Genomic DNA, 110974 nt, shown 5'->3' with positions numbered 1-110974 from the left:
CGGTGATGGTGCGGATGCGTGCGATCAGGTCCTGCGCCATCGCCGGCGTGGCCGTGGTGTCGACGATCAGCACGCCGTCATCGCCGATCACCACGCCGGAGTTGGGATCGCCCTCCGCCGTATAGGCCCATGCGTTCTCGGACAGCTGGGTGAAGGTGATCTGCTTGGCTTCCAGGTCAGCCTGCGATGCAAATGCCTTGGACATGGCGTCTTTTCCTTTTGTGGGCAGGGCGGGACGGCACGGGAATGGCCGCAAGGGCATGCGGCGTGGCACTGGCTGTCTCGCCCCCGTTCGTATGGATTTCCGGATGTCGCACGGCTGTGCCGTGTCGCGACGGGGTAATGCCATCTTAGGAAAGGTAAGAAAATTAATCAATAGCTAATTGATTAGCCTATAACAAATAATCGAAGGGAAGAACTTCGGCCGGATCGATGGCGGGGTAAACCCGTATGAAGCAGGTCCGGGGAGGCGTTGGATTAATATCCGGGTTTTCCGATCACACAGGACGCTGATGGCCAGACCCAGGGCGGGGACAGCGGTAACGCCGGCGGGCGCACCGGTGGCGCGTGCCGACAAGGCGCAGCGCGGCATCCAGAGCGTGGAGGTGGGCGCGCGCCTGCTCGCGGCGCTGGCCGCGGCGCGCGTGCCGATGCCGCTGGCGGCGCTGGCCGACGCCGCGCAGCTGGCGCCGGCCCAGGCGCATGCCTATCTGGTCAGCCTTGCGCAGCTGGGCCTGATCAAGCGCGACCACCTGTCGGGCCGCTACGAGCCCGGACCGCTGTCGCTGCGCCTGGGCCTGCTGCACCTGGAGCAGGACGCCGCCTGGCGCGCCGCGCTGCCGCGTGCGGACGCGCTGGCGCAGGCGCTGGGCTGCAGCGTGGCGATCAGCCTGGCCGGGCCACAAGGGCCGACCATCGTGCGCTATGTGCCGGCCAGCGCGCCGCTGCACGTAAACCTGCATGTCGGCACGGTGATGGCGCTGGCCGCCACTGCCACCGGCCGCGTGTTCTGCGCCTTCCAGCCGCCGGCGCAGTGGCAGCCGTTGTGGCAGGCGCAGCAACCGGATGCCACCGAGGCGGACCTGGCCGCGTTCAGTGCCAGGCTGGCGGAAATCCGTGAGCGCGGCATCGAGCGCAGCATCGATGCCCCCAGCCCGGCGGTCAGCAGCCTGAGCGTGCCGGTGCTCGACGGCGCCGGCATGCTGCGGCTGGTGCTGACGCTGGTGGGATCGACCGGTGCCATCGACGTCGACTGGCACGGCGCGGCAGCGCGGGCCTTGCTCGCCGCGGGCGCGGAGATCGGCGCGGCGCTGCGCGAACCGGATGGTGAACAGGCATGAGCGGCATGAGCGACGTGAGCGAAACCCCGCAGGACCCCGACGGCGGCAAGCCGCAGCGCGGCATCCAGTCGCTCGACAGCACCGGCCAATTGCTGTCTGCGCTGGTGGCCGCGGGCCGGCCGCTGCCGCTGCGCGACCTGGCGCTGGCTGCGGGCATGCCGGCGGCCAAGGCGTTTCCGCACCTGGTCAGCCTGCAGAAGACCGGACTGCTGGCGCGCGATGCCGCCGGCAACTACCTGTGCGGACCGCTGGCGCTGGAGCTGGGGCTGATCGCGCTGCAGCGGCTGTCGCCGACGCGCGAGGCCGAACCGGAGGTGATCGAGCTGGCCGGGACCACGGGCCTGAGCGTGGCCATGGCGGTACTGGGGCCGCTGGGGCCCACCGTGGTGCGGCTGGAAGAATCCGCGCGGCCGCAGCATGTCAGCCTGCGCGTGGGCACGGTGCTGTCGCTGGTCCATACCGCCATCGGCCGCACCGTGGCGGCGCACCTGCCGGACAACGTGCTGGCGGGCCTGCTGCGGAACGATGCGCTGCGCATGGCAGGCGCGGCCGCCGGGCAGGTGCTTGGGCCCGGCGGCAAGCTGGCGCCGGCCTATGCCGGGCGGCTGGCGCAGGTGCGCGCGGCGCGCATCGACAATGCGCTGAGCCATCCGGTGCCGGGCATCGACACGCTGGCGGCGCCGGTGTTCGACCACACCGGCAGCCTGGCGCTGGTGATCGCGGTGATGGGTTCCAGCGGCAGCTTCGACAGCAGCACCGAAGGCGCTACCGCCGCGCTGGTGCGGCAGGCGGCGGCGCGGCTGTCGTGGCGCTTCGGCGCGCCGGAGGCCGCCTGAGGCCTGGCGGTCAGTTGTCGAGCTTGATGTTCGCGGACTTGATCAGATCGTCCCACTTCTCGTATTGCGCGCGGATATAGCTGCCGAACTGCGCCGGCGTCGCGGGGAAGGGCACCGTGCCCTGGCTGGCCAGCCTGGCCGCCAGGTCCGGCTGCTTGAGCGCGGCCACAATCTCGCCGTTGAGGCGGTCGATCACGGCCTTGGGCGTGCCCGCCGGGGCCGCCACGCCGAACCATGCGGTCAGCTCGTAGCCGGGCACGCCGGCGGCGGCCAGCGTCGGCACGCCGGGCAGCTGCTCGGACGGCTTCTGCGTGGTCACCGCCAGCGCGCGCACGCGCTTGTCGCGGATATACGGCAGCGCCGTGGAGACGCTGTCGAACATCATGGTGATGCGCCCGCCGATCAGGTCGGTCATCGACGCGGCGCTGCCCTTGTACGGAATATGCGTGATATCGACACCCGCCAGGTGCGTGAACAGCTCGCCCGCGAGGTGCGACGACGAGCCGTTGCCAAACGAGCCGTAGGTCAGCTTGCCCGGCTCCTTGCGCGCCAGCGCCAGCAGTTCCGGCACGGTGCGCGCGGGTACGCTGGGATGCACCACCAGCACGTTGGGCAGGTAGGCCACCGACGCCACCGGCGCGAAGTCCCTGAGCGGATCGTAGCCGGGCTTGTCGTAGAGGCTCTTGTTCACCGCCAGCGAGCCGAAGGTGCCGAACAGCAGCGTGTAGCCGTCGGCGGGGGCCCGCGCCACGGCGATCGCCGCCAGGTTGCCGCCGGCACCGGGGCGGTTGTCGATCACCACCGGCTGCTGCAGCCGCGCCGACAGCGCGTTGCCGATCTCGCGCGCCAGCAGGTCGGTGGCGCCCCCTGGCGGGAACGGCACCACCAGCCGCACCGGCTTGTCGGGGTAGTCCGCCAGTGCGGTGCCGGCGGCCGTGGCCGCGCATGCAAACAGCAGCCCCATGGCCGCACGCCTGATCCAACCCTGCATCGCTGTCTCCTTTCCTTGATCTGTTGCGATGGAACGGGCGTCAGTGTGTCGCAGCCGCGGCGCGCGCGGGTTCGGGATTGGCGAAGGTCGGGTTCGGCCCGATGCCGTGTCGCTCAGTCAGGATGGCGCAGCCGCGCGATGGTGCCGAACAGGGTTTCCAGCTCCACCGGCTTGACCAGGTGCGCATCGAAGCCGGCGGCCTCGGTATGCTGCCGGTCCGTCGGCTGGCCGAAGCCGGTCAGCGCGACGTAACGGGTGGATTCGGTGCCCGCCACGCCGCGCATGGCGCGCACCACCTCGAAGCCGTCCATGCCGGGCATGGCCAGGTCGATCAGCGCGATATGCGGGCGGCAGCGCGGCGCCACGTGCAGGGCTTCGGAGCCGTCGTAGGCGATGGTCACTTCGTGGCCGCACATTTCGAGCAGCATCGCCAGGCTGTCGGCGGCGTCGCGGTTGTCGTCGACCAGCAGGATGCGCTGCACCTGCAGCTCAGGCTTGTCATGGCCGGTGGCTGGCAGGGCAGCGCCCGGGGATGCGTCGGATTGGCGCGCGGCCGGCAGCGGCAGGCGCACCGTGAAGGTGCTGCCCAGCCCCGGCCCGGCGCTGGAGGCCGCGATGGTACCGCCGTGCAGCTCCACCAGCGAGCGGCACAGCGACAGGCCGATGCCCAGCCCGCCCTGCACATCGGTGCCCGGCCGGCTTTCCTGCACGAACAGCTGGAAGATGTCCTCGAGCGCATGCGGCGAGATGCCGCGGCCCTGGTCGGTCACGCGCAGTTCCAGGGTACGGTTCTGCACCGCCGTGGCAATCGTCACCACCGTGCCGGGCGGTGAAAACTTCGACGCATTGAGCACCAGGTTCTGCAGCACCTGCACCAGCCGGGTCTTGTCGGCATCCATGCGGATCGCCCCGGGCGCGCCCTGCACATCGACGCGCTGCGACTTGGCATCGAGCGCCGGGCGCGCGCCCTCGATCGCCAGCCCAATGATCTCGTCGAGTTCCACCGGTCCGGTGCGCAGCTCGATCCGGCCGGAGGTGATGCGCCCGATATCGAGCAGGTCGTCGACCAGCCGGCTCAGGTGCGTCACCTGGCGCTCGATCAGTGCCAGGCTCTGGTTGGCGAGCGCGCCGTCCTCCGGCGCGAGCCGCATCGCGGTCAGCGCGCTGCGCACCGGCGCCAGCGGATTGCGCAGTTCATGCGAAAGCGTAGCCAGGAACTCGTTCAGGCGCTGGCTGGAGCGTTCCAGCTCCTCGCGGCGGCGGCGTTCGCTCATGTCGCGCGTCACCTTGGCAAAGCCGCGCAGCGCGCGCGAATCGTCGTAGACGGCGGTCAGCGTGACATTGGCCCAGAACAGCGAGCCGTCCTTGCGCACGCGCCAGCCCTCGTCCTCGATGCGCCCGGCGCGCCGGGCCAGGTCCAGGTGCCGCGCGGGCTTGCCGACGGCGACGTCCTCCTGCGGATAGAACAGCGAGAAATGGCGGCCGATGATTTCGTCGCGGCGGTAGCCCTTGATATAGGACGCGCCCGAATTCCAGCTGACGATATGGCCGCCGGGATCGAGCATGAAGATCGCGTAATCCTTGACGCCTTCCACCAGCAGGCGCAGCGATTCCTCGCTCTGGCGTAGCGCCTCGGCGGCGCGGCGCTGCTCGGTCAGGTCGCGCGTGACCTTGCCGAAGCCGATCAGCCGGCCGTCGGGGTCGCGCAGGGCGGTGATGACGACATTGGCCCAGAAGCGGCTGCCGTCCTTGCGCACGCGCCAGCCCTCGTCCTCGAAGCGGCCCAGTTCGGCGGCCGCCTTCAGCTCGGCGTCGGGCCAGCGCCGGGCCACCGCGTCGGGCGTATAGAACTGCGAGAAATGCTTGCCCAGGATCTCCTCGCGCCGGTACCCCTTGATGCGCGCCGCGCCCTTGTTCCAGCTGGAGACATGGCCACCGACGTCGAGCGTGAAGATGGCGTAGTCCTGTACGGCTTCCACCAGCGTCCGGTAGGGGGTATCCGCGGCGTTCGGATGGTCGGGGCCGCTGGCCTCGGGGCTGCTGGCGTTGCCGGCAAGGGGTTGTGGATCGTCGGGGCGTCTTGTCATGGATGGGTTTGGGCGACGTGCCGGCGTTGCCGGCGCATCCGATCCTGATGGTGCGGTAAGGATACGCCTGCTTGCGCTTCGCTGGCACCCGCCGCACGGCCAAGTGCAGCACGGACGTCCCGCGGGCCGGCGCACGGCAACCTCGGACGCTTCCGTGCCGGGAATCGGAATGTACGGATTGTCTGGCCGGGGCGGCTCCATAGAATGGACGCACGAGGTTCTCCAGGTCTTCCAGCCCACCGCGCCGATGACACAGTCCGACGATCGCCAGCCGCAGCGCGAAGCCATGCCGTGCAGCACGTGTTGCCCGATGGCCGGCGCCTGGCCCGAGTGCGCACCGGCCGGCCAGGCACGCGGCACGCGAGGCCTCGAGACGGCGCCACGCATGGTGCGCCTGCGCAAGGGCGAATTCCTGTACCTGATGGGAGATCCGGTGACATCGGTCTATGCCATTCGCGTCGGCACCATCAAGACCCATGTCACCACCGAAGACGGGCGCACGCAGGTGGTCGCCTTCCACTTCCCCGGCGACACGGTCGGATTGGACAGCCTGGTGCGCCCGCATTATGCGTCGTACGCTACCGCGCTCGAAGACACCAAGCTGTGCCTGTTCACGGTGGACGCGCTGCGCCTGGCCGCGGCCACGCTGGCGCCGCTCGGCGGGCAACTGCTGCTGGCGCTGGATGGCCAGCTGCAGCGCGCGCGGGCGGTGCAGACCATGCTGGCGCTGATGACCGCCGAAGAGCGGCTGGTGACGTTCCTGCTGTGGCTGGCGGACGGCTTCGCGCTGCGCGGCTTTTCCTCGTCGGCCTTCGTGTTGCGCATGAGCCGCGAGGAAATCGGCAGCTATATCGGCCTGACGCTGGAAACGGTCAGCCGGCAGTTCTCGCGCCTGGCCGAAGGCGGATTGATCACGGTACGGCACCGCACCATCACGCTGCTCGACAAGCCTGCGCTGCGGGCCATTGCCGCGCGGCCGATGATCCTTGCCCACGCACCCGCGCCGCGCTTGCGGATGGCGGGCGGCGCGTCCACACCGGTGAAAGGCTGAGATGGAACAGGACAAGCCCTGTTGCGCAAGCTTGCCGGACAAGCACCAGGAAGCGGACACCGACAGCCTGCAGCAGATCGAGGCGCTGAACCTGTCCTACCTGCTGCTGGCCCAGCGGCTGATGCGCGAGAACGAGGCCGAGGCGCTGTTCCGGCTCGGCCTGGGGCGCGAGATGGGCCGCGTGCTGGCCGCGCTGAAGCCGATGCAGATCATCGCGCTGGCGCGGTCCAGCGTGATGCTGTACCGCTTCCGGCTGGATGACAGCCTGCTGGTGGCCGCGCTGACCGGGGCCGAGCCGCCGCACGCCTTGCACGGCATGCATGCCGCGATCGTGATGGCATCGCGGCGGGATTGAGACACGACTTCTGGAATCGGAGGGTATATGACGCGCAATGCGATCACGCATGTCGATCTGAAGCGGATGACCATGGCCGCCGACCGCCGCGGCGGCTGGCCAGCCGCGGTCGACCGCACCGAAATTGCCGGCACGTTGCAGATGCAGGACATCGTCCAGGCCCTTGGCGCCGAGGCCGCCGAGCAGCGCTGTATCGAAGCCGGCCTGGAAACGCTGGCCATGGCCGGACATCCGCCGGTACGGGCGGTGGTCTCGGTGGGCCAAGGCCGGCAGCCGGCACTGGACTTCTATGTCGATGCGGACATCAAGACGTGCTGCGCGCTCGACCGCGCCCTGCAGCAGACCATCGCCAGCCGCTTCACCAGCGTGCTGCCGCCGGGGCTGGCGGTGTCGGTGCTGCCGCTGGACGTCTATGTGCGCGAATGCGGCGGACAAGACCGCGGGCCCGAGGCGCAGGCTTGGGGCGCATGCGCGCGCGAGCTGCTGTCCGGCAGCGACATGCAGCAGCGGCTGGCGGTGGTATGCGCCTATCTGTCGGTGTTGCAGGACGCGCAAGGCCTTGCCGAGCGGCTCGGCTTCCTGCAGCAGAACCTGCTTGGCCAGGGCCAGGAGGCGTTGTCGTGGCGTTTGCGGCGGCACCGCAGCGTGGAGGGACGCACGCTGGCGCAGGCGCTGGAAGGCCTGGCCCGCGCCGCGGACGGGGCGCTGTACGAGTTCGGCACCCGCTACAGCCGCGAGCGGGCCAGCTACCAGATCGAACAGATGCAGCAGGTGCACGCCCAGATCGCGCACTTTCGGGACAGCTGCCGGATGGCGCCGCCGCAGCCCGGTCCCCGGCATGCCGCGGGCACGGCGGGCTGAGGGCGCGTCGGCTCAGATGCCGGCCATGCAGGTGTACTTGATCACCAGGTAGTCGTCGATGCCGTAATGCGAGCCCTCGCGGCCCACGCCCGATTGCTTGACGCCGCCGAACGGCGCCACCTCGTTCGAGATCAGGCCCGTGTTGACACCGACCATGCCGTATTCAAGCCGTTCCGAGACGCGCCAGACCCGGCCCAGGTCGCGCGCATAGAAGTAGCTGGCCAGGCCGAACTCGGTGTCGTTAGCCATCGCGACCACGTCGTCCTCGGTGTCGAAGCGAAACAGCGGCGCGAGCGGACCGAAGGTTTCCTCGCGCGCCACCAGCATGCCGGGCGCGACGTCGGCCAGCACCGTCGGCTGGAAGAACGAGTGCCCGAGCGCATGGCGCTGGCCGCCCTGCAAGAGGCGCGCGCCCTTGCCCAGCGCGTCGGCGATATGCTCCTCGACCTTGGCCACGGCCTTGTCGTCGATCAGCGGGCCGATGCGCACGCCGTCGTCCATGCCGTTGCCCACCTTCAGCGCCGCCACCGCGGCCACCAGCTTCTGCGCAAACGCCTCGTACACGCCGGACTGCACGTAGATGCGGTTGGCGCAGACGCAGGTCTGCCCGGCATTGCGGTACTTGGAAACGATCGCGCCTTCGACGGCGGCGTCCAGGTCGGCATCGTCGAACACGATAAAGGGCGCGTTGCCGCCCAGTTCCATCGACACCTTCTTGATGGTGGCGGCGGTCTGCGCCATCAGCACGCGGCCGACTTCGGTCGAGCCGGTGAAGGTCAGCTTGCGCACCAGTGCATTGCTGCTCATCTCGCCGCCGATCGCGCTGGCCGAGCCGGTCACCACCGACAGCACGCCGGCGGGGATGCCGGCACGCTCGGCCAGGGCCACCAGCGCCAGCGCCGTCAGCGGCGTCTGCGAGGCGGGTTTGACCACCATGGTGCAGCCTACTGCCAGCGCCGGGCCGGCCTTGCGGGTGATCATGGCGGCGGGGAAGTTCCACGGCGTGATCGCGGCGCAGACGCCGACCGGTTCCTTGGTCACGACGATGCGCTGGTTGCTGACCGGGGCGGGAATGGTATCGCCATAGACCCGCTTGCCCTCCTCGGCAAACCATTCGATAAACGAGGCCGCGTAGGCGATCTCGCCGCGCGCCTCGGCGATCGGCTTGCCTTGCTCGGCGGTCATGATGCGGGCCAGGTCTTCCTGGTTGGCCATGATCAGCTCGAACCATTTGCGCAGCAGCGCCGAGCGTTCCTTGGCGGTGCGCGCGCGCCACGCCGGCAGTGCGCGGTTGGCGGCCTCGATGGCCTGGCGGGTCTCTTCGGCGCCCAGCTGCGGCACCTGGCCGACGCGCTCGCCGGTGGCGGGGTTGGTCACGTCGATGCGGCGCTCGCCATCGATCCAGCGGCCGTCGATCAAGCACTGCTGCCGCAGCAGCGAGGAATCCTGGAGGTTCAGCATGGTTGTCTCGGTGTATGCCGGCAGTGGCGCCGGGTCTTTGTCGTTGGGCCGGAGACAACGATTGTAATCCCGCTACCCGGAGGTGGTCCCGGACGGTGCCCTGGCGGACGGCGCCTCGATGCCCCAGTCGCCGTATTCGAGCCAGTCGTCGCCAAGCAGTTCGACCGGATGCTGGGTCCGGCTGGAGCCGTTGCCGCAGCGCATCGAGTCGACCGGGCAGTATTGGTCGCAGCCCCAGCAGATGCGCTCGGGATGGCTGGGATGGATGGGAAATTTCTTGGCCATGATGGCCCATTATGTCGGCGCTTCTGGTCACTGGTCTTGTGCGCAATCAAGGCGGCGCCAACTGTGCTGTGGCGAGGGGTCAGCGCCAGCCATCGGCGTCCAGGCGCGTCCAGCGGTCGGGAGCGTCCCCGTCATGGGAGGCAAGCAGCAGGGTTTCGCCGCAGTGAGCGCAGCGGTACACGAACGCGTTCTGGCCGCTCGCCATGCGCAGCGTTGCCGATATCGCCAGCCGCGGATGAGGCGGCACATGGCCGGGGCGGTCCAACTGCGACTCGCACAGGTCGCATCGAGACATGGTTGTTTTTCCTCCGCGCGAAGCGCTGGCCACAAAAATGCTGTGGTGCAGCATCCGCTGTTCCAGTATAGCGATGCAGGGCTAATGCGACAGGTCGAAACGGAGGTTATTCGCCAAGGAACTCGGCCACCACTTCCATGCCTTCGATGTGATCCGCTACCACCTTGGCGATGGTGATCAGCGGGATCGCGAGCAGCATCCCCCACACGCCCCACAGCCAGGTGAACAGCAGCAGCGCCACGAACACCGCCACGGCGTTCATCCGCGCCATGCGGCCGGTCATCCACGTAGTGATGACGGAACCGATCAGCGTGGCGATCAGCAGCGAACCGCCGGCCGCGGCGGCAGCCATGCCCAGCGTGCCGAACTGCATGAACGTCACCATGCCCAGGCACACGGCGATGGCCAGCGCGCCGAAGTAGGGCACCAGGTGCAGCGCCGCCGCCGCGATCGACCAGCTCCCGGCATTGTCGACGCCAAGCCATTTCAGCAGCAGCCAGGTGCACACGCCCAGGCCGGCGTTGGTGACGAGCAGCATCCCCATGTAGCGGCGGATGGAGCGGTTGACCTCGTCCAGCATGTGCACGCTGATCTTCTTCTCCGAGATGGTGGTGCCCACCATCTTGATGAACTTGCGCTTGAAGGTATCGCCGGCAAGCATCAGGAAATACAGCAGGAACACCACCACCACTGCCTGCGCCGCCATGGTGAAGACGCTGACGGAGCCGGCCAGCAGCATGTTGTTGATCTGGCCCGGCGACTGGTCGACCACCACGTGGGCGCCGCGTGCCGGCGGCGGCTGGCCGGTGCTGCTGAGCACGGTGGCGGCGCGGCGTATCTTCTGCCACATGGAGTCATCGCCGCTGAGCAGCGCACCGACGGAACGCGACAGCTTGCTGGCCATCTCCGGCAGGCTGTTGACCATCGACTCGACCTGGCCCTGGAGCAGGTAGGCGCCGCTGAGCAGGGCCGCGAGCAGCGCCAGCAGCACGATGGTGCTGGCCAGCGAGCGTGCCAGCCCCAGCCGCTGCAGCGCGCACACCAGCGGGTCGAGCAGGTAGGCCATCACCACCGCGATCACCACCGGCACCAGGAAGTCGCGCGCCACGTGCACCGCGTACAGCGAGAACAGCACCGCCAGCACCATCAGCGCGGTGCTGGCGCGATGCAGCGCGCCGGCGACGGCGGCATCGGTCAGCAGCGCGGGCGCCGGCGTGGACAGGTCGGCGGCGGCGCCAGCGGGGCGGCCATCGTCGGTCAGTTGCGGGACGGGCTGCGCTGGCGGCAGCCCCGGGGCGGTGGGATCGGGAACGGTCGACATAGCCGGGCGCTTCGGCAAAAGGCCTGGCGCTACCCTCGAAGATAGCTTGCTGGCAGGCGATGGCTGTCGGACGCCGCCGCCTGCCGGTGTCAGACAAGCGCGGCAGCGCGCATGCATGCGCCGCGCAAACGACACCGCCCGGCGGCCAGCATGGCGCTGGCCGCCGGGCGGCGCGTCGCGGACCGGGCGACTTCAGCCCGTCACGGTCTTGGTCTCGAGGAACTCGGCGATGCCCTCGGGGCCGTATTCGCGGCCGTTGCCGGAAGTCTTGTAGCCGCCGAAGGGCGCGGTGATATCCATCATCGCGCCGTTGATGCGCACGTTGCCGGCGCGCAGCCGCGCCGCCAGCCTGCGCGCCCGCGCCGGATCGGACGAGGCGATATACGCTGCCAGGCCGAAGTCCGTGTCGTTGGCGATGGCCACGGCTTCCTCTTCGCTGTCGTACGGCAACAGGCACAGCACCGGCCCGAAGATTTCCTCGCGGGCAATGGTCATGTCGTTGTGAACGTCGGCAAAGATGGTCGGGCGGGCATAGAAACCGCGCGCCAGGCCGTCGGGGCGGCCTGGGCCGCCAGCGGCCAGCCGCGCGCCTTCCTCGATGCCGACACCGATCAGGCGCTGCACCTTGTCGTACTGGCCGCGGTTGGAGATCGGGCCCATCCTGGTGTCGGGATCGGACGGATCGCCGACCTTGACCGCATTGGCCACCGCCACCGCGATCTGCACCGCTTCCTCGTAGCTTGCGTGCGGCACCAGCACGCGCGTGGGCGCCACGCAGGTCTGGCCGGAATTGACCATGCACTGGGCCACGCCGCTGGTCACCGCGGCCTGCAGGTCGGCGTCGTCCAGCACGATCAGCGGCGACTTGCCGCCCAGCTCCTGTGCCACGCGCTTGACCGTGGGCGCGGCGCTGATGGCCACTTCGACGCCGGCGCGGGTCGAGCCGGTGATCGACACCATGTCGACCTCGGGATGCGACGACAGGGCGGCGCCGACCACGCGGCCTTCGCCATAGAGCATGTTGAACACGCCCGGCGGCGTGCCGGCAGCGTCCATGATCTCGGCGAAGATCTGCGCGTCCAGCGGCGCGATCTCCGATGGCTTGAGCACCACGGTGCAGCCGGCCGCCAGCGCCGGCGCCACCTTGGCCGCGATCTGGTTAAGCGGCCAGTTCCACGGCGTGATCAGCGCCGCCACGCCGATGGCCTCGCGCAGCACGAGGCTCTTGCCGCGCGGGCTTTCGAAGGCAAAGTCGCGCAGCGCCTGCAGCGTCGCCTGCAATTGCCCCAGCCCGATTGCCGCCTGCAGGTTGGTGGCCAGCGTGATCGGCGCGCCGATCTCCTGGCGCACCGCCTGCGCCAGGTCGGCCATGCGCGCCTGGTAGGCGGCGATGATGCGCTCGAGCAGCGCGATCCGGGTTTCGCGGGTGGATACCGACCACGCCGGGAAGGCCGCGCGCGCCGCGGCGACGGCGCGGTCCACGTCCGCGGCGGTGCCCATGGCGAGCCTGCCCGCCACCGCTTCGGTGGCCGGGTCGATGATGTCGGCGTGGGTGGCGCCCTCGGCAGGCTGCACCCATTGGCCCTGAATATAAAACTTGTCGACGCTATGCATGTCCGGTTGCCTCGCTGAGTTGGCGTTCGGTCAGACCGGACGGTCGCCGATGATGGTGGCGCGGTTCATGTGGCGCACCGCGGGGAAGTAGTCCTGCACGGCGTAGTGCTGGGTGGAGCGGTTGTCCCACAGCGCGATCGTGTCCGGTTGCCAGCGCAGCCGCGCCTGGTATTCGGGCGCGGCGGCCTGGCGGTACAGGTACTGCATCAGGTCCAGCTCCGCCGGCCGGAAATCGGAACCGAAGCGGTACGGCTGTTCCTTGGCGAAGTTGGCGAAATGCGTGGTGAAGGCCTCGTTGACGAACAGGATCTTCTCGCCGGTTTCCGGATGGGTGCGTACCACCGGGTGCACCATGGGCGGATACTTGGCGCGCATCTCGGCGTATTTTTCCTCGCTCAGTGCGGTGCCGAATGCCGGCATGGCATCGTGCACGGCCTTCAGGTTGGCGATGCGGTCCTTCATCTCCTGCGGCAGGTTGTCGTAGGCCGCGGCCATGTTGATCCAGATGGTGTCGCCGCCGACCTCGGGGCACTCCAGGCAGCGCAGCATCGAGCCCATCGACGGGATCTCGCGCCACGACACGTCGGAGTGGTACAGGTTCTCGCGGCCGCGGGTCTTGTCGTTGCGGCCGAACACCACCAGTTCAGGATGCTCCGGATGGTTGGTGAACATCGGGTGGACTTCGAGTTCGCCGAAGCGCCGTGCCACCGCAACGTGCTGGGCCGGCGTGATGGCCTGCTTGCGGAAAAACAGCACCTTGTACTTCAGCAGCGCGCGGCGCAGCGAGAGATAGGTGTCGTGGTCCAGGGTCTCGCGGAAATCGATGCCCTCGACCTCGGCGCCGATGGTCGGCGTGCAGCGGCGAACGGTGAAGGGAAACGGCTCCTGCTCGAGCGCCCGGTAATCTTGCGGGCTGATGGTGGCGGGTGCGGTGGCTTGCATGGTGGTCTCCTTGGTAGTGTTGTGCCAATGCAGGTGGGGCTCAGCGATGCACGGCCCTGATCAGGTCCGCGGCCAGGCCGCGACGCTGGTGACGATGAATACTGCCATTACCTGTTATAACAGGTCAATGGGTTATGACGAGACCTGTCATGATAGGTATAATCCGCCTCATTGATCCCTCATGGATCCGCATCACTCAGTTCGGAGCCGCCCGCCGGGCGGGACAGACGTGGCACTGCCCAGGTTCAAAGAGATCGAAAGCGAGATTCGCCAGCGAATCGCCAGCAACACCTTCGGCCCCGGGGCGAAGCTGCCGTCCGAGGCCGAACTAATGGCCGAGTTCGGCGTCAGCCGCATCACCGTGCGGCAGGCCTTGTCCGGCTTGCACAACGCCGGCCTGATCGAGAAAGTGAATGGCAAGGGCAGTTTCGTGACGCGCCCGGCCGATACCCCCAGCCTGGGCGCGCTCACCGGCTTCTATGAGACCGGGCGGGCGCGGGGCCAGCTGGCCTACGGCAAGCTGGCATCGGTGCGGCTGTTGCGGGCGCCGCCCCATGTGGCGGCGGCGCTGAGCCTGCAGCCGGGCGAGAAGGTGCTGAGCGTGGCCACGGTGCGTTACTGGGACGACGTGGCGGTCGCGTATTTCAACCTGATGGGGCCCGAACCGCTGATGCGCCGCCTGGTGCAGGAGGATGTCGAGACCAACGACGCCATGGCGCTGTTCGAAAGCCGGCTGGGGTATCGCTTTCGCGACGTGGCGATGGAAGCCAGCGCGATTCCGGCGCCGGCCGACGTGGCCCGCAAGCTCGACGTCGCCGAAGGGCTGCCGCTGTTGCGCCTGCGCTGCACGCCCTACGACATCGAAGGCATGCCGCTGTTCTGCGCCGACCTGCTGTTCCGGCCGGACCGCTATGCCTACAAGTGGACGCTGACGCGCTAAAGTGCCGAGTCGACCGCCGGCCGTTGCAGCAAGCGCCGTAACGGCGCGCCAATCCCGCCATCAGGTACCCGCACGGTAACTTTTACCGGCCGCACGTACTTCTTACTGCGGCGAAGGCACGGTCCGCTGCCGTGACCGCTTAGCCGCAGCGCTGCCTCCGTCTATCCCAAACTGGTACGTCAGTTGCGTCTTCTCCAGCGCAGCGGCGCCGTCGGCGCCCCGCCGGCAGGCTGCGCCATGCAGCAAGGCTTGCCGCCAACCTGCCTGATGGAGGACAACATGAAAACACCCTTGCGCATCGGCACAGCCTTGCTCGCACTTGGCATCCTGGCGGGTTGCACCGCCACCGGCAGCACCAGCGGCTCCGGCTCGCTGTCCGGATCGGGTTCGGTGACGGAACAGAACCGCAGCCGCACCACGCCTGGCACCGGCACGTCGACCGGCACCTCCGGTGCGACCAGCACCACCAGCCCGAGCGGTACCTCGAGCGGCAGCAGTGGCGCCGCAAGCGGTTCCGGTACCGCCCGCTAACGGCGGCGCAGCCGCCCGCGCCAGCACGGGCGGCTGCGTTGTCTTGCCTTCCCGCTAACGCTCGCGGCCGGTATTGACGCGTTCGTCGCGTCGCGCCGGAACGATGCCTTCATCGGCCAGCCGCTGCTGCAGGTCGTTGTTGGCCACGTACTTGAAGTCCTTGTCGATTTCCCGGGTGATCACATCGGTGACGCCCGGCGGCAGGGTCTTGCGCAACAGGCCCAGGAAGCGCGGCGCGGCGATCAGCGCCAGTTCGTCGAAGCGCTGCTTGTTGCGCGCATCGTCGAGGTAATCGGCCACGCGCCGGGCAAACAGCTGCGCTTCCTGGTGCAGCTCGTCCTCGCCTGCCGAAGACGTGACCGTGGACGGTCCCACCTGGTGGGCGCCGGGGTGTCCCGCGTCGCCCTGGGAGGCGGCCTGGCCCCGGCGGCCATAGGCGTCGCGGCGCAGGTCGGCGCGGTCGGCATGCGCGGCCGCGTCGGTGATTTCCTCGACGACTTCCAGCGGGGCGCTGTCGCCGTGCGAGGCGAAGATGCGGGCGACGGATTCGTCCGCCACCATGATCCAGATGTTCTTCATGATCGCTCCGGTTGCCGGCCCAGAACAAAGGGCCCTCCGGCACCTGTTGCAAGGGATACGCCATCCGCACCGCCACCGGCTCCTGGCCGCAAGCGGCGCCAGGCGCGGCCCGAGATGCCGGCCGCGGCACACGGTTGCAGTATCGACAGGCAAACCGTGCAACTTTTTCAGGCGGCCGGCGCTGGCCACCCGGGGCCAGGGGCGACGGCGATCCGGCTACCAGACGCCGAAGAACACGCCGGCCTGCTTGTACACATTGGTCTTCGCTGCGACCTCTTCGTTGGTCACCGTCACGCGCGGCTTGAGCGTGCAGAACCAGTCCAGCAGGCGCAGCCGCATGGCATTGCGCACGGCTTCGTGCCCGGGGTCGGCGCCCAGGTCGAAGTACTCCTGCGGATCGTTGTGCAGGTCGAACAGCTGCGGCCGGAAGCCCTGCCAGTGCACGTATTTCCAGCGCGCGTCGCGCACCATCCAGGCGCGGCATTCGCCGGGATGGCGACCCAGCACGACGCGCGCGCCGCGGTAGGCATAGTCCAGCTCGGAGACCACGGCATCGCGCCAGGCACCCGCACCGTCGCGCGCGGCGGCGCGTGTCAGGTCAAGCAGCGAGCGGCCTTCGACGCGGTGGTCGGCAGGCGGCAGCCCCAGCGCATCCAGCACCGTCGGCACCACGTCGACCGCGCTGACCAGGCTGTCCTGCGCCGTGCCGCGGGTGGCATCGGCCTGCGGCGAGGGGTCGTAGACGATCAGCGGGATGTTCTGCACGGTGTCGTAGAACTGCTCCTTCTCGCCCAGCCAGTGATCGCCGAGGAAGTCGCCATGGTCGGCGGTGAAGACGATCAGCGTGTCGTCCCAGCGGCCCAGCCGTTCCAGCTGTTCCCACAGCAGGCCGAGCCGGTCGTCGATCTGCTGGATCAGGCCCTGGTAGGCGGGGCGCACCGTGTCCGAGACCTCGGCGCGCATGAAGTTGGCGCATTCCTCCTGCGTGCGATACGCCGACAGCACCGGATGCGGGTCTTCCAGTTCGGCGTCGTGGCGCTGCAGCGGCAGGCAGTCGTCAAGCGAATAGGCGGCGTGGTACGGCGCGGGCGCAAGGTAGGGCCAGTGCGGCTTGACCAGCGACAGGTGCAGCACCCACGGATCGTCGCCGCGCGCCGCGATGTACTGCATGGCCTGGCCGACGGTGTAGGCGGTCTCGGAATGCGGCTCGGCCACACGCGCCGGCAGCCCGGCATTGCGCATGTGCCAGCCCGAGACGATCTCGCCGCGCGCGTTCTCGGCGCTGATCACGTAGTCGGTCCACGGGTCGGCGCTGTCGTAGCCGTGCCGGCGCAGCCAGTCGGCATAGGCGCTGCGCGGTTCGGCGTGATGGCCGTCGTGGCGGTCGACTTCGGTGAAGTGGCCGCTGCGCAGCAGCGTCTCCAGCTCGGTGCCGCCGTCCAGGTGCAGCCGCTTCAGGTTGGCGTGGTCGGGCATCACATGGGTCTTGCCCGCCAGCGCCAGCGCGCGGCCGCTGTCCTTCAGGTATTCGCCCAGCGTGACTTCGCCGACCGACAGCGGCACGCGGTTCCAGGTGGCGCCGTGGCTGCTGACGTAGCGTCCGGTGTAGAAGCTCATGCGGCTCGGGCCGCAGACGCCGGAGGTGACATAGGCGCGGTCGAAGCGCACGCCACGCGCGGCCAGGGCATCGATATTGCGCGTGCGCAGCGTCGGGTGCCCGTAGCAACCGAGATGGTCGCGCCGCAGCTGGTCGCACATGATGAAAAGGGTGTTGCGGATCGTCATGGTCGGTAAGGTTGCGGGAAGCCGGCTGGCGCCGTCAGTCGCCGGTATAGCCCGATGCCTTGACCACCGGCGCCCATTTGGCGGCGTCGGCCTTCAGCACCCCGGCGAAGGCCTCGGCGGGTCCGGTGGCGGGTTCGAGCCCCAGCTTCAGGAATCGGTCGCGTACGTCGGGCGACTGCACTGCCTTGACGATGGCGGCGTTGAGCCGCTCCAGCGCCGCGCGCGGTGTGCCGGCAGGCGCCAGCACGCCATAGCGGCCTTCGCCTTCGATGCCCTGGTAGCCGAGTTCCGTAAAGGTGGGCACATCCGGCAGTGCCACCGAGCGATGCTTGCCCGAGGTCGCCAGCACGCGGATCTTGCCGGCGCGGTGCATCTCGGTCAGGTCGGCCAGCGTGTCGACCGAGGCCGGCACCTGCCCGCCGACCAGTGCGCTCATCAGCGGCGCCGAGCCGTTGAACGGCACGTGCAGCATGTCGACGCCCACCTGCTTGCCGATCATCAGCCCGAAGAAATGCGGAATGCTGCCGAGCGCGGGCGAGGCGTAGGAGTTGTTCTGCGCACCGGCCCTGAGCCAGGTCACGTAATCCTTCAGCGTGCGCGCCGGGCTGCCAGGACCGGTGGCCAGCGCCAGCTGGAAATTGGCGGCCTGCGCCACCGGCGTGAAATCGCGCTGGATATCGTAGTTGAGCTTGCGGTAGACCAGCGGCGCAATGGTCATCACCGCCGAGTTGGCGACCACCAGCGTATTGCCATCGGCCGGCTGCGTGCGCGCGTAGTCCATCACCAGCCGCCCGCCGGCGCCGGGCTTGTTCTCGATCACCACGGTCTGGTTCAGGGTCTCGCGCAGCTTGTCGCCGACCAGGCGCGCGGCCAGGTCGGCGGTGCCGCCGGCCGGGTAGCCCACCAGGATGCGCAGCGGCCGGTCCGACTGCGCGCTGACCGGCGCGGACCAGGCCGCGGCGACGGCCAGCAGGCATGCGGCAAGGCGGGGAACGAAGTTGCTGGGGCTCACGGTGTCTCCTGTCTGTTATGCGCCGGCGGCCGGCTTGGAGAGGAAGCTAACACCCGTCGATATAATTGACAAAGTCAACTAAATCGGGGATGTGGCATGGCGCGCGAGAACAGCGGGAGCGACAGCAACCGCCTGCAGCGGCCGCGGCGGCTGGCCGATTTCATCAACTACCGGGTCTATCACCTGAACCGGGTCGCGCTGGGCGCTGCCGCGCTGCACCTGCGCGCGCGGGCGGGCGTGACGCGGCGCGAATGGCGCATGATTTCCTTCCTCGGCGAGCAGCCCGGCACGCGGCTGACCGAACTGGCGGAGAGCGCCGGCCTCGACAAGGTGCTGGCCAGCCGCGCCGTGCACGCGCTGGTGGAACGCGGGCTGGTGCGCCGGGAAACGCGCACGCAGGATCGGCGCGCGGCCGCTTTCACGCTGACGGAGGAGGGCGAGGCGGTCTACCGCACCGCCTTTGCGCAGGCGCGTGACTTCAATACGCAGCTGGCCGCCTGCCTGACGGCCGAGGAGGCGCGGGTGCTGTCGCGCTGCCTCGACAAGCTGCAGGCGCAGGCCGGCGCTATGCTGGCCGAGGCCCAGGCCTTGCCGCAGCCGGCGGGCGAGGCGCCGGCGTGGGAGCTGCAGCGGGTGTGGCGCGCAGAGAATGGGTAGGCCGCGCACGCCTGCGGCTTTCAATCCCGCGCGGCCGACTTCGGTCCCACAGATCCCGTGCCCTGGCCCTCGGCAAATGCCGAGGCCGCCTCCAGCAGCCAGGTACGCAAATGCTGCATGGCATGGCTCATCGGGCGTGTATCGGGCAGCACCAGGTAATACGCACTGGTCGAGCGCAGCGAGCGGGCCACCGGGCTTACCAGCAGCCCGCTCGCCAGGTACTCTTCCACCAAAAAACGCGGCACCAGGCCGATGCCCAGGCCGGCCCGCGCCGCGGCGATCACCATGCTGTGGTGGTCGAAGCGGGCGCCGCGCATGGCGTTGACGTTGTCGATGCCGGCCGCCTCCATCCATTGCTTCCAGCCGAAACTGCGCGTGGCCAGGTGCAGCAGCGGCGCATGCGCGATGTCATGCGCGTCGAGGCGCTTCTTGCGGCCGAACAGCTGCGGGTGGCACACCGCCACGGATTCCTCGCCGAACAACAAGTCGGCCCGCGCGCCGGGATAGACCGCTTCGCCGAAGTGGATCGCCGCGTCGTAGGGCGTGCCGTCGAACAGGAACACGTCGGACTGGGCGCTGATATTGACCACCACGCGGGGATGCCGCGCGTAGAAGTCGGGCAGCCGCGGGATCAGCCATTCGACCGCCAGGGTCGGCACGCACGCCAGCTCGACGGTGCCGCCCGCGCCTTCATGCGCCATCACCTCCAGCGTGTCGCGCTGCAGCTTGCGCAGCATCTCACGCACCTGGACGCTGTAGAGCGCACCGGCCGCAGTCAGCGTGATGCGCTGGTTGGCGCGGTGAAAGAGTTGCACGCCGAGCAGGCTTTCCAGCGCGGCAATCTGGCGCGATACCGCGCTTTCCGTGATGAACAGGTCGGCCGCCGCGCGGCGCAGGTTCAGGTGCAGTGCGGCCGCTTCGAAGGCGCGCAGGCTGGAAAGGCTGGGAAGGCGTTGCCGCATCGCGGTGAGGGAAGGGTAGTTGATGACATAAAGTCATCATCCTATACCGAAATCTCGCTTGAACCGGCGGACTTGATGAGAAATGATTCAGCCCTGGTCCCGCGGCCCCCACCATCGCGGCACCCACCATAACGACAACCATCAGGTAGACAGGAAAACAACAATGAAACGCTTGTTCAGCGCGCTGGCCGCCGGCACTTTTGCCTTTGGCATGACCCTATCCGGCATCGTCGCCGCCGAGGATTTCCCCGCCAAGCCCGTCCGCATCATCGTGCCGTATCCGCCGGGCGGCACCACCGACATGGTGGCGCGGCTGGTCGGCGAGCGGCTCGCGCTGCAATGGAAGCAACCGGTGCTGGTGGAGAACCGCCCCGGCGCGGGCGGCATCGTGGGCACCGGCGTCGCCGCCAAGTCCACCGCCGACGGCTATACGCTGCTGATGGGCTCGGTGGGCGAGTTCGGCATCAATCCCACCCTGTACAAGAAGCTGCCCTATGACGCCGCGGCCGATTTCGCGCCGGTAACGATGGTGGCGCGCGTGCCCAACGTGGTGGTGCTGTCGCCGGCGTTTGCCGAGCGCGCCCAGGTGCAGACGCTGGCGGAATTCATTACCTACCTGAAGGCCAACCCGAAGCGCGTCAACATGGCATCGGCCGGCAATGGCACCTCGACGCACCTGGCCGGCGAGCTGTTCCAGCGCATGACCGGCACCGAGATGAGCCACGTCGCCTACAAGGGCAGCAGCCCGGCGATTGCCGACCTGATGGGCGGCAGCGTCGACGTGATGTTCGACAACCTGCCGGCGTCGCTGCCGTTCGTGCGCTCCGGCAAGCTCAAGGCGCTGGCGGTGACCACGCCGGCGCGCTCGTCGGCGCTGCCCAATGTGCCGACCGTGGCCGCCGCCGGCCCGGTGCCGGGCTTCGACGCCAGCCCGTGGTTCGGCCTGCTGGCGCCGCGCGGCGTATCCGGCGCGGTGGCGCAGAAGATCAGCCAGGACCTGGCGCGCGCGCTCGGCGATCCCGCCGTGCAGGCGCGCATGCGCGACCTCGGCGCGGAGCCGGCGCCGAGCACTCCGGAAGCCTTCGCCGAGGTGCTGAAGAAAGACCGCCAGAAGTGGGGCGAGATCGTGCGCCTGTCCGGCGCTTCGGTGGACTGAAAGCCGTCATTGATTCCATCTCGTTATCAGGCCGATGGGCCCTCCCTGCATCATGAGCAATAACATTAACCAACTCGTTTCCCTGCACCTTGGCGCCACTGGCGCCGACCGCCTGTCCGCGCTGGTGAGCGCACCCGCGCAACTACCGGCCGGAGAAGCGGGTCGCCCGTCCCGCGCCGAGATTGCCCACGCGCTGAACCTGGTGCTGTTCGCCGGCATCCTCGAGCGCGTGCCGACCGGCAAGGCCTACACCGAAGACGTGGCCGCAGCCGGCGGCAAGGTCCACTTCGACCATGGCGCGCTGCGCACCGTGCGCTGGTCCGACCACGGCGCGCTGCCCGCCGGCGAGGCCGCCTTCACGCGCATCCTGCGCCCGCTGGGCTACCGCCTCAACGGCACCTATCCGCTCGACCGCATCGGCATGACCGGGCGCTCGTACGCGCATGAAGACGCGCCGGAAGAGATCGCGCAATTCTTTGTCAGCGAGCTGCATCCCGAGCGCTTCAGCGCGGGCTTCCAGCAGGCGGTCAGCCGCGTGCTCGAAACTTCGGTCGATCCGCTGACGCCGCGCGCGCAGTCGCTGCTGTGGGAACTCGAGCGCGAAGGGTCGTTGCCGCTGGCGGATGCCGGCGAGCTGATCGGTGCGCTGGCGCGCTGCTTCGAGCGCCATCACGCCGCGCCGCGGCTGGCCGACTACGAGGCCCTGCTGGCCGAATCGGCCGAGATGGCGTGGATCGCCACCGAGGGCAATGCCTTCAACCATGCCACCGACCGCGTCGAAGACGTGTTCGCGCTGGCCGAGGCGCAGAAGCGCCTGGGCCGGCCGATCAAGGACAAGGTGGAAGTGTCGCGCAGCGGCCGCGTGCGCCAGACCGCGTTCCGCGCCGATCCGGTGCGCCGCGCCTTTATCGGCGCGGACGGCGCCGAGGTGATGCGCGAGGTGCCCGGCTCGTTCTATGAGTTCATCACCCGCGACCGCTACGTCGATGACGCGCAGGCGGTCACGCGCACCGACCTGGGCTTCGACGCGGGCAATGCGCAGGGCATCTTCAAGATGACTGCCGCGGCATGCTGAGGCCAGCCTGACCATGAGCGCCGCCTACCCGTTCGTTCCCGCGCTGCGCGAGCCGGAAGGCTCGCCGATCCGCGAGCTGTTCAAGTACCTGTCGGACCCGGAGATGATCTCGTTCGCGGGCGGCTACCCGTCGGCCGCGCTGTTCGATGCCGACGGCATCGGCGCGGCGTCCGCGCAGGTGCTGCGCGAGCGGCCCGCCGAATGCCTGCAGTACGGCGCAACCGAAGGCGCGCCCGTGCTGCGCGACGCCCTGGTGGCGCTGATGGCGGGGCGCGGTGCCGCCGTGACGCGGGAGCAACTGCTGGTCACCAGCGGCTCGCAGCAGGGCTTCGATTTCCTGGTGCGCGCGCTGGTCGAGCCGGGCAGCGTGGTGCTGGTCGAGGAGCCGACCTATTCGGCGACGCTGCAGGCGCTGCGTCTGGCGGGCGCCGACGTGCGCGGCGTGCCGTCCGACCAGCACGGCATGGACGTCGACGCGCTCGCGGCCATGCTGGCAGACGGCGCGGTGCGCCCGCGGCTGATCTACACCGTGCCGACCTTCGCCAACCCGACCGGCGCCACGCTGTCGCCGGAGCGCCGGCTGCGGCTGCTGGAGCTGGCGGCGCGGCACCAGGTGGTGCTGGTCGAAGACGATCCCTATGGCGCGCTGAGCTTCGACGGCGCCGCGCCGCCGTCGCTGCTGGCGCTGAGCGACCAGGTGCCCGATGCCCCTCCATGGCTGGTGCACCTCGCCAGCCTGTCGAAGACGCTGGCGCCCGGCCTGCGCATCGGCTGGATGGTGGCCGCGCCGGAAATCATCCGCCGCGCGGTGATTGCCAAGCAGGTGTCGGATCTGTGCACGCCGCCGTGGATTCAGCTGGCGGTCGCGCAATACCTGGCGGATGGGCGGCTGCCCGCGCAGGTGGAGCGCGAGATCGCGTTCTACCGCGACAAGCGCGACCGGCTGGCCCAGGCGCTGGGGCAGGCGTTCGGCGAGCGCATCCGTTTTGCCTTGCCCGCCGGCGGCATGTTCCTGTGGGCAGCGCTGGAAGGCGTCGACGATGCCGCCGCGCTGTTGCCGCATGCGATCGGGGAAAAGGTGTTGTTCGTCCCCGGCGCCGGCTTCTACGCGCAGCGCCGCGCACGGCCCGCGTTCCGGCTCTCGTTCGCGGGCGCGGCGCCGGAGCAGATCGCCGAAGGCGTGACGCGGATGAAGCGGGCGGCGGCGCGTCTCGACGCGGCCGGCTGACGCGATAGCGGGTGCGCCGGCCCGAGGTTCAGTCGTCGTCCGCTGGCAGCATCCGGCCGCGCCGCGGCATTTCCGAGTCGAGCACCAGGCGGCCATGGACCCGCCCGTTCATGCGCGTGACGTAATGCGTGCACTCTTCCATATGCGCCGACATCAGCGCGCGTACCGTCTCGGCGTCGCGCTGGCGTGCCGCCTCGACGATGCGCTTGTGGAACTTGACGTTGGCCGCGCCGAATTTCTCGTGCTCGCAGGCCGGGGTGTCGTTGCCGAACACCACCAGCTGGCGAATCATCTCGTTGATCAGCTCGCATGAGAACCGCAGCATCGGGTTGGGATTCGCCGCGGCCAGGATGTCGTGGAAGGTCAGGTCTTCCTGGCGCTGGTCCAGCAGCGGCGTCGCGGCCGCGGCCGAGGCCGGGTCGCACAGGTCGATGGTGCGTTCCAGTGCCTTGAAATCGTCGTCGGTCAGATGCGGCACCGCGCCGGCGGCCAGTTCCGGCTCCAGCAGCCGGCGCACGGTGTAGATGTCGGCAATGCCCACGTCCTTGAAGAACAGGTAGTTCTGCATCAGCTGGAAGGTGCGGTCCAGCGGCACTTCCACGATCGTGCCGCCGCCCGCCGGGCCGGTGCTGACCCGGATCAGGCCTTGGACCTCCAGCGACTTCAGTGCCTCGCGGATGGTGCTCTTGCTGACCGAGAACATCTGCTGCAGCTTGACCTCGTGCGGCAGCTTGTCGCCCGGGCGCAGGTTGCGCTGGGTAATCAGCCGCTTGAGCTCTTCCGCCACCAGGTCCGCGCGCTTCTGCTTGCGGATCTCGATGGCCCCGGTCTTGCCCTCCCGAAACATCGCCATTGCTCATTCCTTGTCATGCGCCGCAAGCCATGGAAGCTCGGGCGCTTGCATTCTAGCCAAGCGCACCAAGCAGGGCCGCGGCTTTGCCCCGGTGGCGTGCATGCTGCCCGATTGGCTGGCATGGCCAGAGCTCTGCTCGCACATTTCTGTCACGTCGTCGCCTCATGCGCCGACCACTGAGTGCCACGCGCCGAGGGTGCGTAAACCCTGACCTTTCCTTTGTTGACAACGATTCCGGCCGACTCCTAAGATGATTCTATTCTATTTATACGTATAAATAGAATAAACAGGTTCGATTCTTGCTCGGGCAGTGTCGGCGCCGGGCGAAAGTCACCAGCATGTCGGGGAGACGGTGCAGCGCCAGGTCATGGCGTTGGCCGGACTTTCGCCCCGCGCAGCCCGATCCCCACATAACGAGGAGTGAGCCTTGAATCGTCGTGACCTGCTGAAACTGGCGGCGCTGTCCGCCGTCCCCACCTCTCTGATCCATGGCCGCAACGCCCTTGCCGCGGGGGAAGCGCTGGAATTTGGCTGCCCGGTGCCGATGTCGGGCGCCTTCGCCGCCAACGGGAAGTTCGCCGACCTGGGCATGCGGCTCGCCATCGACCAGTACGGACAGGTGCTGGGCCGGCCGCTGCGCTACAGCGTGCTCGACACCGAAGGCAAGCCCGCCACCGCGGTGCGCAAGGTGCAGGAACTGGCGCAGCAGAAGGCGGCGCGCTATTTCGCGGGCGGCATCCTGTCGTCCGAATCGCTGGCCATGGGCAAGGAAGCGGAAAAATTCGGCGGCGTGTTCGTGACCACCGCCGGGGCCGACGAGATCACCGGCAAGGACTGCAACCGCGCCACCTTCCGCTGGTCGGTGCCGACCTTCGGCGCGATCGAGCGCACCGTGCGGCCGCTGATCGAATCGATGCCGAAGGCCAAGCGCTGGTACACCATCACGCCGCAATACGTGTTCGGCGACGGGCTGCTGTCGGCCGCGAAGGCGATCTTCAAGGAGAAGGGCATCGAGCACGTCGGCAACAGCTACCACGCCCTGACCGAGAAGGAATTCAGCGGCTACCTGACCAATGCGCTGGCCGCCAAGCCCGACGTGCTGCTGATCCTGAACTTCGGCTCGCAATCCGCTGACACGCTGCGCCAGGCGGTAAGCTTCGGCATGAAGAAGAACACCACCCTCCTGCTGGCCTGGGCCTCGGGGCTGGAGCAGTTCGAGTCGCTCGGCGCCGACCTGTGCGAGGGCGTTTACTTCGGCGCCCAGTACTGGCATGGCGTCGATACGCCGCTGAACCGCGACCTGGTCAAGCGCACCCAGGCCAAGTTCAAGGCCAATCCCAACTACAGCCTGGCCGGCTCGTACATCTGCACCAAGATCATGGTGGACGGCATGATCAAGGCCGGCAGCGCCGATCCGAAGGCGGTGGTCGCAGCGCTCGAGGGCATGAAGTACGAGGGCCTGACCGGGCCGGAGGAAATCCGCGCCGCCGACCACCAGGTGCTGAAGAACTACTACCTGCTCAAGGGCAAGGCCAAGTCGCGCATGAAGGACAAGGACGACTACGCCGAGATCGTCAGCGTCGGCAAGGCCTTCCTGCCTGTCGAGCAGACCCAGTGCAAGATGGCCTGATGCCCTGACGCCGCGGGGCCCGCCGCCCCGGCGATTCACACACTGAAGCACACCGAAGCACCGTGCCGCGAGTCCCGCGTGGCACGGCGGCTTCCTACATCCGTACGACTCATGAACGTCTATCTGTTACAGGTGATCAACGGCGTCGGCATAGGCATGCTCTACTTCCTGCTGGCGGTAGGGCTGTCGATCGTGTTCGGCCTGTTGCGCTTCGTCAATTTCGCGCATGGCGCTTTCTACGCGCTGGGCGCCTACCTCTGCTTCCAGGCGCTGCAAATCGGCATGAATTTCTGGGTGGCGCTGGTATTCGCTCCGATCATCATCGGCGCGCTGGCGTGGCTGACCGAGAAGGTCATGCTGCGTCATGTCTATGCGCAGCCGCACGAGTTCCACATCCTGGTCACGGTGGGCCTCGCGCTGGCCATCCAGGAACTCATCATCGTCGGGTGGGGGCCGCTCGGCGTCGACGTGCCGCCGCCGGATGCGCTGCAGGGCGTGGTGATGTGGGGCGACTTCATCTATCCCAAGTACCGGCTGTTTGTGATCGGATTCACCGGCCTGCTGGCGATCGGGCTGTGGTGGCTGCTGGAAGGCACGCGCCTGGGTAGCGCGGTGCGCGCGGGCAGCGAATCCACCGAGATGGTGTCGCTGCTCGGCATCAATGTGTTCCGGCTGTTCAGCCTGATGTTTGCGCTGGGCGCCGCCACCGCGGCGATCGCCGGCGTGCTGGCCGCGCCGATTCGCGGCGCAGAGCCGTTCATGGGTGTCGAGGCGCTGGGCGTGGCCTTTATCGTGGTGGTGGTCGGCGGCATGGGCAGCTTCACGGGGGCGCTGGTGGGCGGCCTGCTGGTCGGCGTGGTGCAGAGCCTGATGAGCACGCTGTGGCCCGAAGGCGCGCGGCTGATGATCTATGTCGCCATGGCCGCGGTGCTGTTGCTGCGTCCGCATGGCTTGCTGGGGAGGGGATGATGGCTATGCAAAGACAATGGCTGTTGCGCTACCGCTTCTGGTGGCTGGCACTTGGCGTCACGCTGCTGCTGCCGCTGACGATGCGCTCCGGCACGCTGGCCACCGAAGTGCTGATCTACGCGATGGCCGCCATGGCGTGCAATCTGCTGCTCGGCTACACCGGCCTGCTGTCGTTCGGCCAGGGCATCTTCTTCGGACTTGGCAGCTATGCGGTGGGAGTGGCACTGACCCGCGCCAGCCTGCCGATGCCGCTGGCGCTGCTGCTGGCGATCGTGATCGGCGCGGCCGCGGCGGCGCTGGTGGGCTGGTTTGCGATCCGGCAGCGCGGCACCTACTTCGTGATGCTGACGCTGGCGTTCGCGCAGATGTTCTATTTCCTGGCCTATACCGCGCCCGGCATCACCGGCGGCGACAACGGCCTGCTGGATATCCCGCGTCCGCCGCTGTCGGTGGCCGGCCATGCGCTGGTGCCGCTGGCATCGCCGTGGCAGTTCTATGCCTTTGTCGCGGTGCTGTTTCTGGTGGTGTTCCTGGCGGTGCTGCGCGTGACCGAGTCGGTGCTGGGCCGCACGCTGCTGGCGATCCGCGACAACGAAGAGCGCGCGCTGGCGGTCGGCTACAACGTCAAGGCGTTCAAGCTGCTGGCGTTCATGGTCTCGGGCGCGGTCACCGGGCTGGCCGGCGCGCTGCACGCGATGCTGACCGGTATCGCGCCGCTGACCAATATCGACTACCACGCCAGCGAGATGATCCTGGTGATGACCGTGATCGGCGGCACCGGCAATATCTTCGCGTCGGTGCTGGGCGCGGCCTTCTATGTGCTGCTGGCGGACTGGCTGTCGACGCTGTGGCCGCGCTGGCTGATGCTGCTCGGCTTCCTGCTGATCGCGGTCAGCCTGTTCATGCAGCGCGGGCTATGGGGGCTGGGCGCCACGCTATGGGATCGCCTGCGCGGCGTGCGCCGCGCCCCCGTCACGCAGGAGGAGCGCGCATGAGTACCGCCACCACCCCCATCCTCGAAGCCACCGGCATCGTCAAGCAGTACGGCAAGTTCATGGCGCTGGGCGGGGTCGACCTGCGCGTGATGCCGGGCACGATCCATTCGGTGATCGGCCCCAATGGCGCCGGCAAGACCACGCTGTTCCACATGCTGACCGGAACCAAGGAAGTCAGCGCCGGCCGCATCGTCTTCGACGGCAAGGACGTCACGGCCGAAGCCGACTACCAGCGCGTGCAGCGCGGTATCGCGCGCTCGTTCCAGGTCACCAGCCTGTTCCCGAGCCTGCCGGTGCGCGAGAACCTGCGCCTCGCCGCGCTGGGCACGTCGCCGCGCAAGGCCATGAGCGGATGGCGCCTGCCTGTGGGCGAACTCGCCTGCGGCGAGGTGGTCGACCAGGTGCTGGAACGGCTGGAACTGACGCGCGTTGCCGACAGCGCGGCGGGCGCGCTGTCGCATGGCCAGCAGCGCCGGCTGGAGGTCGGCATGGCGCTGGCGGCGCGGCCGCGCGCGATCTTCCTGGACGAGCCGACTTCGGGCATGGGCGTCGACGACCTCGGCGCGATGAAGCGGCTGATCCGCGGGCTGGCGCAGGACCACACCGTGGTGCTGATCGAACACAACATGGACATCGTCATGGATATCTCGGACACCGTCACCGTGATGCAGCAAGGCAAGGTGCTGATGGAAGGACCGCCCGCGGCCGTGCGCGGCGACCCGCGCGTGCGCGCCGCGTATCTCGGCAACATGATCACCGGAGGCAAGGGATGATGCTCGACGTACAGGAGATCCATGGCTACTACGGCAAGAGCCATGTGCTGCAAGGCGTATCGCTGGCGGTCGGCGAAGGCGAACTGGTCACGCTGCTGGGGCGCAACGGCGCCGGCAAGTCGACCACGCTCAAGGCCATCGCCGGCGTGGTCCAGCCCAGGGGCGGGCGCGTGATCTTTCGCGGCAAGGAGGTTGCCGGCATGGCGCCGCACCGGATTGCCGCCGAGGGCCTGTGCCTGGTGCCCGAGCACCGCGGCATCTTCAAGCTGCTGACGGTGGAAGAGAACCTCAAGCTGGCCGCGCGCCGCGATTCGCCGTGGCAGCTGCAGGACATCTACCGCATCTTTCCGCGCCTGCGCGAGCGGCGCAGCAACGGCGGGGCGCAGCTGTCCGGCGGCGAGCAGCAGATGCTCGCGATCGGGCGCGCCATGATGAACCATCCGCGCCTGCTGATGCTCGACGAGCCGGTCGAAGGGCTCGCGCCGGTGATCGTGGAAGAGATCGTGGCGCAGCTCAAGGTCATCAAGGCCGCCGGCGTGCCGATCCTGCTGGTCGAGCAGAACCTGGAGGTCTGCACGCAGCTGGCCGACCGCCACGTGATCATCGAGCAGGGCAGGGTGGTCTACACCGGCAGCAACGATGCCTTCCGCGCCGACGAGGCGGTCAAGGACCGCTATCTCGGCGTCGGCCTGGCGGCCTGAACCTGGGGGAATGAGATGACGACATTGCAAGCTGCGCGTGCGGCAGCGGCGAGCGCCGGCGCGCGCGCCGACCTGCGCATCGATGGCCAGCGCCTGTGGGACACCCTGATGCGCCTCGCCGCCATCGGCGCCACGCCCAAGGGGGGCGTATGCCGGCTGGCGCTGACCGATCTGGACCGCCAGGGCCGCGACTTCTTCGTCGCCGAGGCCAAGGCCGCCGGATGCACGGTCCGCGTCGATGCCATCGGCAATATCTTTGCGCGACGCGCCGGGCGCGACGATGCCCTGCCGCCGGTGATGACCGGCAGCCATATCGATACCCAGCCCACCGGGGGCAAGTTCGACGGCAACTACGGCGTGTTCGCCGGCATCGAAGTGCTGCGCACGCTGGCCGACGCCGGCATCGTCACCGACGCCCCGCTCGAGGTCGCGGTGTGGACCAATGAGGAAGGCTCGCGCTTCGTGCCGGTGATGATGGGCTCGGGCGCGTTCATCGGCGAGTTCGCGCTGGCGGACATGCTGCGGCAGCGCGACCGTGACGGCATCAGCGTCGGGCAGGCGCTGCAGGCCATCGGCTATACCGGGCCGGAGCCGGTCGGTGCGCGCCCGGTCGGCGCCTATTTTGAAGCGCATATCGAGCAAGGGCCGGTGCTGGAGGCCAACGACACCACCATCGGCGTGGTCACCGGCGCGCTCGGCCAGCGCTGGTACGACGTGGTGCTGACCGGCATGGAAGCGCATGCGGGCCCCACGCCGATGGCGCTGCGCAAGGACGCGCTGCTGGCGGCGTCGGAGCTGGTCGGCATGGTCAATCGCATCGCGCTCGATCATCCGCCGCATGGCCGCGGCACGGTGGGTTGCCTGGGCGTGCATCCCGATTCGCGCAACGTCATCCCCGGCAGGGTGACGATGACGGTGGACCTGCGCGCCGGCGACGACACGGTGCTGTCGGCGATGGACGCGGCGCTGCGTACGCAGGTGGCCGCGCTGGCGGCGCGCAGCGGCATCGCCATCGATCTGCAGCAGGTGGTGTACTTCCCGCCGCAGCCGTTCGATGCGCGGCTGGTCGAGGCCGTGCGCGGCGGCGCGCAACGGCTCGGCCATTCCGCCATGGACGTGATCAGCGGCGCCGGTCATGACGCGGTCTACCTGGCCCGGGTCGCACCCGCGGCGATGATCTTCGTGCCGTGCAAGGACGGCATCAGCCACAACGAAATCGAAGACGCGCGGCCCGAGCACCTCGAGGCGGGCTGCAACGTGTTGTTGCACGCCATGCTCGATGCCGCCACGCGGCCATGACACCGGAACGGACTGCCCGATGAAGATCCTGATTGCCCGACTCAACCACGAGACCAACACCTTTTCACCGGTGCGGACGCCGCTGGCCGCATTCACCCCGGCCTATGGCGACGACGCCTATCGTGCCGCCAAAGGCACCCGCACCGCGGCCGCCGCCTTTATCGACCTGGCCGAAGCCGCCGGCGCCGCGATCGTGGTGCCGGTGATCGCCGGCGCCAACCCCAGCGGACGCGTCGCCGCCGAGGCCTATACGCACCTGTGCGACACCATCATCGCCGCGGCCCACGGTTGCGATGCGGTGATGCTCGACCTGCACGGCGCGATGGTGGCCGAGAACAGCGACGACGGCGAAGGCGACCTGCTGCGCCGCCTGCGCGCCGTGCTGCCGCACGCGCCGGTCGCGGTGGCCCTGGACCTGCACGGCAACATCACGCAGACGCTGGTCGACCATGCCGACATCGCGGTCAGCTTCAAGACCTACCCACACGTGGACATGTATGAAACCGGCGAGCACGCTGGCCGGCTGCTGCTCGAGATGGTCGCGGGACGCGTGCGCCCGGTGATGGCGTGGCGGCGCCCGCCGCTGATCACGCACACGCTGCGCAGCCGCACCGACGAAGGCGCCATGCAGCGTGCCGTCGCGCTGGCGCGCGAGGCCGAGCGCGACGGCATGCTGGCGGTGTCGGTGCTGGCGGGCTTCGGCCTGGCCGACATCGCCGCGCCCTGCCTGAGCGTGATCGTCGTCGGCGACGGTGACCCGGCCCGGGCTGACGAGGTCGCCAGCCGGATCGCGGCACAGGCGTGGGCCGAGCGCGATGCCTTCTCCTACCAGGCCGAGCCGCTCGCCAGCTCCATCGCGCGCGCCGCGCAGCTTGCCGACAGCCCCGACGGTGCGCATGAAGGGCCAGTGCTGCTGCTCGACCATGGCGACAACTGCATGTCGGGCGGCACCTGCGATAACATGGCGGTGCTGCACGAAGCGCTGGCGCAAGGCCTGACCGGCATCGCGGTCGGACCCGTATGCGACCCGGAGGCGGTGGCGGCGCTGGTCGACGCCGGCGTCGGCGCCGGCATCACGCTGCCGGTCGGCGACAAGGTGGCGTTGCCCCAGCTGGAGGTCTATCCCCACAGCCGGCCGCTGACCGGCACGGTCGCCGCGATCAGCGACGGCGAGTACACCATCACCGGGCCGACCTACACCGGGCAGCGCATCCGCATGGGACGCACCGCCTTGCTCGACATCGGCGCGGCGCAGGTGGTGGTCACCGAGACCCCGCAAGAGCATTGGGACCTGGGGATCTTCACCCATATCGGCATCGATCCGCATCGGGCCAGGTTCCTGCTGCTGAAGTCGCGCATGTACTGCAGGCCGGTGTTCGTGCCGATTGCGAAGGCGGTGGTGGAGTGCGACGGGGAGGGGGTTACCAGTTCGCGCTATGAGCGGTTTCCGTTCCGGCGGGTTGAGAGGCCGGTTTATCCGCTGGATGCTGCGGCTGACTGGGCGGGATAGTCTGCGAGGGCTGATGCGGTTGACTTCGTTGATGCGCCGGCCCTCTCCCCCGGCCCCTCTCCCGCAAGCGGGAGAGGGGAGAAAACAAGTGGGCTACGCCGGCGAAACAGCGGCGCCCGCCAAGCACGACATCCCGGCCGCAGTCCTCCCTCACCCCCGCACCGCCACCTCCCGCAACCAATCCGCAAAGCCCCGAATCAACCCCTGCTTCGGATTATCCCCACGCCAGACGATGTAGCAATTATGGCTGGCCGGAAAACTCGCAACCAGAGGCCGCACCAACCGCCCCGCGGCAATAGCCTCCCGTGCCAGCAAGGCGCGCGTAAGCGCCAGCCCCATCCCGCTGGCCGCAGCTTCGATCAGCAGCGCACGGCAGTCGAACACGATGCCGTCTTCGGGCTCTTCCAATATCACGCCCGCGGCGGCGCCCCACTGCGACCAGCGGAAGCGCGCGTGCCGCAGCCGCGGCAGGTGCGCGGCGTCGGCCGCGGTCATGCCGGCATGCCGCTGGGCGAAGCCGGGGCTGCAGACCACGATGATGTCGTCGTCCAGCAGCTTCAGGCACTGGTAGCCGGTGAAGGGCGCGGGGCCGTAGCGCAGGCTGACGTCCAGGTCGGAACGGGCAAAGTCGGGGTCCTCGTTGCTGGCGGCGATGGACAGGTCCAGGCCGGGCAGTGCCTCGCGCAGTTGCGGCAGCTTGGGCACCAGCCAGGCGCCGGCCAGTTCGGGGCTGACATTGACATGCAGCGACTGGCGTTCGCGCGCGCGCCGCTCGGCGGCGCCGGCCAGTGACAGCTCTACCGCGCGCAGGGCGCGATCGAGGTCGTCGGCGAGTTCACGGCCGGTTGCGGTCAGCTCCAGCTGCCGGCCGGCGCGCAGGAACAGGGTGCAGCCCAGCTGTGACTCCAGCGCACGGATATGCCGGCTGATGGCGCCATGCGTCACGCACAGCGCATCGGCGGCGCGCGTCATGCTGCCGGTGCGCGCGGTGGCGGCAAAGGCCTGGAGCACTTGCATCGAGGGGAGCCTGCGGATCATGGCTGTGATCTTGCCTCACAGGTGCTGGCAAAACAAGTCGATTGTCCTGCCATGCCGCCCGGCCGATACTGGCCCGCAGCCGAACCGGCCGCCCCGAAGCCGGTGCGCAACGAGGAGACCCCCATGAAACTGCAGTTGAAGATCAACGGCAAGCGCCACGCCGTCGAGGCCGAACGCGACATGCCCCTGTTGTGGGTGCTGCGCGATTACCTGGGCTATACCGGCACCAAGTTCGGCTGCGGTGCCGGCCTTTGCGGCGCTTGCACCGTGCATGTCGACGGCAAGGCGGTGCGCGCCTGCATTACGCCTGTCGGCAGCGTGGCGCGCGCCGACATCACTACCATCGAAGGATTGTCTGCCGACAATTCGCATCCGGTCCAGCGTGCCTGGATTGCCGAACAGGTGCCGCAGTGCGGCTATTGCCAGTCGGGCATGATCATGGCCGCCTGCGCCTGGCTGAAGGACAACCCGTCGCCGCGGCCGGAGGATATCCGCGCCGGCATCACCAACCTGTGCCGCTGCGGCACCTATCCGCGCATCGAACGCGCCATCCTCCGCGCCGCAACCGCGCAGAACGCGGGCGACCCGAAGGGGAGGGCGTCATCGTGAGGCATCCCAACACAAGCCGCCGCCGTTTCCTGCAAGCCGCCGGCGCCATGCCCGCGGCGCTGGTGCTGGGCTTCCACCTGCCGCTGGCGAAGGCCGCCGACGCCGGCGCGCCTGCGCGGGATCCGGACGACGTCAACGCCTGGCTGCGCATCGATGCCGACGGCAGCGTGACCATCATGGTGCCGTCGGCCGAGCTGGGGCAGGGCGTGATGACCTCCGCCCCCATGCTGATCGCCGAAGAGCTGGAGTGCGACTGGCGCCAGGTGCGCGCCGAGCTGGCACCGACCGACCCGGTCTACAACAACCGCATGTTCAAGGTGCAGGCGACCGCCAGCAGTACCTCGGCGCGCTGGTCGTTCGAACCGCTGCGCCGCATCGGCGCCACCGCGCGCGAGATGCTGCGCGAGGCCGCCGCGCAAAGCTGGAGCGTACCGGTGGCGCAGTGCCGTGCCGCGCAGGGCGTGGTGCGGCACGAGCCCAGCGGGCGCACGCTTGGCTACGGTGCGCTCGCCGCGCGCGCGGCCACGCTGCCGCGCCCGGCCAATGTGGCGCTGAAGGAGCCGCGCGACTGGAAGCTGCTGGGTCGCCCGACGGACCGGCTCGACATTCCGCTGAAAACACGCGGCGCCGCGGTGTTCGGCGTCGACGTCAAGGTGCCGCGCATGCTGGTCGGTTCGGTGATGGCGTGCCCGGCCTTCGGCGGCACGCTGCGACGGGTCGATGCCCGGCCTGCGCTGGCAGTGCGCGGCGTGCGGCGCGTGGTGCCGCTGGACGATGCCGTGGTGGTGCTGGCGGATAGCTACTGGACCGCACGCAAGGGCCTGGCCGCGCTGCAACCGGACTGGCAGCTGCCGCAAGGCAAGCCGGCCAGCGACGCGGCGCTGATGACAGGGTACCGCGATGCCGCGCGCAGCGCTTCGGCGATGGCGCTGCGCCAGGGCGATCCTGACACGCAGATGCAGGGCGCACAGGCCTACACCGCCGAATACGAAGTCCCGTATCTCGCCCATGCCACCATGGAGCCGATGAACGCCACCGCCGACGTGCGCGCCGACCGCGCCGAGATCTGGGGCCCGACCCAGGTCTGCGGCGAGATCGCGCAGCGGCTGTCGGGCGTGCTGGGGCTGCCCGCCGACCGTATCGCCGTGCACGGGACCTTCGTCGGCGGCGGCTTTGGCAGGCGCGAGGAGTTCGATGTCTTTGTCCAGGCCGCGCTGGCGTCGAAGGCGGCGGGGCAGGCGGTCAAGCTGATCTGGTCGCGCGAGGAAGACATCCAGCACGACTTCTACCGGCCCGCGGCGGCGGCGCGCTTCAGCGCGGTGCTGGCCCCGGACGCGGCCGGCATCCGCGCGCTGGATGCGCGCCTGGCGTGCTCGTCGATCTATGTCCGCAACTTCCCGGACCGGGTCAAGGGCGGGGTCGACCCCAAGTCGGTCGAAGGGGTGGTGGACCTGCCTTACGCGCTGCCCCACGTGGCGGTGCGCCATGCCATGGTCAATACCGCCGTGCCGGTGGGTTTCTGGCGCGGCGTGGGCTACACGCAGAACACCTTCTTCGCCGAAAGCTTCATCGACGAACTGGCCCATCACGCCAAAGCCGATCCGCTGCAGTTCCGGCTGAACCTGCTGGCCGACCGTCCGCGTCCGGCGCGCTTGCTGCAGCGCCTGGCGCAGCACGTCGGCTGGGGCAGCGCGCCGGCAGGGCGCTTCCACGGCGTGGCGCTGTCGCAGGCGTGGGGCTCGCTGTGCGCGACGGTGGTGGAGCTGTCGGTGCAGGGCCAGCGCATCACGCTGCACCGCGTCGTCAATGCCATCGACTGCGGCACGGTGATCAACCCCGCGACGGTCGAGCGCCAGCTGGAGGGCGCCAGCATCTGGGGCCTGAGCGCGGCCATGACTGGCGCCATCACCATTGCCGACGGGCGCGTGCAGCAAGCCAACTTCCACGACTATCCGCTGTTGCGGCTGGCGCAAACGCCGCGCTTCGAGGCGCTGCTGGCCTCCAGCGGCGAGCGCATCGGCGGCGTGGGCGAGTCGGCGGTGCCGACGCTGGCACCGGCGCTGGCCAATGCGCTGTTTGCCGCGACCGGCCAGCGCCTGCGCTCGCTGCCGCTGGCGCGGCACGGGTTCGAGCTGGCATAGCGGGGCGCGGGTATGTGCGCAAGTGATGCCGCTGCCACGATCGCGGGGACTATCATGACGTAGCGGCGCCGTGCTGTGTGTCATACCTCGCACGGCGCCCTACGCCCCGGGCGCGGTTCTTCCCTACACTGGAGCATGGCGCCTTGTCGCCGCCCAGGGGAACACGCCTATGCCGCCCGAGCCTGTCCAAGCCAAGCCCGTGGCGCTGGCCTTGCAAGGCGGCGGCATGCATGGCGCATTTACCTGGGGCGTGCTGGACCGCCTGCTGGAAGATGGCCGGCTGGTGATCGAGGGCGTCAGCGCCACCAGCGCCGGCGCGATGAACGGCACGGTGCTGGCCTATGGCCTGATGCAGGGCGGCAGCGACGGCGCGCGCCAGGCCCTGTACGACTTCTGGCAGGCCATCGCGCATTCGGCGCAGCGCTTCAATCCGTTGCGCTGGCTGCCGTGGTTCAAGGGCAGCCATACGCTGGGGCTGAACCATTCCCCGCTGTACGCCATGGCCGACATCACGCTGCGGCTGCTGTCGCCGTACCAGTTCAATCCGGGCAATGCCAATCCGCTGCGCGACGTGCTGCTCGGCCAGGTGGATTTCGCGGCGCTGCGCGCGCATTGCCCGATCCGGCTGTACCTTTGCGCGACCAATATCGAGACCAGCCGCATCCGCATCTTCGCGCAGGAAGAGCTGAGCGTCGACGCGGTGCTGGCCTCGGCCTGCGTGCCCACGCTGTTCCAGGCGGTCAGCATCGACGGCCAGCATTACTGGGACGGGGGCTATGTCGGCAACCCGGCGATCTTTCCGCTGATCTATCACTGCGAGACCCACGATGTCGTGATCGTCCACATCAACCCGATCGTGCGCCGCGGCGTGCCAACCACGGCGGCGGAGATCCTGAACCGGGTCAACGAGGTCAGCTTCAACTCGTCATTGATGCGCGAGATGCGCGCGATCGGCTTCGTCACCACGCTGATCCAGCAGGGCAAGATCGACCGCAACGAGATGAAGGAGATGTGGATCCATTCGATCCGCTCGGACGAGACCATGGCGTCGCTCGGGGTCTCGACCAAGTACAACGCCGACTGGGCCTTCCTGTGCACGCTGCGCGACCAGGGCCGGCAGGCCGCCACGCTCTGGCTCGATCGCAACTATGACTGCGTGGGCCAGCGCTCCAGCGTCGATATCACCGGCGAATTCCTGTAGGCGCCGGCTGGGCCAGGCGCCAGGCCAGATTGGCACGCGCCTGTGCCTCGTAGCGCGACTGGAACAGGTCGGTGGCATAGATGCGGGGACTGTCCAGCAGGCGCTGCAGGAAGGCACGCTCGGCGGCGTCATAGGCGGCATCGTCCAGGTCGGTGCGCTCGGCGCGCAGGCGCGCGCCGTTGTCCTCGAAGCGCGCGCGGCTGTATCCCAGCGCGGCCAGGTCGATGTCTGCGGTGAAGCGCCCGGCCAGGCTGGCGGGCACGTCGGCGTGCGTGGTTTCCAGGATCAGCGTGGCGACGCGTGCGGCCGTGCCGACCGTGCCGGCTGACCAGTGCTGCAGCCACGCGGCGCTGCGCGCTTCATTGTCGGCGGCGCCGGGCACGTAGATGACGTCATGGCACCACAGCGCCAGCTCCACGTCGGCGGCATCGGGGATTGCGCTGCGCGCCCAGTCGAGGTCGTGCAGGCAGCGGCGCACATGGTCCAGGGTGTGGTAGTGCCGGGTCGGCTCGCCATAGCAGCGCGCCAGGTCGGCATACGCCTCCGCCGCGCGGGTGCCGCCCGCCAGCGTCCAGAGCGCAACAAAGCGCTCTTGCAGCGGGTTGGCGGCGGCGGTGCTCATGCGCGCGCCGGACCCGGGTCGCGGGCCGCGTCGTCGTTGGCAAGTTCGGCAAGCAGGGCCCGCGCCTCCTGCCAGTCGGCGCCATCGGTGCCCTCGCTGAAGCTGGCGTGGACGCGTGCCAGCGCTTCGCGCGCGGCGGCGCCCTTGCCCTGGCGCTGCCACAGCCGGGCCAGGCTGAGCGCGGCGTGCAGTTCCAGCGGCCTGGCGCCCTGGCCGTGCGCGACCGCGAGCGCGCGCTGGAAGCAGGCCTCGGCTTCATGGCTGGCGGCGGCGCCGGGATCGGGCGCGGCCAGCTGCAGCAGCAGGTCGCCGCGCAGCCGATAGACGGCGGCTTCATCGAGCCGTTCGCCGGTCTCTTCGATCATGGCCTGCGCGCGCGTCAGCACGTCAAGCGCGGCAGCGGGCTGGCCGGCCTTGCCGCAGGCCTCGGCCAGCATCGCCAGCAGGTTCGGCATGCCGAGTTCGCCGCCGGTGGCCTCGTAGGCGGCCAGGCCGCGTCGCATCCGCGCAATGCCTTCCTCGTGGCTGCCCTGCTCGGACAGCGCCCAGCCCTGCAGCACGGTGCCCCAGGCCAGGTAGATCGGGAAGCCCTGTTCGCACGAAATGGCGATGGCAGCGTCGGCATATTCCCGGGCCTGCGCGGGATCGCGGCGCCAGCGGTACTGTTCCGCCGCGAACACCAGGCACAGCGCCAGGTTGTAGGCGTCCGGGCGCGCGCGGGCCAGCGCCAGGGCCTCGCGGCTGCGCGCGAGCGCCTGGTCGGCAAGGCCCTGGTACCACAGGATCCAGGCCAGCGTGCTGGTGGCATGGACCATCGGGTCGCGGCCGTAGCCGGTCAGGAAGTCGTAGGCGGAGTGCTCGGGGTGCGGCACCGCCAGCACGGCCTCCATATGCGCGCGCGCCTCTTCCAGCAGGCCCAGGCGGAACAGCGTGGCGCCCAATGCGCGGTGGCCTTCGGCCAGCTGCTTGGGCTTCTGCGACTCGGTGGCCAGCGCCAGCAGGCGCCGCGCCAGCGGCAGCGACACCTGGTATTGCGCGCGCAGCTGGTAGAACGCCCACATGCCCAGCTGCGCCGAGAACACATAGGGCGTCTGCCGCCCTTGCTCGCACAGCGACATCGCGCGCCGGTAGTTGGCCTCGACCTCGGGCGAGGCCTGGCCCCGCGCCGCGATCAGCGCGGGCCCCAGCGTCAGCAGCAGCGTCAGTTCCAGCCGCGCTCGCTCGGCGCTGTCGGGCTGGCGCTTTAGCAGGGCAATGGCCTCGCTCAGGTGCCGGATCGCTTCCTCCTGCGCGGAGCGCTGCAGCGCCTGCTGGCCGGCGCAGTGCAGATACTCGACCGCCTTCGGCACATTGCCGCTGTGGCTGTAGTGGTGGGCGAGTTCGCTGCAGTAGTCCTTGAGCCGGCCGTGGAACATCGCCTCGATCGCCTGCGCCGAGCTTTCATGCAGGGCGCTGCGGCGCTCGGTCAGCAACGAGCTGCCGGCCACTTCCTGGGTCAGCGCGTGCTTGAAGGCGTACTCCACCTCGGGGAAGGCAGGGCGTTCGTAGATAAAGTCGGCGCCCTGCAGATCGCGCAGCAGCGGATGCAGGCGCTCTTCGGGCAGGCCAGTGACGCGCAGCACCAGGCCCAGCGGAAACTCCTTGCCAATCACGGCGAGGGTCTGCAGCAGCTCCTTCTGCGCCAGCGGCAGCCGGTCGATACGGGCGGCGAGCACGCCCTGCACGGTGGTCGGGATGTGCAGCAGGGCCGGCGCCTTCTCGATGCGGTAGCTGCCCGGCTGGCCCAGCAGCGCGCCTTCCTCGGCCAGGGTCTGGACCACTTCCTCCATGAAGAAGGGATTGCCTTCGGTCTTGTCGAGGATCAGCCGCTTCAGCGGCGCCAGGCTGGGGTCGTCGCCGAGCAGCGCGGTCAGCAGCTCCTGCGCCTCGGCCTGGCCCAGCGGCTGCAGCCGCAGCTGCGAGTAATGCGCGCCCGCTTCCCAGCGGTGGCTGTACTCGGGCCGGTAGTTCACCAGCAGCACGATGCGCGCGCCGGGCACGTGCTCGACCAGCATGTTGAGGAAGGCCTCGGTCTCGCCGTCCAGCCACTGCAGGTCTTCGAAGATGACTTCCAGCGGCTGGTTCTGGCTTTCACGGACCAGCAGCCGCGCAATCGCGTCGAAGGTGCGCTGGCGCCGCAGGGCCGGGTCCATGGTCGGCAGCTGCGAGTCGGGCTCGACCACGCCGAGCAGGTAGAGCAGGTAGGGCAGGTGCTCTTCCAGCGAGCGGTCCAGCGTCAGCAGCCTGCCGGTCAGCTTCTCGCGGCAGGCACGGTCGCCGTCGTGCGCGGTGATCTGGAAATAGTTCTTCAGCATCTCGATCAGCGGCAGGTAGGCAAAGGCCTTGCCATGCGAGACCGAGAACGTCTCCAGCGCCAGGCAGCCTTGCTGCGACCTGACCTTGAATTCATGGAACAGCCGCGACTTGCCGACCCCGGCCTCGCCGACCACCGCGACGATGCGCCCGTGGCCGGCCTTGGCCTGCTCCAGCGCCGCGTTCAGGTGCGCCAGCTCGTCCTGGCGCCCGACGAAGCGCGCCAGGCCGCGGTGCGCGGCCACCTGCAGCCGCGTGCGCAAGGCTCCCGGGCCGATGACCTCGTACACCGCCAGCGGTTCGCGCACGCCCTTGACGCTGGTGGTGCCCAGCGCCTTGAACTCGAAATAGCCTTCGGTCAGCTTGTGGGTCGACTCGCTCACCAGGATCGACGCCGGCGTGGCAATGCCTTCCATGCGCGAGGCGATATGGATGGTGTGCCCGACCGGATCGTAGTCGGTGTGCAGGTCGTCCTTGCGGATCGAGCGCACCACCACCTCGCCGGTGTGGATGCCGATGCGGACCTGCAGCGGAATGCCTTGCTCCAGGCGCACGCGGTCGCTGTGCCGGTGCATCGCATCCTGCATGCGCAGCGCCGCGTAGAGCGCGCGCAGCGCGTGGTCCTCGTGCGCGATGGGCGCGCCGAACAGCGCCAGGATGCCGTCGCCGAGGAACTTGGCGACGTAGCCCTCGTAGTGGTGGACCGCTTCCATCATCAGCGTCACCACGGGATCGATCAGCCGGCGTGCGTCCTCCGGGTCCAGGTCCTGGGTCAGCGCGGTGGAGCCGGCCATGTCGGCAAACAGCGCCGTGATGGTCTTGCGCTCGCCGGCGGTTTCGCCGCGGGCTTCCATTGCCGCCTGCTCGGCCAGGATGCGCCCGGCCAGGTGCGGCGGGGTGTAGTGGACCGGCGCCGGACTGTCCTGGCGCGGCGCGGCAGGCGCGGGCGCAGTAGTGGCGGGCGCGTCGGTCAGGGCGACGCCGCAGACGCGGCAGAATCGCGCCGCGGCAGTGGCCTCGGCGCCGCATTGCGGGCACACGCGGGCAAGGCGCGCGCCGCACGCCTCACAGAAATTGGCCCCGGCAAGGTTGCCGAAGCCGCAACGGGTGCAGCGCATGTTGCCTCCCGGCCGTCGTTGCCAGCCTGACGGTACCTAAGCCTATTACAGTCGGGATGGCGGGAGGTGGCAAGGGGGCCGCACGCGCTGGGTCAGACCGCCGCCGTCACGATGATCTCCACCAGCAGCTCGGGCCGCGCCAGCCTGGCCTCGCAAGTGGCGCGCGTGGGCACGGCGTCCTCTGGGATCCAGGCTTCCCAGGCGGCGTTCATGCCGGCGAAATCCTTGCCGATATCCTTGAGCCAGATCTGCGCCGACAGCAGCCGGGTACGGTCGCTGCCGACGCTGGCGAGGTAGCCGTCGATCTTCTCCAGCACATCGCGCGTCTGCGCGCCGATATCGCCGGAAGGATCGGTGGCCGTGACGCCGGCCACGTACACCACGCCGTGATGCACGACGAGGCGGGAAAGACGTTTGTTGGACTGGAAGCGCTGGATATTGCTCATCCGTAAGACCTCGGGAAAAAAGTTGGATAAGGAGCCGGCTGGAAGCTAGTCGCGCAGCGCGCCGGCCGTGTCGCTGCGCGGTTTGTCGAAACGGTCGACGGCAAAGGCGTCGATCGGCAGGGCGGTGCGGCCTTCGGTGACAAGGTCGGCAACGATCTGTCCCACGATGGGGCCGAGTTCGAAGCCATGCGCGGAGAAGCCGAAGGCATGCACCACGTCCGGTGCCGACCGGCTCGGCCCGATCACCGGTATCTGGTCCGGCAGGAAGGCCTCGACCCCGGCCCAGACGCGATTGATGCCAAGCGGGCCCAGGTGCGGGAACAGCGCGGTCACGGTCTGCGCGCTGGTGCCGAGACTGAGCATGTCGACTTCGCCATGGCGGGCCCGGGAGTCGGCGGGGCACCGCAGGCCACCGCCGATCAGCACGGTGCCGTTGTCGAACTGCTTGAACGACAGCGCGCGCCCGGTCGCGCCCAGCACCGGCCTGACGAACGGCGCCACGCGGTGGGTGATCATCAGCATCAGTCCGCCGGCCTCGACCGGCACCGGCTCGCCGAGCTGCGCGGCGAAGGTGCCTGCCCACGCGCCGGCCGCGTTGACCAGCCGCTGCGCGCGAAACACGCCGCGCGGCGTGTGCACGTGCCAGCGGCCGCGCGCGTATTCCAGGCGTCCGGCCGGGGTGGCTTCATGGATGGCGGCGCCGGCCGCCTCGGCGGCGCGGCGGAAGGCGGTGACGGTCCGGTAGGGCAGCGCATGGCCGTCGCGGCGTGCCCAGATCGCCCCCGTGACATGGGGTGCGATCGACGGCACCAGGGTACGTACCGTGTGCGCGTCTACCAGCGTTTCGTGGGTAAAGCCCAGGGCTTCGATCTGGGCCACGCGCCGGCGCAGCATCTCCAGCTCGGCATCGGTCTCGGCCACCTTCAGCTGGCCGCTGGGGACGAAGCCGGCGTCGTCGCCGGTCAGGTCCGCCAGCCGGTGCCACAGCTCGAGCGAAGCCAGTGCGAGCGGAATTTCGGCCATGTGGCGCCCCAGCGTGCGCACGCCGCCAGCATTGACGCCCGACGCGTGCCGGCCGCAATACTCGGCCTCGAGCAGCGTCACGCGCAAGCCCTTGCGCGCCAGGTGCAGCGCGCTCGAGGTGCCCTGCAGCCCGCCGCCGATGACGATGACGTCGGCATCGGCCCCGCTGCCGTGGCGGTCGTCAGCCTTCATTGGCCAGTTCTCCGAGTGTCACGGGTTTGATCGGCGGACGAATGCGGTAGTAGCCGACCTGCTGCGGCGGCACGCCGCGCGCGTCGGCGATGATCTCGGTGACCGTCAGGCCGCACTGGCGGCCCTGGCACGGCCCCATGCCGCAGCGGCCGAACGACTTGGCCTGGTTGGGCCCGCTGCAGCCCAGCGCGACGAAGCCGCGGATGGCGCCGGCGGTCACTTCCTCGCAGCGGCAGACCACCACGTCGTCAGCCGGCACGCGGTTGGTGGGCTTGGGGCGGTACAGCGCGTCGAGGAAGGGCCGGATGCTCAGGTGCGAGCGCAGCGCGGCGCGCAGCGGCGCGGCCTGGCGATCGCGTTGCGTGGCGTCGAGGCGGCCGACATGATGGGCCGCCGCCAGGCCGGCCAGCTCGCCCTGCAGCGCAGCCGCAACCGCGCCCCCGATGCCGCGGCCATCGCCGGCAACGAAGATGCCCGGCAGGTCTAGCGCGCCCCAGTCGTCGACCACCGGCTGCCAGCACAGCTGCGTCTCGTCCCAGCGGTGCGCCGCGCGCAGTGCCCAGCTGAACTGGGTATTGGGCACCACGCCCTGGTGCAGCAGCACGGCATGCGTGGCAATGCGGTGCGACTGCCCGCGGCGGGTGAAGCGCAGCGCCCGCACCGCCTCGTCGCCCTCGACCGCCAGGTCCGTGGCGCCCTTGTAGAACGGCACGCCGCCGCGCTTCAGCGCACGCATCAGCGCCAGGCCTTTCTTCAGGTAGCGCCAGCCTGCCAGCGCCCCGCCCAGATGGGCCAGCGCGCGCTGGTAGTCGGCGCCGTCGGTGGTGTCGACGATGGCGCGGATCGGCACGCCGGCGCGCACGTATTGCCAGCCGAGCAGGTAGAGCAGGGGCCCACAGCCGGCCAGCACCACCGGTTCGGCCGGCACCACATCGGCGCTCTTGAGCAGGATCTGCGCGGCGCCGGCGGTCAGCACGCCGGGCAGCGTCCATCCCGGGATCGGGAACGGGCGCTCCATGGCCCCGGTGCAGAGAATCACCTGGCGCGCCTGCAGGCTGGCGACGCGGCCCTGGCGCAAGTAGTGCACGGTGTGCTCGCGCGTGACCTGCCACACCGCCGCGCCGGTGATGTGCTGCGCGCCGCTGGCGGCGAAGCGGTCGGCCAGCGCGCGGCCGGCGGCGTAGTCGGGGCCGAGGATGCGCAGCCGTTCCGGTGGCGCGCTCTGGATGGCGCGGTAGATCTGCCCGCCGCAGGCTTCCTGCTCGTCGAGCAGGGCCACGCGCGCGCCGCTGGCCGCCGCGGCCACCGCCGCCGCCATGCCGGCCGGGCCGGCGCCGATGATGGCGATGTCGACGTCAAGTTCAGCCATGGGCCACCTCCGCGGCGTGGCCAGCCTCTGCGGGCGCCGGCAAGGGCAGGGTGCGCGCGCCGTCCTGGGTGTGGACGCGCATGCCTTCGCGCACCGTCACCAGGCAGCTTTGCCGGCTCGGCTGTCCGTCGATCTCCATCAGGCATTCGAAGCAGACGCCCATCATGCAATACGGCGCGCGCGGCTCGCCGCTGACCGGCGAATTGCGGAAGCGCGTGACGCCGCTGGCCAGCAGCGCCGCGGCAACGCTGCAGCCGGCCGGCACCCGCAGCGGCGCGCCGTTGAATTCGATGGTCACGGTGTCGGCGCCGCCATGGGCTGCGGACGTGGCGATCCGTTTGAACAGGCGATCAGTGGGCATGGTGGAAGGTCTGGTTGGAGTTCAGGAAGCGGTCGCCGGTGAATGCGTCGATGCCTGGCGGCGGTTCGCCGCCGGCCACCCACGGGGCGACGCGCAGCGCGTGCGCGGCGGCAAGCGTGACGCCGCTATGGCAGGTGGTGACGAAGGCACCGGGGCAGGTCGGGCTTTCCTGGTAGATCGGGTAGCCATCCGGGCTCATCACGCGCAGCGCGCCCCAGGCGCGCACCAGCTTCAGGCCGGCCAGCGCGGGAAAGCTGCGCACGCCGCGGCGCGCAATGTCGGCGAGCACGCCGGCGGTGGTGCCGTCGTCGAAGCCGACGTCCTCCATCGAGTCGCCCAGCTGGATCGTGCCTTCATCGGTCTGGCGCACGTAGGTGGTGGGGAAATCGAGGAAGTGCGTGGCGCGCTCGCCGATCAGGACCTGGCCACGGTTCGGTGCCACTGGCGCATGCAGGCCGACCTCCGCGGCGAGCTTGCGGTTGCCGAGGCCGGCGGCCAGCACCACGCGCGGCGCGGCAAAGCGCGCCTGGCCGCCTTCGCCCGCATGGACGGTAAAGCCGCCCGCTTCACGCGTGATCGAGTGCGCGGCATGCCGGCCGACGATACGCACGCCACGCCGCTGGCAGGCGGCATGCAGCGCGCGCAGCAGCTTGAGCGGATTGGTGTGCCCGTCCATCGGCGTATAGCTGGCGCCGACCACGGCCGGGCCCACGCCGGGCAGCCGTTGCGCGAGTTCGCGGTGGCCGAGCATCTCGAACGGATAGTCGTCCTGCAGCGCGTCCTGGATGCTTTGCAGGCGCTGGCGGCGCTCATCCATGTCCGCCTCGGAAAAGCACAGGTGGAAGCCGCCGGGCTGCCGCAGGCAGACATCGATGCCGGCTTCGTCGCGCAGCGCATCGCGCAGCTGCGGCCACAGCCGCGCCGAGCCCAGCGTCCAGCGCGCGTAAGGCGCCATGCCCAGGCCCTTGCCCTGGACCCAGACCAGGCCAAAGTTGCCGCGCGAGGCGCGCAGCGCGTCGTCGCCCTCGTCCAGGACGGTCACGCGCAGGCCTTGCCCGGCGGCGCCGTAAGCGATGGCGGTGCCGACCAGGCCGCCGCCAATCACGATCAGATCGGATGTGGTCATGTCAGTCAAAGTTCAGTTCTTGCCGATCAGCACGCGGTCGAGCCCGACGATGCGGTCCAGCAGCACCATCAGCACCAGCGTGCCGACGATCAGCACCGTGGACACCGAAGCCACCAGCGGATCGATGGTCTGGGCGATCTGGTTGTACATCGCCACCGGCAGCGTGGTGGTCCCCGGCGTGGCGACGAAGACGGTCATGGTCAGCTCGTCGAAGCTCTGGATGAACGACAGCATCCAGCCGCCCACCACGCCGGGCAAGATCAATGGCAGCACCACGCGGCGGAACGCCGTGAAGCGGCTGGCGCCAAGCGACAGCGCGGCGCGCTCGGCATCGCGGTCCAGCCCGGTGGCGGCGGCCAGCACCAGGCGCAGCGCGTAGGGCATCACTACCACCACGTGCGTCAGCGCAAGCCAGAAGAACGAGCCGGTCACGCCCAGCGTGGTGAAGAAGCGCAGGAAGGCCACCCCCAGCACCACGTGCGGGATCATCAGCGGCGACAGGAAAAAGGCCATCAGCGCGCCGCGGCCGGGGAAGCGATGGCGGATCAGCGCCAGCGCCGCGGGCACCGCCAGCGCCACCGCGATGGTGGCGCTGACCAGGCCCAGCGTCAGCGACAGCCAGATCGCATCGACGATCTCGTGCGCATCGGCAATGGCGCGGAACCAGCGCAGCGAGAGCCCGTCGGTGGGCATCGAGATATAGCCCTTGCCGGTGAAGGACACGGCGACCACCACCAGCAGCGGCGCCACCATGAAGGCGATAAACAGGGCGTGGTACAGCAGGGAAAGGGGACCGTTCTTGCGCATGGCGTCAGCTCCTCAGGCTTCGAAGACCTGGCGGAAGCGGCGCTCCACCAGCCGGTTGCAGCCGACGATGACGATCACGTTGGCGATCAGCAGCAGCACCGCGATGGCGGCGCCGAGCGGCCAGTTCAGCGTGTTCAGGAATTCGTCGTAGGCGGCGGTGGCCACCACCTTGAGGCGGCGCCCGCCCAGGATGGCCGGGGTGGCGAAGGCCGAGGCCGACAGCGCGAACACGATGATGCTGCCCGACAGGATGCCCGGCAGGATCTGCGGCAGGATCACGCGGCGGAACACCGTGAAGGGCGAGGCGCCGAAGGCCTGGCCGGCCTGCTCGACCTGCGGGTCCAGCTTCTGCAGCGAGGCCCATACCGAGATCACCATGAACGGCATCATCACGTGCGTCAGCGCAATGATCACGCCAGTCTGCGTAAACACCAGCTTCACCGGCGCGTCGACCAGGCCCAGCCACTGCAGGGTTTCGTTGATCAGGCCGTTGTTGCCCATCAGGATGGCCCAGCCCAGCGTGCGCACCACCACCGAGATCAGCAGCGGCCCGAGGATCACGATCAGGAAGAGGCCGCGCCACGGGCTGCGCATGCGCGACAGGATCAGGGTCTCGGGCACGCCGAACACCACCGCGAGCACCGTCACCGCCAGCGCCATGCCGGCGGTGCGCAGGAAGATCTCGTGGTAATAGCTGTCGCCCAGGATCTCGAGATAGTTGGCGGCGGTCATCGCCGGCAGCACGCCGCGGGTGCCGTCGAAGGCGTGCAGCGACAGCAGGCCCGTGAGCAGCAGCGGCACCAGCAGCATCGCGCAGAACAGCAGCAGCGCGGGCCCTGACAGCAGCCACGGGGCGGCGCCGGCGAACGGCCTGCCCGGCGCGCGCGCCGCCATCGCGTGCGCGCCTGCAAGGTTGGGGGTGGCGGTATCAGACATGGCGGGCCTCCATCGCGGCTTCCGTGGTCAGCACGCGCAGGTCGTGGTCGTGCCAAAGCACGCTGACCGCCGCGCCCTCCGCCGGCGGGGTCGCGCCCAGGTTGGGCTGGCTCACGCGCAGCCGGCCCAGCGCGCTGTCGACCTCCAGCATCCAGTGGTTGCCGAGGAACAGCCGCGTATGCACCGTGCCGGGAATGCCGCCGTCGCCGCACTGGCCCAGCCGGATCTTCTCCGGGCGCACATAGACCTGCACCTCGCGGCCGACCTGGCGGCCTTCATGCGGCACGTGCGCCAGCGTGTCGCCCAGGCGCACTTCGCAGCAGCGTGCGTTGGTCTTCTCGACCACGCCGGCGAGGCTGTTGGTCTTGCCCAGGAAACCCGAGGCGAAGGCCGATTGCGGCCGCTCGTAGGCTTCGAACGGCGTCGCCAGCTGGACGATGCGCCCGCCATGCATCACCGCGATGCGGTCGCTCATGGTCATGGCCTCGACCTGGTCGTGCGTGACCAGGATGGTGGTGATGCCGAGCTGGCGCTGGATCGCGCGCAGCTCAATATGCATGTCCTCGCGCAGCTTGGCATCGAGGTTGGACATCGGCTCGTCGAGCAGCAGCACCTCGGGCCGGATCGCCAGCGCGCGCGCAATCGCCACGCGCTGGCGCTGGCCGCCCGACAGCTCCTTCGGATAGCGCTTGCCGAGGCCGCCCAGGCGCACAAGCTCGAGCGCCTCGTCGATGCGGCGGCCGCGCTCGGCCGCGGCCACGCCGCGCATCTCCAGGCCGAAGCCGATATTGCCAGCCACGGTCATGTGCGGAAACAGCGCGTAGCTCTGGAACACCACGCCCATGCCGCGCTTTTCCGGGCGCAGCGCGGTGATGTCGCGCCCGTCCAGCACGATGCGGCCGCGCGTGGGTTCGACGAAGCCGGCGATCATCTGCAGCGTGGTGGTCTTGCCGCAGCCGGACGGGCCGAGCAGCGACAGGAATTCGCCGCGCTCGACATCGAGGCTGAGGTGTTCAACGGCATGGAAGCTGCCGAAGGCCTTCGCGAGGCCGCTCAGTGTGAGGAAGCTCATGGTTTTGCGGGGGCAGTCCTGGTGGCTATCGTGGGGCGATCGGGGCGCAGGCTCAGCGCTCGACAGTGCGGTTCCAGCGGTTGGTCCACTCGGCACGCTTCTCGTTGACCACGGTCCAGTTGGTGGGCAGCAGCGTGTCGATCTGGGCCTTGCCGTACGGCACCTTGGCGGCCACCTTCGGTTCGAGCCTGACCTTGGCATTGACAGGTCCCCAGCCCTGGCTGTCGGCCAGCACGGTCTGCACTTCGGGCGTGAGCAGGTACTGGATAAAGGCCTGCGAGGCCTCGGCCACGTCGCTCTGCACCACCGGGCAAGCGGCGGTCAGCAGCGCCGGGGCGCCTTCCTTCGGATAGACGAATTCCACCGGGAAGCCGGTGTCCTTCAGGCTTTGCGCGCGGCCGCTGCCCCACACCGCCAGCGTGACGTCGCCGTTCTGGAACAGCTCGGTCATCTTGCCCGGCGACGGCTCCCAGGCCAGCACGTTGGGTCCGACCTCGCGCGTCAGCGCGGCGAAGCCCGGCTCGATATTCTGGTCGCCGCCCTTGCGCAGCTTGGCGAACATGATCAGCGTCTGCAGCCCGTAGGTATTGCTGATCGGCGGGATCGCGACCTTCTGGCGGAATTTCTTGTCGGCCAGCACCTCCCACGAATCCGGTTTCGGCAGGCCCGCCTTGCGGAATGCCTCGGTGTTGTAGACCAGGCCCGTCGCCACCACACCGATGCCGGTGGCCTTGCTGTCGCCGAGCTTCGCCAGCGGGTAGAGATCCTTGTAGACCGGCGCATCCTTGACGGCATCGCAGAAGCCCAGCTGCAGCGCCTGGTACATCGGGCCGTCGTCGAGCAGCACCACGTCGAGCTCCTGGCGCGCCTTCTGCGCCTGCAGCTTGGCCAGCGTATCGGTGGAATTGCCGGCGACATAGACCACCTTGACCTTATGCCGGGTCTCGAAGGCGGGGATGATCTTTTCCTTGAACACCTTTTCGGTCGAGCCGCCGTACGAACCGACGTAGAGGGTCGGCTGCTGGGCCAGCGCGGCCGAGGTGCCGCACAACGCGACCACGGCCGCGGCGAGAACTTGCTGTTTCATGGTTTCCTCCCTGTTATGCACCGTCAACTTGCCATCGATCCCCAAAACCATGCAGGCGGGTTATCGTTGCACCGCAACGAAGAACATGCGGAAATATGCGGCGTCGGGATAGATTAGGAGGATGCCGTGGCCGTGAAAAATTCTTTTTTTTAGGCCATCGATAACATGGTGTTATAGACTTGCGGCATGAAAATCCGCCAGCTCGAGGCCTTCCGGGCCGTCATGCTTTGCCAGACCGTCACGCGCGCCGCCGAGATGCTCCACATCTCGCAGCCGGCGACGACCCGGCTGATCGCCGATCTCGAAGAGGCCGTAGGGTTTTCCCTGTTCGAGCGCATGCGCGGCCGGCTGCATCCCACCGCCGAGGCGCAGGCGCTGTTCGAGGAAGTGCAGCGCTCGCTGGTCGGCATCGACCGCATCGCGCAGACCGCGCTGGATATCCGCGACATGCAGCGCGGCTCGCTGCAGATCGCCGCCGCGCCGGCGCTGGCGCTGTCGTTCCTGCCGCGCGCGATCGCCGCGTTCATGGCGGACCACCCGCAGATCCAGATCACGATGCTGCCGCACTCGTCGCGCACGGTGGTCAACATGGTCTCGGAGCAGCGCTGCGACGTGGGCTTTGCGATCCTGTCGATGAACCACCCAAGCACGCACGGCGAGCGGCTGCTGTCGACCCGGATGGTGTGCGCCATCCCCGCCGGCCACCGGCTTGCCAGCCAGGAGGTCATCCGTCCGCCGGACCTGGCGGGGGAGCGCTTCGTCTCGCATCCGCGCGTGCTGGACTCGCGGCTGCAGATCGATGCGCTCTTTGCCTCTTACGGCATCGAATGCAAGGTGCAGGTGGAAACGCAGGTGTCGTGGAGCATCTGCGCGTTCGTGGAGGAGGGGCTGGGTGTGGCGCTGATCGACCCGATCACCGCGCTGGAGTACAAGGGCAGCGGGGTCTGCTTCCGCATGTTCGACCCCTTGCTGACCACCGACTTCTCGGTGCTGTTCTCTGCGCAGCGCGCGCCGTCGATCCTGCTCAAGGCCTTTGTCGCGCATACCCGCGCGTTTGCGCTGGCGCGGCTGGATCCCAGGTTCGTGGTGGCGTAGGCCACGTCACGGCTGCGCCCACGCCGCCGCCTGGCGCGCGCCGCCCTTGCCGCCGATCGCCTCGACCAGGTAGTCGACGAACGACGCGATCCGCGCCGAGATCGCGGTATTGCGGTAGTAGACCGCATGGATCGGCTGGCGCACGTCCTGGGTGTGGCGCGCCAGCACCTGCACCAGCCTGCCCGCCTCGCGGTCGTGCGCGGTCATGAAGTCCGACAGGCACACGATCCCCGCGCCTTCCAGCGCCAGCTGCCTGAGCGTTTCGCCGCTCGACGACCAAACCGCCGGCTCGATCCGGTAGGGCTCGCCGTCCGCACCCAGGATCGGCCACACGTTCAGCGATTCGGGCTGGTTGAAGCCCAGCAGCGCGTGCTTGCCGAGATCCTGCGCCTTGCGCGGGTGGCCGTGCGCGTCGAGGTAGGCGGGGCTGGCCAGCATGCGCACCCGGCTGTTGCCGATCAGCCGGCTATGCAGCGTCGAATCCTTCAGGCGGCCGATGCGGATGGCCACGTCGGTGCGCCGCTCGAGCAGGTCGATGATGCCCTCGTTGCTGTTCAGCTCCAGCTCGACCTGCGGAAAGCGCTCGCGGTAGCCGCGCACCAGCGGCACGATCACATGCAGCATGAACGGCGACGCGGCGTCGACGCGCAGGCGCCCGGACGGCTTCTCGCGCCGCGCCAGCATCTGTTCTTCCGCGCTTTCGACCGAGTCGATGATGGCGCGCGCGTCGTGCAGGAAGGCCTGGCCTTCCTCGGTCAGCTCGAGGCGGCGCGTGGTCCGGCGCAGCAGCGTGGTCTTGAGCTTTTCCTCGAGGCGGGCGAGGGTGCGGCTGGTGGCCGAGACGGTAAGGTCCAGCTGCTGGGCGGCCGCCGTGATCGAGCCGCTGTCCACCACGGTCGCAAAGGCCAGCAGTTCGTCGAGCGTGATTTTCATGGTTCGCCGGAATCAAGACAGATTGGTTTATAGACGATGCGGCAGCGCGTGGCAATCCTTGATTTCAAGTCAAATATTTTTGTCCAGTAAAGGCGTTTATCTCATCAGTTCCGGTGGGCACAATGGCTGCATCGAACCAGCCATCCGTGTCTTCTCCCCAGGAGCTAAAACCATGAGCAAGATTCCCGCCTTCGGCCTCGGCACTTTCCGCCTGCAAGGCCAGGTTGTCATCGACTCGGTCCGCAACGGCCTCGAACTGGGCTACCGTGCCATCGACACCGCGCAGATCTACGGCAACGAAGCCGAGATCGGCGAGGCCGTCGCCGCGTCGGGCGTGCGCCGCGACGAGCTGTTCCTGACCACCAAGATCTGGGTCGACAACTACGCCCCGGACAAGCTCGTGCCGAGCCTCGAAGAGAGCCTGCGCAAGCTGCGCACCGACTACGTCGACCTGACGCTGATCCACTGGCCGGCGCCCGGCAACGGCGTGCTACTGGAGACCTTCATGACTGCGCTGGCGCAGGCGCAGGAAAAGGGCCTGACGCGGCAGATCGGGGTCTCCAACTTCAATATCGCGCTGACCCGCCAGGCCATCGCCGCGGTCGGCAAGGATGCGATCGCGACCAACCAGATCGAGCTGAGCCCCTACCTGCAGAACCGCGAGCTGGTGGCGTTCCTGCAGCGCGAAGGCATCCACGTGACGTCGTACATGACGCTTGCCTACGGCAAGGTGCTGAGCGACCCGGTGATCGGCGCGATCGCGCAGCGGCACCAGGCCACATCGGCGCAGGTGGTGCTGGCGTGGGCGCTGCAGCTGGGCTACTCGGTGATTCCGTCGTCGACCAGGCGCGAGAACCTGGCCAGCAACCTGCTGGCGCAGACCCTGCGCCTCAGCGAAGACGACATGGCGCAGATCGCGGCGCTGGAACGCAATGGCCGCGAGGTCAGCCCGGACGGCCTGGCGCCGCAATGGGACTGAGTGACCCGACGCGCCGACCTTCCCGATGACCCGTTCGCGGCTCCCCTGGCCGCGGACCTGACAGGACAAGCACCATGAGCAAGGATCCGCTGTTTCAACCGCTGCAACTGGGTGGCCTGACGCTGCCGAACCGCATCGTCATGCCGCCGATGACGCGCTCGCGCGCCAGCCAGCCCGGCGACGAGGCCAACGACCTGATGGCCGCCTACTACGCGCAACGCGCGGGCGCGGGCCTGATCGTCAGCGAGGGCACCTATATCGCCCCGCTCGGCAAGGGCTACGCCTGGACGCCGGGCATCCACACGCCGGCGCAGGTGGCCGGATGGCGCAAGGTGACCGGCGCGGTCCACGCCGCCGGCGGCCGCATCTTCGCGCAGCTGTGGCACGTTGGCCGCCTCAGCCACACCAGCCTGCTGGGCGGGCAGCAACCGGTATCGTCGTCGCCGCTCCAGGCGCAGGGCGTCAATGTCTTCATCGCGGGGGAGGACGGCAGCACGCCTGGCTTCGTCCAGGCCTCGATGCCGCGCGCGCTGACGGTGGAGGAAATCGGCGAGATCGTCGACCAGTACCGTGCCGCGGCCCGCAACGCGATCGCGGCGGGATTCGACGGGGTCGAGCTGCACGGCGCGAACGGCTACCTGGTGAACCAGTTCATCGACTCGGGCGCCAACGCGCGCACGGACCAGTACGGCGGCTCGCTGGAGAACCGGCTGCGTTTCCTCGGCGAAGTGACGCAGGCTTTGATCGAAGGTACCGGCGACCCGTCGCGCGTCGGCATCCGCCTGGCGCCGCTGACCACGCTCAACGGCTGCGTCGACGACGATCCCGAGACGACGTACCTTGGCGCCGCGAAGCTGCTGGGCGAACTGGGCGTCGGCTATCTCCATATCGCGGAAGCGGACTGGGACGATGCGCCGCTGATGCCGGTGGCATTCAAGCAACGGCTGCGCGGGGCCTTCCCGGGCGTGCTGATCTACGCCGGCAAGTACAACGCCGAGCGTGCGCGCGAAGCCGTTGCCGCCGGCTGGGCCGACCTGGTCGCGTTCGGCCGTCCGTTCGTCGCCAATCCCGACCTGCCCGAACGTTTGCGCGTCGGCGCGCCGCTGGCGCTGCACCAGCGCGACACGCTGTTCGGCGGCGGCGCGCGAGGGCTGACCGACTATCCGACGCTGGCGCAAGCCGCGGCCTGAGCCGGCCCGCGGTAAACCTGACGGCCCGGCGGCCGGATGCACAGTGGCCGCCGTAGTGCTTTAGAGGGATATGCTGCGGTCGACATAGCAGGGCAATATCGGCACGGTCCGAATGCGCCCATCCGCATCCAGGAAAGCCCGCCCGCCAGGTCCCACCTGCGGGCGCTTTCTTTTTGGGGAGAAGCAAAGCGATATGAAGGCGCGAATCATTCGCGTTTGATCGGCTGGTGCCGTCGGCGCACGATATGGAACTCTCAAGAAAAAGGAGTGAGACAGTGCCTGCCCACCAGTCGCCAGTTCACCGCCTAGCGCCGGCACACCCCAACGGTCCCTCACTGTCGCTCGCCCCGGGCCTGGTCGCATCGTTTGAAACAGCCACCAGCCATGAGCCCACCGGACCGGAAAAGACTGCCCTGGCGCTTTGTGCCCGCTATTGCCCGCTCGCCGACGTGGGCCCGCCGTTCGGCGCCGAAACGCTGGCGTGGCGGGGCGGCGCCTACGTCTATGTCTTTGGCTGGGACAGCGACGGCAGGCGGCGGCTGTTCGAGGTGTTCAGGAGCCAGCAGGGTGCCCTGGAGCCCGTGCTGGCATTCCAGTACCCCGTTCCGCTGCGGAAACTGTTCCGGCACGACCTGGATCCGCTATACAGCGATCGACGCTGAAATCCCGGGTACAGCTTTTGGCATGCGCGGCGGTCCCAACTACGTGCCGAGGTGCCGCGCGACGGCCTGCGCCACTTCCTCAGCATCCCGGTAGTTTTGTTCAGGTATGCCCAGCAGGGCGTCCACGATCGCGTCATCCGCGTCGTTGTCGCGCGCGGTGGAAACCAGCGCGCCGCGCGTCGCGGGATAGTCCAGGCCGCGCAATGCCTGCTCGAGGGCGGCCGGATCCCATCGATCCGTGCGCGGCTTTCCTTGCGGATGCTTGTGATTGGCCATGGCCGATCTCCGATAGGTTGCGTCGAACGCGCGTGCGCCCGATGCGGAATCTCGAAACGCAAGGCACATGCCATGGCGCAATCGCGCCGGGTACGGCGCTGCCGGCGTCTTTCACGCAGCACTCCACCGCGCGCGCCGTCCGCACATACCCCTAATTGACGGTAAAGTTTATGTGCGTAAAATAAAATTCATAACTATGAATAAAAGCAGGTGCGGCCTCGATACCGTCACCGCTTCCGCCACCGCCATCCAGGAGACACCCCGATGCAACCGAATCCGCGCCGCCGTCTGATGCTGTGCGCCGCCGTGCTGAGCACGATGCCCGCGCTGGCCTGGGCCGACAGCTACCCCAGCAAGCCGATCCGCATGGTGGTGCCGTTCGCCCCCGGCGGCGCCACCGACGTGGTGGCGCGGCTGATTTCGCAGAAGCTGGGCGAGGCGCTGAAGCAGTCGGTGGTGGTGGAGAACCGTCCCGGCGCCAACGGCATCATCGGCACCGACGTGGTGGCGCGCGCGGCGCCCGACGGCTATACGCTGCTGCTCAATACCGCCGGCGCGCAGACCCTTAGCCCGGTGCTGTACAAGGCCGGCTATGAGCCGCTGAAAAGCTTCGCGCCGATCTCGCAGATCAGCAATATCGGCTTCGTGATGGTGGTGCACCCGTCGGTGCCGGCCAAGACCGTGCAGGAGTTCGTCGCGCTGGCCAAGGCGAAGTCCCGGCCGCTGAGCCTGTCGGCCGGCAGCAGCATGATCGAGCTGATCGGCGCCACCTTCAAGAGCGCGGCGGGCACGCCCGACGTGGTCAGCGTGTCGTACCGCGGCACCGGCCCGCAGATGCAGGCGGTGGTCTCGGGCGAGGTCGACATGACCATCGACCCGTTCAACGGCATGGCGATGATCAAGGCCGGCAAGCTGCGCCCGCTGGCGGTGTTCGCGTCCAGGCGCTCGCCCGCGCTGCCCGATGTCCCGACCATGCAGGAGGCCGGTTTCGACGGCATGGCGTTCAACTCGTGGGCCGGCCTGCTGGCCCCGGCCGGCACGCCCAAGGAGATCGTCACGCGGCTGAACCAGGAGATGAACCGCATCCTGGCGCAGCCGGAGATCAAGCAGCGGCTGGCCGCGATCGACTACGAGGTGGTGGGCGGCACCCCGGAACAGTTCGCCGCCACCATTGCAGAGGACGCGGCAAGGTGGGCAAAGATCGTCAAGGATACGAACTACAAGGCGGGCTCCTGAGCCTTCACGGCATCGCCGTCGCCTGCCGCACCAGCCAGTTGCGGAACGCGCGCGCGGCGGCGGGTTCCATGCGGTCGCGCGGCCATACGGCGTAGTAGCCGCCGCCCAGGCTGGCGCTGGCGTCGCAGGCGCGCACCAGCAGGCCGTCGCGCAGGCAGGCGTCGATCATGTGGCGCCAGCCCAGCGCGATGCCCTGGCCCTCCATGGCCAGCTGCAGCAAGATCGGATACTGGTTCGAAGTCAGCACGTTGCGCGGCGTGACGTCGGGCAGTCCCTGATGGGCCAGCCAGGTCTGCCACGACATCCACTGGCGCTGGCCGTCGTCGAGCATCAGCAGGGTCTCTCCGGCCAGGTCGGATGGCACCAGAGTGCGCCCGCCCAGATAGCCGGGGGTGCAGACCGGGAACACTTCCTCGCCGTATAGCCGGCGCGCGGCCAGCCCGGGCGGCGGGCCTTCGCGCAGGTAATACAGGCCGATGTCGAACTCCGCCGGCGACAGCGCCGACAGGCTGTCGTTGACGGTCAGGCGCAACTGGATCTCGGGGTGGACGGCGCGGAACGACGCCAGCCGCGGCGTCAGCCACAGCACCGCGACGCCGCTGGAGCAGGCCACCGTCAGCGCGGTGTGGCTGCGCACCTTCATCACGTCTTCGGTGGCCTCGGCGCAGCCGACCAGCAGGCGCTGCACCACCTCGGCATAGCGTTGCCCGCTGACGGTCAGCCGCAGCGCGCGCGGCTCGCGGATAAACAGCTTGCGCCCCAGGAAGCGTTCCAGCTGCGCCACCTGGCGGCTGATCGCGCTCTGCGTCAGGTGCAGTTCGGCCGCGGCGCGGGTAAAGCTGCCGTGCCGCATCGCGGCTTCGAAAGCAACCAGGTTGGGCAGGGGCGGGAGCGGGGAAATGCGCATGGAGGCGTCCGGGCCGGGGATGCCGCCATGATAGACCGCCGGCACGTGCCGGCGGGAGGGGCAGAAGGAACGCGCCACCCGTGGCATCCGGGTGGCGGCAGCCGGCTCAGCCGGCGCGGCGGTGGATACGGCCCGCCTGCATCACCACGCTCAGGCGTTCGCCCTGGCCGGCGATCAGGCTGATGTCGGCGAGCGGGTTGCCATCGACCAGCAGCAGGTCGGCCAGCGCGCCGGCACGCGTGGTGCCCAGTTCGCCCTCGCGCTGCAGGATGGCCGCAGCGATCGAGGTGGCAGAGCGGATCGCTTCCAGGTTGCCCAGCAGTTCGGCGCGGATGCGAAACTCGTCGGCCTGGTGGTCGTGCATCTCGCCGAGCAGGTCGGAGCCATAGCCCATCGGCACGCCGGCATCGGCGTAGAGCCGCAGCGAGTCGCGGCCGGCCTGGCGCACGGTCTCGATCTTGGCCACCGATTCGGCCGGCAGGCCCAGGCGGGCGCCGTCGCGCGCCAGCGCGTCGTAGGTAACCAGCGTCGGCACGACAAAGGCGCCGTGCCTGCGCATCTCGTCGGCGGCGGCGCGGTCGACCAGGTTGCCGTGCTCGATGGTACGTACGCCGCAGCGCACCGCGCGCGTGATAGCGCGACCGGTGTAGGCGTGGGCCATCACGTAGGTCTGCGCAGCCTCGGCCTCGGCGACGATGGCGCGGATCTCGTCCTCGCTGTACTGGGTGTTGCCGATCGGGTCGGTCGGTGACGCCACGCCGCCCGACGCCATGATCTTGATCTGGGTCGCGCCCTTCTGGATTTCTTCGCGCACTGCCAGCCGCACCGCGTCGACGCCGTCGACTACGCGCGCAATGGCGCCGGCACGGAAGGCGCACGAGCAGGGCTCGAGCACATCGGAGCGCGGACGGAAGTCGCCATGGCCGCCGGTCTGCGACAGCGCCTTGCCCGAGGCAAAGATGCGCGGGCCCGGCACCAGCCCGGTGGCCACCGCCTGCGACAGGCCCCAGTCGGCGCCGCCGGCATCGCGCACGGTGGTAAAGCCGCGCTCCAGCATGCGCTGCATGATCGGCAGGGCACGGATCGCGACCAGCACATTGGGCTGCACCGCGTTCAGGCCGAGGTTGGCCAGCGACGCCAGCACGTGCACGTGGCAGTCGATCAGGCCGGGCATCACGGTCTTGCCCCGCGCGTCGATGCGCTGGGCATGCGGCGCGTCGATGGCGGGACCGACCGCTGCGATGCGCTCGCCTTCTACCAGCACGTCGTGGCCGCGCAGCAACTCGCCCGTGCCGGGTTCGAGCACATCGCCGCCGTGGAAGAGGATCTGGGTGTACTGGGACATGTCAGCGTTGTTGCAGGTAAGAAGGTTCGCGCACGAAGCGGGTGCCGACCAGGCTGATGGCGGCGGCGATCATCACGTAGATGGCCGGCGCCATGCTGCTGCCCGTGGTGGCGATCAGCCAGGTGATGATGAACGAGGCAAAACCGCCGAAGATCGTCACCGCGAAGTTGTAGGCCACCGACAGGCCGGTCGACAGCACGCGCGCCGGGAACAGCTCGGAGAAGGCTGCCAGGATCGGGCCGGTATAGGTGGCGATCAGCACCCCGAACACCAGCTGGAACACCAGCAGCGAGGCCAGGCCCGGCACGTGGTTGATATACGCGAACATCGGCCACGCCAGCACCAGGATCAGCAGCGCCGAGCCGCTCAGCAGCACGCGCCGGCCGATGCGGTCGGCCAGCAGCCCCACCAGCGGCGCGAACACCATGATGGCGCAGCCGCCCGCCATGCCGGCGACGAAGCCGTCGGCCTGCGGCACCTTCAGCACCTTGACCGCGTAGGTCGGCATGTAGAACAGCAGCACATAAGTGCACACGGTCCACAGGATCACCATCGAGAAGCTGGCCGTGGTCTCGCGCGGATAGGCCTGGAAGATTTCCTTTAGCGGCGAATCGGCGCGCTCGGCGGTATCGCGGAAGGCCGGGGTCTCGTCCAGGTGGTGGCGGATGTAGTAGCCCACCGGGCCGATCACGATGCCCAGCAGGAAGGGCAGGCGCCAGCCCCAGCTGTTCAGTGCCTCGGGGCTCAGCGAGCTGGTGACAAAGGTGCCCACCGCTGCGCCCAGCAGGACCGCCACGCCAATGCTGGCCTGGATCCAGCTGGAGTAGTAGGCGCGCTGGCGTGCCGGTGCGTACTCGGTCAGGAAGGCGGTGGCGCCGCCCATTTCGCCGCCGGCGGAGAAGCCTTGCATCAGCCGCGCCACCACGATCAGCAACGGGGCGAAGATGCCGATCTGGTCATAGGTCGGGGCAATGCCGATCAGCGTGGTGCCCACCGCCATCAGCAGGATGGTCAGCGACAGCGCCGCCTTGCGCCCGACACGGTCGGCGTAGACGCCAAGCACGATGCCGCCCACCGGGCGCATGAAGAAGCCCACGCCGAAGGTGGCCACGGCCAGCAGCAGCGAGCTGAGGTCGTTGCCGGTGGGGAAGAACAGCCTGGCGATGATGACCGCGAAGAAGCTGTACACGGTGAAATCGAACCACTCCAGGCCGTTGCCGATCACCGTGGCGATGATGGCGCGGCGGCGCTGGCTGGGCTGGATCGCGGGCGCCGCCTGGGTCGGCGGCGTATAGGGCGCGCTCGTTGGCGCAGCACTGTTTGGCATTGGGGTTCCTCCTCTGTGGCACCTGCCGGGGGCATGGGCCGGTCGCTGGTCCGCGCCCGGCCGGGCAGGTGGTGCTGCGATGTTAGGAGAGGGCGGCCGGCGCACGGTAGCGAAATCTCCGCATGCCGCCATGCGCGCGGCGCATGGGTCGGGTTGACCATGCCGTGGGCCCGGATTACACTGCGCCCCGTTCCAACCAACGGAGCTATCCGTGGACAGTTGTCCCAGTCCTTCTCGCGCAACGGGAGTTTCCCCGGCTGCGCCGGCGCACTGAGACACTGCGGTCTTTCGCTGCAGTGCCGCCGCCCGGCGCTGCCACGCCCCCATGCGGCCAGGCGCACGCTTGAGCCCGCCGGTGCCAGACCTCCCTTGCTGCCTTTCGATGTCTTGTCATGGCCCGCGCGTATCGTCGCCGGCCATATGGCTATATTTGCTCAGGAGGTTGCCATGGTGTGGCACCAGTTCTTCGTACGCGTGGCCGCGCTGGCCATCGTGGCCGCGGCCTGCCGGCCGGCGCTGGCGGCGCGGCCGCTGATCACGGACGATGCCCGCATCGTCGATCCCAAGGCCTGCCAGCTGGAATCGTGGATGCAGTTCCAGTCCGGCGGCAACGAGCTGTGGGCGCTGCCCGGCTGCAATCCCACCGGCAACCTGGAGCTGACACTGGGTGGTTCGCTGCAGCGCGTCGATGGCGGCTGGGATGGCACCAACGTGCAGTTCCAGGCCAAGACGCTGCTCAAGCCGCTGGAAACCAACGGCTACGGCATCGCGCTGTCGGGCGGGGTGATCCACCATCCCGATGCCGAGCCGCGCAGAGCGGTGGGCAACCTGTATGTCAACCTGCCGGTGTCGTTCTCGTTTGCGGACGACCGCTTTGTTACGCATGTGAATGTCGGCGCCAACCGCGACACAGCAGAGCGCCAGACCCGTCTGACATGGGGCCTGGGCACCGAGACCGCGTTGCACCCGCGAGTGTTCCTGATCGCCGAGACCTTCGGCGCAAACCGTGGCAAACCGTCGTTCCAGGGCGGCTTTCGCTTCTGGGTGGTGCAGGACCGGGTCCAGGTCGACACCACCTACGGCAACGTGTTCGGCGGCGGTACCGGGGCGCGCTTCTTTACGGTGGGCTTGCGGCTGCTGTCACCGGCGTTCCTGCCGTAGCGGCCAGCAGCGCGTCCACCTCTTGCCGCAGCGGCGGATAGGCGCCGGCGCGGGTCGCCGCGATCGCCGCCGCGGCGCTGGCAAGACGTGCCTGGGCGCCGAGGTCGGCGGCGGCATCGCCAAGCACGCTGGCCATCCAGCCACCCATGGCCGCGTCGCCGCAGCCCACGGTATCTGCCACCTCAACACGCATTGCCGGCTGTTCGACCACGGCATCGCCGTGCAGCAGCGTCATGCCGTGCGCGCCGCGCGTCAGCATCACCGTTGCACCGGGCGCCATCTCGCGCACGCGGGCCAGCGCCGCGCCGGGGGCGAGCCCGGGGAACAGCCCGGCCAGGTCTTCGTCGGAGACCTTGACGTAGGCCGCCAGGCCCAGCATATGCGCCAGCACCTCGGCATAGCCGGGCGCTCGCATCAGGTCGCGGAAGTTAGGGTCGAAGGCAATGCGCTTGCCGGCGCGCGCGGCCTGCGCGGCCTCCTCGCACAGCCGTTGGGCCAGCGGCTGGCGTACCAGGCTGATCGAACCGAAGTGAATCACCTCGGCCGCCGCGCGCCAGCCGAGGGGCAGGCGTGCCGGATCGAAATGCAGGTCGGCGCTGTCGTCGCCGACAAAGAAATACCGCGGGGGATGGCGCGAGGCGACAAAGGCCAGCAACGGCGAGCGGGCCACGCGCTGCAGGAAACGGCCATCGAGGCCGGCTTCGGCGCTGGCCCGCGCCAGGTCGTCGCCGAACAGGTCCTGGCTGACGGCCCCCGCAAAGCCGGTGGCAAGGCCAAGGCGGGCGCCCACCCGCGCCACGTTCCAGCATGAGCCGCCAGGCAGGGCCAGCCAGCCGCCGTCGGCCTGCCGGACCATGTCGGTCAGGGCTTCGCCGAAGACGACATAGCGGGGAAGGGGCGTGGACATCGATGTCTCCTTGGATATAGGGTGTACGCTGCCGCGGGTCAGCATGGCACCGTGGCCCGCGCCGCGCGGGCGCGACGGATCAGCGCCGCGGTAGAGGCATCGTGCGCCGCCGCGGCGGCCGTGCCTTCCAGTTCGCGCTGGATCGGCGCCGCCAGCTTCTTGCCAAGCTCCACGCCCCATTGGTCGAAGGAGTTGATCTGCCACAGCGCGCCCTGCACGAAGGTGCGGTGCTCGGACAGTGCCAGCAGCGCGCCCAGGTGATAAGGATCCAGCCGCTGCAGCAGCAACGTGTTGCTGGGCCGGTTGCCCTCGAACACCATGTGCGGCACCAGCGCTTCGTCGCGCACGCCTTCGGCGCGCACTTCCTCGGCGGTGCGCCCTCGCAGCAGCGCCTCGCCCTGCGCAAAGCAGTTGGCCAGCAGCTTGGTATGGTGGCCAGGCAGGTCGCTGACGGGCGCCAGCGTGGCGATGAAGTCCACCGGAACCAGTTGCGAGCCCTGGTGCATCATCTGGAAGTAGGCGTGCTGCCCATTGGTGCCGGTGGTGCCCCACACCACCGCGGCCGAACCCGCGGCAAGCGCGCCACCGTCAAGCCGCACGGACTTGCCATTGCTTTCCATCTCCAGCTGCTGCAGGAAGGCCGGCAGCAGTTCCAGCGGCTCGCAGTAAGGCGCCACGCAGCGGCTGCCGGCGTCCAGGAAGCTGCGGTACCACACGTCCAGCAAGCCCAGGATCATCGGCAGGTTCCGCGCCGGCGGTGCGCTGGCGAAATGCAGGTCCATGGCGCGCGCGCCGTCCAGCAATTGCCGGAAGCGTTCGAAGCCTAGCGCCACCGCAATCGACAGGCCCACTGCCGACCACAGCGAGAAGCGCCCGCCCACCCAGTCCCAGAACGGGAACATATTGGCCGGGTCGATGCCGAATTCGGCCACCGCCTCGCGGTTGGTCGACACCGCCACGAAATGCCGCGCCAGCGCGCCACGGCTCACGCCCTGCTGCAGGTACCAGTCGCGCGCGGTGCGGGCGTTGGCCATGGTCTCCAGCGTGGTGAAGGTCTTGGAACAGACAATGACCAGCGTGGTCGCGGCATCGAGCCCGAACAGCGTGCGCGCCAGGTCACTGCCGTCGACATTGGCGACGAAATGCAGGCGCGGCCCGCCTGCTTGCGGCGCGGCCAGCGCGCGGCAGACCATGCGCGGCCCGAGGTCCGAACCGCCGATGCCGATATTGACGATGTCGGTGATCGCGCGGCCATCGAAGCCGGTCCAGGCGCCGCTGCGCACTGCCTCGGCAAAGCGTGCCATCTGCGCCAGCACGTCAGCGACTTGCGCGCCGACCGGAGCGCCCAGCGCGCGATAGCCGTCCTCCGGGTATGCACGCAGCGCAATATGCAGCGCGGCGCGGTGCTCGGTGACGTTGACCGGCTCGCCGGCGTACATGGCGTCGCGCCGCTCGGCCACGCGCGCCTGCGCGGCCAGGGCGAACAGCAGCGCGAGGGTCTCGTCGGTAGCGCGGTTCTTGGCGTAGTCCAGGGTCAGACCGCAGGCCTCGGCGGTGAAGCGCTCGACGCGCGCCGCGCCGCGGGGGCCGTCGAACCAGTCGCGCATATGGGTGCCGCGCAGCGAGTCGGCATGCGCGCGCAGGGCTTGCCAGGCGGGTAGGGAAGTGGTCATCTCGGGTGCTCCGCAATACGTGGACTACATCTCTTCATGCCAGGCCATGCCGTCGCGCGACAGCAGGGCGCTGGAGGCTGCCGGGCCCCAGGTGCCGGCGGTGTATGGCTTGGGCGGCGTGGGCGAGTTCTCCCATGTCTTCAGGATGGGCGCGACCCAGCGCCACGCCTGCACCTGTTCGTCGCGGCGCACGAACAGTCCCAGCCGGCCGCGGATCACGTCGAGCAGCAGGCGCTCGTATGCGCCCACGCGCCGCACGCGCGGCGCGGCGCTGGTCAGTTGCAGGTCGAGCGAGGCCGGAATCAGCGCCTGCGTATCGCCTGGCTGCTTGGTCAGGAAATACAGCCGGATGCTCTCTTGCGGCTGCAGCGTGATCACCAGCCGGTTGCCGGAGAAGGTCCCTGGCGGATGCGGGAACAGCGGGTGGGGCACGTCGTGGAAGTGGATCACGATCTCGGCCACGCGCGATTGCATGCGCTTGCCGGTGCGCAGGTAGAACGGCACGCCGGCCCAGCGCCAGTTGGCGATCTCGGCGCGGATGGCGACGAAGGTCTCGGTGCGGCTGTCGGGCGCGATGCCGGGCTCGCTGGCGTAGCCAGGCACCGGGTCGCCGCCCGCGGCGCCGCGCGCATACTGGCCCCGCACCACTTTCTCGGCGACGTCCTCGGGCCGGATCGGCCGCAGCGCCTTCAGAATCTTCAGCTTTTCGTCGCGGATGGCATCTTCCGACAGGCTCGTGGGCGGCTCCATCGCCACCATGCACAGCAACTGCAGCAGGTGGTTCTGCACCATGTCGCGCAGCGCGCCGATGCCGTCGTAGAAGTTGCCGCGGCGCTCAACGCCCAGCTCTTCGGCGATGGTGATCTGCACCTGGCGCACCCATTCGCGCCGCCACAGCGGTTCGAACAGCACGTTGCCGAAGCGCACCGCCATCAGGTTCTGCACCGACTCCTTGCCCAGGTAGTGGTCGATGCGGTAGATCTGGTCCTCGGCAAAATGGCGCGCCACCTCGGCATTGATGGATTCGGACGATGCCAGGTCGTGACCGAGGGGCTTCTCCAGCACGATGCGGCTGCGCTGGCCGGCCAGGCCCACGCGCGCCAGCTGCTCGCAAACAGTGGCGAACAGGTGCGGGGCCGTGGCCAGGTAGAACACCACCACCGGTGCCGCGCGCGTGTTGACCAGTTCCGCCAGCGCATCGAAGCCGGCAGCGGCGTTGGCATCCACCTGCAGGTACAGGATGCGGTCGAGAAAGGCTGGCCACGCGGCCGCTGCGGCATCGCCGGCGAGCCCCGGCAGCACTTCATCCTCAAGCATGGCCAGGTAGGCGTCGTGCGTCAGCGGCTGGCTACCCAGGGCCAGGATGCGGCCGCGCGGATGCAGCGAGCCCGCGGCGTGGGCGTCGAACAGCGCCGGCAGCAGCTTGCGCCGCGCCAGGTCGCCGGTGGCGCCGAACAATACGAAATCGAACTCCGGTGCAGGTTCAGGCACCGAAGCGCCGGCAGGGTGGCTAGCCATCATGGATCAAGCAAAAGGATGAGTGGAGCAAGGACCGGCCATGCCGCTCAGCGCGGCGTGGCCCAGCCCTTGTACTGGCCGACATTGGCGCGCGTCACCAGCGTCGACGGTAGCAGCACGGTCGGGTTGGGCGGGCGCTGGCCGTTCATCATGCCCACGCCCAGCTGCACCGCGGTGCGGGCGATGGCCCACGGGTCCTGGCTGGCCGAGGCCTGCACCAGCGTGTCGGCCTTCAACGCGGCCTCGATGTCCGGCGCGCCGTCGACCGAGGCAATCAGGATGCCGCGGCGGTTGAGCTGGCGCGCGGCCAGGTCGGCGCCCACGGCCTGCGGGTCGTTGATGGTGAAGACCGCATCCACCCTGGGAAAGCGCGTCAGGTACAGCTGCATCACGTTCAGGCCGCCTTCGCGCGAGCCCTTGGCATCCTGGTCGTCGGACAGCAGGCGGATCCCGGGGTGACGTGCCAGCACCGTCTTGCAGCCCCTGACGCGGTCCAGCACCGCCGACACCGGCGGACCGTTCTGGATGATGACGTTGCCGCGCCCCTTGAGCCGGTCGGCGATGAAACCGCAGGCCAGCTCGCCGGCCTGGGTGTTGTCGGTCTGCACCGTGGCATCGGCGCCGGCCGCGGCCACGTCGACCGCGACCACCACGATGCCCGCCTTGCGGGCCTTGCGCACCGCCGGCTCGATGGCGCGCGCGTCGGCGGCGTTGATCAGGATCAGGTCGACGCCGGCAACGATAAAGCTGTCGATATGCGTGAACTGCTTGTTCAGGTCATAGTCCGCCGACAGCACGGTGACCTTGACTTGCGGGTTCACCTGCCGGGCGGCGGTCTCGGCACCGCGTGCCAGTGCGACGAAGTACGGGTTGCCCAGCGAGCCCAGCGTTACGCCGACTTTCCTGAGGAGGCGTTGCGTGGCGGGCGCATCGGAAGCCGGCGCGGCCGGCGCCAGCGCCTGGGCCATGGCCGGGGCCGAGCACAGTGCCGCCAGAGCGCCGGCGGCCATGGCTTTGAGGATGGGTTGAATCACGCTATGTCTCCGGTGCGGCAGCGTTTCAGGTACGGGCCGAGCCCTTCTGGCGGTAGCGGTCGAGCGCGACCGCGCCGATGATCACCAGGCCCTTGACGATGTATTGCCAGATATCCGACACCCCCAGCAGGATCAGCCCGTTGGACAGCACCGCGATGATGAGCGCGCCCACCAGCGTGCCGGCGATCGATCCGACTCCGCCGACAAAGCTGGTGCCGCCCAGGATCACCGCCGCGATTGCGTCCAGTTCATAGGACTGGCCCAGCTGCAGCCCGTTGGCCGCGTACAGCCGCGACGCCGACATCACGCCGCCCAGCCCCGACAGCAGGCCGGACATCGCGTAGACGAACAGCAGCACCGCCCAGACCTTGATGCCGGACAGACGCGCGGCCTCGGCATTGCCGCCGACCGCGTAGATCTGCAGCCCCAGCACCGTGCGCCGCAGCACCAGCCATGACAGCGCCACCACCGCACCCGCGATCACCACCAACCACGGCACGCCGAACAGGTTGCCATTGCCAATGAAGGCGAACGTGATCTCCGGGTTGTAGACCGTGCTGTCGTTGCCGACCAGCCGCGCCAGCCCGCGCACCGCGGTCAGGCTGCCCAGCGTCACGATGAACGGCGGCAGCTTCATGAATGCGATCAGCGCGCCGTTGACCAGGCCAAACAGCAGCCCGCACATCAGCGCCACCGGTACGCTAAGCGCCGCGAGCTGCGGCATCAGCGACACCAGCATCGCCACTACCGCCGATACCGACAGGATCGATCCCACCGACAAGTCGATGCCGCCAGTCAGGATCACGAAGGTCATGCCGGCGGCCAGCACCAGGTTGATCGATGCCTGCTGGGCGATGATCGACAGGTTCTGCAGGCTGGCGAAGTTCTCGGTCAGCAGCGTGAAGCCAAGGCACAGCAGCACCAGCACCGGCAGCATGCCAAGGGCGCGCAGGCGTTCCTGCGTGGAGGCGCGTGCCGCGGTGCGCGCCAGGGGGGCGGCGTGGGCCGCGGAGGAAAGTGGATTGCTGGGATTGCGCATCAGTGTCTCCTGTTGCTGCGAGGCGGCAGGCCGCCCCTGCTCAACCGTTCTTGGCCGGCTTGTACGGGGTTCATGAGTCAATGCAGGACCGCTGGGGCTGGTTCGCCGGCACCGGTGGCCAGCGCGATAATCCGCTCCTGCATCGCGGCGGTATCGGCACAGCCTGGCACTTCGCCGACCAGCTGGCCCTCGCGCATCACCAGCACGCGGTCGCACAGGCCGACCACCTCGGGCAGCTCGCTGGAGATCAGCAGCACCGCGACGCCGGATCGCGCCAGTTCATTGATCAGCCGGTAGATCTCGGCCTTGGCGCCGATATCCACGCCGCGCGTGGGCTCGTCCAGGATCAGCACGCGCGGGCGGGTTTCCAGAAGCCGCGACAGCATTACCTTCTGCTGGTTGCCGCCCGACAGCGCCCCCACGTTGACCTGCGGGTGCGCCACGCGGATGCCGAGCGCGCGGATCGCCTCGGCGGTGCGCCGGCGCGCGCTGGCACGGTTCAGCCGGCCGCCGCGCAGGGCATCGCGCGCGGCCACGATCAGGTTGATGTTCTCGTGCACGCTCTGGTCCAGAAACAGCCCCTGCAGCTTGCGGTCTTCGGTCAGGTAGGCAATGCCGGCATCGATCGCCTGGCGCGGGCTGCTGACCGCCAGCGGCGTGTCGGCGACGAACACCGCGCCATCGGTGCGCGCATCGGCGCCGAACACCAGCCGCGCCAGTTCGGTGCGGCCGGCTCCGACCAGTCCCGCCAGCCCCAGCACCTCGCCGGCGCGCAGGTCGAAGCTACAGCCGCGCACGCGCCGGCCGTCGGACATATTACGCACCGACAGCATGATGTCGCCCGGCGCGGTCTCGCCATGGGTCTTGGTGTAGAAACCGGACAGGTCGCGCCCGACCATCATCTTGACCAGGGCCGCCTGCGTCAGCGTGTCGCGCGCGAGCGTGCCGACCAGGCAGCCGTCGCGCAGCACGGTGACGCGGTCGGCCAGCTCGTCGATCTCGGCCATGCGGTGGCTGATGTAGATGATGGCCATGCCTTCGGCGCGCAGCTGGCGGATCAGCGCGAACAGGCGCTCGGTCTCGCGGGTGGACAGCGGCGTGGTGGGCTCGTCCATCACCAGGATGCGGGTCTCGAAATGCACCGCGCGGGCAATCTCCACCAGCTGGCGCTGTGCGATCGACAGCGTGTGTACCGGCGTCCGTGGCGTGAAGTCCGCACCCAGGCGGGCCAGCGTTGCCTCGCTCGCGCGCGCCATGGCGGCGCGGTCGACCAGGCCGCGGCGGTGCAGGTGGCGGCCCAGGTAGATGTTCTCGGCCACGCTCAGGTTGGGGGCCAGGCTCAGTTCCTGGTAGATCACGGCCACGCCGTGGGCGCGCGCCGCGGCAGGACCGTCGATGCTCACTGGCTTGCCGGCAATGCGACATTCGCCGCCAGGGTCGGCGACGTAGGCCCCCGACAGGATCTTCATCAGCGTGGATTTGCCGGCGCCGTTCTCCCCCATCAGCGCATGGACCTCGCCGGGATAGACGGTCAGCGCCATATTGCTGAGCGCCTTCACGCCGGGGAAGGTCTTGGTGATGTTGCGCAGCTCGAGCAGCGGCGCGGTGCCCCCGTCGCTCGCATGGCCGCCATGCAGGGGCGCCGGCGTCGGCGCGGGATACGGTGCTTCAGACCATGGCATGGCTGGCCTCCGGAACGATGGCCGACGCACCGCGCAGCAGCTCGGCGCGCGGCGAGAAGTTCATGAACATCGGCAGCGACGCGGCGCCCACCGCGCCGGCGTTGGCGCCAAAGCAGCCGCGCACCACGTTGGCGGGCGCGCGCGCCTCGGGAGCGCACTCATCCAGCGTCTGCTGCAGGCGCGCGATCAGCGTCGCGACCAGGCCACCGTCGATATCGGCATCGAAGATCACCAGCGGCACGTCGAGCACGGCAAGGGCCGATTGCAGCGCGGGGGCGAGCGCATCGACGCAGTCGGCGACCCACTCCTCGACCGCGGGGTGGCCCAGCTCGACCTGGCGCTGCAGGTCGGCATGGCCATTGACCGCCACGCCGTGGTGGCGCAGGTGGCGCGTCAGTGCGTTGAGCGACGCGCGCGAGATCAGGATGTCGCGCCGCTTGCCAAGTCCGTTCGCCGGCGCGGAGGGCAGGGTGCTTGGCGGGACCGGCATCATCGCGATATCGCCGGCATTGCCGGACACACCGCGCACGCAGTCGCCGTTGAGCACCACGCCGCCGCCGATGGCGGGGCCCAGGAACACGTAGAGGAAATGCTGGGCGTGGTGGCGACCGTAGAACAGTTCGGCCACCGCGGCGGCGGTGCCGTCGTTTTCGCCGAACACCGGCAGGCCGGTGGCGGCATTCAGCATCGCCGGGAAGTCGGCCTGGTCCCAGGCGCGGAAGCCGGCCTGGAAGGCTTCGCCCTGTACGTCCAGCTCGCGCAGCCACGCGCCGAGGTTATAGGGCTGTGCCACGCCGATGCCCAGCAGCCGCTTCTGTTCGGCGGGAGCGAGCAGCGCGCGCAGCTCGGCAATATCGTGGCGCACCATCTCCAGCGCCCGGTCGGGGTGGGGCAGGACCAGTTGATGGGCGCGGCTGGCCAGGAGATGGCCGGCAAAGTCGACCATCACCACCTCGATGCTGCCTCGGTCCAGCCGCACGCCGATGCCGAAGGCGCCCTTGGGCTGCAGCCGGATCAGGCTGGCGGGCTGCCCGCGCTGGCCTTCCGTGCGGCGCCCGGACTGCTCGACCAGTCCTTCCTCGGACAGGCTCTGCACGATGCTGCCGACCGCCGTATTGGTCAGTTGCGCCATGCGCGCCAGGTCAGCCTTGGAAGCCTCGCCAGCACGGCGCAGCGCCAGCAGCAGCGCGCGTTCGTTGTACAGGCGCAGGCTGGCGGAATTAACGCCACGGCCCGCTTTGGATGCGGTCATCTTGTCTCCGTCCGGTTGGACTGGCCGAGGTCCGGCACAGGCCAGCCGCTATTAATTAATTCACGTTGAATTAAATTACATGAGACGAAAGAACTCAACTGCGGGGAAACCCGGAGGGCGGAGGCAATGCGCGCGGGCAAGTCCGAGCGATCCTGAAAATACAGTGGAAATGGGCGCGATCTGACGGGGGAAACCGAGGACGGGGCGTGGCACATGGGCCACTTGGGCGACGGGCTTGCTCATGGGCTCCGCCGCGGCTAGCGTGAAAGAAGCAAGCCTTGCAGCATGAGGGAGCCATCGTGAAAGCCCGAGCAGAAACCGCCAACTGGAGCCGCTTCTACATCCTCGATGACGAAGGCCGGCCGGTCCAGGTGGCCGGGCGCGAGGCATGGTCACGCTGGATGGCTGACAATGACCCGGTATTCCGCCGCACGTTGCTCGAAGCCAGCGGCGGCACCGTTACCACGCGCTTCCGCGGGGTTGCCGAAGAGACGCCGCAGGCGCCGCCGCTGTTTGTCACGCGCGTGACGGGCATGGACGAGCATGACAACGCCAGCTATGGCTCGCCCACACTGGACGCGGCACTGGCGCTGCACGAGGAGATCGTGCAGAAGTTGTTGCGGCAGTTGGGAGCGGGAAAGTAGCAGCGGCCCGGGCACCACGGATGGAGCGGCAACGGGGAAGAGCACCCTGCCGGCGTGGAAACAGCAAGCCCGCTGCAACGCCTCAGTCCGGCAATGCCCCCGCCTGCCGCAACGCCGCGCGCGCAATCTCCATCCGCGCCTTGGCATGCTCCGGCCGCAGCAGGTCCAGATTCAGCGCGAACAGGTAGTCGTCGTTGCCGCGCTCGACCCAGCCCACCAGCCAGCCTACCGCCGGCCTGGCCGAGGTGGCCCAGCCGGTCTTGCCGTGCAGGGTGTAATTGGCGGTGCGCTCCAGCACGGTGATGTCGTCGACGGCCTGGAAGGTGGCGGGCGAGAACGGCAGCGTGCGCTGCACCAGGCCCTTCAGGAAATCAATCTGCTGGTAGGCCGTGATCTGCAGCTTGCCGTTCAGCCAGAAGCGGTCCACCGGCCCGGAGCTGTCGGCATTGCCATAGTGCGATGCGGTCAGGTAGCGCTGGTAGGCCGCGCTGCCGACCCGGCGCGCCAGCGCCTGGTAGGCCGGCACGCAGGAGTTGGGCAGGGCCACGCGCAGCGGCACGTCGGCGTTGCAGGTCTCGGGCAGCACGGCCTTGCCGCCGACCAGCCAGACCTTGCCGTCCCAGGGCAGCTTGTCGTGGTCGACGTCGGTCACCGCGCCGGTCTCGAGGCCGATCAGGGAATTCATGATCTTGAAGGTCGATGCCGGCGAATACGGCGTGGCGGCGCGCGACGGGTTGTAGGTCAGCATGCGGTCGCGCCGCAGGTCGTAGATCACCATGGTGCCGGTGGTATCGGCCTGGCGGAACAGCGCCGCGGCGTCGAGCGGCGCTTCCTTGGGCGCGGCCAGCGCGGGCAGGTGGGCGGCAAGCAGGCCGAGGCCGAAGGCCGCCGGCGTCAGCAGACGGGCAAGACGATTGTTCATGGTTGTGCGTGGGAAGTTAGGGGGATGACAATCCGGGCCCGGACCGTGATGCGCAGCATAGGAGAGCGCCTGCGCAGCGCCAACCGCGTGCCCTGTAACTTGCGTAACATGGCGGGCGTCGCCACTGATGCTGCCTTCCAGATCGATGTCCGCTTCGCCTGCCCCCATCCATATCGATGTATCGAGTCCGTACCGCGTCGACGGCCAGCCCGCGCGCTACCAGTCGGTCTGGCTGCTCGCGCGCGCCTGGCATGCGCATCGCAGTGGCGAGGGCGTGGTCACCGCCGCCGCGGTACGCAGCGCGTTCCCCACGGGGGCCAATCTGCGCATGCTGGTGTCGCGCGCGTTTGCAGACTTCGCGCGCTGGGGCATCGTGGTGGGGTGGGGCGCTGACCGCGCGCGCGATCCGGCCGCGGCCAACCCGGCGCAGCGCAGCCGCGGACCGTTCTGGCTGACTGCAGCCAGCGCGCGCCGGCTGCGCTTCGTCGCCAACGGACGCACGCTGGGCCCGGCTGCGCTGGCGCGGCATTTTGGCTTTCCTGCCGGGGCGCATCCGGTGCCGCCGACGCAGCGCGATGGCACGGGCTACGTGATGCGCGACATGGCCTTCTGGAGCGAGCTGACGCAGGCTATGCGCAGCGCGCAGGACGGCCATGCCGGCGCCCACGGCTTCGCGGTGGCCGAGTCCTTCGGCGCGGCGCGGCGGCTGGCCGGCGATGGTTTCCAGCAAGCCTTGTCGCTGCTGAAGGAAAGCCAGGCGTGGCGCCGCTGCGGGCGCCTCGACCAGAGCCGCGCCGCGCTCCGGCGTTTCGACCGGCTGGCACAGGCGGCCGACGCGGGTGCGGCCACGCCGGCGTTCCAGGCCATGGCGCAGGTGGTGCGCGCCTGGGAGCGCTATACGCGCGGCGACGGCGAAGGTGCGCGTGCCGGGCTGGAGCACCTGCACGCCGATGCCGAGCTGCGCCTGGTGGTGCGCTACAACCCGCGCGTGCGCTTCGAGGTGCTGAACCTCGAAGCGCTCTTGCACAAGGCCGATGCCATGCGCCCCGCGCATGCGGCCGCGGCGGCCGCGGCGCAGTGCGCGCTGGACGCATTTTCCGGCGCGCTGCAGGCCGCTTATGAGGCCGATTCGGTCGATGCCGTGCAGCATGCCGCGGCCAATATCGGGCTGAGCCTGTGGCTGTTCTGGCGCCATGGGCTGATCGATAGCGAGCGCAGCCTGTCCGCCAGCGCGGTGCAGCGGCAGGCGATGCGCTGGCTGGGGCTGTCGGAATGGATCTGCGACCGCTTCGGCGTCGGCGGCGGCACGGCGTGGAACGCGATCTTCCTGCTGCGTATCGCGCGCGGCAGCTGCGGGCCCGATGCGCCGCCGCTGGACCGCCCGGCCAGCGCCAGCGACAGCATGGCCATGTTCCGCCGCCAGCGCCCGCTTTCCGTAGCCGACGCGATCGAGGCGCTGCGGCCATTCCATGCGCCGTTTGCGCCGGCCAGGGGCTTCGTGCGCTGGTCGGCCGTGGCCGCCTTTGCACTGGAAGACCACGACGCCGGCCACGTCAGGCTGGCGCCGCTGCAGCTGGCCAACCTGCTGCTGGAATCGGCCTGGTACCTGACCCATGAACAGGGCGCCACCGCCGCCGCATGCGCCGCGGTGGAGCGGCTGGCCGGGCAGCTGCCCGGGCTGCGTCCGGCGGAACGGGCCTTCTTCACGGCCGAGCTGCGTGCGCTGCCGCCGGCGCTGCGCGACGCCGCGGCGGAAGCGGCGCGGCGCCACCGCCAGCGGGCCTGACTGCGTTCGCTAACTGCCAGCGGGAACGACGCGATTGGCGCGCGACAACTCGCCCGGCGTCATGTTGTAGAGCCGCCGGAAGGCCGCGATAAACGCCGACAGCGACTCATAGCCGCAATCCAGCGCGACCTCGGTCACGGCTTCGCCGCGCTCCAGCCGGGGCACGGCGTCGAGCAGCCGCAGCCGCTGGCGCCAGGCGCGGAAGGTCAGGCCGGTTTCGCGCTGGAACAGCCGCGTCAGGGTCTTGCCCGAGACCGCCAGGCGCGCGCTCCACGCCGCCAGGCTGGTGTCGCGGTCGGCATGGCGCTGCAGGCCATTGCAGACCAGGCGCACGCGCGGGTCGGCCGGCAGCGGCAGCATGAATTCCACTTCGGGCGCGGCGCCAAGCTGGTCGATCAGCACGCGCGCCAGGCGCCCGTCGGCACCGCGTTCGTCGTATTCGGCCGGCAGGTGGCTGAAGGTGCGAATCAGCTCGCGCAGCAGCGGGCTGACCGTCAGCACGCGGCAACGGGCCCGCGCCGCCGCGCACACGCTGCTGTCGACGCTGCTGTCCAGGTAGAGGCTGCGGATGCGCGTGCCCGTGGCGCAGCGCACGCGGTGCGCCACGCCGGCCGGGATCCACACCGCCCATTGCGGTGGCGCGACAAAGCGCCCGCGGTCGGTCCATACCTCCAGCACGCCCTGCAGGGCATAGGCAAACTGGCACCAGGGATGCCGGTGGCGGTAGCCCAGCACGCGGTTGGGCAGGGCTTCGATGTGGCCGTACAGCGGGCGAGGCAGCCGCGCGAGCGCGCGCAGGGCGGGATCATGGGCAGGCATGCGTGGTCCGGTGATAGTGGTGGAGGGAGTGGTGGACGAGGGCTGGCGGCACGGGCAGCGCCGCGGCGGATATCCGCTGATGTCCGATTGCCGACACCGGATGCGACTTTGCCGTTAGCCAGATTGTCTGGCGCAGGCTAACTTGCGCTCGCCCCACAAGACAATCCGGGCAATCCGCTCTACCGCTCGTGCCGGTTGCGTCCGCTCCGGCATGCAACTTCGCTGTGTTACCCAGGGAGCCTGCGATGCACCGCACCAGATTCTTCACCGCTCTGCGCCTGGCCGGCATTTGCTCGGCACTGATGCTGGCCGCCGCGCCGGCATGGGCTGTCGACGAGGCCGGCAAGTACTGCGACACGCCTTCGAGCTGTATCAACCCGATGGCCACCGGCGGCATGGTGACCTCTTCCAACCGCCTGGCGACGCAGGCCGGGCTGCGCGTGCTGGAGCTCGGCGGCAATGCGGTCGATGCCGCCATCGCGGTGGCGTCGACCATCGCGGTGGTGTACCCGCACATGAACTCCATCGGCGGCGACGCCTTCTGGCTGATCTACAACGCCCGCACGCGCGAGGTGCGCGCGCTCAATGCCAGCGGCCGCGCTGGCGAACGCGCCACCATCGCGCTTTACCGGGACAAGGGACTCGACCGGGTTCCCGCGCGCGGCTACCTGTCGGCCATCACGGTGCCCGGCACTGTCGCCGGCTGGGAAGCCGCGTACCAGTACGCGCGCCAGGGCATGGGCCGCAGCCTGCCATGGCCGGAGCTGATGGCCGACGCCATCCGCCATGCCGAGGGCGGGTTCCCGGTGTCGGCGTCGCTGGCGTCGTGGAGCCGCGTCAACCTCGACCCGGCCGACACCGAATTCCGCGCCTTGCAGCGCTTCGACGGCTTTCGCCAGACCTTCCTGAAGCCGGACGGATCGGCCTACCGGATGGGCGAAACGCTGCGCCAGCCTGACCTGGCCGGCACGCTGCGGCAGATCGCGTCTGGTGGCGCCGCGGCGTTCTACCAGGGCGAGATTGCGCGCAAGATCGTGGCCGACCTGCAGGCGCACGGCGGCGTGCTGACCCGGGCCGACTTCGCCCGCCACCGCGCCGACTGGGTCCAGCCGATCACGGTCAACTACCGCGGCTACCAGGCCGTCAACGTCCCGCCTAACACGCAAGGCTTTGCCTCGCTGGAGATCCTGAACATCCTGGACAAGCGCGACGTGCGCGCGCTGGGCGAGGGCACGGCCGACTACTACCACGTGCTGGTGGAGGCGACCAAGCAGGCGTTTGCCGATCGCGACCGCTACCTCGCCGATCCGGACTTCGTGCAGATCCCGCTGGAACGGCTGCTATCGTCGCAATACGGGCAGGCGCAGTCGGGTCGCATCAGCATGCTGCGCGCCGGCGCGGACGTGAAGCCGATGGATCCGCACGGCGATACGGTGTGGTTCGGCACCGCCGACAAGGACGGCAATGTGGTGTCGATGATCCAGAGCGTCTATCACGACTTCGGCTCGGGCATCGTGCGCAGGGGCACCGGCGTGCTGCTGCAGAACCGCGGTGCGTTTTTCTCGCTCGATCCTGCGCATGTGAACCACCTTGCGCCGGGCAAGCGCACCTTCCATACGCTGAACCCGGCGCTGCTGCTGAAGGACGGCAAGCCGTTCCTGGTCTACGGCACCATGGGCGGCGAAGGGCAGCCGCAAACGCAGGCGGCGCTGGTGACGCGCATCGTCGATTTCGGCATGTCGCCGCAGGACGCGGTCAATGCGCCGCGCCTGCTTTATGGGCGCAACTGGGGCGTGTCGTCGAACGACCTCAAGATCGAGGGCCGCGTGCCGGAAGCGGTGACCGCCGAACTGGCGCGGCGCGGGCATCCGGTCAAGCGGGTGCAGGCCTTCACCGACACCATGGGCCATGCCGGCGCGATCCTGATCGACCCGGTCACCGGCGTGATGTATGGCGCGGCCGATCCGCGCGGCGACGGCCTCGCGGCAGGGCTGTAGCGGGACGTAAACGAGGAAAGGGCGACCACGGTCGCCCTTTCTCTGAATCGCTGGCCGGCTTAGTCGAACAGCTCGTGCCAGATGCTCTTCTTCCGATAGTGCTTCTGCTCGCGCTCGTAATAGCGGTCGCGGTCACGCTCGCCGTAGCCGTGCTGGTAGCCCTGCTGCGGCGGTGCGTTATGCACCGGTGCCTGCTGCGGCGGCTGCTGCATGGAGACTTGCTGCGGCGGGGCCGCCGCCGAGCGCTCCAGGATCTTGTCGAGTTCGCCCCGATCCAGCCAGACCCCGCGGCACTTGGGGCAGTAATCGATCTCGATGCCCTGGCGTTCGGACATCACGAGTTGGGTTTGCGGGCACACCGGACAGTCCATGGATTCTCCTGTTGCAATGAAAACGGTCCAGTTATGACCGGCCGCGGCGCCGATGGTTCGGTCCGCGCTGCAACCAGAAGTGGCGCGTGCGGCCCATGAAGGGGCGTGGGCGGGGAATTCACGCGCCAGGCTGCCGTCGAAGGCATATGGCTGCCTCGCGTCTCCTTCCCCCTGTGCTTGCGCTGGTCCGCCGGCTGGCGTGGCTGGCGCTGTGGTTCGGCCTGGGCTGGCTGGCCTGGCCGTGGCTGCAGCCGCCGCTGGAGCGTGCCATCTACGCGGCCCGGCTGTCCGCCCGACCCGCGCCGGCGGCGCTGCCGGTGCCAGTCGCCGGGGTTGCCCCAAGGGCGCTGCGCGATACCTGGCATGGCGCGCGCTCCGGCGGGCGCAAGCACGAGGGCATCGACATCTTTGCGCCGCGCGGCCGCGAAGTGGTGTCGGCCACAGAAGGCATCGTCACGCGCGTCGGCACCAACCAGCTCGGGGGAAACGTGGTGTGGGTGATGGGGCCGGGGCGGCAGATGCACTACTACGCCCATCTGGACCGGTATGCCGGCGTGCGCGCCGGCGACATCATCGCCGCCGGCACCGTGCTGGGGTACGTGGGCACGACCGGCAATGCGCGGGGCACGCCGCCGCACCTGCACTATGGCATCTACACGGCCGGCGGGGCGATCAATCCCTACCCGCTGCTGAAGCCCGCCGTGCGCACCGGCGCGCGCTAGCCGGCGCCGGGGGAACCAGGTTCAGGCTGCTTCGCCGACGGTGCCGTGGCCGTCTTCCTCGGCCGCGGCTTCCTTGCCGCCGGGCAGCAGCAGATTCAGGAGCACCGCCGACAGCGAGCCCACCGTGATGCCGGAGCCGAACACCTCGTGGACAAAGGCGGGCAGCTTCGCCAGCAGTTCCGGACGGAAGGTCACAGCCAGGCCGCAGCCGATCGACACCGCCACGATCAGGGTATTGCGCTGCGTGAAGCGGACCGTGCTGAGCATCTGGATGCCGCCCGAAACGATCATCGCGAACATCATCAGGCCAGCGCCGCCGAGCACCGGCTGAGGAATCGTCACCACCAGCGCGCCCAGCACCGGGAACAGCCCCGCCAGCAGCAGCATCACGCCGGTCAGCGCCACCACGTGGCGGCTGGCCACGCCGGTCAGCGACACTACGCCGACGTTCTGCGCAAAGGTGGACAGCGGCGGGCTGCACACCAGCGCCGCAAAGGCCGAGCCAAAGCCGTCGCACAGGATGCCGCGCGACAGGCATTTGCCCGACACCGGCCGCTGCGTGGCCGAGCCCAGCGCCATGAAGGTGCCGGTCGATTCGACGATGGTGACCAGGAAGGCGATCGACATGGCGACGATGCCGGAGATCGGGAACGACATGCCGAAGTGCAGCGGCTGCGGCACGGCGAACACCGGTGCCTGGTGGAACTGGGTAAAGTCGACCAGCCCCAGCGCCAGGCACAGCAGGTAGCCGCCGGCAATGCCGACCACGATGGCCGAGGCCGACAGCATGCCCTTGCCCCACTGCACCACCGCCACCACCAGCGCCAGCACGGCGACGGCAATCGCCAGGTTGCCGGGGGCGCCGTAGCGGCTGCTGCCCTGGCCGCCGGCGGCCCAGTCGATCGCCACCGGGATCAGCGACAGGCCGATCATGGTCACGACCACGCTGGTGACGGTATGCGGGAACAGCTTGCGGATCGCCGGCATGAAGAAGCTGCCCAGGATCATCACCAGCGAGCCGGCCAGCGCCGAGCCCAGGATGCCGGCCACGCCGTGCTCCACACCCACGCTGATGGCCGCGCCGACGAAGGCAAAGCTGGTGCCCATCACGCACGGCATGCGGATGCCGACCGGGCCCACGCCCTTGCACTGGATGATGGTGACGATGCCCGAGCCCAGCAGCGCGGCATTGACCAGTGCAATTACCTGGTCGGAAGGCAGGCGCAGCGCGCCGCCGATCACCAGCGGCACCGCAATGATGCCGCCCAGCGCGGCCAGCAGGTGCTGGAGTGCCAGCAAGAACGTCGTCAACCGTGGGGGGCGGTCTTCCACCTGGAATAGCAAGGGCGCCATTCGAGTCTCCTGTCGTCTGCCCGGATGTTCCGGGCTGTCTTGTTCTTCTGGCGCCGGGCGGGGAACCCGGCGCCCTCGTGCACGCTCGCGGGCCAGGTGCGGCAGCTCCGCGAGCGAGGCGGGCATGACCTGCATCCCGCCTCAACAGGCGTGCAAGAATAACAGGGATCAGCGAACCGTGATACAAAGATTGCATACAATTTGTATCAACTCCCATGCGCTGGAAGACAAGGCGGATGCTCTGGAAGCCGCCTGCATGGCGGCTTTTTGGGGATCAGCGGCGCCGCCCCAGCGCCTTCTGGATCGCCGCCTCGGTCTCGGCGTACTGGCCCTCGCCGAAGTGCTTGTAGACCACGTTGCCGTTGGCATCGACCAGGTACAGCGCCGGCCAGTACTGGTTGCGCCAGGCGTTCCAGGTGGCATAGGCGTTGTCCTGCGCCACCGGGTAGCGGATGTCGAAGCGCTTGAGCGCGGCCTGGACGTTGCTGGTGGAGCGCTCGAACGCATACTCCGGGGTGTGCACGCCCACCACCACCAGGCCCTGGTCGCGGTATTTGTCGTACCACTTGCGCACGTGGGGCAGGGTGTTGATGCAGTTGATGCAGCTGTAGGTCCAGAAGTCGACCAGCACGACCTTGCCGCGCAGCCCGGCAACGGTCAGCGGTTCGGAGTTCAGCCACTTGCCGATGCCGGTGAATTCGGGCGCCTTGCCGTAATCGGTGGGTGCGGCCGGCGCGGCCGCGGCGGACTGGATCGCGAGCGGGGCGGCGGCAATTACGGCGGCGGCAAACAGGGTGCGAAGGATGCGGGGCATGGTTCAGGCTCCAGGTTGGGTTGCGGGGAAAAGCGAGGTCAGCCAGGCGACGGCAAGGGTGTCGTACTGGAAGTACATGGCGATGGCGGTGGCTACCACCAGCACGCCGAAGGCCTGCTGCAGCCGCGGCGTATGGCGCGCCAGCCGGCGTACATGGGTGGTGGCGAACTGGCCGCCGTAGGCGATGCCCAGCATCGGCACGGCGGCGCCGGCGGCGAACAGGGCCAGCAGGCCGGCAGCGCGGTGTAGGTCCTGCGCCTTGGCCACCAGCGCCAGGATCGAGGCCAGCACCGGGCCCGCGCATGGGGTCCATACCGCGCCCAGCGTCATGCCCAGCACGAAGCCGCCGGCCAGGCCGTTGCCGGCGCGGCTGCCGGCGCCGGCGGCGCGGTCGGTGAGCGCGGCGAACGGCGCTGCGAAAGGTGCCGTGAGGCGGCCGAAGCCGGCCGGCCACAGCCGTGCCAGGCCGGCGGCCAACAGGATGGCGATGGCGACGTTGCGGACCACGCCCGGGGCGTCGCTGAAGGCGCTGGTGAGCGCGCCGAAGACAATGCCCAGCGCGGAAAAGGCGGAGACGAAACCCAGTGCGATCGCCAGCGGGCGCAGGCGGCTGGTTTCGCCCAGCGAAGCGCCCAGCAGCATGGGCAGCACGGGCAGCACGCACGGCGACGCAATCGTCAGCACGCCGGCGGCAAAGGCAAGGTAGGCATCGATCATGGCGGTGGACTCCCGGATTGGTATGGCTGCATTGCACCGCCCCGGCGTATCGGCGTTGTTTCCGCATCCGGCCCGCTGTGCAATGTTTCTTGTCCGGACCCGGCCCGGATACACAGCGATACAAAGCGCGCCGCCAGCACCGCATAATGGCGGCACCGGGCCAGGCCGCGGCCACCATGGCCAGCGCCGGCCGCCCCCCTTTTTCTTCGTCTATTTCTTCGATTCCGGGACCCGCCATGACCCCGCAGGACCATATTCTTATCGTCGACGACGACCGCGAAATCCGCGAACTGGTTGCCGCTTACCTCGAGCGCAGCGGCATGCGCGTGTCCCTGGCCGCCAACGGGCGCGAGATGCGCGCGGCGCTGGACAAGGGCTCGGTCGACCTGGTGGTGCTGGACCTGATGCTGCCCGGCGAAGACGGCCTGGCGCTGTGCCGCGACCTGCGCGCGGGCGAGCGGCGCAATCTGCCGGTGCTGATGCTGACCGCGCGCAACGAGGAAGCCGACCGCATCCTGGGGCTGGAGATGGGCGCCGACGACTACCTGGTCAAGCCCTTCGCCGCGCGCGAACTGCTGGCGCGGATCCGCTCGGTGCTGCGGCGCACGCGCATGCTGCCGCCCAACCTGCAGGTCACCGAGGCCGCCAGCGTGCTGGCGTTCGGCCCGTGGCGGCTCGACACCAACGCCCGCCACCTGATCGACGAGCAGGACGTGATCGTCGCGCTCAGCGGCGCGGAATATCGGCTGCTGCGCGTCTTCGTCGACCACCCGCAGCGGGTGCTGACGCGCGACCAGCTGTTGAACCTGACCCAGGGCCGCGACGCCGAGCTGTTCGAGCGCTCGATCGACCTGCTGGTGAGCCGCCTGCGCCAGCGCCTGCGCGACGATGCGCGCGAGCCACGCTACATCAAGACCGTGCGCAACGGCGGCTATGTCTTCAGCGCCGCCGTCGAAATCCGCGAGGAGCGCGCATGAGCGGGCGCGCGCGCAAGGGACTGGCATGGCCGCGCACGCTGTTCGCGCGGCTGATGGTGATCCTGCTGGTCGGCCTGGTGCTGGCGCAGAGCCTGTCGTACAGCCTGGTGATGATGGAGCGCAAGAGCGCGGCCGACCGGCTGATGCTGGGCAACCTGGAACGCGACGTGGCCAGCTCGGTGGCGATGCTCGACATGCTGCCGGCGGACCAGCGCGCGGCCTGGCTGGAGCGGGTGCGGCGCGACAACTACAGCTACCGGCTCGATGCCGGCACGCCGGGCGAGCCGCCGCGCGCGCCGCTGGCGCGCAAGGCCGTCGACACCATTGCCGAGGCGCTGCAGGGCCGCTACCCGGTCTCGGCCAGCAGCCAGCCGGGCGGCGGCTTCCAGGTGCACCTGCGGCTGCACGACGGCAGCCCGTTGACGATCGACGTGCAGCCCAGGCGTTCGCTGGTCTCGCCGTGGCTGCTGGCGATGCTGGCGGCGCAGCTGGCGCTGCTGGTGGCCTGTGCCTGGCTGGCGGTGCGCGTGGTCACGCGTCCGCTCAGCCAGCTCGCCAGCGCCGCCGAGAACCTGGGGCCGGACCTGAAGGCGCAGCGCGTGCCCGAAACCGGGCCGACCGAGGTGGCCCATGCCGCCGCCGCCTTCAACGCCATGCAGGCACGCATTGCCGGCTACCTGGATGAACGCATGCAGATCCTGGCGGCGATCTCGCACGACCTGCAGACGCCGATCACGCGCATGCGGCTGCGCGTGGACCTGATGGAGGACTCGCCCACGCAGCAGAAGCTCTACCACGACCTGCGCGAGATGGAGCACCTGGTGCGCGAAGGCGTGGCCTATGCGCGCACCCTGCAGGGCGGCACCGAAACCCCGGCACGCATCGATCCCGATGCGCTGCTCGACAGCCTCGCCGGCGACTACCTCGACGCCGGCCATGCCATCGCCATCGAAGGCCAGGCCGGCGCGCCGCTGCTGACGCGCCCGCAGGCGCTGCGGCGCATCCTGACCAACCTGATCGACAACGCGCTGAAGTTCGGCACGGAGGTCACGCTGGCGGTGGCGCGGCAGGACGATGGCTGGTTGCAGATCGCCGTGCAGGATCGCGGCCCGGGCATTCCGGAGGCGGAACTGGAGCGCGTGATGCAGCCGTACTACCGCGTCGAAACCTCGCGCAACCGCGGCACCGGCGGCACCGGCCTGGGCCTGGCGATCGCGCAGCAACTGACGCAGGCACTCGGCGGCACGCTGCAGCTGGCCAATCGCGAGGGCGGCGGCCTGCAGGCAACACTGCGCCTGCCCGCCTGATAGTTCGCGAAATTCGTCGAGCAAAAATCCATTCCATCCCCTGATCGGGGGATAAATGCCATCTGGCCTATTCGGGTTATGACATTAAAATCATAATCAATTATCACTAGATTGATGCGAATGGCCGGATTGATTTTTTCGTCTGATTTCGGCGGAAGTCTGCGGAATTTTGATAGCGAAATCAGCATGCATCGATTCCTGTGAAAGCCTTGCCAGTTAAGGGATGCAGGCTGCTTCGCAGGTCCCCATCAGGCTCCGTGTCGCGCAACCGCATCCGGATATTTCGCACGCGACATAAACGAATTAGTGATTGAGATAATTTATGCAGTCACCAATTCGTTTGCGAAAATTAACAATCTTTTCGCGGAACCCTCCTTACAATCGCCTTCGCTTTGCGGCAACGCAGGCCGATTAACTGGTCCCTGCGGTTGCACGACGCCATTCCTGCTGCGAATGGCCATCCGGCGCGGTTCCTCGGTGCCGCACCGGATCCCGTAGGCCTGTTCTGCCGGTATTCGCATCCGGCCAGGTCCGGTCGGGTTCCGTGTCCCCGTGCCGCAAAGCGATAAGCCGATAACGGATCCCAAGCACACGCGCGCCTGCGCCGCAGGCGTGTGGCGGACGCTTGGGCAACACAGAGACAGGCTGCGGATCCCATGGATTCACTGATGAAGCGCCCTGAGCGTGCCCGCAACGGGACGCTGCGGCGTCGCGTACCGGCCGGGCTGGCCGGTGGGCTCACAGCGGGGCTGACTGCGGGGCTGACTGCGGGGCTGGCGGCAATGTGCTGGCCGGCATCCGCGCATGCCGATTCCAACTACGACGCGCTGATCCAGCGGGCCCGCGCCGGCGACTATGCGCCCGCGCTGGTGATGCTGCGTGAGCAGGTGTCGCGTGCGCCGTCGGACCGCCGGGCCGCGTGGGACCGGATCATCATTGCCGGCTGGGCGGGGCGCCCGGATGAAGTGCTGGAGGCTTACGGCAGCCTCGGCGAGACCCGCGAATTGCCGCCGGAGGTGCTGGCGGCCGTTGCCGGCGCCTTGCGCGACGAGCGTCGCTGGGACGAGGCCTTGGCCCGCTATCGCGAGGGCCGGCAGCGCTTTCCGGCGCGCACGGCGTTCGCGGTGGGCGAGGTGAAGGTGCTGGCCGACAGCGGCCAGGCCGCCGAGGCGGTCGCGCTGGGGCAGGCGCTGGTGCAGCGCGAGCCCGCGGCCGTCGACAGCCGCCTGGCACTGGCCTACGCACAGGCGCGCGCCGGCGAGCCGTACGCGGCCTTGTTCGAAGCTGACCAGGCCCATCTGCGCGCACCCAAGCGCGCGGACGTCGTGCGCGAGTATGTCGGCGCGCTGCAGCGCGCGGGCCTGCCCGAGGCGGCGTTACGTGTCGCGGGGGAACATCCTGAACTGTTCGACCAGCGCGCGCGCCTGGCGCTGGAGCTCGATGCCGTGGCCGAACTGGTGCGCCTGGCTGACCTGCCGACGCGCACCGAGGCCGAGCGCTTTGCCATCGCCGAGCGCGCGCTGGCACGCTATGACGCATTGCTGCCCGCCCTGCAGGCGCTGGGGCCGCCGGCCGCGCCGCAACTGCGCCGCGCGCGCATCGACCGCCTGGCCGCGCTGCATGCGCGGGTCCGGATGCAGGACGTGGTGAGCGAATACGAGGCGCTGCGCGCCGAGGGCGTCGAGGTGCCGGCCTATGCCTTGGGCGATGTCGCGGCGGCCTACCTGTACTTGCGCCAGCCCGAGCAGGCCGCGCCGCTGTTCCGCCAGGTGCGCGACGCCTACCCGCAGGGCCTGGATGCCGAAACCCGGCTCAAGGCCCAGACCGGCCTTTACTACGCGCACGCCGAGGCCGAGGCCTTCGACCCCGCGGCGCAGGCCGTGGAGCAGGCCAGCACCGAGCAGTCGCGCTGGCGCTGGGTGCGCGGCCAGCCCATGCGGCAGCCCAACGACCTGTGGCTGCAGGCCGAGCAGACCGCCACGCGCGCCGCGTTGCAGGCTGATGACACCGAGACTGCGCAGCAGAAGCTGGAAGACCTGGTGCGCCGCGCGCCGGGCCATTCCGGCCTGCGCGCCGCGCTGGCGGACGTCTACCGCGCCCGCGGCTGGCCGCGCGCGGCCGAGGGCGAGCTGAAGCTGGCCGAGACCCTGACCCCGCGCAGCCTGCCGGTGGAGGTGCAGCAGGGGCACGCGGCGCTGGATCTGCAGGAATGGCGCCAGGCCGAGCTGCTGCGCGACGACACCCTGGCGCGCTTCCCCGAAGACCTCACCGCGCGGCGCCTCGACCGCGAGTGGCAGGTCCACAACAAGGCCGAGCTGCGCATCGAGGGCTACCGCGGGCTGGCCAATGACAGCGCCGTGGTCGGCAACGGCAACTTCGGCATCGAAGCGGTGCTGTACACCCCGCCCATCAACTATGACTGGCGCGCCTTCGGCGGCATCGGCTATGCCACGGGCCGCTTCGACGAGGGCCGTGTCGATTACCGCTGGGCGCGCGCCGGCGCGCAATGGCGCGTGCGCGACCTGACCATGGAGGGCGAGCTGTCGCTGCATGGCTATGGCCAGGGCGCGCGCCAGGGCGGCCGCATCGCCGCCGACTACGACATCGACGACCGCTGGCGCGTGGGCGCCTCGGCGGCGCTGCGTTCGACCGGCACGCCGCTGCAGGCGCTCAAGCACGGCATCTATGCCGACACCGTGCAGGCCTACGCGCGCTGGCGCCGCAGCGAGGCCAGCGAATGGATGCTGACCGTGGCGCCGTCGCGCTTCAGCGACGGCAACGACCGGCTCGAAGCGGGCGTGTCCGGCGTGCAGCGCTTCTACACCGCGCCGCATCTGAAGGCCGACCTGCTGGTCGACCTGTGGGCGTCGCGCAATAGCCGCGCCGACACGCCGTACTACAACCCGCGCTCGGACCTGACCGTGCTGCCGTCGGTGCGCCTGACGCACACGCTGTACCGGCGCTACGAGACCGTCTGGGAGCAGCAGTTCCTGGCCGGCACCGGCGCCTACAGCCAGCGTGGCTTCGGCACCGGCGCGATCCTGCTGCTGGGCTACGGCCAGCGCTTCCGCACCAACGACGTGTTCGAAGTCGGCGCCACCGTGACCGGCACCAGCCGCCCGTATGACGGCCAGCGCGAGCGCGAGCTGCGCATCGTCTTCGACATGACCTACCGCTTCTGAACAGGAATGCAAGCCATGAACGCAACCCTGCGGCGCGCCTGCCGCCTGCTCTGGCTGGTGCTGGCCGCGTGCCTGCTGGCCGCCTGCGCCAAGGACATCCCGGTGTTCACGCCGCCCGCACAGCGCCCGGCCGCGGCCGCCGAGCAGCCGTGGCCGCGCAACCATCTGGTGGTGCTGGCCTATCACGATGTCGAAGACAAGGACCCCGACCAGGCCTACCTGAGCGTGCGCACCGACCACCTGGTCGGCCAGCTGGCCTGGCTGCGCGAGAACGGCTATCGCGCGGTCTCGGTCGACCAGGTGCTGGCGGCGCGCCGGGGCGGACCGCCGCTGCCCGAGCGCGCGGTGCTGCTGACCTTCGACGACGGTTACCGCAGCTTCTACACGCGCGTGCTGCCGATCCTGAAGGCCTACCGCTGGCCGGCCGTGCTGGCGCCGGTTGGGGGCTGGCTCGATACCCCGCCGGGGCAGCCGGTCGATTTCGGCGGCACGCCGACCGCGCGCGAGCGCCTGCTCGACTGGCAGCAGGTGCGCGAGATCGCCGCGTCGGGCCTGGTGGAAATCGGCGCGCATACCGATGCCTTGCACTACGGCGTGCGCGCCAACCCGCAAGGCAATACCGAGCCGGCCGCAGCGGTGCGCGCCTTCGATGCCGGCAGCGGCCGCTATGAAAGCGATGCCGCGCAGCAAGCGCGCTTGCGTGCCGACGTGGCCCGCATCACCGCCAAGGTGCGCGCCGTCACCGGCAAGCCGGTGCGCGTGTGGATCTGGCCGTACGGCGCCGAGGGCGGCGCGGCGCTGCGCATCGTCGCCGAGAACGGCTACCAGATGGCGCTGACGCTGGAAGACGGCCTGGCCACGGTGGACCGCATGATGTCGGGCGCGCGCCTGCTGCTCAGCGACGATCCCGGCCTGCGCAGCTTCGCCCGCTCGGTGGTCGCGATGGAAGAGCCCAGCGGCATGCGCGTCGCGCACGTGGACCTGGACTACGTCTATGACCCCGATCCCGCCCAGGTCGAACGCAACCTGGGCCTGCTGGTGCAGCGCATCGCCGACCTGAAGATCGACACCGTGTTCCTGCAGGCGTTCTCCGACGATGACGGCGACGGGCTGGTCAAGTCGGTGTACTTCCCCAACCGCTGGCTGCCGGTGCGCGCCGACCTGTTCAACCGGGTCGCCTGGCAGCTCGACAATCGCGCCAACGTCAAGGTGTACGCCTGGATGCCGGTGCTGAGCTTCGACCTCGACCCGTCGGTCGCGCGCGTGGCGCGCTGGGATCCCGCCACCGGCGCCGCGGCGGTCGACCCGAAGCAGTACCGGCGCCTGTCGCCATTTGATCCGGTGGCCCGGGCCCGCATCGGCGACTTGTATGAAGACCTGGCACGCCACGCCTTCTTCGATGGCATCCTGTTCCACGACGATGCCTTGCTGGGCGACTTCGAGGACGCCAGCGCGCCGGCACTGGCCGCGTATCGTGCCGCGGGCCTGTCCGGTTCGATCGCCGGGCTGCGCGCCAGCCCCGAACAGATGCAGCGCTGGACCCGCATGAAGAGCAGGGCGCTGGTGGACTTTACCCACGAGCTGACCGCGCGCGTGCGCGAGGTGCGCGGGCCTGCCATCAAGACCGCGCGCAATATCTTCGCGCTGCCGGTGCTGCAGCCGCAGAGCGAGGCCTGGTTCGCGCAGAACCTGGACGACTTCCTCGCCGCCTACGACTGGACTGCGCCGATGGCGATGCCGTACATGGAACAGGTGCCGGCCGGCCAGGAGAACGCGTGGCTCGACCGCATGGTCGACACCATCGCGCAGCGCCCGGGCGCGCTGCGGCGCACCGTGTTCGAGCTGCAGGCGCGCGACTGGCGCGCCCCCGCGGCGGGTTCGGTCGACAACGCGGTCGACAGCGCGGTGCTGGCCGGCTGGATGCAGCGGCTGCAGCGCCGCGGCGCGCGCAATTTCGGCTATTACCCGGACGACTTCCACAACAACCAGCCCCGGCTAGACGTGATCCGGCCGGCGCTGTCCAACGCCTGGTACCCCGCACCATGATCGAACGACTGTTTGCCCTGGTCATCCTGTGCCTTGCACTGGCGCTGCCGTTCGCGCTGGCCGCCCTTGCCACCGGTGACCTGCTGCTGGCCTTTGTGTTCTTCTATCCGCTGTTCATGTCCGGCCTGTGGATTGCCGGAGGCCTGTACTTCTGGTGGCACTGGGAGCGCAAGTGGCGCTGGGGCGCCGAACGCGAGGCGCCCGAGGTGCCTGGCGCGCCGTTCATCTCGATCCTGGTGCCGTGCTACAACGAAGAAAAGAACGGCGAGGAAACGCTGCTGGCGGCGCTGGCGCAGCGCTATCCGGACTTCGAGGTGATCGCCATCAACGACGGCTCGCGCGACGGCACCGGCGCCTTGCTCGACGCGCTGGCGGCCCGGCACCCGCGCCTGCGCGTGGTGCACCTGGCGCACAACCAGGGCAAGGCCATGGCGCTGCGCATGGGCGCGCTGGCCGCGCGCGGCGAATACCTGGTCTGCATCGACGGCGACGCCGCGCTGGACCCCGACGCCGCCGCCTACCTGGTCGCGCCGATGGTGGCCAACCCGCGCGTCGGCGCGGTCACCGGCAACCCGCGCATCCGTACCCGCTCGACCCTGGTGGGGCGGATCCAGGTGGGCGAGTTCTCGTCGATCATCGGCCTGATCAAGCGCACCCAGCGCGTCTATGGCCAGGTCTTCACCGTCTCGGGCGTGGTCGCCGCGTTCCGGCGCCGCGCGCTGGACCGCGTGGGCTACTGGAGCCTGGACATGATCACCGAGGACATCGACATCAGCTGGAAGCTGCAGCGCGACCACTGGTCGATCTTCTACGAGCCGCGCGCACTGTGCTGGATCCTGATGCCCGAGACCGTGCGCGGCCTGCTCAAGCAGCGCCTGCGCTGGGCCCAGGGCGGGGCCGAGGTGTTCATGAAGAACGTGCGCTCGATCTGGATCTGGCGCCACCGCCGGCTGTGGCCGCTGATGGCGGAGTACTGCCTGTCGGCGGGCTGGGCCTTTGCCTTCGCCATGTCGATCCTGCTGTGGGCGCTGGGGCATTTCGTCGAGCTGCCGGCCAATATCCGCATCCAGAAGCTGATGCCGCCGGGCTTCACCGGCATGGTGCTGGCCGCGGTGTGCCTGCTGCAGTTCGGACTGAGCGTGCTGATCGACCGCCGCTACGAGCCGCGCCTGGCGCGCACGCTGTACTGGATCATCTGGTATCCGCTGGCGTACTGGATGGTCGGGATGCTGACCACGCTGCTGGCCTTTCCCAAGGTCATGCTCAAGACCCGGCGCCAGCGCGCGCGCTGGACCAGCCCCGACCGGGGCATCCACACCATGAGGTCGTCATGAAACCCGAAAGCATGATCATCCGCACCCGAGGTTCCCGCCTGCGCTGGCTGTTCGACGCCGTGCTCACGGCGCTGGCCTGGGTCGGCTTCTTCTACCTGGGCGCGAGCGGCATTCGCGCCATCCTGCAGGAAGCCTCCACCGGCCCCGGCGTGCCGTTCTGGGCCGCGCTGCTTCCGACCATGGGCACGCTCACGGTCTACGTGCTGGTGGGGCTGTTCAACGGCATCGTGCTGCTGTCATGGGCGCTCTACAACCAGTATCGCTTCGCCGGCCTGGACCGCCGCAAGCCGCTGCCGGCGCTGCGCATCGACGAGCTGGCACTCAGCTTCGGCTTGCCCGGGCAGCGCGTGCGGGCGCTGCAACTGGCCAAGGTGGCGGTGGTGGACCATACGCATGAAGGGGAGGTGGCGGAGGTGAGGGCGGTGGTGTCGTGAGGGTTTCATCGGCATATTCATGGCCTTTCCTTTCTTGATATGCCTGGTACACAAGACTCCGGGATCAGGCCCGTCGGCCCATAGCGGCCATGAGCCTGGCGCACCCTTTAGCTGTTGCTAATAATGCACTTGAAATTCCGCTAGCGAGTTAGTATTTTATTTTCGCTCAGGCAGTCGCGATGTCGCGCTGCGTGTTTCTGTTTGTGTGCGGCCAGCAAGGCAGGCGAACGGGAGCGCGTATGCCCCTTCGCCTCCTCGCTACGCCGAAGGAGGATACGACCATGAGTGACACCGTCTTTGGAGCCGACCTCTTCAGCGAACTGGACCGCCTGCAAAGGCAGATGGCTGAAATGTTTGGCGGCTTTCCATCCAGCCTCCGTTCCGGACGTTTCGGCGCGTTTCCGCCGGTGAACATAGGGGCGACCGATGACTCCATCGAAATCGTCGCATTCGCGCCGGGCCTGAAACCGGAGAATCTGGACCTTTCTATCGACAAGGGGCTGTTGACCATCAGCGGAGAGCGTGGCCCATCCGAGGCCGAAGGCACGCCGGAAAGCAAGCGCTACGCGCGTGAGCGTTTCGTTGGCGCCTTCAGGCGGGTGGTCGAGTTGCCTGAGAGCGCAGACCCCGACAAGGTAAAGGCGCACTACTCGAACGGCTGCCTGTCGATCAGCGTGGGCAAACGCGAAGCGTCGAAGCCTCGTGCGATTACCGTTCAGTAATGCAAGGAGACTGCCATGGCCGAGATGAATCAAGTCGTAGCGCAGCCGGACAATGCTCTTGCGCAACGGCAAGACGACAAGACTACGCAGACCATCACTGTGCTGCCGGCTGTTGACATTGTCGAGGACGCCAGCGGCGTCACCCTATGGGCGGACTTGCCGGGTGTACCCCGGGAAAAGCTGGATGTCAGCGTCCATGATGGCAGCCTTCGTATCGAGGCAGAGGCGGTCGTTCCGATGCCCTCTGGCCTGCGCGTCCAGTACGCGGAGATCCGACAGCCGCATTTCGCCAGGGCTTTCTCGCTGAGCCCCGACCTGGATGCGGCGAGGATTGAGGCGAATCTGCAGGATGGGGTATTGAAGCTGACGATTCCGCGCCGTGAGGAAGCGCGTCCGCGCCGCATCGCTATCGATATGGCATGAGCTTGTGACCTTATATTCGCCGAGCGAGCGCGCTATACCAGGCGCTGCCGCGTTGGCATCGCGCGTTCGCGTGTTGGGCAGTATCTCTCGATCGTTGGGGGTGCAACATGAAAACCGAGCTCGGCAAGTGGAATCCATTCAAGTTCTTGCGGAAAACAACCGAAGAAAAATCCCCCGCGGACACCACCGCAGGCGGCATTCCAACGAGACATCGGGGGGGCGAATGGCCAGACGTCTCTCGCTTCTTCGCCGGTGAACCCTGGCGTGCGATGGGTGACTTCTTTCACGAACCGTTGGCGAACTTCGGTGGCCTGGACAGATGGTTTGGCGACTTCAGCTCTTCGCGTTTTCAACCGCGGATCGATGTGGTCGACGACGGCGCGGCGTTGCGTATCACCGCCGAGCTGCCGGGCATGGACCGCCAGGACGTGCAAACGACCATCGAGGACGGCGCCTTGGTGATCCGGGGCGAGAAGAGGCAGGACGTCCAATCCGAGGAGAATGGCTGTTATCGGTTGGAACGTTCATACGGAGCATTCATGCGTAGCGTTCCTCTGCCGGACGGTCTCGACCTGGACAGGGTCGATGCCAAGTTCGAACGCGGTGTCTTGAGCCTGAGTTTTCCGAAGACCGGCTCACCAACGCCTGCAGCCCGGAAAATCGAGATCAAATAACGTCTGTGCAAGCCGATTCAAAGGACATGACTTATGGAGTTTGATACGGATTGGATGACCCTGGGCAAGCACCGCGTACGCCTCAGGTGCGTACGCGGCTTCCCGACGGAGAAGGCGCGAAGTGTGGCTGAAGTGGCCAAGATTGCCATCGAAAACAATCTCAGTGCCGCGGCTCGCCTGGTTGCAGTCACGGCAGACGGCGAAAAAGCGTACACGATCAGCGTCGGCACGACCTTTCCGAAAGATAAAGCCGCTGCTACTCAGCTGGAGGTGGCGTTGGCCACGATGTTCGGGCTCAAACCGGAGAAGGTCAACTTCGAGGTCGTGGTAGTGAGCCAGGCGGAGGTGGATCTGCACTTCGGCGTCTACGAACGAATGCTGGCGGAAAAGCTTGGGATAGTGCCCCCGATCCAGTGAGGGCGACTTGACAAGTCAGCTCGACCGAGACAAGTCCGCGACCAGCGACTCCGCGGACTGTATGCCAGACAGCATCGCCGACGGCACGCCATAGCCCGGGAACGTCGTTTGTCCGCCCAGGTATAGCCCGCGGATCGGTGTCCGATGCGGAAGGAATCGGTGGGGTGGAGAACCCGGGGCAATTCCATACAGCGCACCTTCATACAGTTGTCGTTCCCGGGCAAAGTCCTGCGGGTCGAGCACGCGGGTGCTTTCGATGGCCATGGCGGGGACTCGCTTCTGCAACGCGTCCAGGTATCTCGCCAGCGCCGAATCGCTCCATGCCGGATTCCATTCGGATACCGACCGAATATCGCTGGCGGGCGCGTATAGCTCGATGATATGCCTGCCTCCTGATGCCAGTTCCGGGAGAACCCGCGTTGGCTGCGTGTACGAAATCCATTGCGGGACGTCGGATCTCAGAACGTGCATGGCGCCTTGTTTTGCCATCGCCGGTACATGGTTGACGATGAACGCGTCGGCTGCCGCGGCACCGGAATATCCAATCTGGATGGAGATGGCCCTGTGCGACAACGGAGCCTTGGCTGCCTTTGCCGCCAGGCTGCGCGGGACGTCGGCGGCACGCAGCAGGTTCTTCACGACACCCAATCCCGAACACGTGGCGACGACGTGCGAGGCCGGGATGTGTTCTCCGTCGGCTAGCACAACGCCATGCACCCGACCGTCGCTGACGACGATTTCCTTGACGCGGGTACCGAAGCGTACCGAGACGGATTGACTCTGCAGGGCTCGCAGCAGCGCATCGCTAATGGCGCCCATGCCGCCGCGCGGCAGGTGAAAGCCTTCCTCCAGCAAAGCCAGCAAGCCGATGATCTGTGTCGCCGGTAGCCGGTCGGGTGCGAGGCCTGTGTAGAGCAGCGTGGACGCGACAGCAGCCTGCAGATCCCCATCCGGAAAATAGGACGCGATCAGGCCGTTTACGTGCCCGCCCATTCGCGGCAGGTGCCTCCAGAGCTTGCCGGCCGTACGTAACAGCGACGGTTCTTCCGGAAGCACGTCGCGGACCAAGGTTGCGTAGATCGGACGCCAATCGTCCCGTAGCTTGGCCAGCCCGTCTCGAAGTACCTGCGTCCGGCGGTTGTCGTCGGCGCCGTCCACGTACGAGTGCTCCGCGGTGGAAAGGTGCACGGCGGTGCCGTTGTCGAGAAAAGTCGCGTGTGGCTTTGCGATGCCGACGAGTTCGACTTCGTCATCGAAGCTCAGGCCCACGCGTCCGAAGGCGGCACGAAGCAATGAGGGCACGGCCACGTATACCGCGCCATTGTTGAAGGTGTACCCGTCGGACACCTCGGTCGAACAGCAGCCACCCGCGCTCTGCTGCGCCTCCACAACCATCACCGGGATGCCACGACGAGACAGTGAGAGCGCAGCGGCCAGTCCTGCCAGCCCGGCCCCGATGACCACCATGGGAGATTCTTTCCTTGCGCACATCAACGGCTTCCCCTCGTGATATTGGACAATGTACAATACTAGACAATGTCCAATTAGGCCGCAACTGCAATGAGCGAAGACGATCGGATTGTCCGAAAAAGAAAGCAGACGCGTGACCGCATCGCTGCCACCGCGCACGCGTTATTTGAACGCAACGGATATGAAGCGGTCACGATGGAACAGATCGCGGCAGAGGCGGATGTTGCGAGAGGCACGCTCTACAACCACTTCCCCGTCAAAGAGGCGGTGTTGGTGCACTGGATGCACAACGAACTCGCGGAAGACCTGCAAGCGGCGGTGGAGGACTACGTGCTGACTCGGGAGTCCTTCGTCGCACGCGTGGCAACGCTATGGCATGGCTCGGCCAACTGGTGGGAACACCATCGCCAGTATGCGGCGCCGTATATCCGCTTCCGCTTCCAGCAAGTGCGTGATGGCATGGAACAGCAGACCAGTTCGGACATGCTTCCCTTGTATGTGCAGCTCATCGACCAGGCACAACAGGCCGGAGAGATCCGGTCTGATACGGCGGCCGAGCGCCTGGCGCACTATCTGCATTTCCTGTATCTGGGTGCCGTCATGACCTGGTTGAGCAACGCGGACGTGGGCCTGGAGGACGAGCTTGGCAACGCCCTGGATTTCTTTATGCAGGGCGCCGCCCATGCTGATGACACTGCGCCCGGTACCAGGCCCCATGCAGCGGGGTCGCGAAGGCGATAAACGTTCGGCTCAACACTCAGTGCCTTTCGGTTGGGCTTCCATGTGTATCGATCTTAGGAAAACTGAATGACCACGTTTGATGCGCTCCTGATCAGGAGCGAGCGTCCGGACGACGCACAGGCAATTACCCAGGTGACACAGGCCGCCTTCGCAGTCGCCACCCACTCCAGTGGCACGGAACAGCTGATCATCACGGCCCTGAGGGCGGCCGGACAGTTGGAGATCTCGCTTGTCGCGGAACTGTCCGGCCAGGTGGTCGGCCATGTCGCCATTTCCCCGGTCGAAATCTCGGACGGAAGTGCGCGATGGTACGGACTGGGTCCGGTATCGGTGCTGCCTGCTCATCAAGGCATCGGGGTGGGGTCGCAGCTCATCCGTGCGGCCCTGGATCGCCTGAAACAGTCCGGCGCGCAAGGCTGCGTGGTACTGGGGGAACCGGCCTACTATTCCCGCTTTGGATTCGCGGCACGGTCATCGCTCGTACTGCCCGGGGTTCCGGCGGAGTACTTTCAAGCCCTTGCGTTCGGCCCGCACCTGCCCTCGGGTGTGGTCAGGTATCACGAGTCATTCGAGATGAAGGCCTAGCTACGGGTCAGGGTCGGGCTTCGTACGCATCGTCCGTGACTCGTCACGGTCGCAGTGGTATGAGTGCGACGGCACCCACCCTCACCGATACGACAGCACCAGCCCCTGGATCAGCTGCGTCCACCCCTCCAGCATCACGAACAGCAGCAGCTTGAACGGCACCGAGATCGTGGTCGGCGCCACCATCGACATGCCCAGCGCCAGCAGGATGGCGGCGACGATCAGGTCCACCACCACGAACACCAGGTAGACCACGAAGCCGATCTGGAAGGCACGCGTCAGCTCCGACAGCGTGAAGCTGGGGATCAGCACCATCATGTCGTCGGACTTGAGGTCGTCGGCGCGGCCCTCGGGCCAGATGCGCTTGGCGGACTGGACGAAGAAGGTGCGGTTGCGCTCCTCGGTGTGCTTGACCAGGAATTCCTTGAGCGGGCCGCTGACCGCGTCGTAGACGGTGACCACGTCGTTGACGTTGAAGGCGGCGTTGGCGTCGGCGCGGCGCTTGATGGCGTCGAAGGCGTCGGAGCCGATCGGCGCCATGATGTAGGCGGTCAGGATGATGGCGATGCCATTCAGGACCATGTTCGGCGGCACCTGCTGCAGGCCCAGCGCGGCGCGCAGCAGGCCGAACACGATCACCAGCTTGGTGTAGCTGGTCACCATCAGCGCGACGAACGGCGCAATGCCGAACGTCAGGATGATGGTCAGGATCAGGACCGGGTTGTAGAGTCCGCTGTTCATCGCATGCACCCGGGCGCGACGGGAGAGGGCGGCCTGCCGCGATTCATGCGTCGCCGCCGGCAAAGGTGGTGATGCGCACGCCCAGCCGGTTGCCGACCGCGATCAGGGTGCCGGTGCCGATGCGGTTGCCGTTGGCGACGATGCGCACCTCGCTCTGCTTGAGCGGCTGCGGCAGCTCGAACACATAGCCCGGGGCCACCGCGCGCAGCTCGGCCAGCGGCACCGCGACGTCGCCCACTTCAAAGCGCAGCGTCACCTCCAGCTGGTCCAGCCGCGACAGCGGCGGCTGGGCCCCGTCCGGATGGGGAATGGGCTGGGCCTGCCGTGCAGGGTCTTGCTCTTCCATATGCGCTCCGTTTGAAACGTCCGTACTGTCGGCGCCGGCCTGCACCAGCAGCCGCCGGCCCTCGGCCAGCGCGGTCCAGCCCGGGCCGTGGCGCCCGGTGGTACAGCGCACCACCAGCGCGCTGCCCTGCGAATGCCAGTCGTCGATGCCGACGATGTCGCCGGGCTCGATGCCGTGCGTCTCGCCCAGCGCCAGCCGCGTGGTGCCGATGCGCACCGCGATCGGCACCGGCATTCGCTCCATCCACGCCGGTGCCGGCATGGCCGCCCGCGCGGGCAGCGCCGACAGGCGCTCGGGCTGGTCCAGTTGCAGCGTGCCGCGCAGCCGCGCCGGCGGCGCGTCGCGCCGCAGCTCGAAGCCGAAGGCATGGGCCGCAGCCAATGCCTGCGCACGGCCGCCGTCAGGCTGCCAGCTGAAGGCGTCGGGCACGGCATGGCCCAGTGCCGCCACCGCTTCGGCCAGCGCGTCTGCCATCAGCGCGTGGCGCAGCAATGCGGGCAGCGCTTCGGCGGCGCCGGGAACCCCCAGCAGCAGGCGTTCGCTGGCCACGTCCCAGCGCAGCACGCCGTGGCTGCTGCCGCAGGTGAAGGCATAGCCGGCCCCGGGCCGCGCCGCGATCTCCGGGTCGGCGGGGACAAAACGCAATTGCCAGTCCTGGCCGCCCGCTCGCACCGGCACGGCGGCCGCGCGGCAGGCCAGCCAGCCGGACAGCCGCGCGGTATCGGGCTCCATATGCGGCAGCGCCGGCGTGGCATCGAGGCCCGCCGTGGCAAGCCTTGCCGCCGCGGCGGCGCCGTGCACCAGCACGCGCGTGGCGCCGCCGGGCGGCGCCACGGCGGGCGCCAGGGCGGACGGGTCACGGCCAGGGCGGGGCAGGACGGAAGACATATGGGGTGGCTGGGTTGCTCGAGACGCAACGATAAGCAGCGGGGTGCAGCCGCGTCCACTACGAAGCCTTGTAGGCCAGCGCGAGCAGCCGCCGCGCATCGGCCACGCGGGCCGGATGTGCGGCCCGCGCTACGAATCCTCGGTACTGGTCGCTGTGCGGGGCCGGCCATACACTGCGGCCACTGATCCCACCGGCAAGGACGATGGCGAAACTCCCGGCAAACCTCCCAGCGTTCCCGCGCGGCCTCGGCCCGGGCGCGCCGGGGCTGCAGCAGATGGCCGCGGCGGCGTCGCGCCAGTCAGACCTGGCGCTGACGCTGCTGTTGTTTGCCGTGATCGCACTGTTCGTGCTGCCGCTGCCGACCTTCCTGCTGGACCTGCTGCTGACGATCAACCTGGGCATGAGCCTGACCCTGCTGATCGTCGCTACCTATATCCCGTCGGCGCTGTCGCTGTCGACGTTCCCGTCGCTGCTGCTGTTCACCACGCTGTTCCGGCTGTCGCTGAACATCGCCTCGACCAAGCTGATCCTGTTGCATGCCGACGCCGGCCACATCATCGATACCTTCGGCAAGCTGATCGTCGGCAACAACGTGGTGGTCGGCGGCGTGGTGTTCCTGATCATCGCCATCGTGCAGTTCATCGTCATCGCCAAGGGCTCGGAGCGCGTCGCCGAGGTGGGGGCGCGCTTTGCGCTGGATGCGATGCCGGGCAAGCAGATGAGCATCGACGCCGATGTGCGCGCCGGCACCATCAGCGCAGGCCAGGCGCAGGAGCGCCGCCGCGCGCTGGAGCAGGAGTGCCAGCTGCACGGCGCCATGGACGGCGCGATGAAGTTCGTCAAGGGCGATGCCATCGCCGGCGTGGTGATCGCGCTGGTCAATATCCTGGCGGGCATCACCATCGGCACACTGATGAAGGACATGAGCATCGGCGAAGCGCTGCAGCGCTATGCCATCCTGACCATCGGCGATGGCATGGTGTCGCAGATCCCCTCGCTGCTGGTGTCGATCGCGGCCGGGGTGGTGATCACGCGGGTCTCGTCCGATGAAGAGCGCACCCGCTCGCCCAACCTGGGCGAGGTCATCGGCAAGCAGATCCTGGCCCAGCCCAAGGCGCTGGTGGTATCGGGGCTCGCCATTGCGGTGTTCCTGGTGGTGCCGGGCTTTCCGAAGTGGACCTTCGGGCTGATGGCGCTGGTGGTCGCCGGCGGCGGCTACCTGCTGCTGCGCCGTGCGCAGCGCAGCACCGGCACCGTCACCTGGATCGAAATGGCCGACGCGGACGACGGCGCGGCCGCGGCCGGCACCCAGGCCGCGGTGGCGCCGGCGCTCGCGCTGGAGTTGGACGAAGCGCTGCGCGGGCGCATCGACCTGCGGCTGTTCGAGCAGCGCATGACCACCGCCAAGGGCGAGGTCGAGGCCGAGCTCGGCATGGTGTTCCCGCGGCTGCGGATCCAGCACCGCGCGCTGGGCGAGCGCGATGCGTACGCCATCCGCGTGCAGGATGTGGTGGCCTCGGGCGGCGTGCTGCGCCCAGGCAAGCGGCTGCTGGAGCCGGGTGCCCGCGCGCGCGTGGACCAGGGCGTGGCCGAGGCCGGCGCGCCGTTCGGCCCGTTCCCGGAAGTGGTGTGGGTGCCGGCCGAGACCGGCGCCGCCGACGGCGTGCGCACGCTGTCGTGCGAGGAGGTGCTGGCGGTGCACGTGGGCGCGGTGATCAAGCAGCATGCGGCGCCGCTGCTGGGCATCCAGGACGTGCAGTCGATGATCCACGTGATCCAGGCCGAGGCGCCGGACCTGGTGATGGAGCTGGCGCGCGTAGTGCCGCTGCAGCGCATCACCGACGTGCTGCGCCGGCTGCTGCAGGAGGGTGTGCCGATCCGCAACCTGCGCACTATTTTCGAAAGCCTGGTCACCTGGGCGCCCAAGGAAACCGATGCGATCGCGCTGACCGAGCTGGTGCGCGTGGACCTGGGGCGCCTGATCACCAGCCGCCATGTCGGCGCCAACCGCTCGCTCGACGCGGTGCTGTTCGAACCCGCGCTGGAAGCGCGCGTGCAGGGCGCGATCGAGAAGGCCGCGCGCGGCAACCTGCTGCTGCTCAGCCACGACGTCACGCGCGATATCCGCGAGCAGCTGCGCGTGCTGCTGGAGAAGGCCGCCGAGAAGGCGGGCGGGGCGGGCGGAGCGGGCGCGGCGGGCGGTGCCGGCGCCGCGCGCGTGGTGGTGGTGGTCAGCGTCGATGTGCGCCGCTATATCAAGCGGCTGATCGAGCCGGTCGCGCCGCGCATCCCGGTGCTGTCGTACCAGGAGGTCGATGAAGACGTGACGCTGGTGCCGGTGGGCTGGATCCAGAACCCGGCCGGAGAGTGAGATGGGCGCCGACACCATCCTCGACATCACGCGCCAGGCGCTGCTGGTGGTGCTGTGGGTCACGCTGCCGGTGGTGCTGATCGGCACGCTGGTGGCGCTGGTGGTGGCGGTGCTGCAGGCGGTGACGCAGATCCAGGACCAGAGCATCGGCACCTCGGCGCGGCTGATCGCGGTGCTGGTGTCGCTGGTGCTGCTGGGCGGCTGGCTGGGCGGCGAGGTGATGCGCTTCGCGCAACGCGCGCTGCAGACCATGCTGACCTTCCTGTAAGGAGAAATCGATGCGCAGGCAACCACGCAGGACCAACGGACAAGCAAACTGACATGATGCTGGGGCACCACGGGGAACACGGATCAACTGGCCGCGCCACGCGCCTGCCGGCATGGCGCCAATGCCCGCCGCCACGGCGGCCATGGCGCGCCGCGGCGGCGCTGCTGTGCCTGGCGGGCACGCTGCTGTGCGGCACGCAGCTGGCGCGCGCGGCGGACCTGCGCTGGCCCAACAAGCCGTTCCAGGCCTCGGCCAGCGACAAGCGGCTGGCCGACTTCCTGCGCGAGCTGACGGCCTCGCAGGGCACCACGGCGGTGATCGATCCCAAGGTCGAGGGCACCATCAGCGGCAAGTTCAACGAATCCGCGCAGCATGTGCTCAAGAGCGTGTGCTCGATGTTCGGGCTGACCTACTACTACGATGGTTCGCTGCTCTATATCGACGTCGCCAGCGAGGCCCGCAGCGAGGTGCTGCCGATCGCACGCGGCTCCGGCCCGCGGCTGCGCGATTCGCTTGAGCGCATGCAGGTGCCCGATTCGCGCTATCCCATCACCATCAACGACGCGGAAGGCACGCTGATGGTGTCGGGGCCCAAGCGCTACGTCGAGACCGTACGCGCCGCGGTGCGCGCGGTCGACGACCGCTCTCTCGCCGACGAACACGCCGAGATCCAGCTGTTCCCGCTCAAGTACTCGTGGGCCTCGGACTTCCGCATCAACCGCGCCGGCAAGGAGATGACCGTGCCCGGCGTGGTCACGGTGCTGCGCAACCTGTACGGCCGCAACCGCACGCTTGCCACAGGTACCGGCCCCAGCCTGGGCACCAGCCGTGGCGCCACGCGCCAGGCCAAGCTGCGCATGGGCGAGGGCGGCGGCAGCGGCATGGGCATTCCCAGCGCGGATCCGTCGCAGATGCTCGATGCCATGGGCGGCGGTGGGCTGGGACCGGGTCTGCAGAACAACTGGGGCAGCGGCCAGCTGCCGCAGTTCCAGGCCGATACCCGCCTGAATGCGGTGATCGTGCGCGACACCCCGGACAAGATGGCGCAGTACCGGCGCCTGATCGAATCGCTGGACGTCAAGCCGCGGCTGGTGGAGATCGAAGTTACCATCATGGACATCAGCCAGGCCGACCTGGACAGCCTGGGGGTCGACTGGCGCCTGCATACACGCCATGTCGACCTGCAGCTCGGCGGCGGCAACGGCAACGCCGGCCTGAGCTTCGGCAATCTGGCCAATGAGGCGGGCACCACCGCGGCGACTATCGGCAGCGGCTTGCAGTTCACCGGCGCCATCGGCAACGACGTGACCCGCTACCTGCTCACGCGCGTCAAGGCGCTGGCCGAGCGCGGCCAGGCCAACTTCGTCGCGCGGCCCAAGGTGCTGACGCTCGACAACACCGAGGCCGCGCTGGAGAACCTGCAGGAATTCTATGTGCGCGTCGATGGCTTCCAGGATGCGGGCCTGTTCAACGTCACCGCCGGCACGGCGGTGCGCGTGACCCCGCTGGTGGTCGACGAGCAGCAGAGCCGCGCGGTGATGCTGACCATCGACATCGCCGACGGCAACCTGTCGGGCGAGACCGTCGACCGCATTCCGGTGGTGCGGCGTCGCTCGATCACCACGCAGGCGATGGTGGAAGAGGGCAAGAGCCTGCTGATCGCCGGCTACACCACCGAAGAGAAGGTCAATGCCTCGTCCGGCGTGCCGCTGCTGCAGGACGTGCCGATCATCGGCAACCTGTTCAAGTACCAGGAGAAGCGCCAGAACAACATGGAGCGCTTCTACCTGCTGACGCCGCGCCTGGTGATCCCGGGGATGAGCTGATGGCCGACCTGCGCGATTCCCAGGCTTCGGGCTGGACCCTGCGATTCCTCGGCGGCGACGTCTACGGCCGCCAGGTCACGCTGCGGCGCGGCGCCAATGTGCTCGGCACCGCGGCGGACGTGGACATCAGCGTGCCCGGCGCCGAGGTGCAGCCGCGCCACCTGGTGCTGAACGTCGGCGAGCTGGCAGTCTCGGCCGAGCGCGTCGGCGAGGCCGCGGTCAACGTCAACGGCCGCGCCACCACGCAGCGCGCGTTCGCGCTGGCGGGCGGCGACATCCTTACCATCGGCGCCCTCGACGTGGAGTTGCTGCGCGCGCAGCCGGGCATGTCGGAGGCCACCGACACGCTTTTTGCCTGGGCCGAATCCGGCCGGCGCGCCGCGCGCGACGCCGACGCGCAGCAGCAGGGCGGGCGCCGGCCCGGGCGCGTGCTGCTGGCGGCGCTGGGCGTGGCCGGCGTGGTGGGGCTGGTCGGCGCCGGCTGGCTCGCCGCCACCTATGCCAATGGCGGGCTGGCGCCGCGCGCGCAGCAGGCGGACCCCGCCGCGGTGCGCAAGACCGTGGCCGCGTATCCGGAACTGGAGGTGGTGTCGCTGCCCAACGGCACGGTCACGGTCAAGGGCTTCGTCAATTCGCGCGTGGACCGGCAGCGCATCGTGCAGGCGCTGACGCCGTTCGGCCGCGGCGTGCAGCAGCAGGTGCGCTCGGCCGACGACCTGATCGAGCATATCCAGCGCTACCTGGACGAGCCTGGCGTCGGCATCGCCTACCAGGGCCAGGGCCGGGTGCTGCTGAGCGGCACCGCCGACCCGGTGCACGGCCGCGACAAGGTGCGGCGCGTGATCGAGGACCTGCACCCGGGCGTGCTGGTGTCCGACAAGATCGATTACCGCGAGACCGCCGACAGCCGGCGACGGCAGGTCCGCGACGGCCAGATGGAGAACTGGCAGGGCGTGTTCCCTGCGCGCGTGGTCAGCATTACCGAGGACGGCAACGGTACGCGCTCGGTGCAGCTGGCCAACGGCGCGCGCTATTTCGAAGGCGCGGTGCTGAAGAACGGCGCCGAGATCGAACGGATCGACGCGGATGGCGTGGTGCTGAAGGACAGCCCGGTGCCGCCGCAGGCACGGCGATGACGGCGCACGCGCGCGCCGTGCCACAGGATTTGCGCCCGCGGGCGCAGATGCCGCTTGCCCCCGGAGGGCAGGTGTATGACGCCAACCTACCTGAAGGAGATTGTCATGGCTGAAGTCGACCTCAATGCCAAGATGCAGGAAATCCAGCAGAAAGCGCAGGAGTTCTCGGTGAACATCCTGGGCCTGCAGGACACGCTGACGCGCCAGAACGCGGTGGTCAGCAGCGAGATGGCCCACAACACGCAGAAGGCCAACCTGGTCCAGGGCGCGATGCAGGACGTCAAGCAGACCTCGCGCACCAACTGACGGCAGGGACCGCCATGCGCCCCGGCGTGCCGGGGCGCCTAACGTCCTAACGCATTGCAAGGAGAGCCATGATGGACCCGACCGCCGCCATTGCCGCCGCCACCGCCGCCGGCGCCGCACCTGACAGCGCCACTGTCGCCGCACACCAGTCGCCGGCCGCGGCCCCCGCCGCGCAGGCCGACCCGGCCGACGCCCGGCAGTTCGCGCAGATGGTCCAGCAGGGCCGCGCCGCCGACGGCTCGCGCACCGCGCACGTGAGCCAGGCGGCAGACCCGACTTCGACGACGCTCGGCAACGCCATCCGCGCCAGCTATGTCTCGGCCGGCGAGGAATCGGCGCGCCAGGCCGCACGCCTGCAGGAACTGCGCGACGGCATGTTCGCGTCGATCTACGAGGGCAGCACCAGCGAGGTGGTCTACCAGGCGATGTTGCTGCAGACGCAGTCGCTGGAACTGTTCTCGTCGATCCACGTGACCTCCAGCATTGGCAGCGCCGGCACCAACCTGTTCAACAGCCTGCTGAAGAACCAGCAATGATGTCCACGCCACCGCTGTGCCGGCGCCTTGCGCGCGCGGCCCGGCTGGCGCCGGCGCTGATGGCGCTGGCGCTGGCCGCGTGCAAGGTCGACCTGTACGCGTCGCTGAACGAACCCGAGGCCAACCAGGTGCTGGCCGCGCTGACCGCCGAGGGCATCGACGCGGAAAAGGCGCGCGCCGACACCAGCGGCGGCACGGGCGAGGGCCAGTGGCGCGTGCGCGTCGAGGAATCGCAGCTGCCCGCCGCGCTGGAGATCCTGCGCAGCGAAGGCCTGCCGGGCGAACGCTTTGCCTCGCTGGGGCAGGTGTTCCAGAAGCAGGGGCTGGTGGCGACGCCGACGGAAGAACGCATGCGCTATATCTTCGCGCTGTCGCAGGAGCTGTCGGAAACGCTGCGCAATATCGACGGCGTGGTCACCGCGCGCGTGCATGTGGTGATTCCCGCCACCGATCCGCTCTCGGACAAGGTCCGGCCGTCGTCGGCGGCGGTGTTCATCAAGCACCGCGCCGATACCGACCTGCGCCTGCTGGTGCCGACCGTCAAGGACATGGTGGCGCACAGCATCGAAGGCGTGACCCACGACAACGTGTCGCTGTCGCTGGTCGAGGCGCGCCCGTTCGCGCCGCAGGCTGGCACACCGGGCCCGGCGGCCGGCTTTGCCGTCGGACGGTTCGCCGCGATCGCGGTCGGCGCGGCGGTGGCGCTTGCACTGGCCGTCGCGGCCGTGGTGGCGTGGCAGCGCGGCGTGCTGCGCTGGCCGCAGCGGCGTGGCGCGCCGCGGAGCGCTAATTGACGCCGCTATCGACCGTTGCCGCTGCGGAGGCCGCTCCCGGCGCCTACCTGCCCGGCGCGCTGGCCGCCGCGTTGGCGCCCGCGCCGCCGGCATTGCCGGATCCGGCGCTGGCGCGCGCGGTGGCGGACCTGGTGCAGCGGCCGCTGGCGCATCTGCATCCCAGCTGGCTGCCGGACGACTGGCCACTGGCGTGGCGCCGCGCGGAGCGCTTCGGGCCCGCCGCCGCCGACGTGCTGGCGCAGCCGCTGGGCCTGGCCGGCGCGGACGGTAGCCGTGACGCCGTGATCCACCGCCTGCTCGAGGCGCCGCCCTCGCTGGCGCGGCTGGTGCTGATGCCGCGCAGCGACCTGCGCCTGCTGGCGTGGTGGCTCGGCCTGGCGGTGCACCAGACGGGCTTTGCCAGCGAGCGCCGCATGCTGCCGGCACAGCTTGCCGACAGCATCGGGCCGCTGCCCGGGGCCCTGGCGGCGCCGCTGATCGGCAGTGCGCCGCGCGCGATGCGCCGTGCCGCGCGCCGGCTCGACCGCCACGCCGTGGCCTTTATCCTGAAGCGCGTGCCGGCGCTGCCGGCGCTGCCGATGAACCTGGCGCCGCTGCGCGCGCACCCGGCCGGCGCCGGCCGGCTGATGGTGGAGCGCGGCTATCGGCTGTTGTGCGGGCTGCTGGCCGCCGACGCACCACACGGCGAACACGCCGAGCCGCTGCTGCAGGCACTGCGGCGCAAGTTTCCCCGGCGGCTGGCGGCGTTGTCGCCGGCACCGCTGACCCCGGCGCAGTCCGCGCAGCTGCGCGAACTGTTGCTGCTCAACCTGATCCCCGAACGGTTCCCGGCATGGCACTGGCTTTTCTGATCACCAGCGAAAACCTGCAGCTGCTGTCGGAGCGCAAGGTGCTGAAGGAGGCCGAGTATGCCGCCTTGCTCGACGCCGCCGCGGTGATCGAGTCCGCGCGCAGCGAGGCGATGCACATCCGCACGGAAGCCCAGCGCGAGGCCGAGGAGCGCCGCCAGCACGGCTACCGCGAAGGCTGGGCGCGCGCGCACGCCGACCATGCCGCGGCGCAGGTCAGCACCGCCGCCGAGGCCGAGCGCCAGCTTGGCGCGATGCGCCGCACCATGGCCGAGATCGTGATGAAGGCGGTGCAGCAGATTGCCGGCGAACTCGATCCCGACATCATCCTGGAGGTGGCGCTGCAGCGCGTCGAGGCGCTGGTGCGCGCCGAGCCCTTCATCACCATCCAGATCCCGCTGGGCCGCGAGCAGGCGGTGCGCAGCCTGCTCGACCGGCTGGCCGAGACCCAGGAGTGGCCGCGCCGCGCCAACGTGGTGGTCGAGCCGGGGCTGGAACCCGATGCCTGCCGCATCCAGACCCCCTCGGGCACCATGGAAGTGGGCCTGCAGGCCCAGCTCGAGGCCTTTGCGCGCCGGCTGCGGGCGGGCTGATCCCAGAGACTGACGACATGTCCACCGAACTTCCCGCCACCGATATCGAAGCCGCGCTGCAGCATGCCGCCGCCGACCTGGAACGCGCGTTCGAGCATTTCACGCCGGTGGCGATGCGCGGCCGCGTCAGCAAGGCGGTGGGCATGCTGATCAACGCCACCGGCATCCAGGCCCATGTGGGCGAGCTGTGCCAGCTGGTCACGCCCGGCGAGCCGCCCCTGCTGGCCGAGGTGGTCGGCTTCGTGCAGCAGACCGCGCTGCTCACGCCGCTGGGGCGCACCACCGGGGTGTCGGCGCTGACCGAGGTCATCCCGTCGGCCCATGGCCACCAGTGCCCGGCCGGCGCCGCGCTGCTGGGCCGCGTGCTCGATGCGCTGGGCGAGCCCATCGACGGCAAGGGTGCGCTCGACGGCGTGGCGCGCGTGCCGGTGGACAACGAGCCGCCCGACCCGCTCACGCGCCGGCTGATCCGCGAGCCGCTGGCCACCGGCGTGCGCGCCATCGATGGCCTGCTGACGCTGGGCGAGGGCCAGCGCGTGGGCATCTTCGCGCCGCCCGGCGTGGGCAAGAGCACCTTGCTCGGGATGCTGGCGCGGGGCGCGTCCAGCGATGTCAACGTGGTCGCGCTGGTGGGCGAGCGCGGCCGCGAAGTGCGCGAGTTCATCGAATACAACCTGGGCCCCGACGGCATGGCGCGCACGGTGCTGGTGGTGTCGACCTCGGACCGCTCGCCGATGGAGCGGGTGCGCTGCGCCTATACCGCCACCGCGATTGCCGAGCATTTCCGCGACCAGGGCCGGCGCGTGCTGCTGCTGGTCGATTCGCTGACGCGGCTGGCGCGCGCGCAGCGCGAGATCGGCCTGGCCAGCGGCGAGCCGCCGACGCGGCGCAGCTATCCGCCGTCGGTGTTCTCGATGTTGCCGCAGCTGCTGGAGCGCGCCGGCACCGGCGTGCAGGGCTCGATCACCGCGGCGTATACCGTGCTGACCGAAGGCGAGGACGACAGCGATCCCATCGCCGAAGAGGTGCGCTCCATCCTCGATGGCCACATCGTGCTGTCGCGCAAGCTCGCCAGCGCCGGCCAGTATCCGCCCGTGGACGTGCTGCAGTCGGTCAGCCGGGTGATGCCGCAGGTGGTGGCCGGCGCGCATGCGCGCGACGCGGCGCGGCTGCGCCAGCTGCTGGCCCGGTACCAGGAGCTGGAGCTGCTGCTGCAGATCGGCGAATACCGGCCCGGCGCCGACCCCGTCGCCGACGCCGCCGTGGCGGCGATGCCGGATATCCGCGCCTACCTGGCGCAGCCGGCGGCGCGGCTCGATACCTTTGCCGGCGCCGTCGACAAGCTGGCGCAGGCGCTGCGCGTGCGCGAGCCCGCACCGCTTGCCGGAGCCGCGCGATGACGGCCGGCGGCGCCGACCCGCGCCTGGGCCAGCTCGAGGCGGTGCGCCAGCGCCGCCAGGAAGACGCGTTGCGGGTGCTGCAGCAGCACCGCGCGCAGGTGGTAGCTGGGCTGCGCCAGGCCGAGGCCGCGCAGCAGGCGGTGCAGGCCGCGCTGGCCGAGCGCGCGGCGTTCATCGAACGCCTGCGGCAGGGCGCGTCGCAGGGCGGGGTGTCGGTGTCGGGGCTGCTCGATGCGCAGGGCTGGCAGAGCGCCTTCGATGCCCGCATCGCCCGGGCCAATGCCAGCCTTGCCACGGTGCTCGACGACGTGGCGCGGCGGCGTGCCGCCTTCGACGAGGCCCGCCGCGCGCTGCTGCGCGCCCAGGCGCGGCTGGACGGCGCGCGCGAGCTGGCGCTGCGCGAGCGTCGCGCGCTGCGCGCCGGCGCCGGGCGGCGCGAGGACGAGGCCATCGACGAAGCAGCGGCGCGCGCCTGGCACGCTGATCGGCACGACGGGCGGCATGCCTGAGATGCAAGGCGAACTGCTCGATCCCGCCTTGCTATTCCAGTGGGGACGCGAGGTCATCATGCCGATCGTGATGGTGATGCCGCGCCTGCTGACGGCGTTTACGGTGCTGCCGTTCCTGTCGCAGCAGGCCATCCCCGGGGTAGCGCGCAACGGCATCGTGCTGGCGATCGCGCTGTTCGTGTCGCCGGGCGCGCGCATCGACCTGGACGCCGTCGCCGGTGGCCTGTGGCTGGTGCTGATCTTCAAGGAGGCCTTTATCGGGCTGCTGCTGGGCATGGCGTTCGGGCTGTTCTTCGTCGCGCTGCAGATGATCGGCGAGCTGATCGACTTCCAGACCGGCTCCGGCAATGCCACCTTCTTCGACCCGGTGACGCAGCAGGAGGACGGGCCCATGGAGAACTTGCTGTCGCACTTCGGCATCGCGCTGTTCGCGGCGCTGGGTGGCTTTATCGCCATGACCGGGGTGATCGTCGAGTCGTTCGCGTTCTGGCCGGTGATGTCGTTCGGGCCGGAGATGTCGCTGGCGTCGATGGGCTTTGCCAACCTCTACGCCGGCACGCTGTTCTCGTGGGTGGTCAAGCTCGCCGCGCCGATCCTGCTGCTGCTGGTGATCGTCGAGCTGGGCTTTGCGCTGATCGCGCGCTTCGTGCCGCAGTTCGACGTGTTCCAGTTCGCGCAGCCGGTCAAGATCTCGGTGGCGTTCCTGATGCTGGTGCTGATGCTGGCGGTGATGGTCGATACGTTGCAGGGCTTCCTGCGCCCGGACAATATCCTGATCGAGATGCTGCGCCGGGGCGCGGCACGCTAGCAGCGACGCAACGTATCGACGCCAAATGAGCGACAGCGAAAAGAACCTCGAGGCCACCCGCCGCAAGCTGGACGAGGCGCGCAAGCGCGGCGAGGTGCCGCGCAGCAGCGACGTCACCTCGGCGGTGGTGTTCCTCGGCGTACTCGCCGGCTTGTGGCTGCTGGGCCGATATTTCGTGCGGCTGTTCCAGGCCCTGTGGCACAGCGCCATGGGCAGCGTGCCGCAGCACCTGGCCGACCAGCAGATGCTGGTGCTGGGCGAGGCCGCGGCGCGCTTCCTGCTGATGGGGGTGCTGCCGATCGTCGGCCTGGCGCTGGTGTGCGGCATCGTCGGCGCGTTCCTGCAGGTGGGGCCGCTGGTGGCGTTCGAGCAGATCAAGCCTGACCTGGCGCGGCTGAACCCGGCCGAGGGCCTGAAGCGCATGTTCGCCGTGCGCAACCTGGTCAACCTGGCCAAGATCCTGGTCAAGATCCTGCTGCTGGCCGGGCTGGTCTACGTGCTGGCGCTGGGCGCGATCGAGGACGGCGTGCGCACCGGCTACGCGCGCCCCGCGGAAATCCTGCTGCTGGTCGCGTACATCATCCTGCGCATGTGCTGCTGGGCGGCGGTGATCTACCTGGTGATGGCGGTGGTGGACTACGTGCACGAGCGCTACCAGTTCATGAAGCGCCAGCGCATGAGCGTCGACGAGTACCGCCGCGAATACAAGGAGACCCAGGGCGACCCGATCATGGCCGGGCGCCGCCGCGCCGCGTTCTTCGAGGCCGCGTTCTTCGGCGTCAGCGAGCGGGTGCGGGTGTCGACCGCGGTGGTGTATTCCACCCAGTACGCGGTGGCGCTGCGCTACGACGGCCCCGGCACGCTGCCACGGGTGGTGGCCAAGGGCAGCGGCCAGGTGGCGGCACGCATCCGCCAGGCCGCGGCGGACTACCTGGTGCCGTCGGCCTTCGATTCGGACCTGGCGCAGCGGCTGTACCTGAACGTGCCGCTGGACCGGTTTATCGACCGGACCTTGTTCGAACGGGTGGCGGAGTTGATGCGGTGGGCGAAGGGGGAGTGAGGCTGGTCGGAATGCGCACCGCTGCGGGTTTTCTCCCCTCTCCCGCTTGCGGGAGAGGGGTTGGGGGAGAGGGCGGGCGCTGGCAATATCGATGGCCTTACTTCGTCGAGGCTCCGGCCCTCTCCCCAACCCTCTCCCGCAAGCGGGAGAGGGAGTACACAAGCGGGAGTTTGACGGTCTGAGGCTAACGCCAAGGCCATCAAACTAAGCCGCAATCACCCCCGCCGCATCCTTCTCCCTGTCCACCGACAGCGGTGCCCCCGGCGGCCGCAGCAATGTCGCCGCGCTGGCCAGCTGCACGCGGTTGCGCACGCCGAAGTGGCTGCGCAGCCGGCGCATGTGGTAGTCGACGTTGAAGATCGACATGTCCATGCGCCGCGCGATCTCCTTATCCGACAGTCCTTGCGCCAGGCAGGCCAGGATATCGCGCTGCACATCGGACAGCCCTTCGCGATGGCGGCCGGCAAATGCCGGGATCTCGACGTGGCAGGTCAGGAACTCATGCAGCGCCAGTCCCATCGCCAGCGCCTGGCCGACCACGGAATCGCCGATCCAGCGCCGGCTTTCGATGCCAGACATAAAGCTGATCAGCACGAACTCGCTGTTGCCCGGCATCGGCAGGTTGAGGAAGATGCCGCTGCGCACGCCGGCGTCGCGCAGGTCTTCCAGGAAGCGGCGGCGGCGCAGGGGCGGCACATTGCCCAGCGGCGTTTGCGCCAGGTCGTCGGCATCCCACACGGTGGGCAGGCAGAAGGTGCCCGGCTGCGGGGTGCGCGGATCGATCTCGTAGTAGCGCTCGCGGAAATAGCGCTCGCGCCAGCCCGGCGGGGAATAGCTTTCAAAGAAGGTGCGCGGCTGCAACTGGCCGCCGACATGGCCGGCGGTGGCGTAGCCCAGCCAGTCGAAGCCGATGGCGCGGATGGCGGACTGCATCACGGCGCTGCGGCCTTCGTGCGTCGGCTCGGCCTGCAGCGCGGTCACCAGGCCGGGGGTGGCGCCGTGGCGCACGCGCTGCCTGACCGGCACCAGGTGGCGCTCGCCGAATACCTTGATGCCGTTGTTGGCCACCAGTGCCGGGGCGCTGCCAGGCGCGGTGGCCGGGCGGGCCGTGGGGCGTGCGGTGGTTGCTGCGGTGCCATGCCCGGACGCCCCCGCGTCACGGTACGGCACGACTTCCACATCTTTGATCATGTAGGCCTCCGACAACGAGTCTTGGCGTGCGACCACGGCCTTGTGAGCCCGTCCACGCGCGCAAATGGGGCTGGCCTGCGCGGCGGCACTGCGGGGCGCGGCGCTTCGTGCCGGTCGTGGCGGTCCGCCGGATGCTGCACGGAGCCTGGCCATCGCCAGCGCGTATCGCGGCTGCGCTGCATTGCCGTCGAGCTGGCAAGCCCGACATACTGCTGACCCGATTCCCGTCGGAAGAAAACTGGGCAGACTCCGCATGGGCCTGCCGTGATTGTTGTTGTGGTGTGCGCGCGCCGCGGCGCCTGGCCGCGGCGGTGTCATGTTGCGCCTTACGCTTCCAGTGCCTTGCCGCGCGTTTCCGGCAACGTCAGTGCGGCCAGGATCAGCACGCCATACGCGGCCGCGGCGAAGATGCCGATGGCGTGGCCCAGCGACATCTGCTGGCTGACATGGCCGATCAGGAACGGGAAGAACGCGCCGATGGCACGGCCCACGTTGTAGCAGAAGCCCTGGCCGGAGCCGCGCACGCTGGTCGGGAACAGCTCGGTCAGGAACGCGCCCATGCCGGCGAAGATGCCCGAGGCGAAGAAGCCCAGCGGAAAGCCCAGCAGCAGCATCACGGTGTCGTTGACGGGGATGTGCGTGTAGGCCAGCGCGATCGTCATCGAGCCCAGCGCGAACAGGATGAAGTTGCGCTTGCGGCCGATGCGGTCGGTCAGGTAGGCGCTGGTGACATAGCCGATATAGGAGCCGACGATCACCATCGCCAGGTAGCCGCCGGTGCCCAGCACGGTCAGGCCGCGCTCGGTCTTGAGGAAGGTCGGCAGCCAGGTGGTGATGGCGTAGTAGCCGCCCTGCGCGCCGGTGGTCAGCAGCGCCGCGCGCAGCGTGATGCTGAGCAGGCGCGGCGAGAAGATCGCGGCGAACGAGGTTTTCTCGCTGGCCTGGGCTTCGCGTGCCTTGTGCTCGGTATAGACCTCGGGCTCCTTGACCAGGCGGCGCAGCACGATCACGAACACCGCCGGCAGCAGCCCGATCAGGAACAGCACGCGCCATGCGGTTTCGGCCGGCAGCAGCGAGAACACCAG

The 110974-nt window shown here is 69.0% G+C and carries 105 protein-coding genes (2 of these 105 only partly in view); 56 read left to right on the top strand and 49 right to left on the bottom strand.

What is annotated here, in order from left to right; genetic code table 11:
- Positions 1–205, bottom strand: the 5' portion of a protein-coding gene (locus tag ACEI37_RS01365; RefSeq protein WP_373376973.1) for an MBL fold metallo-hydrolase. The gene continues 755 nt to the left of window position 1, outside the view; only the first 205 of its 960 coding nucleotides appear in the window; its start codon is at positions 203–205; the stop codon falls past the left edge of the window.
- Between the two features lie 307 nt (positions 206–512).
- Here ACEI37_RS01365 and ACEI37_RS01360 point away from each other — a divergent pair, with 307 nt between their 5' ends.
- Positions 513–1340, top strand: a complete 828-nt coding sequence (locus ACEI37_RS01360) for an IclR family transcriptional regulator (RefSeq protein ID WP_373376972.1) — start codon at positions 513–515, stop codon at positions 1338–1340.
- Positions 1341–1345: 5 nt separating this feature from the next.
- Positions 1346–2176, top strand: coding sequence for an IclR family transcriptional regulator (locus tag ACEI37_RS01355; protein WP_373376970.1), 831 nt, complete (start codon positions 1346–1348; stop codon positions 2174–2176).
- Positions 2177–2186: 10 nt separating this feature from the next.
- Here ACEI37_RS01355 and ACEI37_RS01350 read toward each other — a convergent pair whose 3' ends face one another.
- Both ACEI37_RS01350 and ACEI37_RS01345 read right to left on the bottom strand, forming a co-directional pair.
- Positions 2187–3167 carry a Bug family tripartite tricarboxylate transporter substrate binding protein gene (locus ACEI37_RS01350; RefSeq protein WP_373376969.1) on the bottom strand — a complete coding sequence of 327 codons (981 nt, stop codon included), beginning with the start codon at positions 3165–3167 and terminating at the stop codon, positions 2187–2189.
- Positions 3168–3280: 113 nt separating this feature from the next.
- Complete coding sequence (locus tag ACEI37_RS01345) at positions 3281–5254, bottom strand: PAS domain S-box protein (protein WP_373376968.1); 1974 nt, start codon at positions 5252–5254, stop codon at positions 3281–3283.
- 247 nt (positions 5255–5501) lie between these two features.
- On the opposite strand from ACEI37_RS01345, the gene ACEI37_RS01340 reads away from it, so the two are divergent.
- The 3 genes from ACEI37_RS01340 to ACEI37_RS01330 are packed head-to-tail and all read left to right on the top strand — an operon-like array spanning position 5502 to position 7521.
- Positions 5502–6305, top strand: a complete 804-nt coding sequence (locus ACEI37_RS01340) for a Crp/Fnr family transcriptional regulator (RefSeq protein WP_373376967.1) — start codon at positions 5502–5504, stop codon at positions 6303–6305.
- A gap of 1 nt (position 6306) precedes the next feature.
- Entirely contained in the window at positions 6307–6660 is a 354-nt protein-coding gene (gene flhD / locus ACEI37_RS01335) for a flagellar transcriptional regulator FlhD (RefSeq protein ID WP_373376966.1), read from the top strand.
- A gap of 27 nt (positions 6661–6687) precedes the next feature.
- On the top strand, positions 6688–7521 hold the full coding sequence (locus ACEI37_RS01330; RefSeq protein ID WP_373376965.1) for a hypothetical protein: 834 nt from the start codon (positions 6688–6690) through the stop codon (positions 7519–7521).
- A gap of 12 nt (positions 7522–7533) precedes the next feature.
- Here ACEI37_RS01330 and gabD read toward each other — a convergent pair whose 3' ends face one another.
- The 6 genes from gabD to ACEI37_RS01300 all read right to left on the bottom strand — a co-directional run bounded on the left by gabD (position 7534) and on the right by ACEI37_RS01300 (position 13439).
- A complete protein-coding gene (gene gabD / locus ACEI37_RS01325; protein WP_092315737.1) occupies positions 7534–8982 on the bottom strand; it encodes an NADP-dependent succinate-semialdehyde dehydrogenase in 1449 nt (482 codons plus the stop codon).
- A gap of 72 nt (positions 8983–9054) precedes the next feature.
- Complete coding sequence (locus ACEI37_RS01320) at positions 9055–9267, bottom strand: DUF3079 domain-containing protein (protein WP_373376964.1); 213 nt, start codon at positions 9265–9267, stop codon at positions 9055–9057.
- A gap of 79 nt (positions 9268–9346) precedes the next feature.
- A complete protein-coding gene (locus ACEI37_RS01315) occupies positions 9347–9562 on the bottom strand; it encodes a hypothetical protein (protein ID WP_373376963.1) in 216 nt (71 codons plus the stop codon).
- A 106-nt stretch (positions 9563–9668) separates the two neighbouring features.
- On the bottom strand, positions 9669–10883 hold the full coding sequence (locus ACEI37_RS01310; protein ID WP_373376962.1) for an AI-2E family transporter: 1215 nt from the start codon (positions 10881–10883) through the stop codon (positions 9669–9671).
- A gap of 192 nt (positions 10884–11075) precedes the next feature.
- The gene (locus ACEI37_RS01305; RefSeq protein ID WP_373376961.1) at positions 11076–12497 is read right to left on the bottom strand and encodes an aldehyde dehydrogenase family protein; all 1422 of its coding nucleotides are present in this window, start codon (positions 12495–12497) and stop codon (positions 11076–11078) included.
- Positions 12498–12527: 30 nt separating this feature from the next.
- Positions 12528–13439: a TauD/TfdA dioxygenase family protein gene (locus ACEI37_RS01300; RefSeq protein WP_373376960.1), complete on the bottom strand. Its 912-nt coding sequence runs from the start codon at positions 13437–13439 to the stop codon at positions 12528–12530.
- 229 nt (positions 13440–13668) lie between these two features.
- Between ACEI37_RS01300 and ACEI37_RS01295 the strand changes: the two genes are divergently transcribed.
- Together ACEI37_RS01295 and ACEI37_RS01290 are read left to right on the top strand one after the other, a co-directional pair.
- Positions 13669–14379, top strand: a complete 711-nt coding sequence (locus ACEI37_RS01295; protein WP_373376959.1) for a GntR family transcriptional regulator — start codon at positions 13669–13671, stop codon at positions 14377–14379.
- 279 nt (positions 14380–14658) lie between these two features.
- On the top strand, positions 14659–14910 hold the full coding sequence (locus ACEI37_RS01290) for a hypothetical protein (RefSeq protein WP_373376958.1): 252 nt from the start codon (positions 14659–14661) through the stop codon (positions 14908–14910).
- 54 nt (positions 14911–14964) lie between these two features.
- On the opposite strand, the gene ACEI37_RS01285 is transcribed toward ACEI37_RS01290, so the two are convergent.
- The 3 genes from ACEI37_RS01285 to ACEI37_RS01275 form a co-directional block, all read right to left on the bottom strand.
- Positions 14965–15489 (bottom strand): host attachment protein, encoded by a 525-nt coding sequence (locus tag ACEI37_RS01285; protein ID WP_373376957.1) that lies wholly within the window; start codon positions 15487–15489, stop codon positions 14965–14967.
- Between the two features lie 216 nt (positions 15490–15705).
- The gene (locus ACEI37_RS01280; RefSeq protein WP_373376956.1) at positions 15706–17274 is read right to left on the bottom strand and encodes a sulfatase-like hydrolase/transferase; all 1569 of its coding nucleotides are present in this window, start codon (positions 17272–17274) and stop codon (positions 15706–15708) included.
- 34 nt (positions 17275–17308) lie between these two features.
- Entirely contained in the window at positions 17309–18286 is a 978-nt protein-coding gene (locus tag ACEI37_RS01275) for a Bug family tripartite tricarboxylate transporter substrate binding protein (RefSeq protein WP_373376955.1), read from the bottom strand.
- A gap of 96 nt (positions 18287–18382) precedes the next feature.
- Here ACEI37_RS01275 and ACEI37_RS01270 point away from each other — a divergent pair, with 96 nt between their 5' ends.
- Positions 18383–18943, top strand: coding sequence for a MarR family winged helix-turn-helix transcriptional regulator (locus ACEI37_RS01270; protein WP_373376954.1), 561 nt, complete (start codon positions 18383–18385; stop codon positions 18941–18943).
- A gap of 20 nt (positions 18944–18963) precedes the next feature.
- Here ACEI37_RS01270 and ACEI37_RS01265 read toward each other — a convergent pair whose 3' ends face one another.
- Entirely contained in the window at positions 18964–19905 is a 942-nt protein-coding gene (locus tag ACEI37_RS01265; protein ID WP_373376953.1) for a LysR substrate-binding domain-containing protein, read from the bottom strand.
- Between the two features lie 163 nt (positions 19906–20068).
- On the opposite strand from ACEI37_RS01265, the gene ACEI37_RS01260 reads away from it, so the two are divergent.
- From ACEI37_RS01260 to ACEI37_RS01250, 3 genes are read left to right on the top strand one after another with little or no spacing between them, the layout of a single operon-like run.
- Entirely contained in the window at positions 20069–21061 is a 993-nt protein-coding gene (locus ACEI37_RS01260; RefSeq protein WP_373376952.1) for a Bug family tripartite tricarboxylate transporter substrate binding protein, read from the top strand.
- A gap of 52 nt (positions 21062–21113) precedes the next feature.
- The gene (locus ACEI37_RS01255) at positions 21114–22136 is read left to right on the top strand and encodes a DUF1338 domain-containing protein (protein WP_373376951.1); all 1023 of its coding nucleotides are present in this window, start codon (positions 21114–21116) and stop codon (positions 22134–22136) included.
- A gap of 13 nt (positions 22137–22149) precedes the next feature.
- Entirely contained in the window at positions 22150–23364 is a 1215-nt protein-coding gene (locus ACEI37_RS01250) for a PLP-dependent aminotransferase family protein (protein WP_373376950.1), read from the top strand.
- A 28-nt stretch (positions 23365–23392) separates the two neighbouring features.
- Here ACEI37_RS01250 and ACEI37_RS01245 read toward each other — a convergent pair whose 3' ends face one another.
- Positions 23393–24217, bottom strand: coding sequence for a FadR/GntR family transcriptional regulator (locus tag ACEI37_RS01245; protein ID WP_373376949.1), 825 nt, complete (start codon positions 24215–24217; stop codon positions 23393–23395).
- A gap of 427 nt (positions 24218–24644) precedes the next feature.
- Here ACEI37_RS01245 and ACEI37_RS01240 point away from each other — a divergent pair, with 427 nt between their 5' ends.
- The 7 genes from ACEI37_RS01240 (at position 24645) to ACEI37_RS01210 (ending at position 32094) form a co-directional block, all read left to right on the top strand.
- Positions 24645–25847 carry an ABC transporter substrate-binding protein gene (locus ACEI37_RS01240; RefSeq protein ID WP_373376948.1) on the top strand — a complete coding sequence of 401 codons (1203 nt, stop codon included), beginning with the start codon at positions 24645–24647 and terminating at the stop codon, positions 25845–25847.
- Between the two features lie 111 nt (positions 25848–25958).
- Positions 25959–26816, top strand: a complete 858-nt coding sequence (locus ACEI37_RS01235) for a branched-chain amino acid ABC transporter permease (RefSeq protein ID WP_252678360.1) — start codon at positions 25959–25961, stop codon at positions 26814–26816.
- On the top strand, positions 26816–27811 hold the full coding sequence (locus ACEI37_RS01230; protein ID WP_373376947.1) for a branched-chain amino acid ABC transporter permease: 996 nt from the start codon (positions 26816–26818) through the stop codon (positions 27809–27811). Before ACEI37_RS01235 ends, ACEI37_RS01230 begins: the two co-directional genes overlap by 1 nt.
- Positions 27808–28584, top strand: a complete 777-nt coding sequence (locus ACEI37_RS01225) for an ABC transporter ATP-binding protein (RefSeq protein ID WP_373376946.1) — start codon at positions 27808–27810, stop codon at positions 28582–28584. The genes ACEI37_RS01230 and ACEI37_RS01225 overlap by 4 nt, the downstream gene beginning before the upstream one ends.
- Positions 28581–29285: an ABC transporter ATP-binding protein gene (locus tag ACEI37_RS01220; RefSeq protein ID WP_373376945.1), complete on the top strand. Its 705-nt coding sequence runs from the start codon at positions 28581–28583 to the stop codon at positions 29283–29285. Before ACEI37_RS01225 ends, ACEI37_RS01220 begins: the two co-directional genes overlap by 4 nt.
- Positions 29286–29300: 15 nt before the next feature.
- A complete protein-coding gene (locus tag ACEI37_RS01215; protein WP_373376944.1) occupies positions 29301–30584 on the top strand; it encodes a Zn-dependent hydrolase in 1284 nt (427 codons plus the stop codon).
- Between the two features lie 19 nt (positions 30585–30603).
- Positions 30604–32094 (top strand): M81 family metallopeptidase, encoded by a 1491-nt coding sequence (locus ACEI37_RS01210; RefSeq protein WP_373376943.1) that lies wholly within the window; start codon positions 30604–30606, stop codon positions 32092–32094.
- A 150-nt stretch (positions 32095–32244) separates the two neighbouring features.
- Here the strand turns inward: ACEI37_RS01210 and ACEI37_RS01205 are convergent, their stop codons facing one another.
- Positions 32245–33111, bottom strand: a complete 867-nt coding sequence (locus tag ACEI37_RS01205; protein WP_373376942.1) for a LysR substrate-binding domain-containing protein — start codon at positions 33109–33111, stop codon at positions 32245–32247.
- Positions 33112–33255: 144 nt separating this feature from the next.
- Here ACEI37_RS01205 and ACEI37_RS01200 point away from each other — a divergent pair, with 144 nt between their 5' ends.
- The 3 genes from ACEI37_RS01200 (at position 33256) to ACEI37_RS01190 (ending at position 37083) form a co-directional block, all read left to right on the top strand.
- Positions 33256–33741: a (2Fe-2S)-binding protein gene (locus tag ACEI37_RS01200; RefSeq protein WP_373376941.1), complete on the top strand. Its 486-nt coding sequence runs from the start codon at positions 33256–33258 to the stop codon at positions 33739–33741.
- Positions 33738–35882 (top strand): molybdopterin cofactor-binding domain-containing protein, encoded by a 2145-nt coding sequence (locus ACEI37_RS01195; RefSeq protein ID WP_373376940.1) that lies wholly within the window; start codon positions 33738–33740, stop codon positions 35880–35882. The genes ACEI37_RS01200 and ACEI37_RS01195 overlap by 4 nt, the downstream gene beginning before the upstream one ends.
- Before the next feature lie 169 nt (positions 35883–36051).
- Entirely contained in the window at positions 36052–37083 is a 1032-nt protein-coding gene (locus ACEI37_RS01190; protein ID WP_373376939.1) for a patatin-like phospholipase family protein, read from the top strand.
- On the opposite strand, the gene ACEI37_RS01185 is transcribed toward ACEI37_RS01190, so the two are convergent.
- From ACEI37_RS01185 to ACEI37_RS01135, 11 genes are all read right to left on the bottom strand, one after another.
- Positions 37064–37705, bottom strand: a complete 642-nt coding sequence (locus ACEI37_RS01185) for a hypothetical protein (protein ID WP_373376938.1) — start codon at positions 37703–37705, stop codon at positions 37064–37066. The genes ACEI37_RS01190 and ACEI37_RS01185 overlap by 20 nt on opposite strands.
- Complete coding sequence (locus tag ACEI37_RS01180) at positions 37702–41175, bottom strand: adenylate/guanylate cyclase domain-containing protein (RefSeq protein WP_373376937.1); 3474 nt, start codon at positions 41173–41175, stop codon at positions 37702–37704. Before ACEI37_RS01180 ends, ACEI37_RS01185 begins: the two co-directional genes overlap by 4 nt.
- Positions 41176–41267: 92 nt before the next feature.
- Positions 41268–41621 (bottom strand): RidA family protein, encoded by a 354-nt coding sequence (locus tag ACEI37_RS01175; RefSeq protein WP_373376936.1) that lies wholly within the window; start codon positions 41619–41621, stop codon positions 41268–41270.
- Positions 41622–41666: 45 nt separating this feature from the next.
- Entirely contained in the window at positions 41667–42836 is a 1170-nt protein-coding gene (locus tag ACEI37_RS01170) for an NAD(P)/FAD-dependent oxidoreductase (RefSeq protein WP_373376935.1), read from the bottom strand.
- Positions 42826–44205, bottom strand: coding sequence for an NAD(P)/FAD-dependent oxidoreductase (locus ACEI37_RS01165; RefSeq protein WP_373376934.1), 1380 nt, complete (start codon positions 44203–44205; stop codon positions 42826–42828). Before ACEI37_RS01165 ends, ACEI37_RS01170 begins: the two co-directional genes overlap by 11 nt.
- Positions 44198–44566: a (2Fe-2S)-binding protein gene (locus tag ACEI37_RS01160; RefSeq protein ID WP_373376933.1), complete on the bottom strand. Its 369-nt coding sequence runs from the start codon at positions 44564–44566 to the stop codon at positions 44198–44200. The genes ACEI37_RS01165 and ACEI37_RS01160 overlap by 8 nt, the downstream gene beginning before the upstream one ends.
- Entirely contained in the window at positions 44556–45692 is a 1137-nt protein-coding gene (locus ACEI37_RS01155; RefSeq protein WP_373376932.1) for an NAD(P)/FAD-dependent oxidoreductase, read from the bottom strand. The genes ACEI37_RS01160 and ACEI37_RS01155 overlap by 11 nt, the downstream gene beginning before the upstream one ends.
- 12 nt (positions 45693–45704) lie before the next feature.
- Entirely contained in the window at positions 45705–46499 is a 795-nt protein-coding gene (locus ACEI37_RS01150; RefSeq protein ID WP_373376931.1) for an ABC transporter permease, read from the bottom strand.
- Between the two features lie 12 nt (positions 46500–46511).
- Positions 46512–47393 carry an ABC transporter permease gene (locus ACEI37_RS01145; protein ID WP_181461153.1) on the bottom strand — a complete coding sequence of 294 codons (882 nt, stop codon included), beginning with the start codon at positions 47391–47393 and terminating at the stop codon, positions 46512–46514.
- 34 nt (positions 47394–47427) lie between these two features.
- Entirely contained in the window at positions 47428–48507 is a 1080-nt protein-coding gene (locus tag ACEI37_RS01140) for an ABC transporter ATP-binding protein (protein WP_373376930.1), read from the bottom strand.
- 52 nt (positions 48508–48559) lie between these two features.
- Entirely contained in the window at positions 48560–49594 is a 1035-nt protein-coding gene (locus tag ACEI37_RS01135; protein ID WP_373376929.1) for an ABC transporter substrate-binding protein, read from the bottom strand.
- A 186-nt stretch (positions 49595–49780) separates the two neighbouring features.
- Between ACEI37_RS01135 and ACEI37_RS01130 the strand changes: the two genes are divergently transcribed.
- Positions 49781–50689, top strand: coding sequence for a LysR substrate-binding domain-containing protein (locus ACEI37_RS01130; RefSeq protein WP_373376928.1), 909 nt, complete (start codon positions 49781–49783; stop codon positions 50687–50689).
- 6 nt (positions 50690–50695) lie between these two features.
- Here ACEI37_RS01130 and ACEI37_RS01125 read toward each other — a convergent pair whose 3' ends face one another.
- Positions 50696–51622 carry a LysR substrate-binding domain-containing protein gene (locus tag ACEI37_RS01125; protein ID WP_373376927.1) on the bottom strand — a complete coding sequence of 309 codons (927 nt, stop codon included), beginning with the start codon at positions 51620–51622 and terminating at the stop codon, positions 50696–50698.
- Positions 51623–51794: 172 nt separating this feature from the next.
- Between ACEI37_RS01125 and dkgB the strand changes: the two genes are divergently transcribed.
- From dkgB to ACEI37_RS01110, 3 genes are all read left to right on the top strand, one after another.
- Positions 51795–52601 carry a 2,5-didehydrogluconate reductase DkgB gene (gene dkgB, locus ACEI37_RS01120; protein ID WP_373376926.1) on the top strand — a complete coding sequence of 269 codons (807 nt, stop codon included), beginning with the start codon at positions 51795–51797 and terminating at the stop codon, positions 52599–52601.
- 74 nt (positions 52602–52675) lie between these two features.
- A complete protein-coding gene (locus tag ACEI37_RS01115; protein WP_373376925.1) occupies positions 52676–53791 on the top strand; it encodes an alkene reductase in 1116 nt (371 codons plus the stop codon).
- Between the two features lie 275 nt (positions 53792–54066).
- Positions 54067–54453 (top strand): hypothetical protein, encoded by a 387-nt coding sequence (locus ACEI37_RS01110; RefSeq protein WP_373376924.1) that lies wholly within the window; start codon positions 54067–54069, stop codon positions 54451–54453.
- Positions 54454–54492: 39 nt separating this feature from the next.
- Here the strand turns inward: ACEI37_RS01110 and ACEI37_RS01105 are convergent, their stop codons facing one another.
- Positions 54493–54729 (bottom strand): DUF2795 domain-containing protein, encoded by a 237-nt coding sequence (locus ACEI37_RS01105; RefSeq protein WP_373376923.1) that lies wholly within the window; start codon positions 54727–54729, stop codon positions 54493–54495.
- A 264-nt stretch (positions 54730–54993) separates the two neighbouring features.
- Here ACEI37_RS01105 and ACEI37_RS01100 point away from each other — a divergent pair, with 264 nt between their 5' ends.
- Entirely contained in the window at positions 54994–55965 is a 972-nt protein-coding gene (locus ACEI37_RS01100; RefSeq protein ID WP_373376922.1) for a Bug family tripartite tricarboxylate transporter substrate binding protein, read from the top strand.
- Positions 55966–55969: 4 nt separating this feature from the next.
- On the opposite strand, the gene ACEI37_RS01095 is transcribed toward ACEI37_RS01100, so the two are convergent.
- The 3 genes from ACEI37_RS01095 to ACEI37_RS01085 form a co-directional block, all read right to left on the bottom strand.
- Positions 55970–56872, bottom strand: a complete 903-nt coding sequence (locus ACEI37_RS01095; protein ID WP_373376921.1) for a LysR substrate-binding domain-containing protein — start codon at positions 56870–56872, stop codon at positions 55970–55972.
- Between the two features lie 106 nt (positions 56873–56978).
- The gene (locus tag ACEI37_RS01090; protein WP_373376920.1) at positions 56979–58217 is read right to left on the bottom strand and encodes an amidohydrolase family protein; all 1239 of its coding nucleotides are present in this window, start codon (positions 58215–58217) and stop codon (positions 56979–56981) included.
- A 1-nt stretch (position 58218) separates the two neighbouring features.
- Complete coding sequence (locus ACEI37_RS01085; RefSeq protein ID WP_373376919.1) at positions 58219–59544, bottom strand: MFS transporter; 1326 nt, start codon at positions 59542–59544, stop codon at positions 58219–58221.
- 447 nt (positions 59545–59991) lie between these two features.
- Here ACEI37_RS01085 and ACEI37_RS01080 point away from each other — a divergent pair, with 447 nt between their 5' ends.
- Positions 59992–60705 carry a hypothetical protein gene (locus ACEI37_RS01080; RefSeq protein WP_373376918.1) on the top strand — a complete coding sequence of 238 codons (714 nt, stop codon included), beginning with the start codon at positions 59992–59994 and terminating at the stop codon, positions 60703–60705.
- Here the strand turns inward: ACEI37_RS01080 and ACEI37_RS01075 are convergent.
- The 7 genes from ACEI37_RS01075 to ACEI37_RS01045 form a co-directional block, all read right to left on the bottom strand.
- Positions 60662–61612, bottom strand: a complete 951-nt coding sequence (locus ACEI37_RS01075) for a carbohydrate kinase (protein ID WP_373376917.1) — start codon at positions 61610–61612, stop codon at positions 60662–60664. The genes ACEI37_RS01080 and ACEI37_RS01075 overlap by 44 nt on opposite strands.
- Positions 61613–61650: 38 nt before the next feature.
- Positions 61651–63285 carry a glucose-6-phosphate isomerase gene (gene pgi, locus ACEI37_RS01070; protein WP_373376916.1) on the bottom strand — a complete coding sequence of 545 codons (1635 nt, stop codon included), beginning with the start codon at positions 63283–63285 and terminating at the stop codon, positions 61651–61653.
- A gap of 24 nt (positions 63286–63309) precedes the next feature.
- A complete protein-coding gene (zwf, locus tag ACEI37_RS01065) occupies positions 63310–64806 on the bottom strand; it encodes a glucose-6-phosphate dehydrogenase (RefSeq protein WP_373376915.1) in 1497 nt (498 codons plus the stop codon).
- A gap of 44 nt (positions 64807–64850) precedes the next feature.
- Positions 64851–65813, bottom strand: a complete 963-nt coding sequence (locus tag ACEI37_RS01060; protein ID WP_373377696.1) for an ABC transporter substrate-binding protein — start codon at positions 65811–65813, stop codon at positions 64851–64853.
- A 49-nt stretch (positions 65814–65862) separates the two neighbouring features.
- Positions 65863–66876, bottom strand: coding sequence for a ribose ABC transporter permease (locus ACEI37_RS01055; RefSeq protein ID WP_373376914.1), 1014 nt, complete (start codon positions 66874–66876; stop codon positions 65863–65865).
- Positions 66877–66953: 77 nt separating this feature from the next.
- Entirely contained in the window at positions 66954–68417 is a 1464-nt protein-coding gene (locus tag ACEI37_RS01050; protein ID WP_373377695.1) for a sugar ABC transporter ATP-binding protein, read from the bottom strand.
- 127 nt (positions 68418–68544) lie between these two features.
- Positions 68545–69810, bottom strand: a complete 1266-nt coding sequence (locus tag ACEI37_RS01045) for an ROK family protein (protein ID WP_373376913.1) — start codon at positions 69808–69810, stop codon at positions 68545–68547.
- 299 nt (positions 69811–70109) lie between these two features.
- Between ACEI37_RS01045 and ACEI37_RS01040 the strand changes: the two genes are divergently transcribed.
- Positions 70110–70454, top strand: coding sequence for a hypothetical protein (locus tag ACEI37_RS01040; RefSeq protein ID WP_373376912.1), 345 nt, complete (start codon positions 70110–70112; stop codon positions 70452–70454).
- 82 nt (positions 70455–70536) lie between these two features.
- On the opposite strand, the gene ACEI37_RS01035 is transcribed toward ACEI37_RS01040, so the two are convergent.
- Positions 70537–71376, bottom strand: coding sequence for a penicillin-binding transpeptidase domain-containing protein (locus ACEI37_RS01035; protein ID WP_373376911.1), 840 nt, complete (start codon positions 71374–71376; stop codon positions 70537–70539).
- 145 nt (positions 71377–71521) lie between these two features.
- Between ACEI37_RS01035 and ACEI37_RS01030 the strand changes: the two genes are divergently transcribed.
- Entirely contained in the window at positions 71522–73162 is a 1641-nt protein-coding gene (locus tag ACEI37_RS01030) for a hypothetical protein (RefSeq protein WP_373376910.1), read from the top strand.
- A gap of 9 nt (positions 73163–73171) precedes the next feature.
- Here ACEI37_RS01030 and ACEI37_RS01025 read toward each other — a convergent pair whose 3' ends face one another.
- Entirely contained in the window at positions 73172–73981 is an 810-nt protein-coding gene (locus tag ACEI37_RS01025; RefSeq protein ID WP_373376909.1) for a helix-turn-helix transcriptional regulator, read from the bottom strand.
- A gap of 380 nt (positions 73982–74361) precedes the next feature.
- On the opposite strand from ACEI37_RS01025, the gene ggt reads away from it, so the two are divergent.
- A complete protein-coding gene (ggt, locus tag ACEI37_RS01020; RefSeq protein ID WP_373377694.1) occupies positions 74362–75978 on the top strand; it encodes a gamma-glutamyltransferase in 1617 nt (538 codons plus the stop codon).
- Positions 75979–76037: 59 nt separating this feature from the next.
- Here ggt and ACEI37_RS01015 read toward each other — a convergent pair whose 3' ends face one another.
- Positions 76038–76349, bottom strand: a complete 312-nt coding sequence (locus ACEI37_RS01015; RefSeq protein WP_373376908.1) for a zf-TFIIB domain-containing protein — start codon at positions 76347–76349, stop codon at positions 76038–76040.
- Positions 76350–76495: 146 nt separating this feature from the next.
- Between ACEI37_RS01015 and ACEI37_RS01010 the strand changes: the two genes are divergently transcribed.
- Positions 76496–77071, top strand: coding sequence for a M23 family metallopeptidase (locus ACEI37_RS01010; protein ID WP_373376907.1), 576 nt, complete (start codon positions 76496–76498; stop codon positions 77069–77071).
- Positions 77072–77092: 21 nt separating this feature from the next.
- Here ACEI37_RS01010 and ACEI37_RS01005 read toward each other — a convergent pair whose 3' ends face one another.
- The 3 genes from ACEI37_RS01005 to ACEI37_RS00995 all read right to left on the bottom strand — a co-directional run bounded on the left by ACEI37_RS01005 (position 77093) and on the right by ACEI37_RS00995 (position 79955).
- A complete protein-coding gene (locus ACEI37_RS01005) occupies positions 77093–78424 on the bottom strand; it encodes a nucleobase:cation symporter-2 family protein (RefSeq protein WP_373376906.1) in 1332 nt (443 codons plus the stop codon).
- Between the two features lie 274 nt (positions 78425–78698).
- Positions 78699–79238 carry a thioredoxin family protein gene (locus tag ACEI37_RS01000; RefSeq protein ID WP_373376905.1) on the bottom strand — a complete coding sequence of 180 codons (540 nt, stop codon included), beginning with the start codon at positions 79236–79238 and terminating at the stop codon, positions 78699–78701.
- 3 nt (positions 79239–79241) lie between these two features.
- Positions 79242–79955: a cytochrome c biogenesis CcdA family protein gene (locus ACEI37_RS00995; protein ID WP_373376904.1), complete on the bottom strand. Its 714-nt coding sequence runs from the start codon at positions 79953–79955 to the stop codon at positions 79242–79244.
- A 236-nt stretch (positions 79956–80191) separates the two neighbouring features.
- Between ACEI37_RS00995 and ACEI37_RS00990 the strand changes: the two genes are divergently transcribed.
- The 10 genes from ACEI37_RS00990 to ACEI37_RS00945 all read left to right on the top strand — a co-directional run bounded on the left by ACEI37_RS00990 (position 80192) and on the right by ACEI37_RS00945 (position 91471).
- Positions 80192–80932, top strand: coding sequence for a response regulator (locus ACEI37_RS00990; RefSeq protein ID WP_012356088.1), 741 nt, complete (start codon positions 80192–80194; stop codon positions 80930–80932).
- Positions 80929–82239 (top strand): sensor histidine kinase, encoded by a 1311-nt coding sequence (locus tag ACEI37_RS00985; protein WP_373376903.1) that lies wholly within the window; start codon positions 80929–80931, stop codon positions 82237–82239. The genes ACEI37_RS00990 and ACEI37_RS00985 overlap by 4 nt, the downstream gene beginning before the upstream one ends.
- Before the next feature lie 668 nt (positions 82240–82907).
- Positions 82908–85421 (top strand): poly-beta-1,6 N-acetyl-D-glucosamine export porin PgaA, encoded by a 2514-nt coding sequence (gene pgaA / locus ACEI37_RS00980; protein WP_373376902.1) that lies wholly within the window; start codon positions 82908–82910, stop codon positions 85419–85421.
- A 15-nt stretch (positions 85422–85436) separates the two neighbouring features.
- A complete protein-coding gene (gene pgaB / locus ACEI37_RS00975) occupies positions 85437–87467 on the top strand; it encodes a poly-beta-1,6-N-acetyl-D-glucosamine N-deacetylase PgaB (protein ID WP_373376901.1) in 2031 nt (676 codons plus the stop codon).
- Positions 87464–88801, top strand: a complete 1338-nt coding sequence (gene pgaC, locus ACEI37_RS00970; RefSeq protein ID WP_373376900.1) for a poly-beta-1,6-N-acetyl-D-glucosamine synthase — start codon at positions 87464–87466, stop codon at positions 88799–88801. The genes pgaB and pgaC overlap by 4 nt, the downstream gene beginning before the upstream one ends.
- On the top strand, positions 88798–89235 hold the full coding sequence (pgaD, locus tag ACEI37_RS00965) for a poly-beta-1,6-N-acetyl-D-glucosamine biosynthesis protein PgaD (protein WP_373376899.1): 438 nt from the start codon (positions 88798–88800) through the stop codon (positions 89233–89235). Before pgaC ends, pgaD begins: the two co-directional genes overlap by 4 nt.
- Positions 89236–89516: 281 nt before the next feature.
- Positions 89517–89957: an Hsp20/alpha crystallin family protein gene (locus tag ACEI37_RS00960; protein ID WP_373376898.1), complete on the top strand. Its 441-nt coding sequence runs from the start codon at positions 89517–89519 to the stop codon at positions 89955–89957.
- Between the two features lie 15 nt (positions 89958–89972).
- A complete protein-coding gene (locus ACEI37_RS00955; protein ID WP_373376897.1) occupies positions 89973–90380 on the top strand; it encodes an Hsp20/alpha crystallin family protein in 408 nt (135 codons plus the stop codon).
- Positions 90381–90487: 107 nt separating this feature from the next.
- Positions 90488–91054, top strand: a complete 567-nt coding sequence (locus ACEI37_RS00950; RefSeq protein ID WP_373376896.1) for an Hsp20/alpha crystallin family protein — start codon at positions 90488–90490, stop codon at positions 91052–91054.
- A 33-nt stretch (positions 91055–91087) separates the two neighbouring features.
- Positions 91088–91471: a hypothetical protein gene (locus tag ACEI37_RS00945; protein ID WP_373376895.1), complete on the top strand. Its 384-nt coding sequence runs from the start codon at positions 91088–91090 to the stop codon at positions 91469–91471.
- 15 nt (positions 91472–91486) lie between these two features.
- Here the strand turns inward: ACEI37_RS00945 and ACEI37_RS00940 are convergent, their stop codons facing one another.
- Entirely contained in the window at positions 91487–92938 is a 1452-nt protein-coding gene (locus tag ACEI37_RS00940) for a phytoene desaturase family protein (protein ID WP_373376894.1), read from the bottom strand.
- Positions 92939–93031: 93 nt separating this feature from the next.
- On the opposite strand from ACEI37_RS00940, the gene ACEI37_RS00935 reads away from it, so the two are divergent.
- Positions 93032–93682: a TetR/AcrR family transcriptional regulator gene (locus ACEI37_RS00935; protein ID WP_373376893.1), complete on the top strand. Its 651-nt coding sequence runs from the start codon at positions 93032–93034 to the stop codon at positions 93680–93682.
- A 66-nt stretch (positions 93683–93748) separates the two neighbouring features.
- Complete coding sequence (locus ACEI37_RS00930) at positions 93749–94267, top strand: GNAT family N-acetyltransferase (protein ID WP_373376892.1); 519 nt, start codon at positions 93749–93751, stop codon at positions 94265–94267.
- Positions 94268–94348: 81 nt separating this feature from the next.
- On the opposite strand, the gene sctR is transcribed toward ACEI37_RS00930, so the two are convergent.
- Complete coding sequence (sctR, locus tag ACEI37_RS00925) at positions 94349–95008, bottom strand: type III secretion system export apparatus subunit SctR (protein ID WP_012356083.1); 660 nt, start codon at positions 95006–95008, stop codon at positions 94349–94351.
- A 43-nt stretch (positions 95009–95051) separates the two neighbouring features.
- The gene (gene sctQ, locus ACEI37_RS00920; RefSeq protein WP_373376891.1) at positions 95052–96242 is read right to left on the bottom strand and encodes a type III secretion system cytoplasmic ring protein SctQ; all 1191 of its coding nucleotides are present in this window, start codon (positions 96240–96242) and stop codon (positions 95052–95054) included.
- Positions 96243–96445: 203 nt separating this feature from the next.
- On the opposite strand from sctQ, the gene sctV reads away from it, so the two are divergent.
- From sctV to ACEI37_RS00855, 13 genes are all read left to right on the top strand, one after another.
- The gene (sctV, locus tag ACEI37_RS00915) at positions 96446–98614 is read left to right on the top strand and encodes a type III secretion system export apparatus subunit SctV (protein WP_373376890.1); all 2169 of its coding nucleotides are present in this window, start codon (positions 96446–96448) and stop codon (positions 98612–98614) included.
- Position 98615: 1 nt separating this feature from the next.
- Positions 98616–98882, top strand: coding sequence for an EscS/YscS/HrcS family type III secretion system export apparatus protein (locus ACEI37_RS00910; protein ID WP_018007333.1), 267 nt, complete (start codon positions 98616–98618; stop codon positions 98880–98882).
- 53 nt (positions 98883–98935) lie between these two features.
- Entirely contained in the window at positions 98936–100708 is a 1773-nt protein-coding gene (gene sctC / locus ACEI37_RS00905) for a type III secretion system outer membrane ring subunit SctC (RefSeq protein ID WP_373376889.1), read from the top strand.
- Complete coding sequence (locus tag ACEI37_RS00900) at positions 100708–101844, top strand: type III secretion system protein SctD (protein ID WP_373376888.1); 1137 nt, start codon at positions 100708–100710, stop codon at positions 101842–101844. The genes sctC and ACEI37_RS00900 overlap by 1 nt, the downstream gene beginning before the upstream one ends.
- Positions 101845–101949: 105 nt before the next feature.
- On the top strand, positions 101950–102150 hold the full coding sequence (locus tag ACEI37_RS00895) for a hypothetical protein (RefSeq protein WP_018007336.1): 201 nt from the start codon (positions 101950–101952) through the stop codon (positions 102148–102150).
- 68 nt (positions 102151–102218) lie between these two features.
- Positions 102219–102686: a hypothetical protein gene (locus ACEI37_RS00890; RefSeq protein ID WP_373376887.1), complete on the top strand. Its 468-nt coding sequence runs from the start codon at positions 102219–102221 to the stop codon at positions 102684–102686.
- Positions 102683–103480: a type III secretion system inner membrane ring lipoprotein SctJ gene (sctJ, locus tag ACEI37_RS00885; protein ID WP_373376886.1), complete on the top strand. Its 798-nt coding sequence runs from the start codon at positions 102683–102685 to the stop codon at positions 103478–103480. Before ACEI37_RS00890 ends, sctJ begins: the two co-directional genes overlap by 4 nt.
- A complete protein-coding gene (locus ACEI37_RS00880) occupies positions 103477–104331 on the top strand; it encodes a type III secretion system protein SctK (RefSeq protein WP_373376885.1) in 855 nt (284 codons plus the stop codon). Before sctJ ends, ACEI37_RS00880 begins: the two co-directional genes overlap by 4 nt.
- A complete protein-coding gene (locus tag ACEI37_RS00875; RefSeq protein ID WP_116385079.1) occupies positions 104313–104921 on the top strand; it encodes a FliH/SctL family protein in 609 nt (202 codons plus the stop codon). The genes ACEI37_RS00880 and ACEI37_RS00875 overlap by 19 nt, the downstream gene beginning before the upstream one ends.
- Before the next feature lie 17 nt (positions 104922–104938).
- On the top strand, positions 104939–106321 hold the full coding sequence (locus tag ACEI37_RS00870; protein WP_025584982.1) for a FliI/YscN family ATPase: 1383 nt from the start codon (positions 104939–104941) through the stop codon (positions 106319–106321).
- Positions 106318–106830, top strand: coding sequence for a type III secretion protein HrpD (locus ACEI37_RS00865; RefSeq protein WP_373376884.1), 513 nt, complete (start codon positions 106318–106320; stop codon positions 106828–106830). Before ACEI37_RS00870 ends, ACEI37_RS00865 begins: the two co-directional genes overlap by 4 nt.
- Entirely contained in the window at positions 106823–107638 is an 816-nt protein-coding gene (gene sctT / locus ACEI37_RS00860) for a type III secretion system export apparatus subunit SctT (RefSeq protein WP_025584980.1), read from the top strand. Before ACEI37_RS00865 ends, sctT begins: the two co-directional genes overlap by 8 nt.
- A gap of 25 nt (positions 107639–107663) precedes the next feature.
- Positions 107664–108698, top strand: a complete 1035-nt coding sequence (locus ACEI37_RS00855; RefSeq protein WP_373376883.1) for an EscU/YscU/HrcU family type III secretion system export apparatus switch protein — start codon at positions 107664–107666, stop codon at positions 108696–108698.
- A 204-nt stretch (positions 108699–108902) separates the two neighbouring features.
- Here ACEI37_RS00855 and ACEI37_RS00850 read toward each other — a convergent pair whose 3' ends face one another.
- Positions 108903–109889 (bottom strand): autoinducer binding domain-containing protein, encoded by a 987-nt coding sequence (locus ACEI37_RS00850; RefSeq protein ID WP_373376882.1) that lies wholly within the window; start codon positions 109887–109889, stop codon positions 108903–108905.
- Between the two features lie 326 nt (positions 109890–110215).
- On the bottom strand, positions 110216–110974 hold the 3' portion of the coding sequence (locus tag ACEI37_RS00845; protein WP_373377693.1) for an MFS transporter. 534 nt of this gene lie beyond the right edge of the window; 759 of the gene's 1293 nt are visible here — the last part of the coding sequence; its start codon lies off the right edge, out of view; its stop codon occupies positions 110216–110218.

It is taken from the genome of Cupriavidus nantongensis (assembly GCF_041726985.1).
Classification (GTDB): domain Bacteria; phylum Pseudomonadota; class Gammaproteobacteria; order Burkholderiales; family Burkholderiaceae; genus Cupriavidus; species Cupriavidus nantongensis_A.
This window is presented reverse-complemented; position numbering and strand designations above follow the sequence as displayed.

What these genes read in the sequence shown, in the direction of transcription:
- ACEI37_RS01360 (WP_373376972.1), top strand. Translation starts at nt 513, where the DNA reads ATGGCCAGACCCAGGGCGGGGACAGCGGTAACGCCGGCGGGCGCACCG.
- ACEI37_RS01355 (WP_373376970.1), top strand. Translation starts at nt 1,346, where the DNA reads ATGAGCGACGTGAGCGAAACCCCGCAGGACCCCGACGGCGGCAAGCCG.
- ACEI37_RS01350 (WP_373376969.1), bottom strand. Translation starts at nt 3,167, where the DNA reads ATGCAGGGTTGGATCAGGCGTGCGGCCATGGGGCTGCTGTTTGCATGC.
- ACEI37_RS01345 (WP_373376968.1), bottom strand. Translation starts at nt 5,254, where the DNA reads ATGACAAGACGCCCCGACGATCCACAACCCCTTGCCGGCAACGCCAGC.
- ACEI37_RS01340 (WP_373376967.1), top strand. Translation starts at nt 5,502, where the DNA reads ATGACACAGTCCGACGATCGCCAGCCGCAGCGCGAAGCCATGCCGTGC.
- flhD (WP_373376966.1), top strand. Translation starts at nt 6,307, where the DNA reads ATGGAACAGGACAAGCCCTGTTGCGCAAGCTTGCCGGACAAGCACCAG.
- ACEI37_RS01330 (WP_373376965.1), top strand. Translation starts at nt 6,688, where the DNA reads ATGACGCGCAATGCGATCACGCATGTCGATCTGAAGCGGATGACCATG.
- gabD (WP_092315737.1), bottom strand. Translation starts at nt 8,982, where the DNA reads ATGCTGAACCTCCAGGATTCCTCGCTGCTGCGGCAGCAGTGCTTGATC.
- ACEI37_RS01320 (WP_373376964.1), bottom strand. Translation starts at nt 9,267, where the DNA reads ATGGCCAAGAAATTTCCCATCCATCCCAGCCATCCCGAGCGCATCTGC.
- ACEI37_RS01315 (WP_373376963.1), bottom strand. Translation starts at nt 9,562, where the DNA reads ATGTCTCGATGCGACCTGTGCGAGTCGCAGTTGGACCGCCCCGGCCAT.
- ACEI37_RS01310 (WP_373376962.1), bottom strand. Translation starts at nt 10,883, where the DNA reads ATGTCGACCGTTCCCGATCCCACCGCCCCGGGGCTGCCGCCAGCGCAG.
- ACEI37_RS01305 (WP_373376961.1), bottom strand. Translation starts at nt 12,497, where the DNA reads ATGCATAGCGTCGACAAGTTTTATATTCAGGGCCAATGGGTGCAGCCT.
- ACEI37_RS01300 (WP_373376960.1), bottom strand. Translation starts at nt 13,439, where the DNA reads ATGCAAGCCACCGCACCCGCCACCATCAGCCCGCAAGATTACCGGGCG.
- ACEI37_RS01290 (WP_373376958.1), top strand. Translation starts at nt 14,659, where the DNA reads ATGAAAACACCCTTGCGCATCGGCACAGCCTTGCTCGCACTTGGCATC.
- ACEI37_RS01285 (WP_373376957.1), bottom strand. Translation starts at nt 15,489, where the DNA reads ATGAAGAACATCTGGATCATGGTGGCGGACGAATCCGTCGCCCGCATC.
- ACEI37_RS01280 (WP_373376956.1), bottom strand. Translation starts at nt 17,274, where the DNA reads ATGACGATCCGCAACACCCTTTTCATCATGTGCGACCAGCTGCGGCGC.
- ACEI37_RS01270 (WP_373376954.1), top strand. Translation starts at nt 18,383, where the DNA reads ATGGCGCGCGAGAACAGCGGGAGCGACAGCAACCGCCTGCAGCGGCCG.
- ACEI37_RS01265 (WP_373376953.1), bottom strand. Translation starts at nt 19,905, where the DNA reads ATGCGGCAACGCCTTCCCAGCCTTTCCAGCCTGCGCGCCTTCGAAGCG.
- ACEI37_RS01260 (WP_373376952.1), top strand. Translation starts at nt 20,069, where the DNA reads ATGAAACGCTTGTTCAGCGCGCTGGCCGCCGGCACTTTTGCCTTTGGC.
- ACEI37_RS01255 (WP_373376951.1), top strand. Translation starts at nt 21,114, where the DNA reads ATGAGCAATAACATTAACCAACTCGTTTCCCTGCACCTTGGCGCCACT.
- ACEI37_RS01250 (WP_373376950.1), top strand. Translation starts at nt 22,150, where the DNA reads ATGAGCGCCGCCTACCCGTTCGTTCCCGCGCTGCGCGAGCCGGAAGGC.
- ACEI37_RS01245 (WP_373376949.1), bottom strand. Translation starts at nt 24,217, where the DNA reads ATGGCGATGTTTCGGGAGGGCAAGACCGGGGCCATCGAGATCCGCAAG.
- ACEI37_RS01235 (WP_252678360.1), top strand. Translation starts at nt 25,959, where the DNA reads ATGAACGTCTATCTGTTACAGGTGATCAACGGCGTCGGCATAGGCATG.
- ACEI37_RS01230 (WP_373376947.1), top strand. Translation starts at nt 26,816, where the DNA reads ATGGCTATGCAAAGACAATGGCTGTTGCGCTACCGCTTCTGGTGGCTG.
- ACEI37_RS01225 (WP_373376946.1), top strand. Translation starts at nt 27,808, where the DNA reads ATGAGTACCGCCACCACCCCCATCCTCGAAGCCACCGGCATCGTCAAG.
- ACEI37_RS01220 (WP_373376945.1), top strand. Translation starts at nt 28,581, where the DNA reads ATGATGCTCGACGTACAGGAGATCCATGGCTACTACGGCAAGAGCCAT.
- ACEI37_RS01215 (WP_373376944.1), top strand. Translation starts at nt 29,301, where the DNA reads ATGACGACATTGCAAGCTGCGCGTGCGGCAGCGGCGAGCGCCGGCGCG.
- ACEI37_RS01210 (WP_373376943.1), top strand. Translation starts at nt 30,604, where the DNA reads ATGAAGATCCTGATTGCCCGACTCAACCACGAGACCAACACCTTTTCA.
- ACEI37_RS01205 (WP_373376942.1), bottom strand. Translation starts at nt 33,111, where the DNA reads ATGCAAGTGCTCCAGGCCTTTGCCGCCACCGCGCGCACCGGCAGCATG.
- ACEI37_RS01200 (WP_373376941.1), top strand. Translation starts at nt 33,256, where the DNA reads ATGAAACTGCAGTTGAAGATCAACGGCAAGCGCCACGCCGTCGAGGCC.
- ACEI37_RS01190 (WP_373376939.1), top strand. Translation starts at nt 36,052, where the DNA reads ATGCCGCCCGAGCCTGTCCAAGCCAAGCCCGTGGCGCTGGCCTTGCAA.
- ACEI37_RS01185 (WP_373376938.1), bottom strand. Translation starts at nt 37,705, where the DNA reads ATGAGCACCGCCGCCGCCAACCCGCTGCAAGAGCGCTTTGTTGCGCTC.
- ACEI37_RS01180 (WP_373376937.1), bottom strand. Translation starts at nt 41,175, where the DNA reads ATGCGCTGCACCCGTTGCGGCTTCGGCAACCTTGCCGGGGCCAATTTC.
- ACEI37_RS01175 (WP_373376936.1), bottom strand. Translation starts at nt 41,621, where the DNA reads ATGAGCAATATCCAGCGCTTCCAGTCCAACAAACGTCTTTCCCGCCTC.
- ACEI37_RS01170 (WP_373376935.1), bottom strand. Translation starts at nt 42,836, where the DNA reads ATGAAGGCTGACGACCGCCACGGCAGCGGGGCCGATGCCGACGTCATC.
- ACEI37_RS01165 (WP_373376934.1), bottom strand. Translation starts at nt 44,205, where the DNA reads ATGGCTGAACTTGACGTCGACATCGCCATCATCGGCGCCGGCCCGGCC.
- ACEI37_RS01160 (WP_373376933.1), bottom strand. Translation starts at nt 44,566, where the DNA reads ATGCCCACTGATCGCCTGTTCAAACGGATCGCCACGTCCGCAGCCCAT.
- ACEI37_RS01155 (WP_373376932.1), bottom strand. Translation starts at nt 45,692, where the DNA reads ATGACCACATCCGATCTGATCGTGATTGGCGGCGGCCTGGTCGGCACC.
- ACEI37_RS01150 (WP_373376931.1), bottom strand. Translation starts at nt 46,499, where the DNA reads ATGCGCAAGAACGGTCCCCTTTCCCTGCTGTACCACGCCCTGTTTATC.
- ACEI37_RS01145 (WP_181461153.1), bottom strand. Translation starts at nt 47,393, where the DNA reads ATGGCGGCGCGCGCGCCGGGCAGGCCGTTCGCCGGCGCCGCCCCGTGG.
- ACEI37_RS01140 (WP_373376930.1), bottom strand. Translation starts at nt 48,507, where the DNA reads ATGAGCTTCCTCACACTGAGCGGCCTCGCGAAGGCCTTCGGCAGCTTC.
- ACEI37_RS01135 (WP_373376929.1), bottom strand. Translation starts at nt 49,594, where the DNA reads ATGAAACAGCAAGTTCTCGCCGCGGCCGTGGTCGCGTTGTGCGGCACC.
- ACEI37_RS01130 (WP_373376928.1), top strand. Translation starts at nt 49,781, where the DNA reads ATGAAAATCCGCCAGCTCGAGGCCTTCCGGGCCGTCATGCTTTGCCAG.
- ACEI37_RS01125 (WP_373376927.1), bottom strand. Translation starts at nt 51,622, where the DNA reads ATGAAAATCACGCTCGACGAACTGCTGGCCTTTGCGACCGTGGTGGAC.
- dkgB (WP_373376926.1), top strand. Translation starts at nt 51,795, where the DNA reads ATGAGCAAGATTCCCGCCTTCGGCCTCGGCACTTTCCGCCTGCAAGGC.
- ACEI37_RS01115 (WP_373376925.1), top strand. Translation starts at nt 52,676, where the DNA reads ATGAGCAAGGATCCGCTGTTTCAACCGCTGCAACTGGGTGGCCTGACG.
- ACEI37_RS01105 (WP_373376923.1), bottom strand. Translation starts at nt 54,729, where the DNA reads ATGGCCAATCACAAGCATCCGCAAGGAAAGCCGCGCACGGATCGATGG.
- ACEI37_RS01100 (WP_373376922.1), top strand. Translation starts at nt 54,994, where the DNA reads ATGCAACCGAATCCGCGCCGCCGTCTGATGCTGTGCGCCGCCGTGCTG.
- ACEI37_RS01095 (WP_373376921.1), bottom strand. Translation starts at nt 56,872, where the DNA reads ATGCGCATTTCCCCGCTCCCGCCCCTGCCCAACCTGGTTGCTTTCGAA.
- ACEI37_RS01090 (WP_373376920.1), bottom strand. Translation starts at nt 58,217, where the DNA reads ATGTCCCAGTACACCCAGATCCTCTTCCACGGCGGCGATGTGCTCGAA.
- ACEI37_RS01085 (WP_373376919.1), bottom strand. Translation starts at nt 59,544, where the DNA reads ATGCCAAACAGTGCTGCGCCAACGAGCGCGCCCTATACGCCGCCGACC.
- ACEI37_RS01080 (WP_373376918.1), top strand. Translation starts at nt 59,992, where the DNA reads ATGGTGTGGCACCAGTTCTTCGTACGCGTGGCCGCGCTGGCCATCGTG.
- ACEI37_RS01075 (WP_373376917.1), bottom strand. Translation starts at nt 61,612, where the DNA reads ATGTCCACGCCCCTTCCCCGCTATGTCGTCTTCGGCGAAGCCCTGACC.
- pgi (WP_373376916.1), bottom strand. Translation starts at nt 63,285, where the DNA reads ATGACCACTTCCCTACCCGCCTGGCAAGCCCTGCGCGCGCATGCCGAC.
- zwf (WP_373376915.1), bottom strand. Translation starts at nt 64,806, where the DNA reads ATGATGGCTAGCCACCCTGCCGGCGCTTCGGTGCCTGAACCTGCACCG.
- ACEI37_RS01060 (WP_373377696.1), bottom strand. Translation starts at nt 65,813, where the DNA reads ATGGCCGCCGGCGCTCTGGCGGCACTGTGCTCGGCCCCGGCCATGGCC.
- ACEI37_RS01055 (WP_373376914.1), bottom strand. Translation starts at nt 66,876, where the DNA reads ATGCGCAATCCCAGCAATCCACTTTCCTCCGCGGCCCACGCCGCCCCC.
- ACEI37_RS01050 (WP_373377695.1), bottom strand. Translation starts at nt 68,417, where the DNA reads ATGGCGCTGACCGTCTATCCCGGCGAGGTCCATGCGCTGATGGGGGAG.
- ACEI37_RS01045 (WP_373376913.1), bottom strand. Translation starts at nt 69,810, where the DNA reads ATGACCGCATCCAAAGCGGGCCGTGGCGTTAATTCCGCCAGCCTGCGC.
- ACEI37_RS01035 (WP_373376911.1), bottom strand. Translation starts at nt 71,376, where the DNA reads ATGAACAATCGTCTTGCCCGTCTGCTGACGCCGGCGGCCTTCGGCCTC.
- ACEI37_RS01030 (WP_373376910.1), top strand. Translation starts at nt 71,522, where the DNA reads ATGTCCGCTTCGCCTGCCCCCATCCATATCGATGTATCGAGTCCGTAC.
- ACEI37_RS01025 (WP_373376909.1), bottom strand. Translation starts at nt 73,981, where the DNA reads ATGCCTGCCCATGATCCCGCCCTGCGCGCGCTCGCGCGGCTGCCTCGC.
- ggt (WP_373377694.1), top strand. Translation starts at nt 74,362, where the DNA reads ATGGCCACCGGCGGCATGGTGACCTCTTCCAACCGCCTGGCGACGCAG.
- ACEI37_RS01015 (WP_373376908.1), bottom strand. Translation starts at nt 76,349, where the DNA reads ATGGACTGTCCGGTGTGCCCGCAAACCCAACTCGTGATGTCCGAACGC.
- ACEI37_RS01010 (WP_373376907.1), top strand. Translation starts at nt 76,496, where the DNA reads ATGGCTGCCTCGCGTCTCCTTCCCCCTGTGCTTGCGCTGGTCCGCCGG.
- ACEI37_RS01005 (WP_373376906.1), bottom strand. Translation starts at nt 78,424, where the DNA reads ATGGCGCCCTTGCTATTCCAGGTGGAAGACCGCCCCCCACGGTTGACG.
- ACEI37_RS01000 (WP_373376905.1), bottom strand. Translation starts at nt 79,238, where the DNA reads ATGCCCCGCATCCTTCGCACCCTGTTTGCCGCCGCCGTAATTGCCGCC.
- ACEI37_RS00995 (WP_373376904.1), bottom strand. Translation starts at nt 79,955, where the DNA reads ATGATCGATGCCTACCTTGCCTTTGCCGCCGGCGTGCTGACGATTGCG.
- ACEI37_RS00990 (WP_012356088.1), top strand. Translation starts at nt 80,192, where the DNA reads ATGACCCCGCAGGACCATATTCTTATCGTCGACGACGACCGCGAAATC.
- ACEI37_RS00985 (WP_373376903.1), top strand. Translation starts at nt 80,929, where the DNA reads ATGAGCGGGCGCGCGCGCAAGGGACTGGCATGGCCGCGCACGCTGTTC.
- pgaA (WP_373376902.1), top strand. Translation starts at nt 82,908, where the DNA reads ATGAAGCGCCCTGAGCGTGCCCGCAACGGGACGCTGCGGCGTCGCGTA.
- pgaB (WP_373376901.1), top strand. Translation starts at nt 85,437, where the DNA reads ATGAACGCAACCCTGCGGCGCGCCTGCCGCCTGCTCTGGCTGGTGCTG.
- pgaC (WP_373376900.1), top strand. Translation starts at nt 87,464, where the DNA reads ATGATCGAACGACTGTTTGCCCTGGTCATCCTGTGCCTTGCACTGGCG.
- pgaD (WP_373376899.1), top strand. Translation starts at nt 88,798, where the DNA reads ATGAAACCCGAAAGCATGATCATCCGCACCCGAGGTTCCCGCCTGCGC.
- ACEI37_RS00960 (WP_373376898.1), top strand. Translation starts at nt 89,517, where the DNA reads ATGAGTGACACCGTCTTTGGAGCCGACCTCTTCAGCGAACTGGACCGC.
- ACEI37_RS00955 (WP_373376897.1), top strand. Translation starts at nt 89,973, where the DNA reads ATGGCCGAGATGAATCAAGTCGTAGCGCAGCCGGACAATGCTCTTGCG.
- ACEI37_RS00950 (WP_373376896.1), top strand. Translation starts at nt 90,488, where the DNA reads ATGAAAACCGAGCTCGGCAAGTGGAATCCATTCAAGTTCTTGCGGAAA.
- ACEI37_RS00945 (WP_373376895.1), top strand. Translation starts at nt 91,088, where the DNA reads ATGGAGTTTGATACGGATTGGATGACCCTGGGCAAGCACCGCGTACGC.
- ACEI37_RS00940 (WP_373376894.1), bottom strand. Translation starts at nt 92,938, where the DNA reads ATGGTGGTCATCGGGGCCGGGCTGGCAGGACTGGCCGCTGCGCTCTCA.
- ACEI37_RS00935 (WP_373376893.1), top strand. Translation starts at nt 93,032, where the DNA reads ATGAGCGAAGACGATCGGATTGTCCGAAAAAGAAAGCAGACGCGTGAC.
- ACEI37_RS00930 (WP_373376892.1), top strand. Translation starts at nt 93,749, where the DNA reads ATGACCACGTTTGATGCGCTCCTGATCAGGAGCGAGCGTCCGGACGAC.
- sctR (WP_012356083.1), bottom strand. Translation starts at nt 95,008, where the DNA reads ATGAACAGCGGACTCTACAACCCGGTCCTGATCCTGACCATCATCCTG.
- sctQ (WP_373376891.1), bottom strand. Translation starts at nt 96,242, where the DNA reads ATGTCTTCCGTCCTGCCCCGCCCTGGCCGTGACCCGTCCGCCCTGGCG.
- sctV (WP_373376890.1), top strand. Translation starts at nt 96,446, where the DNA reads ATGGCGAAACTCCCGGCAAACCTCCCAGCGTTCCCGCGCGGCCTCGGC.
- ACEI37_RS00910 (WP_018007333.1), top strand. Translation starts at nt 98,616, where the DNA reads ATGGGCGCCGACACCATCCTCGACATCACGCGCCAGGCGCTGCTGGTG.
- sctC (WP_373376889.1), top strand. Translation starts at nt 98,936, where the DNA reads ATGATGCTGGGGCACCACGGGGAACACGGATCAACTGGCCGCGCCACG.
- ACEI37_RS00900 (WP_373376888.1), top strand. Translation starts at nt 100,708, where the DNA reads ATGGCCGACCTGCGCGATTCCCAGGCTTCGGGCTGGACCCTGCGATTC.
- ACEI37_RS00895 (WP_018007336.1), top strand. Translation starts at nt 101,950, where the DNA reads ATGGCTGAAGTCGACCTCAATGCCAAGATGCAGGAAATCCAGCAGAAA.
- ACEI37_RS00890 (WP_373376887.1), top strand. Translation starts at nt 102,219, where the DNA reads ATGATGGACCCGACCGCCGCCATTGCCGCCGCCACCGCCGCCGGCGCC.
- sctJ (WP_373376886.1), top strand. Translation starts at nt 102,683, where the DNA reads ATGATGTCCACGCCACCGCTGTGCCGGCGCCTTGCGCGCGCGGCCCGG.
- ACEI37_RS00875 (WP_116385079.1), top strand. Translation starts at nt 104,313, where the DNA reads ATGGCACTGGCTTTTCTGATCACCAGCGAAAACCTGCAGCTGCTGTCG.
- ACEI37_RS00870 (WP_025584982.1), top strand. Translation starts at nt 104,939, where the DNA reads ATGTCCACCGAACTTCCCGCCACCGATATCGAAGCCGCGCTGCAGCAT.
- ACEI37_RS00865 (WP_373376884.1), top strand. Translation starts at nt 106,318, where the DNA reads ATGACGGCCGGCGGCGCCGACCCGCGCCTGGGCCAGCTCGAGGCGGTG.
- sctT (WP_025584980.1), top strand. Translation starts at nt 106,823, where the DNA reads ATGCCTGAGATGCAAGGCGAACTGCTCGATCCCGCCTTGCTATTCCAG.
- ACEI37_RS00855 (WP_373376883.1), top strand. Translation starts at nt 107,664, where the DNA reads ATGAGCGACAGCGAAAAGAACCTCGAGGCCACCCGCCGCAAGCTGGAC.
- ACEI37_RS00850 (WP_373376882.1), bottom strand. Translation starts at nt 109,889, where the DNA reads ATGATCAAAGATGTGGAAGTCGTGCCGTACCGTGACGCGGGGGCGTCC.